93 protein-coding genes and 2 pseudogenes are annotated in these 115,343 nt (G+C 43.4%); 35 read left to right on the top strand and 60 right to left on the bottom strand.

Going from position 1 to position 115,343, the window contains the following annotated elements:
• Positions 1-70: 70 nt before the first annotated feature.
• Positions 71-358 carry an ArsR/SmtB family transcription factor gene (locus tag CA598_RS01645; protein ID WP_094870170.1) on the bottom strand — a complete coding sequence of 96 codons (288 nt, stop codon included), beginning with the start codon at positions 356-358 and terminating at the stop codon, positions 71-73.
• Between the two features lie 215 nt (positions 359-573).
• Between CA598_RS01645 and CA598_RS33420 the strand changes: the two genes are divergently transcribed.
• Positions 574-708 carry an alpha-L-arabinofuranosidase C-terminal domain-containing protein gene (locus tag CA598_RS33420; protein WP_373455804.1) on the top strand — a complete coding sequence of 45 codons (135 nt, stop codon included), beginning with the start codon at positions 574-576 and terminating at the stop codon, positions 706-708.
• Positions 709-739: 31 nt separating this feature from the next.
• Here the strand turns inward: CA598_RS33420 and CA598_RS01635 are convergent, their stop codons facing one another.
• The 3 genes from CA598_RS01635 to CA598_RS01625 all read right to left on the bottom strand — a co-directional run bounded on the left by CA598_RS01635 (position 740) and on the right by CA598_RS01625 (position 5,253).
• Complete coding sequence (locus tag CA598_RS01635; protein WP_094875099.1) at positions 740-3,121, bottom strand: alpha-L-arabinofuranosidase C-terminal domain-containing protein; 2,382 nt, start codon at positions 3,119-3,121, stop codon at positions 740-742.
• A gap of 196 nt (positions 3,122-3,317) precedes the next feature.
• Positions 3,318-4,223 (bottom strand): hypothetical protein, encoded by a 906-nt coding sequence (locus CA598_RS01630; protein WP_094870172.1) that lies wholly within the window; start codon positions 4,221-4,223, stop codon positions 3,318-3,320.
• 208 nt (positions 4,224-4,431) lie between these two features.
• Positions 4,432-5,253, bottom strand: coding sequence for an AraC family transcriptional regulator (locus tag CA598_RS01625; RefSeq protein WP_094875160.1), 822 nt, complete (start codon positions 5,251-5,253; stop codon positions 4,432-4,434).
• A 116-nt stretch (positions 5,254-5,369) separates the two neighbouring features.
• On the opposite strand from CA598_RS01625, the gene lacZ reads away from it, so the two are divergent.
• The 3 genes from lacZ (at position 5,370) to CA598_RS01610 (ending at position 11,591) form a co-directional block, all read left to right on the top strand.
• Positions 5,370-8,483 carry a beta-galactosidase, LacZ type gene (gene lacZ, locus CA598_RS01620; RefSeq protein WP_094875098.1) on the top strand — a complete coding sequence of 1,038 codons (3,114 nt, stop codon included), beginning with the start codon at positions 5,370-5,372 and terminating at the stop codon, positions 8,481-8,483.
• 286 nt (positions 8,484-8,769) lie between these two features.
• On the top strand, positions 8,770-9,795 hold the full coding sequence (locus CA598_RS01615; RefSeq protein ID WP_094870174.1) for an ABC transporter substrate-binding protein: 1,026 nt from the start codon (positions 8,770-8,772) through the stop codon (positions 9,793-9,795).
• 140 nt (positions 9,796-9,935) lie between these two features.
• Positions 9,936-11,591 carry an AraC family transcriptional regulator gene (locus CA598_RS01610; RefSeq protein ID WP_179283559.1) on the top strand — a complete coding sequence of 552 codons (1,656 nt, stop codon included), beginning with the start codon at positions 9,936-9,938 and terminating at the stop codon, positions 11,589-11,591.
• On the opposite strand, the gene CA598_RS01605 is transcribed toward CA598_RS01610, so the two are convergent.
• From CA598_RS01605 to CA598_RS01590, 4 genes are read right to left on the bottom strand one after another with little or no spacing between them, the layout of a single operon-like run.
• Positions 11,592-12,317, bottom strand: a complete 726-nt coding sequence (locus tag CA598_RS01605; RefSeq protein ID WP_094875097.1) for a hypothetical protein — start codon at positions 12,315-12,317, stop codon at positions 11,592-11,594.
• On the bottom strand, positions 12,314-13,027 hold the full coding sequence (locus CA598_RS01600) for a fluoroquinolone export ABC transporter permease subunit (RefSeq protein WP_094875096.1): 714 nt from the start codon (positions 13,025-13,027) through the stop codon (positions 12,314-12,316). Before CA598_RS01600 ends, CA598_RS01605 begins: the two co-directional genes overlap by 4 nt.
• Entirely contained in the window at positions 13,024-13,878 is an 855-nt protein-coding gene (locus tag CA598_RS01595) for an ABC transporter ATP-binding protein (protein WP_094875095.1), read from the bottom strand. Before CA598_RS01595 ends, CA598_RS01600 begins: the two co-directional genes overlap by 4 nt.
• A gap of 1 nt (position 13,879) precedes the next feature.
• Positions 13,880-14,506, bottom strand: coding sequence for a TetR/AcrR family transcriptional regulator (locus CA598_RS01590; protein ID WP_094875094.1), 627 nt, complete (start codon positions 14,504-14,506; stop codon positions 13,880-13,882).
• A 213-nt stretch (positions 14,507-14,719) separates the two neighbouring features.
• Between CA598_RS01590 and CA598_RS01585 the strand changes: the two genes are divergently transcribed.
• The 3 genes from CA598_RS01585 to CA598_RS01575 all read left to right on the top strand — a co-directional run bounded on the left by CA598_RS01585 (position 14,720) and on the right by CA598_RS01575 (position 16,847).
• Positions 14,720-15,631 carry a helix-turn-helix transcriptional regulator gene (locus CA598_RS01585; RefSeq protein ID WP_094875093.1) on the top strand — a complete coding sequence of 304 codons (912 nt, stop codon included), beginning with the start codon at positions 14,720-14,722 and terminating at the stop codon, positions 15,629-15,631.
• 79 nt (positions 15,632-15,710) lie between these two features.
• The gene (locus CA598_RS01580; protein ID WP_094870180.1) at positions 15,711-16,226 is read left to right on the top strand and encodes a DinB family protein; all 516 of its coding nucleotides are present in this window, start codon (positions 15,711-15,713) and stop codon (positions 16,224-16,226) included.
• Positions 16,227-16,277: 51 nt separating this feature from the next.
• Positions 16,278-16,847 (top strand): YdeI/OmpD-associated family protein, encoded by a 570-nt coding sequence (locus CA598_RS01575; RefSeq protein WP_094875158.1) that lies wholly within the window; start codon positions 16,278-16,280, stop codon positions 16,845-16,847.
• A gap of 137 nt (positions 16,848-16,984) precedes the next feature.
• Here CA598_RS01575 and CA598_RS01570 read toward each other — a convergent pair whose 3' ends face one another.
• The gene (locus CA598_RS01570; RefSeq protein ID WP_143812371.1) at positions 16,985-17,173 is read right to left on the bottom strand and encodes an HAD family hydrolase; all 189 of its coding nucleotides are present in this window, start codon (positions 17,171-17,173) and stop codon (positions 16,985-16,987) included.
• A 334-nt stretch (positions 17,174-17,507) separates the two neighbouring features.
• On the opposite strand from CA598_RS01570, the gene CA598_RS01565 reads away from it, so the two are divergent.
• The 3 genes and pseudogenes from CA598_RS01565 to CA598_RS01555 all read left to right on the top strand — a co-directional run.
• The gene (locus CA598_RS01565) at positions 17,508-17,945 is read left to right on the top strand and encodes a MarR family transcriptional regulator (RefSeq protein WP_256989808.1); all 438 of its coding nucleotides are present in this window, start codon (positions 17,508-17,510) and stop codon (positions 17,943-17,945) included.
• A 112-nt stretch (positions 17,946-18,057) separates the two neighbouring features.
• On the top strand, positions 18,058-18,372 hold the full coding sequence (locus CA598_RS33415; RefSeq protein ID WP_373455803.1) for a helix-turn-helix domain-containing protein: 315 nt from the start codon (positions 18,058-18,060) through the stop codon (positions 18,370-18,372).
• Positions 18,318-19,211, top strand: a pseudogene (locus CA598_RS01555) (IS3 family transposase); the annotation flags it as partial. The gene CA598_RS33415 and the pseudogene CA598_RS01555, both read left to right, overlap by 55 nt.
• 115 nt (positions 19,212-19,326) lie before the next feature.
• Here the strand turns inward: CA598_RS01555 and CA598_RS01550 are convergent.
• The 15 genes from CA598_RS01550 to CA598_RS01480 all read right to left on the bottom strand — a co-directional run bounded on the left by CA598_RS01550 (position 19,327) and on the right by CA598_RS01480 (position 39,607).
• Positions 19,327-20,424 carry a mandelate racemase/muconate lactonizing enzyme family protein gene (locus CA598_RS01550; protein WP_094875091.1) on the bottom strand — a complete coding sequence of 366 codons (1,098 nt, stop codon included), beginning with the start codon at positions 20,422-20,424 and terminating at the stop codon, positions 19,327-19,329.
• Positions 20,425-20,460: 36 nt separating this feature from the next.
• Complete coding sequence (locus CA598_RS01545) at positions 20,461-20,784, bottom strand: L-rhamnose mutarotase (RefSeq protein ID WP_094875090.1); 324 nt, start codon at positions 20,782-20,784, stop codon at positions 20,461-20,463.
• Between the two features lie 26 nt (positions 20,785-20,810).
• Positions 20,811-21,581: an SDR family NAD(P)-dependent oxidoreductase gene (locus CA598_RS01540; protein WP_094875089.1), complete on the bottom strand. Its 771-nt coding sequence runs from the start codon at positions 21,579-21,581 to the stop codon at positions 20,811-20,813.
• 3 nt (positions 21,582-21,584) lie between these two features.
• Complete coding sequence (locus CA598_RS01535; protein WP_094875088.1) at positions 21,585-22,445, bottom strand: amidohydrolase family protein; 861 nt, start codon at positions 22,443-22,445, stop codon at positions 21,585-21,587.
• 28 nt (positions 22,446-22,473) lie between these two features.
• Positions 22,474-23,385, bottom strand: a complete 912-nt coding sequence (locus tag CA598_RS01530) for a fumarylacetoacetate hydrolase family protein (RefSeq protein ID WP_094875087.1) — start codon at positions 23,383-23,385, stop codon at positions 22,474-22,476.
• A gap of 35 nt (positions 23,386-23,420) precedes the next feature.
• Positions 23,421-24,194, bottom strand: a complete 774-nt coding sequence (locus tag CA598_RS01525; protein WP_094875086.1) for an SDR family NAD(P)-dependent oxidoreductase — start codon at positions 24,192-24,194, stop codon at positions 23,421-23,423.
• On the bottom strand, positions 24,194-24,955 hold the full coding sequence (locus CA598_RS01520) for an IclR family transcriptional regulator (RefSeq protein ID WP_094869363.1): 762 nt from the start codon (positions 24,953-24,955) through the stop codon (positions 24,194-24,196). Before CA598_RS01520 ends, CA598_RS01525 begins: the two co-directional genes overlap by 1 nt.
• Positions 24,956-25,104: 149 nt before the next feature.
• Complete coding sequence (locus CA598_RS01515) at positions 25,105-27,858, bottom strand: alpha-mannosidase (protein ID WP_094875085.1); 2,754 nt, start codon at positions 27,856-27,858, stop codon at positions 25,105-25,107.
• Between the two features lie 44 nt (positions 27,859-27,902).
• Complete coding sequence (locus CA598_RS01510; protein ID WP_094875084.1) at positions 27,903-31,061, bottom strand: beta-galactosidase; 3,159 nt, start codon at positions 31,059-31,061, stop codon at positions 27,903-27,905.
• Positions 31,058-32,377 (bottom strand): glycoside hydrolase family 125 protein, encoded by a 1,320-nt coding sequence (locus CA598_RS01505; RefSeq protein ID WP_094875083.1) that lies wholly within the window; start codon positions 32,375-32,377, stop codon positions 31,058-31,060. The genes CA598_RS01510 and CA598_RS01505 overlap by 4 nt, the downstream gene beginning before the upstream one ends.
• 123 nt (positions 32,378-32,500) lie before the next feature.
• The gene (locus tag CA598_RS01500; RefSeq protein WP_094869367.1) at positions 32,501-34,018 is read right to left on the bottom strand and encodes an ABC transporter substrate-binding protein; all 1,518 of its coding nucleotides are present in this window, start codon (positions 34,016-34,018) and stop codon (positions 32,501-32,503) included.
• Positions 34,019-34,104: 86 nt separating this feature from the next.
• Positions 34,105-35,028 carry a carbohydrate ABC transporter permease gene (locus CA598_RS01495; RefSeq protein ID WP_094869368.1) on the bottom strand — a complete coding sequence of 308 codons (924 nt, stop codon included), beginning with the start codon at positions 35,026-35,028 and terminating at the stop codon, positions 34,105-34,107.
• A gap of 19 nt (positions 35,029-35,047) precedes the next feature.
• Positions 35,048-35,929 carry an ABC transporter permease gene (locus CA598_RS01490; RefSeq protein ID WP_094869451.1) on the bottom strand — a complete coding sequence of 294 codons (882 nt, stop codon included), beginning with the start codon at positions 35,927-35,929 and terminating at the stop codon, positions 35,048-35,050.
• A gap of 295 nt (positions 35,930-36,224) precedes the next feature.
• Positions 36,225-37,793 (bottom strand): response regulator transcription factor, encoded by a 1,569-nt coding sequence (locus CA598_RS01485; RefSeq protein WP_094875082.1) that lies wholly within the window; start codon positions 37,791-37,793, stop codon positions 36,225-36,227.
• Complete coding sequence (locus tag CA598_RS01480) at positions 37,793-39,607, bottom strand: sensor histidine kinase (RefSeq protein WP_094869370.1); 1,815 nt, start codon at positions 39,605-39,607, stop codon at positions 37,793-37,795. Before CA598_RS01480 ends, CA598_RS01485 begins: the two co-directional genes overlap by 1 nt.
• Positions 39,608-39,856: 249 nt before the next feature.
• Here CA598_RS01480 and CA598_RS01475 point away from each other — a divergent pair, with 249 nt between their 5' ends.
• From CA598_RS01475 to CA598_RS01460, 4 genes are all read left to right on the top strand, one after another.
• Complete coding sequence (locus CA598_RS01475) at positions 39,857-42,988, top strand: alpha-mannosidase (RefSeq protein WP_094875081.1); 3,132 nt, start codon at positions 39,857-39,859, stop codon at positions 42,986-42,988.
• Between the two features lie 168 nt (positions 42,989-43,156).
• On the top strand, positions 43,157-44,347 hold the full coding sequence (locus CA598_RS01470) for a pectin acetylesterase-family hydrolase (RefSeq protein ID WP_256990309.1): 1,191 nt from the start codon (positions 43,157-43,159) through the stop codon (positions 44,345-44,347).
• A 44-nt stretch (positions 44,348-44,391) separates the two neighbouring features.
• Complete coding sequence (locus tag CA598_RS01465) at positions 44,392-45,012, top strand: TetR/AcrR family transcriptional regulator (protein ID WP_094875079.1); 621 nt, start codon at positions 44,392-44,394, stop codon at positions 45,010-45,012.
• A 94-nt stretch (positions 45,013-45,106) separates the two neighbouring features.
• Positions 45,107-45,886: a helix-turn-helix domain-containing protein gene (locus tag CA598_RS01460; protein ID WP_094875078.1), complete on the top strand. Its 780-nt coding sequence runs from the start codon at positions 45,107-45,109 to the stop codon at positions 45,884-45,886.
• 55 nt (positions 45,887-45,941) lie between these two features.
• Here CA598_RS01460 and CA598_RS01455 read toward each other — a convergent pair whose 3' ends face one another.
• Positions 45,942-48,797, bottom strand: coding sequence for a glycosyl hydrolase 115 family protein (locus CA598_RS01455; RefSeq protein ID WP_094875077.1), 2,856 nt, complete (start codon positions 48,795-48,797; stop codon positions 45,942-45,944).
• A gap of 237 nt (positions 48,798-49,034) precedes the next feature.
• On the opposite strand from CA598_RS01455, the gene CA598_RS01450 reads away from it, so the two are divergent.
• Positions 49,035-50,777 carry an SGNH/GDSL hydrolase family protein gene (locus tag CA598_RS01450; RefSeq protein ID WP_094875076.1) on the top strand — a complete coding sequence of 581 codons (1,743 nt, stop codon included), beginning with the start codon at positions 49,035-49,037 and terminating at the stop codon, positions 50,775-50,777.
• Positions 50,778-50,912: 135 nt separating this feature from the next.
• On the opposite strand, the gene CA598_RS01445 is transcribed toward CA598_RS01450, so the two are convergent.
• Together CA598_RS01445 and sbnA are read right to left on the bottom strand one after the other, a co-directional pair.
• The gene (locus CA598_RS01445; RefSeq protein ID WP_094875075.1) at positions 50,913-51,878 is read right to left on the bottom strand and encodes a 2,3-diaminopropionate biosynthesis protein SbnB; all 966 of its coding nucleotides are present in this window, start codon (positions 51,876-51,878) and stop codon (positions 50,913-50,915) included.
• 31 nt (positions 51,879-51,909) lie between these two features.
• Entirely contained in the window at positions 51,910-54,183 is a 2,274-nt protein-coding gene (sbnA, locus tag CA598_RS33315) for a 2,3-diaminopropionate biosynthesis protein SbnA (RefSeq protein ID WP_306440447.1), read from the bottom strand.
• Positions 54,184-54,287: 104 nt separating this feature from the next.
• Between sbnA and CA598_RS01430 the strand changes: the two genes are divergently transcribed.
• Entirely contained in the window at positions 54,288-55,076 is a 789-nt protein-coding gene (locus CA598_RS01430) for a YheC/YheD family protein (protein ID WP_094875074.1), read from the top strand.
• Between the two features lie 92 nt (positions 55,077-55,168).
• Here CA598_RS01430 and cls read toward each other — a convergent pair whose 3' ends face one another.
• The 5 genes from cls to CA598_RS01405 all read right to left on the bottom strand — a co-directional run bounded on the left by cls (position 55,169) and on the right by CA598_RS01405 (position 62,971).
• Positions 55,169-56,623, bottom strand: a complete 1,455-nt coding sequence (gene cls, locus CA598_RS01425) for a cardiolipin synthase (protein ID WP_094875073.1) — start codon at positions 56,621-56,623, stop codon at positions 55,169-55,171.
• Between the two features lie 270 nt (positions 56,624-56,893).
• On the bottom strand, positions 56,894-58,777 hold the full coding sequence (locus tag CA598_RS01420) for a DUF2264 domain-containing protein (protein WP_094875072.1): 1,884 nt from the start codon (positions 58,775-58,777) through the stop codon (positions 56,894-56,896).
• Positions 58,778-58,785: 8 nt separating this feature from the next.
• Complete coding sequence (locus CA598_RS01415) at positions 58,786-59,922, bottom strand: glycoside hydrolase family 88 protein (RefSeq protein ID WP_094875156.1); 1,137 nt, start codon at positions 59,920-59,922, stop codon at positions 58,786-58,788.
• Between the two features lie 45 nt (positions 59,923-59,967).
• Positions 59,968-61,785 (bottom strand): heparinase II/III family protein, encoded by a 1,818-nt coding sequence (locus tag CA598_RS01410; RefSeq protein WP_094875071.1) that lies wholly within the window; start codon positions 61,783-61,785, stop codon positions 59,968-59,970.
• Between the two features lie 40 nt (positions 61,786-61,825).
• Positions 61,826-62,971 (bottom strand): DUF2264 domain-containing protein, encoded by a 1,146-nt coding sequence (locus CA598_RS01405; protein ID WP_094875070.1) that lies wholly within the window; start codon positions 62,969-62,971, stop codon positions 61,826-61,828.
• 190 nt (positions 62,972-63,161) lie between these two features.
• On the opposite strand from CA598_RS01405, the gene CA598_RS01400 reads away from it, so the two are divergent.
• Positions 63,162-63,998, top strand: a complete 837-nt coding sequence (locus CA598_RS01400) for an AraC family transcriptional regulator (RefSeq protein ID WP_094875069.1) — start codon at positions 63,162-63,164, stop codon at positions 63,996-63,998.
• A gap of 96 nt (positions 63,999-64,094) precedes the next feature.
• Here the strand turns inward: CA598_RS01400 and CA598_RS01395 are convergent, their stop codons facing one another.
• The 4 genes from CA598_RS01395 to CA598_RS01380 form a co-directional block, all read right to left on the bottom strand.
• Positions 64,095-70,757: an S-layer homology domain-containing protein gene (locus CA598_RS01395; protein ID WP_094875068.1), complete on the bottom strand. Its 6,663-nt coding sequence runs from the start codon at positions 70,755-70,757 to the stop codon at positions 64,095-64,097.
• 153 nt (positions 70,758-70,910) lie between these two features.
• The gene (locus CA598_RS01390) at positions 70,911-71,750 is read right to left on the bottom strand and encodes a carbohydrate ABC transporter permease (RefSeq protein WP_094869387.1); all 840 of its coding nucleotides are present in this window, start codon (positions 71,748-71,750) and stop codon (positions 70,911-70,913) included.
• Positions 71,751-71,765: 15 nt separating this feature from the next.
• On the bottom strand, positions 71,766-72,704 hold the full coding sequence (locus CA598_RS01385; protein ID WP_094869388.1) for a carbohydrate ABC transporter permease: 939 nt from the start codon (positions 72,702-72,704) through the stop codon (positions 71,766-71,768).
• Positions 72,705-72,775: 71 nt separating this feature from the next.
• Positions 72,776-74,119 (bottom strand): ABC transporter substrate-binding protein, encoded by a 1,344-nt coding sequence (locus CA598_RS01380; RefSeq protein ID WP_094875067.1) that lies wholly within the window; start codon positions 74,117-74,119, stop codon positions 72,776-72,778.
• Between the two features lie 298 nt (positions 74,120-74,417).
• Between CA598_RS01380 and CA598_RS01375 the strand changes: the two genes are divergently transcribed.
• Positions 74,418-76,256: a sensor histidine kinase gene (locus CA598_RS01375; protein WP_094875066.1), complete on the top strand. Its 1,839-nt coding sequence runs from the start codon at positions 74,418-74,420 to the stop codon at positions 76,254-76,256.
• Positions 76,257-76,286: 30 nt separating this feature from the next.
• Positions 76,287-77,900, top strand: a complete 1,614-nt coding sequence (locus CA598_RS01370) for a response regulator (protein WP_094875065.1) — start codon at positions 76,287-76,289, stop codon at positions 77,898-77,900.
• 168 nt (positions 77,901-78,068) lie between these two features.
• Here the strand turns inward: CA598_RS01370 and CA598_RS01365 are convergent, their stop codons facing one another.
• The 5 genes from CA598_RS01365 to CA598_RS01345 form a co-directional block, all read right to left on the bottom strand.
• Complete coding sequence (locus CA598_RS01365; RefSeq protein WP_094869392.1) at positions 78,069-78,551, bottom strand: DinB family protein; 483 nt, start codon at positions 78,549-78,551, stop codon at positions 78,069-78,071.
• 123 nt (positions 78,552-78,674) lie between these two features.
• The gene (locus tag CA598_RS01360; protein ID WP_256990304.1) at positions 78,675-79,322 is read right to left on the bottom strand and encodes a sugar O-acetyltransferase; all 648 of its coding nucleotides are present in this window, start codon (positions 79,320-79,322) and stop codon (positions 78,675-78,677) included.
• Between the two features lie 12 nt (positions 79,323-79,334).
• Complete coding sequence (locus CA598_RS01355) at positions 79,335-79,718, bottom strand: VOC family protein (RefSeq protein ID WP_094875155.1); 384 nt, start codon at positions 79,716-79,718, stop codon at positions 79,335-79,337.
• A gap of 28 nt (positions 79,719-79,746) precedes the next feature.
• Positions 79,747-81,099, bottom strand: a complete 1,353-nt coding sequence (locus CA598_RS01350) for an MATE family efflux transporter (RefSeq protein WP_094875063.1) — start codon at positions 81,097-81,099, stop codon at positions 79,747-79,749.
• On the bottom strand, positions 81,096-81,716 hold the full coding sequence (locus tag CA598_RS01345) for a sugar O-acetyltransferase (protein ID WP_094875062.1): 621 nt from the start codon (positions 81,714-81,716) through the stop codon (positions 81,096-81,098). The genes CA598_RS01350 and CA598_RS01345 overlap by 4 nt, the downstream gene beginning before the upstream one ends.
• 141 nt (positions 81,717-81,857) lie before the next feature.
• Between CA598_RS01345 and CA598_RS01340 the strand changes: the two genes are divergently transcribed.
• Positions 81,858-82,748, top strand: coding sequence for an AraC family transcriptional regulator (locus tag CA598_RS01340; RefSeq protein WP_094869396.1), 891 nt, complete (start codon positions 81,858-81,860; stop codon positions 82,746-82,748).
• A 213-nt stretch (positions 82,749-82,961) separates the two neighbouring features.
• Here the strand turns inward: CA598_RS01340 and CA598_RS01335 are convergent, their stop codons facing one another.
• Positions 82,962-83,873 (bottom strand): DsbA family oxidoreductase, encoded by a 912-nt coding sequence (locus CA598_RS01335; protein WP_094875061.1) that lies wholly within the window; start codon positions 83,871-83,873, stop codon positions 82,962-82,964.
• A gap of 152 nt (positions 83,874-84,025) precedes the next feature.
• Between CA598_RS01335 and CA598_RS01330 the strand changes: the two genes are divergently transcribed.
• Complete coding sequence (locus CA598_RS01330; protein ID WP_094875060.1) at positions 84,026-84,364, top strand: winged helix-turn-helix transcriptional regulator; 339 nt, start codon at positions 84,026-84,028, stop codon at positions 84,362-84,364.
• Between the two features lie 11 nt (positions 84,365-84,375).
• Here CA598_RS01330 and CA598_RS01325 read toward each other — a convergent pair whose 3' ends face one another.
• Together CA598_RS01325 and CA598_RS01320 are read right to left on the bottom strand one after the other, a co-directional pair.
• Positions 84,376-86,364 (bottom strand): elongation factor G, encoded by a 1,989-nt coding sequence (locus tag CA598_RS01325; RefSeq protein ID WP_094875059.1) that lies wholly within the window; start codon positions 86,362-86,364, stop codon positions 84,376-84,378.
• Positions 86,365-86,645: 281 nt separating this feature from the next.
• Complete coding sequence (locus tag CA598_RS01320; RefSeq protein WP_256989762.1) at positions 86,646-87,605, bottom strand: methylenetetrahydrofolate reductase; 960 nt, start codon at positions 87,603-87,605, stop codon at positions 86,646-86,648.
• Between the two features lie 267 nt (positions 87,606-87,872).
• Here CA598_RS01320 and CA598_RS01315 point away from each other — a divergent pair, with 267 nt between their 5' ends.
• Positions 87,873-88,271: a cytidine deaminase gene (locus tag CA598_RS01315; RefSeq protein ID WP_094875058.1), complete on the top strand. Its 399-nt coding sequence runs from the start codon at positions 87,873-87,875 to the stop codon at positions 88,269-88,271.
• 389 nt (positions 88,272-88,660) lie between these two features.
• Here the strand turns inward: CA598_RS01315 and CA598_RS01310 are convergent, their stop codons facing one another.
• Positions 88,661-89,116 carry a hypothetical protein gene (locus CA598_RS01310; RefSeq protein WP_094875057.1) on the bottom strand — a complete coding sequence of 152 codons (456 nt, stop codon included), beginning with the start codon at positions 89,114-89,116 and terminating at the stop codon, positions 88,661-88,663.
• A 396-nt stretch (positions 89,117-89,512) separates the two neighbouring features.
• Here CA598_RS01310 and CA598_RS33410 point away from each other — a divergent pair.
• Together CA598_RS33410 and CA598_RS01300 are read left to right on the top strand one after the other, a co-directional pair.
• Positions 89,513-89,929, top strand: a pseudogene (locus CA598_RS33410) (YheC/YheD family protein).
• 92 nt (positions 89,930-90,021) lie between these two features.
• Positions 90,022-90,327, top strand: coding sequence for a hypothetical protein (locus CA598_RS01300; RefSeq protein ID WP_094875056.1), 306 nt, complete (start codon positions 90,022-90,024; stop codon positions 90,325-90,327).
• A gap of 266 nt (positions 90,328-90,593) precedes the next feature.
• Here CA598_RS01300 and CA598_RS01295 read toward each other — a convergent pair whose 3' ends face one another.
• On the bottom strand, positions 90,594-93,239 hold the full coding sequence (locus CA598_RS01295) for an adenosylcobalamin-dependent ribonucleoside-diphosphate reductase (RefSeq protein ID WP_094875055.1): 2,646 nt from the start codon (positions 93,237-93,239) through the stop codon (positions 90,594-90,596).
• A gap of 415 nt (positions 93,240-93,654) precedes the next feature.
• On the opposite strand from CA598_RS01295, the gene CA598_RS01290 reads away from it, so the two are divergent.
• From CA598_RS01290 to CA598_RS01280, 3 genes are all read left to right on the top strand, one after another.
• Positions 93,655-95,400 (top strand): DEAD/DEAH box helicase, encoded by a 1,746-nt coding sequence (locus tag CA598_RS01290; RefSeq protein WP_094869429.1) that lies wholly within the window; start codon positions 93,655-93,657, stop codon positions 95,398-95,400.
• Positions 95,397-96,461, top strand: coding sequence for a YqhG family protein (locus tag CA598_RS01285; RefSeq protein ID WP_094875054.1), 1,065 nt, complete (start codon positions 95,397-95,399; stop codon positions 96,459-96,461). The genes CA598_RS01290 and CA598_RS01285 overlap by 4 nt, the downstream gene beginning before the upstream one ends.
• A 155-nt stretch (positions 96,462-96,616) precedes the next feature.
• A complete protein-coding gene (locus tag CA598_RS01280; protein ID WP_094875053.1) occupies positions 96,617-97,648 on the top strand; it encodes a hypothetical protein in 1,032 nt (343 codons plus the stop codon).
• Positions 97,649-97,820: 172 nt separating this feature from the next.
• On the opposite strand, the gene CA598_RS01275 is transcribed toward CA598_RS01280, so the two are convergent.
• Positions 97,821-98,009, bottom strand: coding sequence for a YqzE family protein (locus CA598_RS01275; RefSeq protein WP_076283115.1), 189 nt, complete (start codon positions 98,007-98,009; stop codon positions 97,821-97,823).
• Positions 98,010-98,191: 182 nt separating this feature from the next.
• On the opposite strand from CA598_RS01275, the gene CA598_RS01270 reads away from it, so the two are divergent.
• Complete coding sequence (locus CA598_RS01270; RefSeq protein WP_256990302.1) at positions 98,192-98,944, top strand: N-acetylmuramoyl-L-alanine amidase; 753 nt, start codon at positions 98,192-98,194, stop codon at positions 98,942-98,944.
• Here CA598_RS01270 and CA598_RS01265 read toward each other — a convergent pair.
• From CA598_RS01265 to CA598_RS01205, 12 genes are all read right to left on the bottom strand, one after another.
• Positions 98,931-99,791: a divergent polysaccharide deacetylase family protein gene (locus CA598_RS01265; RefSeq protein WP_094875052.1), complete on the bottom strand. Its 861-nt coding sequence runs from the start codon at positions 99,789-99,791 to the stop codon at positions 98,931-98,933. The genes CA598_RS01270 and CA598_RS01265 overlap by 14 nt on opposite strands.
• 105 nt (positions 99,792-99,896) lie before the next feature.
• Entirely contained in the window at positions 99,897-100,982 is a 1,086-nt protein-coding gene (locus tag CA598_RS01260; RefSeq protein ID WP_094875051.1) for a glycerol dehydrogenase, read from the bottom strand.
• Between the two features lie 87 nt (positions 100,983-101,069).
• A complete protein-coding gene (locus CA598_RS01255; RefSeq protein WP_094875050.1) occupies positions 101,070-101,813 on the bottom strand; it encodes an SDR family oxidoreductase in 744 nt (247 codons plus the stop codon).
• 187 nt (positions 101,814-102,000) lie between these two features.
• The gene (locus CA598_RS01250) at positions 102,001-102,591 is read right to left on the bottom strand and encodes a TetR/AcrR family transcriptional regulator (protein ID WP_094869435.1); all 591 of its coding nucleotides are present in this window, start codon (positions 102,589-102,591) and stop codon (positions 102,001-102,003) included.
• A gap of 193 nt (positions 102,592-102,784) precedes the next feature.
• Positions 102,785-103,696: an alpha/beta hydrolase gene (locus tag CA598_RS01245; RefSeq protein ID WP_179283557.1), complete on the bottom strand. Its 912-nt coding sequence runs from the start codon at positions 103,694-103,696 to the stop codon at positions 102,785-102,787.
• Between the two features lie 68 nt (positions 103,697-103,764).
• Positions 103,765-104,172, bottom strand: coding sequence for a MerR family transcriptional regulator (locus CA598_RS01240; RefSeq protein ID WP_094875048.1), 408 nt, complete (start codon positions 104,170-104,172; stop codon positions 103,765-103,767).
• Positions 104,173-104,298: 126 nt separating this feature from the next.
• On the bottom strand, positions 104,299-104,727 hold the full coding sequence (locus tag CA598_RS01235; protein ID WP_094875047.1) for a DinB family protein: 429 nt from the start codon (positions 104,725-104,727) through the stop codon (positions 104,299-104,301).
• Positions 104,728-104,730: 3 nt separating this feature from the next.
• Positions 104,731-105,258 carry a HugZ family pyridoxamine 5'-phosphate oxidase gene (locus tag CA598_RS01230; RefSeq protein ID WP_094869439.1) on the bottom strand — a complete coding sequence of 176 codons (528 nt, stop codon included), beginning with the start codon at positions 105,256-105,258 and terminating at the stop codon, positions 104,731-104,733.
• 44 nt (positions 105,259-105,302) lie between these two features.
• Positions 105,303-106,082: an ABC transporter ATP-binding protein gene (locus CA598_RS01225; RefSeq protein WP_094875046.1), complete on the bottom strand. Its 780-nt coding sequence runs from the start codon at positions 106,080-106,082 to the stop codon at positions 105,303-105,305.
• 1 nt (position 106,083) lies between these two features.
• Positions 106,084-107,073, bottom strand: coding sequence for a FecCD family ABC transporter permease (locus tag CA598_RS01220; protein ID WP_052404239.1), 990 nt, complete (start codon positions 107,071-107,073; stop codon positions 106,084-106,086).
• 16 nt (positions 107,074-107,089) lie between these two features.
• Positions 107,090-108,127, bottom strand: a complete 1,038-nt coding sequence (locus CA598_RS01215) for an ABC transporter substrate-binding protein (protein WP_094869442.1) — start codon at positions 108,125-108,127, stop codon at positions 107,090-107,092.
• Between the two features lie 441 nt (positions 108,128-108,568).
• Entirely contained in the window at positions 108,569-109,030 is a 462-nt protein-coding gene (locus CA598_RS01205) for an MATE family efflux transporter (RefSeq protein ID WP_094875044.1), read from the bottom strand.
• Between CA598_RS01205 and CA598_RS01200 the strand changes: the two genes are divergently transcribed.
• From CA598_RS01200 to CA598_RS01190, 3 genes are all read left to right on the top strand, one after another.
• Entirely contained in the window at positions 109,022-109,162 is a 141-nt protein-coding gene (locus CA598_RS01200) for a MerR family transcriptional regulator (protein ID WP_306440446.1), read from the top strand. The two genes, CA598_RS01205 and CA598_RS01200, sit on opposite strands and share 9 nt — an antisense overlap.
• Complete coding sequence (locus tag CA598_RS01195) at positions 109,119-109,667, top strand: MerR family transcriptional regulator (RefSeq protein ID WP_143812370.1); 549 nt, start codon at positions 109,119-109,121, stop codon at positions 109,665-109,667. Before CA598_RS01200 ends, CA598_RS01195 begins: the two co-directional genes overlap by 44 nt.
• Positions 109,668-109,753: 86 nt before the next feature.
• Complete coding sequence (locus CA598_RS01190) at positions 109,754-111,001, top strand: S8 family peptidase (RefSeq protein ID WP_094875041.1); 1,248 nt, start codon at positions 109,754-109,756, stop codon at positions 110,999-111,001.
• Here CA598_RS01190 and CA598_RS01185 read toward each other — a convergent pair.
• Positions 110,993-111,802 (bottom strand): class I SAM-dependent methyltransferase, encoded by an 810-nt coding sequence (locus CA598_RS01185; RefSeq protein WP_094875040.1) that lies wholly within the window; start codon positions 111,800-111,802, stop codon positions 110,993-110,995. The genes CA598_RS01190 and CA598_RS01185 overlap by 9 nt on opposite strands.
• Before the next feature lie 230 nt (positions 111,803-112,032).
• Between CA598_RS01185 and CA598_RS01180 the strand changes: the two genes are divergently transcribed.
• Genes CA598_RS01180 through CA598_RS01165 form a run of 4 tightly spaced genes read left to right on the top strand, consistent with a single transcriptional unit; the run spans position 112,033 to position 114,545 of the window.
• Complete coding sequence (locus CA598_RS01180) at positions 112,033-112,404, top strand: GntR family transcriptional regulator (protein WP_042186911.1); 372 nt, start codon at positions 112,033-112,035, stop codon at positions 112,402-112,404.
• The gene (locus CA598_RS01175) at positions 112,401-113,294 is read left to right on the top strand and encodes an ABC transporter ATP-binding protein (RefSeq protein ID WP_094869448.1); all 894 of its coding nucleotides are present in this window, start codon (positions 112,401-112,403) and stop codon (positions 113,292-113,294) included. The genes CA598_RS01180 and CA598_RS01175 overlap by 4 nt, the downstream gene beginning before the upstream one ends.
• Positions 113,291-113,974, top strand: a complete 684-nt coding sequence (locus tag CA598_RS01170) for a hypothetical protein (protein ID WP_094869449.1) — start codon at positions 113,291-113,293, stop codon at positions 113,972-113,974. The genes CA598_RS01175 and CA598_RS01170 overlap by 4 nt, the downstream gene beginning before the upstream one ends.
• 40 nt (positions 113,975-114,014) lie before the next feature.
• Complete coding sequence (locus CA598_RS01165; RefSeq protein ID WP_094875039.1) at positions 114,015-114,545, top strand: hypothetical protein; 531 nt, start codon at positions 114,015-114,017, stop codon at positions 114,543-114,545.
• The last annotated feature ends 798 nt before the right edge of the window (positions 114,546-115,343 follow it).

The following is a 115,343-nucleotide window of genomic DNA, read 5'->3' as shown; positions in this document are numbered from 1 at the left end:
AACCGTTTTCATTACAATATGTTTTTTTATTTTTATAAATTATCTATTTCCCATCATTCATAATATCCGATTAGCAGATTCCCCGAGATCCTGATAATTTAATCTGCAGGCAGTTCGTAGACAGGGAGCAGTACTTATAAGTCCCTCCATCTACACGTCTCATTTTAGAGCTAATCAGACCTGCCTTTTGCAGCTTGGCAACATGTGTGCTAACCATAGCACTACTTAGATAGAGCTCGGCAGCCAGTTCTTTAATATGCATCTCTTTTCGGTCCAGTAGTTCGATAATCCTTAGCCTGACTTCACTTGCTAATGCTTCGTAGACCCGAAGCGATTCTGTATCTGTATTTAAGTGCATTTTATGATCTCCTATGTCTTTGAATTAGTATTTTAAAGAATTCTAACTATGTAATCTCAAAACTATTTCTTAGTTAACAATAATATTAATTATTAATTTAACAAGCGAGATATATATTGATGCAGTATAGCTGTTACCTGTGATTATATTCAAGCTAAAAAAAAGAGCAAGTAGAAAATTAATCTTTCGCTGGACGATTGGAAGATGCGCTGGTCGTGGGCTGCTGTCTCACTACATTACTAGAACATGCAGACCGTGTAAAGATGGTTTGCATTCCCCAGCTTATTAATAATATTGCACCTGTCATTAGTGTAGAAGACCACCATAAACGCCCCCTTGAATCTCTGTAATTCTAAGATTCAAAAGGGGCGCTTTTAGTTTTTATTTTATTCTAAAAATCGTTACGGATTGCTTCGGAAACTCATAAGAAAAGCAACTGCCCACTGTCGTAAAGTTTTTTTGCTTCGGGGAGACAAGCTCTTTATTCTCGAAATTATTTTCATCCTCAAGCTGGTATCCCGACAGTTCATATCCTTCGACGGACAAGTCCTTTTTTGCCAACTCTTTTAATATAATCTCAGCAGAAACGCTATTCTCTTGTACATTCACTGTCTTAAGTATGATATCCCCTGTGCAATCCTCCACACTTGCTGTGTAATACAGCGGTTCGATGACCGGAAGTTTATCCTCTGTTTCATTGATCAACTCTCCGTTAATGTATGTATGAATATGTCTGCCTGATACTTTTAGCTTTAGATCATATTCTACGTCTGTTTCAACAGTAAACATCGAATGTGTCAGAACAGAGTTTCTTCCGTTAATGATGGAGGCGACAATCGAATCCTGATTCTGCCAGCCACCCAGCTCCCAGTACAAATGATTCTGATCATCCGCTTTGCCAAAATAGAACTTAAATCCTTTATTCCCTGCGGTTCGTGTAGCCTTAAAATTCAAGGAATAGCTCTCCCACTCCGTCTCTCCAAGCTCTAATATATGTTTAGCCGTTCCATTCTGATCGGGGTCAAGCAGATTCGCTACTTCTTCCGATAGATCAGAAAATGTCTTGTGTTCTCCTGTGACATTGTTGACAAGATGGATTTCGGAGAAACGAGCAGCGGATGCATCGACGCCCAAGCTAATGGCTCCTGTGATTGCTTCAATTTTGCGTTCCTCAGGTACTGTGAAGCCGTTTGCTTTTATTTCTAGGAGCTGATCTCCCTGATGATTCATGAATAGCTTTTGAACATAGTAGTTCGCAGTTCCGTACACTTCATGATTATTAAACCAGATTAGATCCGGCTTCCAGTTGATATAATCCACATTGCAGAGCATAGGCGCATAACATGCCAAGCCAACTGCATGAGCGTTGTTCTGAAGTCCCGTCATAAAAGCCGCTTCCACCAACGCGTTAAAATAGGTATTGCCCCATGAAGCATATTCACCTAAGAACACTTTCGGTTCGTCAGCCTTAAAGTCATCATAACGATGATGATTCGCCAGGAACCATTCTGGTGTACAGTAGTAATGCTCATCTACGAGATCAGACTTATTCTCTTTTGCCGATGTCCAGCCCCGATCATATTCTTTACCTGCAGAGAATGGACCGCTCGAATTAATGACTTTAATATCCGGATATTTCTCTTTTATGGCTTGATGAAAGTAAGGATATCTCTCGAAAAAAGGTGCACCTACCTCCTCATTGCCGATACCGATATACTCTAGGTTAAAAGGCTCTGGATGACCCAGCCTCGCACGTATACTTCCCCACTCCGAAGAAATGTCCCCATTAGCAAATTCAATCAAATCCAGTGCATCCTCAACCCAGGGCGTTAATTCATCCAGTGGGACCAATCGTTTATGATGCGGATCGTAGCCGCCCGGAAGAACGGGAATCGGCTTAGCTCCAATATCCTCACAGAACTGAAAATATTCAAAGTAACCTAACCCAAGCGTCTGATTATAGGACCAGTTATTCCGCCTTGCCGGTCTTTGTGCAACATCCCCAATTGTATTCTTCCATCTGTACATAGAATCTCTGTCATCTGGATTTAAGGAACCGTCATGTACCAGACAACCACCCGGAAACCGCATGAATTTAGGCTTTAAGCCGGCGAGTAACAGTGAAATATCTTCACGCATGCCCCCTGGTCTGTTCATAAAGGTCTTCTCCGGAAATAGAGAAATCATGTCCAGGTATACCCTCCCGCTCCCTTTGGTAACGATTACAAGACGTGAACTAGTATCCGTAGCCTTAGACTTAATAACTGCTTCGTATCGAGTCCATTCGGAGTGATTCACAGCTATTTCCGCTTCACCATGAATGATGCCATTTGTACTTTCGATGGTTACAGTAAGGGGGACATCAAAGCTTGTCTCGCGACGAGCATAAACGGAGAACTTATAGTTCTCGCCCTCTTCTACCGGAATACCACGATTGAATCCCAGATTCATCAACCCAACGCCGTCACCTTCAGCCACAATATCAATAGCTACATAATGTGGATTACGACCATTCAAGGGCTCGCTATCTTCAACGGTGATTACGGATTTCCCCTCCCCACGTTCTACAGGCTCCCAAGCCATTAACGCATGATAATCGGCCCGATCAATCGGATCAAATTCAAAGGATCGATTCTGAACTAGCTCAGCATAAAGTCCACCATCTGCCGCATGATTTAAATCCTCAAAGAAGATTCCAAATAAATCACCTAATGCTGCACCACGCTTCTGTGTATGTATTGTCAGAGTTCCTTCTGTCTTCATTCTTTCATCACTCCCTTGTAATATTCAGTTTAGTTTATATTTATATTACTTAGTTCATATCTATATGAATCATTATAGTGAGTTCACTTCACATTCGTCAATTCAGATGCTTTGAATGTACATCAAAAAAACCGATATCGTATGAGAATCCATACAACATCGGTCTTTATAACACAGGTCCATTTATAATACTCATTTATTTGGCAGTCATTTGCCCTACTAAGAACTCAACAAAATCAGTTGATTTGTTCTTATCTCCACCTTCTCCAAACACCCCGATAATCATCTTCCGTGAATGAATTGGAAGATCTGTAGCAAATTTCGTATCTGTGATATCTACGCCAGTGATCCATTCTTCACCGTTCTCCGTGTTTTTTATACGTTTCAAACGAATATCATCTAAAGGAAGTCCCGCTGATTTAACAAACGGCTCCAGATTCTTAAGTCCCTGCTGTTGTCCAATCCAATCAAAAGTAGCATCATCCAAAATGAGGATATCAGGTCTTTCCGCTGCCAGCATCGCCATTGCGCGCTGAATATAAGTCATGTCTAATGTTCCTCCACCCGTTCCACCTGTTGAGGGAAGGTACACTACATCCGTCTTTACCCGCTTCCAAGTCGGATAGCGATTGACTATCTCTTGTTTAAGCTCTTCATCCTTACCTGATGGATCTTGGGATTCATAATTGCCTAAGAACATGATATGTACATCCACTGGCGGGAGTGAAGCTTCATATTTTTTTGCTTGATATTGATTATAAAGAGCGTTACCTCCAAAGATTAGCACTAACAGCACAATGATAGATACAAAAGTATGGACTTTGTATAGCCTAAAAAAATTCTCTGATTTACGCGCTATGCCGGAAAATGCTCCCCATTTCTCTAGCCGCTTGTCCTCTGCCTCCTGAATTTCCTGTTGATCCAAGCCGTCTAGGATCGTTTTGAAAGCAAGAAATTCTTCTTCATAGGCTGTAGCCTCAGTTTCTGAGGAATTTGATTTACGGCGTTTCAAGTGCAAATCAAACTTTTTATTCAGTTCCTCCCGGCTAATGTCTACAGGCAAGTCCAAACGTTCATATGCCTCTTTTAACTTCTCATTCAAATTGATGACTCCTTCCTGATGCTTAACTAAATATCTGATCGTAAATTTGGTTCTATGTATTGAATTAGATTGAACATACACATATTGCAAAAAAATGAGCGAATTCGTGAAAAATACAACATATGAACTCAATTAAACTATATCATGGAGTGCTAGATGCTAACAAGTAAGCGTTTATCATAGGGCTTAGAGGCATTCTCTATTGCCCTTAGTCCAAACCATGCAGCTGTTTAAATTGCTCTGGACTCATTCCAGTCAACCGCTTAAACACTAGACAAAAGTAGCTGGCATTTTCGAAGCCCACTAACTGAGCAATCTCATACATTTTTTTATCTCGTTCATTGGACATTAGTTGTTTACTCAAGTTTATACGTTGCTTGTTGATATAGGTTACAGGTCGATCATGAATTGTTTTTTGAAAAAGCCTACATAAATACTGTGGCGACACTGCAATAACCTCCGCAAGTTCCTTTAATGGGAGGGACCTATGAAGATTTCTTTCTATATGACGCAACACCGGATTAATTCGCTCCAATTCAAGAGCTTCATTTAAAGGAGAAACTAGGTTGCTTTTTAAATCCAGTAGCAGCGCATATAATTGTTTGGATCGTTCCAGATTCGTTTCCAAATCATTGTTATCTGACAAGTTGAGCATTTCTTTTAAAGGATTTAGCCATTTATCCTCCTTCAACCTAGCAGGGCCTGATTCGCGAATTCCTGCGTACAGCAGCATTTGACCGGCCTCTCTACCATTGAATGAAATCCATGACAGCTTCCACTTACTGCTGATTGGCGCATACGAATGCGTAATATTCGGGAACAAAAAGAAAACATCCCCTGAGCCGACAATATATCGTTTCTCCTGGATGATAAGCTCGCCTTTGCCTTCATGAATCTGATGCATTTGATAGTCCGGAAATCCGGTAGGACGTAAGGTTTCTGCCTGATGCTCCCAAAATCCAATGGTTGTAGCATACAGCGGCAGCATATTCGTCTCTTCCGTTTGGCAAAAGATTATTTTGCTCTCCATCTGATCACTCGTTTCATATTTTGTTATATTTGATGAAAAATCTTTTATATCTCTTACCATTACTCCAATCTATAATATGAATATAATAACATCACTATTATAAAGGAGATTTACTCATGCGAGCAAAATTTGTTTACCAGCCTCCTGCAAACGGTTATCCAGAATGGAATAATAATCCGGAGATCTTCGAATTAAATCGCTTGGATGCACATGCTTCCATGATCCCATATAGCAATCTAACGCAAGCCCTGGTGGGAGATAAAGAAGCCTCGCCATACTACAAAACGCTTAATGGCATTTGGAAGTTCTCTTTTTTTGAAACACCGGATCTACGAGTCGTGGATTTCTATAAAGCTCATTTCGATTGCAGCAATTGGGCTACGATTCCTGTACCTTCTCACTGGCAGTTCCATGGCTATGATTACCCGCAATATACGAATGTGCGCTATCCTTGGGCGGAATCCGAACCTGATCTCAAGCCACCTTTTGCTCCGACAAAATATAATCCCGTGGGCTCGTACATCAGAACCTTTACTGTACCAGAATCTTGGAACGGTCAGCCTGTATACCTTAGCTTTCAGGGGGTTGAATCCGCTTTCTATGTGTGGGTAAACGGAGAACGGGTCGGATACTGTGAAGACACCTTTACGCCTTCGGAGTTCGATATTACCCCTTATCTAGTTACTGGTGATAATAAACTAGCTGTCGAGGTCTATCGCTGGTGTGATGCCAGTTGGCTGGAGGATCAAGATTTTTGGCGGCTTAGCGGTATTTTTCGGGAGGTCTATCTGTACACGGCCCCTTCTGTCCATGTTGCTGATTTTTTCGTTAAAACCGAGCTGGATGAGGATTTCGTTCATGCGGATTTAAACGTAGACATCAAAATGGAGAAATACTTTGATCAGAAGCTAAGCCCTTATACACTCCAAATGCAGCTATACAATAAAGAGGATCAGCCTGTCTGGGAGGCACCAGTATCTACAGTTACTTCCATGGATCAAGAGGGCGTTCATCATTTCAAGCTTTCTGAGCATGTAAAAGATCCTTATAAGTGGAGTGCTGAGACACCGTATCTGTATACATTGGTCCTCTCTATTATTGACGATAAAGGAAACACTATTGAAACGGTCAGCTGTAAGGTCGGATTCCGCACCTTTGAGATCAAAGACGGACTTATGAAGATCAACGGCAAAAGAATTGTACTTAAAGGCGTTAACCGGCACGAGTTCTCTTGTGACACAGGACGTGCGCTATCCAAAGACGACATGATCCGAGATATCCAACTGATGAAAACACATAATATTAACTCGGTTCGGACCTCTCACTACCCGAATCAGTCTATTTGGTATGAGCTTTGTGATGAATACGGACTTTACGTTATCGATGAAACCAATCTGGAGACGCACGGCACTTGGCAGTACGGGCAACAAGGAATACATGAGGGAAATGTACCTGCCAGCAAACCGGAATGGCGGGCCAATGTGATTGACCGTTGCAACTCCATGATGCAAAGAGATAAGAACCATCCTTCGGTTATCATCTGGTCACTGGGGAATGAGTCCTACGGTGGTGATAATTTTATCGCCATGCATGACTATCTCAGAGAAGCGGACCCAACACGGCCTGTTCATTATGAAGGGATCTTCCATTGCAGAGAGTCGGAAGCAGCTAGTGATATAGAGTCGACCATGTATGCTAAACCGCACGAGGTTGAAAAATATGCGCTGAGTCATCCTCAGAAGCCTTATATCATCTGCGAATACAGTCATGCTATGGGCAATTCCTGCGGTGGGCTAAACCTATACACGGACTTGTTTGACAAGTACGATATTTTTCAAGGTGCATTTATTTGGGATTGGGTGGATCAGTCTATCCGAACCCAAACATCCGAAGGTGTCTCCTATTTAGCATATGGCGGTGACTTTGGTGAGTCGCCACATGATGGAAACTTTAGCGGAAACGGATTACTTTTTGCCGATCGTTCGGTTACTCCAAAGCTATTTGAGGTCAAAAAATGCTATCAAAATATTAAAGTAACTGCTTTAAATATCCGTGAAGGTCTCTTTCAGATTCATAATAACTTTTTATTTACCGACATTAAACAGTACGAACTTAAATGGGAAGTTACTTTAGACGGAGTAGCTGCGCAAGAGGGTTTGCTGCAAATCTCTGCTGTACCAGGAGAAATCGTTGAATGCACCATCCCTTATGAACTGATTTCACATAAAGGCGATCACGAAGCTATTCTAAATCTCTCCTTCATTCAGCGTTCAGAAACTTCTTGGTCTGATGCTGACCACGAAATCGCTTGGGAACAGTTCATTCTGTCCCCGCGTATCGTGACAAAGGCTCCAAAAACAACGGATGGAACGTTACATGTGCAGGAACATGAAGATGCATTGAGCGTACAGGGTGAGAATTTCACTCTAAGCTTTAATAAAGCAACTGGTGAGCTAAACTCATACCATGCTGCCGGTAAAGAACATCTGCTTGAGCCCGTAAGACCTAATTTCTGGAGAGCAGTCACGGATAATGATCTTGGCAATGGATTGCCAAAGCGCTGTGCAGTGTGGAAGCAGGCTTCTAATGAGCGGAATCTGTTGAGCATGGTTTATAGAACCGAAGGAAATCTCTGTTTCGTTTCCACCACTTACCTTCTGCCATCGAATCCGTATTCCACCCTTCTGGTTCAGTATGAGATTCGCCCTGACGGATCTATAGAGTTCCTGCAAGAACTGAATCCGGGTAGTAGTGATCTGCCAGAAATTCCTGAGTTCGGAATGATGTTCGTGCTTGCTGGAAGACTCGATACCCTGTCATGGTACGGCCGTGGACCCCATGAGAATTATTGGGATAGACAGACTGGATCACCACTGGGCCGTTATTCTGGCAAAGTCAGTGACCAGTTCGTCCCTTACCTCAGACCGCAGGAGTGTGGCAATAAGACTGATGTGAGATTTGCTTCAATAACGGAAGCCAACGATGGATCAGGACTTTATTTTGATAGTGCCATCCCTATGGAGATTAATGCCCTGCCTTGGATGCCTGACGAGCTGGAAGCAAGTGATCATGTGTATAAATTGCCTGTCTCGAACAAAAGCGTGCTGAGAGTCAACTACAAGCAAATGGGTGTTGGCGGTGACGACAGTTGGGGCGCACGGACACATGAAGAGTTTACTCTACCAGCTAATCGCCCATATGCATTCCGTTTCACCCTCTCTCTTCTTTAATCTCATCTATTAAAAAAGGCCGTCTCTGGTTGGTTTCTACCAAACAAGACGGCCTTGTTCTATTTATTTCAATCCCACAACAGAGTTTTGCGTGCTCCTCAATACCTCCTTAGCCTTATCAATCTTTTCTCTGGCTACCAACTCCATTAACAATAGATTGTACAAATCAAATCGCCATAATGTGTTTTGTCCATTGAGTAAAAGGAGACTTTAAATTATGATAGTTTTCGTCGAGAATGATTATCATTATTGGTGATCGTTACATATTTTAGGGAGGCAATATTATATGAACAAGGTAAGACAACCCTTCGCCGTGTTATGTGTACTCTTTCTGATGACCACATTACTACTCGCGTGCGGAAACTCAGAGGAACAACCAGCCAAGAACACTGCGTCTAACGCAGCCGGAAATAATACTTCTGCTACCCCTGCACCTTCTCCAGAAACATCCGATAATGGCACTAATGCAGCTGCGGCGACTACTCGCACCTACACGGACTACATAGGCCATACTGTAGAAATTCCTGTTAACCCTAAGCGCGTAATTTATTCAGGAGAAACTTATGGCGATTTGCTCGCACTTGGTGTGCAAGCGGTAGGCTATCCACTATCTATGGGTGAGGGACAGGTTTTTGAAGATCAGCTTCAAGGTGTCGAAGATGTAGGGTTCCCTATCAATCTGGAAAAGACCCTGGAACTTCAGCCTGATTTGATTATCTATGCAGGAACAGATGAAGCTGATTTCGAGCAGCTGTCCAAAATTGCACCAACAATAATCTTTGATACCTTTGCCCCGCTAAAAGAACGAATGCTGGATATTGGCGGAATTCTTGGGAGAACGACCGAAGCAGAGGCATGGCTCGCTAAGTATAAAACGAGTGAAGATGCCTTGTGGGAACAATTAAAGGCAGCAGGCATAAAAGAAGGAGAAACAGCTTCAGTCTTTACTTATTATCCTGGTGACAGACTATTTGTTATGGCGACGACCGGACTTTCGCAAGTCCTATATGGAGAGAATGGCTTCAAGCCAACCCCAGCGATTCAGAAGGTTCTCGATGAAGGTATGGGATTCCAGGAAGTATCCATGGAAGTGCTAAAAGAATATGCCGGAGATCGGATTTTCATCCTAACTCCTGTGGCCGATGAAGCCAAGCAATCCACTTCTACTCTATTAAAGAGCCCGATTTGGAAAGGTCTCCCTGCCGTCAAGAACGGATATGTCTATACACAAGATATTATGAAGACTTCAAGTGATGCAACAACAAGAGAATGGCTGCTCGGTGAACTCCCACAGCTTTTGAATATGAAATAATTTTCACCTTCATGAAGCATTTGGCACTTAGCTGATAGAAAACTGCAAGAAGCATGTCAACAGCTGTTGATATGCTTCTTTATTTTATATACAATGAATTAATTGATAATGATTCTCACCAAATGAACGGAGGCTTCCTCTTGCTGCAAACATTACCCGTCGCTGCACCGCTCCGCTCGTTGCTGTTTCAGCTGACTGATGCGGAACTACATATTCAACCGGCAGGCTCTTGCTCTAAGACTCTTACCACTCACTTTTATAGACTTCTAATCTTCACTGGCGGAAGTGGACAGCTGATCCTTAGCGGTCAAACCATAACACTGACTACAGATACGTGTTATCTCCTATCTCCTGGAACATCCTATAGCACGGACAATCCAGAGACGACTCTTTATTATTATCTCATCACTTTTACAGCAATTAATAACTCCGAGTATCCCGAATATTATTCAGAGGAACTCCTTCCGGGTAGGCAGGAGCTAATTGTCCACCCGTTCACTAGGGTAATCCGCCTTGCGGAAGATCTGCTTATGAGCAAAAAAAATGCAGATGATGTGCAGTTTTTTAAGCGGCAATTGAAATTCCAAGAATTGCTGCTCTTACTTTTTGAGCATAATTATCCTTCCGAGCAGGTGCCAAGTCCCGCGGATTCCGTGGAAAAGACCATCCAATATATGCAAGAACACTATACGGAGAGTATCACCGTGAAGCAACTGGCTGAGCTCGCGGGTATTACGCTGTGGCAATATACTCCGATCTTTCAAAAGCTTACCGGCAAAAGACCGCTCGATTACCTGACCGAACTGCGTATTAACCATTCGAAGCGTTTCCTTCTGGAATCCGCTGAACCGCTGCGTGAGATTGCTCGACTGGTTGGCTTCTCCGATGAATATTATTTTAGTCGCCGGTTTCGTCAAAAGACTGGAATTACACCCGGACAATATGCGCATCAGCAAGGTCGGAAGCTTACTGTGAAAGACTGGACTGGCCATGAGGTGGATATTCCGGAGCGTCCAAGGCGCATTGTCTACCATGGTGAGACGCTTGGTGACCTTCTCGCATTAGGTATAAAACCTATTGGAGGAGATGAAGTCTTTGCATGGAACAGAGTCTATAAACATCGACTTAAGAAGCTCTCTAACGTTGGCTTTCCTCTGGATCCGAAGCTTGCCTCTTCATTAAATCCTGACCTAATTATTATAGCTAATTCAGATGATAAGGCTTATCGAGCAGTCGTCGACATCGCCCCGACACTTACCTTTGATTCATTTGCTCCACTTGAACACCGTATGCGGACACTTGGAAGCTGGTTGGGTAAGCAGCACGAAGCTGAAGCATGGCTGGATTCGTTCGCAGCAAAAAATGCTGCCATGTGGCAGCAGCTTTATATGAATACTCTTCGACCTGGAGAAACAGCTTCTGCATTGATTTATGACCATGGAAATCATCTATATGCAATGGGAATGTCAGGTTTGTCTACTGCTCTCTATGCCCCTAACGGTTTACAACCCACAGATGAGATCCAAGCGATTCTCGATGAAGAGTTAGGGTTTGCAGAGGTTGATCCAGCAAGGCTGCCTTCTTACGCCGGAGATTATATTTTTATGCTTATTCCAGAACGTCAAGACTCTCGAGTGGCTATGGAGAAACTACTAGACAGCTCACTTTGGAAAAATCTATCTGCAGTACGTAAGGGGCAAGCTTATCTACTTGACGGAAGCAAATGGAACTATGGAGATGCGCTAACCCGAGAGAAGCTACTTATGCTGTTGCCTAAGCTGCTTGGAGGAGGTTAATCAATCGGCTCTTTTAATAAAAATCCTGATCATGATGCCCAAAAGGCTCAAGTGGAATAGAAGTCCCACCATAAAGTATGCAAGTACACTAAAACCACTAGCCATTTCTACAACAAAAAATAACTTAGCAGGCCAATACGTAGGAATCCACGCACCGATAAATTGCCAGGGTGATGGAACAAAGTATGCTAGGATTGGTCCTGCTATAAACAGACCACCGACCTTTGCTAAAGCTAATCCCTCTACCTTATTTGCAGCGAAAGAAGCTAGGAATAATGCAAAACAAGGGGCTTCAAATGCTAATAGTAAAAGGATATATACATGCTCTAATTGGAAGCTAGATAAGCCGGAGACTATAAAAAATAGCGATGAAAGAAATGCACAGAGTAGAGATGGAAGAACTAGACGATACACCATGTACCCTCTGCGCATTAATGGTGTAACCGCGTAATAAGAGATGACATTCTCATCTCTTTCATCAAGCATTAAAAGACCTGTCATCATACCGGTTAGCATGGGAAAGGTCATGACTAAGAAAATCGCAGCAAAGCTGCTATATTGATATAAATCAAAAGCATAACCATTCGTAAGCCAATCGGCTATCATTGGAAATCCAAACCTTGAGACGACTAGAAGGGCTAATGGAGCAAAGATGCCGACCATAAGCACTGGGTCCAAACCAGTATGCCGGATATCGCTTATAAAAAGCATACGATACTTTTTCATTTTCCTGCTCCTCCCTTACCTATGCGCATCATTACATGATTTTCGAAGGACATTTTTGCCCATACGTATATCACTACATTCCATAGGAGTAATATCGATATGGAGTACATGTAACTGCCAAGTGACATAGCCGAGGTTCCCGAATTCAACAAGCGAAGCGTTCCTTCCGTAGGAAGCCATAAGAAAAGTTTGGAGTTCCACACCTTAAAATAACCAAGCAATGGAAGGATAAAAGGCAATGCGAATACTTGTGAGAGTAGAATGAAGCCATTAATTGTCTGGCAACGAGCCACAACACCAATCGACAATAGCGTCATGAAGCTTGAAGTTAAAATGATTCCAGTAGAAAAGCCAAACGGGGAATGCGGAATCCCGCTAGCTGCTACATGAATAACCCAAGCGGCAAACAGGGAGAGTACAGATAATGAGCCAGCTTTTGAAAGTAAATATTCCCTAACACGAATCGGAGTAACAAATAAAGCATCATGGATCCCCTGGTCTCTTTCCAGCAGCACAATCCCCCCTGCGAGAATAAGTCCCAAAGCACTCGGATCGCTAAAGGTCAATAACAACATCGTTTGTTCTCGATAATGATCAGGAATAAGATGCAGCAATACCAAATAAAACGCACAGATAATGACGTAGACCCAATAAAACCCATGCCGCCATTGAAACCGGATGTCAAAGGCAAACGCAGATCTGAATCTCATGTTAACTGCCTCCCAGTTACGTCAATAAATATTTGTTCCAAAGACGCCTCCAGCGAATGAATGGTTTCTATTGGATGCTCACGAACAAGCTTTAAGAAATATTCATTCTCCCCTATATCATCAAGTGAGAATTCCTCATTTCTAACTTCATTATGATGGCGATATTCCAGCCGCACTCGTTTTTTTCCATTATGAAGCTTAAGCTCCCGAGGAGAATCAATCAACTTAATTTGACCGTCTACGATAAAAGCGACCCTGTCGCAGAGCTCCTCCGCGGCTTGCATATTATGTGTTGTAATAATTACAGTTGTCCCATTCGCCTTTTTTTCCAGGATTAAATCCTTCATTCGTTTCGCATTAACAGGGTCGAGCCCGGAAGTGGGTTCATCCAGAAATAGAATTTGTGGGTTATTTAAGAGTGCTCTGCAGAAATTCAGCCTCATTTTCATCCCCTTCGATAACTGGGAGACCTTCAAATTTGCAGCTTCAGTGAGATTTACTTGCTCCAGGAGAAACCTCGGTTCCACCGTTCTCCCTGAATACAGAGTCCTAAATAGCTGCAAATTTTCCAGCGCAGTAAACTTTGAATAGAAATTTGGAAACTCAAAAGCTACCCCTATCCCCTCAAAATACTCCGGTCCGGTATTTCTTATTTCCTTGCCCATTACGTTAACGCTGCCGAGATAATTTTTTAAGACTCCAATTAGTATTTTTTGTGTTGTGCTTTTACCCGCTCCCGAAGGACCGAGAAAACCAAACACTTCACCTTGAGGTATGGAAAAGTTAAGTCCACTAAGGGTTGGCTCTTTTATTTTTGGATAGGTAAAATGAAGCTCCTTTACTTCGATCATATCATTCTCCCCCAGTCTTATTATCTTTCAAAGAAGTCATCCCTTCAGCCAGAACCCCAATCAAAAGCTCTATTGTTGCCTGATAACGTTCATCACCGATCTCATCCTTATGCAAAGACAGGAGGACTACAGAGCGAATCATGCTTACGATTAATTCCGGGTCAATCCCAACCATGATACCTTCGGCTTGCCATGATTGAATGAAAGGAATAAAAAAGTCTTTATCCTCTGTAAAATTTTGTTCCAACAACTCATTAGGCAACTTTCTTAATAGCTGCTCCATTTCGCTTCTTACGAACATCTGGCGGACGATCGGACTCTCTTCCATCATCCGGAAAGATTTCAGTAAAAATAATTGGATTTCTTCCTTGTTTACAGGCACGCCTACGCTAAATGAATTGAACATTGTACTACGAATTCGTTGTTCCTCTTCAAGCAATATGTGATAGAACAATTCCTCTTTCGATCCAAAGAACATGTAAAACGAACCTTGCGCAATCCCGGCGGCTTTTGTTAATTCTTCAACACTAGTTTTTTTAATGCCATGTACTTCAAAACAGCGGCGACCTTCTGTCAACAATTTATGTTTAATCCATTCTCTTTCTTGTTCTGTGAATTTCTTAGGCATACATCTCAACTCGCTTTTATGGTTTTATGAATATTTTTATTTTATATTCACAAGATAAACCAACTAACCATATTTTGTCAATCTTTTTTCTCTGTGAGGTACAATTAGTATTCTCCTGTGCATCACCACCACAATCCTCCCCAAAATTAGCTTGAAAAATCTATGCTATAATCATGCAGTAACACGAAATGGACTAATGGGTGGGATACACAAATGAAATTGGAACGTTTGATTTCTATGATCTACAAGCTGTTGAACCACGAAGTTTTATCTGCCTCCAAGCTGGCTGAAGAGTTTCAGGTTTCTCAGAGAACTATCTATAGGGATATCGATGTCATTTGTGCCGCAGGCATCCCGGTTGTATCGTATCAGGGAACTAAAGGCGGATATGGCATCATGGACGGATATAAAATGGATAAAAGCCTGCTCCGTTCTTATGATGTCACTTCTTTGATTACCGTGCTGAACAGTCTCTCCTCTGTGTTTGAAGACGCGCAGGCGCAAGGAACCATTGAGCGGCTGCAAACGATTGGAGCAGAACAACAGACTTCTAGTCTAGCGGTGAATTTTGAAACTCGCCGTATGGATCCCGATGCACTTTCTCTTTTACGTACAGCTATTACGGAACGAAATATCGTCCGTTTTGATTACATCAATGTAAAAAACGAACGCACAACCCGTGATATGGAACCCGTAAAGCTTCATTTTAAATATAGCAACTGGTACATATATGGTTATTGCCGGGAACGACAGGATTATCGAGAGTTCCGGCTATCCCGGATGATGAATTTGCTTCTGACACAGAATATCTTTCATTCCCAACATGAGGTTCCCATAGAGGCCGGTTGTTCAAATAGGGCCGATCAGGTTGAGGAAGTCGTAATCCGGGTAGGACCTGAGGCTTTGGCAGAAGCGCTGGATCAATTTCACCAGATGGATAAGGAATTTCATACCGATGAGAGCATGACGATGCGAATTCCTGTGTATAAGCCATTGGAAGTCCGCTGGCTATGGTCAATTCTGCTGAGCTTCGGCAGCGGCGCTGAAGTCCTCGAGCCTCTTGCACTGCGGGGTATCTTAAAAATGCAGCTGCTAAATACCCTAAATCTTTATGAAGAAGTATGACAGTCTGCTGTCATACTTCTTCTTTTATATTAACAACAGCTACAAAAAAATCTATCACAACTCAAAAGGAGATCATACAATGACCAATCATCCAGTAGAAATGTTTAATTATCACATTTGGGCGAACCAAACGATCCTGGGAAGAATCAAGGAACTCTCTCCCTCTGTGCTAAATCAAGAAGTGAATAGCTCTTTTCCTACTATCGCTCATGCCCTTAGCCATATCTATGCGGTTGATACGATGTGGTATCTGGTTTTAACAGGCACTGGTATGCCTGAGGCTTTTCAAAAAAGTATCCCGCTAAATATGAGCATTCTAGATTCGGTTGATGAATACGCTAATCTTTTTGCCCAGCTATCTGAACAATACAAAGAATGGTTACAAAACCAACCCGATTTAGAGCAGACTATTCTACTTGATAACCCATTTGCTGGAATCCGGCAAACACGCCTATCAGAAATTGTGCTGCATGCCGCCAATCACGGGACTTATCATAGAGGTAATATATCCACTATGTTACGTCAGTTAGGGCACGCTTCTACCATGAATGACTATTCCTTTTTTTGGTATCAGATGCCTGCGAAAGCTATTTAATCTATGATGGGCAATGCTTTCCCTAGCTAGAAAGGAAATTGGAATTTAATGATGGAGATAGAAAATCTAATCACAGTAAAATCGAGAGAAGATTTACGGGTTTGGCTGCAGCAGAATCATACGACTGAAAAGTTTTGTTGGGTACTCGTAAGTATGACGCCAAATTCAGAAACATTGCTGTATTTGGATGTGGTTGAGGAATGTTTGTGCTTTGGATGGATCGATGGAGTGAAAAAGAAAGTTTCTGAAACGCAGCTGGCACAGCGACTGTCTCCCAGAATCAAACGAAGCTCTTGGACAGAATTAAATAAAGAACGTGTCCGCCGCCTCGATAAACTGGGGCTAATGAGTGACGAAGGAAGAAAGGTACTTCCGGATATGAATCTCGCTTCTTTTAAAGTCGATAGGGTTATAGAACAAAGGTTAAAAGAGGAGCAGCAAGTATATGAGAACCTCTTAACCTTTCCAGCTCTTTATACAAGAGTCCGGATCGACACGATACAAAGCTATACACATCAACAAGATTTATTTAAGCGTAAATTAGATAAATTTATAATAAACACTAAAGAAAATAAAATGTACGGTCAATGGCATGATCATGGACGGCTTCTAGATTATTAAGCTGCTGGATCATAAAATTGCTTTGTAACTCTTGCTGATTGATTAAGAAAGGTGAGAAACCCAGTCATTCTCATGACCTCGGGTTTCTCTTTTTTGTATTTAATTATGGAAAAATAGCATAATGAACGACTTCCAGCTTACTTGACCTCAGCGTTCAGCCTCTCAATCAACTCTAGCAATTGCAGCGGCTCACTAACTGTATACATCGGACGTTCAGACTCATCTGCCGGCTCATGGGGATAACGGGGCGTCCAGCTCTGAAAAATGCTGGTGATGCCTAGCGCATTGGCCCCCTTCATGTCACGGTTAAGATTGTTGCCAATCATAACGGTACAATCGTGAGCGAGACATTCTTCAGATTGTTCTCTCGTGCGCCTTTAATAACAATAGCTTCTTTCATCATGATTCCCCTCTCAATTAAAGCAATCACACATAGATATATCTCTTATCCATAACCGATTACGAATGCTGTCATACTACTTCTTTTGCAAAAGTATGCTTATTTCGATAGAATGAATTTGTAAAATAACACATTTTAAAATAACTTCACAATCAAATATCTTGATTAACGAGATATAAAGATTTTAAAAGGGGCGTTATCCTTTGTCAAGCCATGAACAAGCTCAACCTACACCAGAGCAAGAACAATTCACCTTACTCATGCGTGGTCTGGGAACCCGAACGGTGGTATACCAGCAAAACGTAGCCGCCTCTCTTGGGTTATACAATAATGATTTTTTATCTGTGGATATCCTGCGTGAAAAAGGCCCTATTACCGCTGGAGAGCTGTCCAAACTAACTGGACTTGCCACTGGCAGCGTTACTGCATTAATAGATCGTCTCGAAAAAAACGGATACGTTCGCAGACAAAACGACCCTAATGATCGCCGTAAAGTAATTATTGTCCCGTTGTATGAAAATAAAGAAGATGTTATTGACACCTACCTGCCGCTTCATACTGCTATGGTTAAATTGGCTGCTTCCTATACCGATGAAGAACTTGCCCTCATTTCACAATTTTTAGGCAAAGCCAGCACCGTTTTAGACGAGCAAATTGATCATCTCAGTTCCGGAACACGCAGTAAGTCTTCTTCTTGACTCAAATGCTAAAAACAAGAAAGCCCGCTTATTGCATGAAGTGCACCCCTTAGAATAGACATTGGATAAAACCCCTGGTTTGTCCGATGAAATTCTAGGAGGTGCATTTTTTATGCCAGCGATAAAAGGTCAGAAGTTTAAAGAGTATTCGTATGAGACTAAGATAGAGGCGATACGCCTTCACGTCGTGGAAGGTTGGACCTATCGTAAAATCATGGAGAAGTTTGGAATCACAGACAGACATCGACTGAAAGCATGGATGAGGAAATATCGGGAACTCGGAGAGTTCGGACTTGTGGATCAACGGGGAAGGCGCGAGGAGTACGTCGATCGAGAAAGGCAAGTAGAGCGGCTGAAACGGGAGAACGAAATGCTAAAAAAGTGCTTGGAAATCTGGATGCAGGAGATGAAGCCAAACGGTATGTAACGATTGAGAGAACCGCAAACGAATATCCGGTTAGTCATCTTTGTAAAGTTTTTAGGGTCTCCCGAAGCTGTTACTACGCTTTTCTAAAGCGCAAAGAATTCCATCGGGACCGAGAAGATGAGGCACTCGTGAAGAAGGTCTATGAGCACTACAATGGAGTCTACGGCTACCGTCAGCTTCAACTGTTCTTGCTGCAGGATCATGGGGTCTGGATGAATCATAAGAAGGTACTTCGGCTTATGCAGATGCTGGGCATCCGCTCACGGATTCGGCGGAAACATCGCTGCAGCTACGCTTCTTCTACTGAAGGTCGTGTAGCTAAAAACCTATTGAAACGGGATTTCCAGGCGGATACGCCCAACCAAAAGTGGGTCACAGATGTCACACCATACCGGGTGGGGGAGTCGTGGATTTACCTCTCAGCGGTGAAAGACTTGTTTAAAAATGAGATTGTAGCCTACCACATGAGTCAGAGAAATGACAATCCACTGGTTCTACAGACCTTTGAGAAAGCCTTTAGCAAGACAAAAGACGTGACCGGGCTGATCGTTCATAGCGACCAGGGATTCCAGTACACGTCTCATGCATACCACGACATGCTGCCAAAGGTTGGCGCCCAAATCAGCATGTCTCGTCGAGGAAATTGTTATGACAATGCCTCGATGGAGAGCTTCTTCTCGCATCTCAAAACGGAAGGACTCTACCCTTATGATATCCGAAATATGGACGAGGTACAAAGGAGAATTGAAGAATATATCCACTTTTACAACAAGCATCGACCACAACGAAAGCTAAATAAGTTTCCTCCGGTTCGGTACCGGGAGCAGCTTATAGCCTAGGGTCTTTTTTCAGTGTCTATAAAATGGGGTCTTGACCAACATATAACATGCATAACCCGGGGTTTCTTGTTCATGTTCCACTTATGAGTGTAGGCTTAAAGCATCGTCTTCTTCATTATCTCACTCGATACTGATCAAACAGCGCTGGTATAATCTCTGTTGATGCACCCGGCATTTGAGGAAGTATATAGTGCCCGTTGACTACAGTGGCCGGCTCCACAAAAATATGACGGATCCAAGGAATGTATTCCAGCATGATCGCACCCGGTGTTGCTGCAACCAAATGCTGATGAATTTGCCCCATATCACCAACATGCGGACAAATCGGAATATCGTATGAAGCGGCTAAACCTGCAATCTGTTGCCATTCCGTAATCCCACCAACACGCGTTACATCTACTTGGCAATATTCGAGTGCCCCATGATGGATATAATCCCGGAATGCATATTTCGTATAGACATGTTCACCTAACGCAATAGGTACATTTAATGCATCGGCCAGCTTCTTATGTCCCATGATGTCATCTGGATTTAAGGGTTCCTCTAACCAGAACAAATCAAATTCCTCTAACTTCCTCCCCCATGTCATCGCTGTATTGATATTCCACTGTTGGTTCACATCGATCATGAAGATGGTTTGATCTCCTATCGCCTTACGAACCGCTTTGCAACGATCATAATCCTCATGTGAATCTGCTTTACCCACTTTAATTTTGACTCCAGTGAAGCCCTGCTCTACTATTTCAGTAACGTCCCTTATTAAACGTTCTTTAGACCAGTTCAACCAGCCGCCGTTTGTATTATAAGCTTTTATTTGTTTGGATTTATGTCCGCCAAGATATTGCCACAACGGTTTATTGGAAGCTTTCGCCATAATATCCCAAAGTGCAATATCTACTGCAGCCAATGCCATATGAGTAACTCCCGCTCTACCAATCCAATGCATTTTTCCAAAACGCAGCTCATCCCAAATTTCTTTAACCATAAACGGATCTTTGCCAATTAATAAAGGAGCGTAATAACGGTCAATCGTATCAACGATCATATCATCACCATGTGCACAAGTTCCTGTATACCCATACCCCACAAAACCCTCATCTGTAAAAATCCGAACGCCTGCAAGTCCCCAATGCGTAGCAACATTAATTGCATCCGTAATTGGTGGCGTAATCGGAACGTGTAAGACGAAGCTTTCTACTTTTGTAATTTTCATTTTTTTCATCTCCCTAGCTTTAAATGAAATAATTACTCAATCCAAATGGAAAACCTCATCCATACTCGCCCACCATTCACCTTCTAATGCAGACTTCACTGGATACTGACAAGGATCTGTTAAGCTCCACCATTCTTGTGTACGAGGATCTGCAGTCATGATGGCCATATCAGCCGTGTAGTCATCCCCTGTATATTCATAATAACTGAATAAATAGCCGTCTCTATAAAAAATGGAATAGTTCTTAATGTTGCATTTCCTTAATCTATCCAACACTTCAGGCCATACAGATGCATGTAACGCTTTGTATTCTTCCAGCTTCTCATCCTTGACATGAATAACACTCCCATATCGAGTCATTCCGCCCCTCCCTTTCCAATAACTCATTAATAACCTAAGGCTGCTCCACCATCAACAGGGAGTGCTACACCCGTAACAAATCCGGATAAATCACTAGCTAAATACAACGCGGCTCTTGCTATCTCTTCCGTTGAGGCACATCTTCCCAATGGATGCATATCGATCAAATCTTGTACTGTAGTTGCCGGATTGGGCTGTTGACCGATCCACTCTTCTAATAAAGGCGTCATTACACCTGCTGGACATATGCAATTGACACGGACTCCATCGTTCGCATAATCCAACGCTAATGCTTTAGTCATTGCAATAATTGCGCCTTTTGAAGCAGAGTATACCGGATTTTGCTTTTGGCCTACCAATCCGCTTAATGATGCCATATTCACGATGCAGCCACGGTTTTCTCTAATCGAAGGAATGCAGAATTTAATCATCAAATAGACACTCTTCAAATTGATATCTAAGGTACGAGTCCATTCTGATTCAGAAATATCCTCCAAGGACTTCGGCAATACAACAGCTGCGTTATTGAATAGAATGTCAATCTTGCCAATCTTATTTAGGACCCATTCTACCAATTGTTTAACCTCTAGCTCCGATGAAACATCTGTTTTCACAGCGTAAGCAACAGAATCCCCACAATGAACTGAATGAATTTCCTCGACTACTCGTTTAGCTTCAGCCTCATTCCAGTCCGCAATGATCACTTTAGCACCCTCACTAACAAATAATTTGGCAGTCGCTTCGCCAATCCCGGAGCCACCGCCTGTAACAATAACGACTTTCCCTTGTAATTGCATAGGCTACACTCCAGTTTCAATAAAATGTGATGTCTCCAATTGATAAAAGCGGATCGCATTATTGCCAAAAACATCGTCTAATTCTCGCTCTGTAAGCGCTTCAGGTAAATTGTTTAACAAAATGCTTACTGTTTGATCATAGCTTGCTGCAAGCAGGCACACTGGCCAGTCACTGCCGAATATGACCCTGTTTAATCCAAATGCATATATGACATGTCTGATATAAAAGTTAAAGTCAGCTTCTACCCAGTAGGGCATATTTGCTTCGGTAACCATGCCTGAAAGTTTGCAATACGTCTGGGGATATTGCGCGACCTCCGTAACCCACTCTTGCCAAGGTGAGGTTTCCTGCTGGGAAATTTGTGGCTTACCTATATGGTCAATGACCGCATGTAGATTTGGCACAAGCTTGAGCAATTTCAATACGGCTGGGAATTGTGCAGCATGGATCAATAAATCAACAGGGAATCCCATGGTCTCTAACCATTTTAAATGATGAATAACTTGAGGACGTTGCAAGTATTCATCAGCATCAATACTTTGAAGCATTAATCGGAGGCCAATAAAATAAGGATTTTTACGCAAAAGTTCAAAGGTTTCCGTAAAATTGTCCTGCTCTAAATCCAGCCACCCCACAACACCAGCTATTGAATCATGGATCTCGCATAAACTTAGTAGAAATTCAGTTTCTTCAACAGTAGCTGCTGCTTGAACAACAATGGTTTTCGTGATTCCATGTCGTAGTAATGATTCTGTCAGGTCATCAGGCATAAAATCTTTATATAGTAATGGAAATTCTAGTGTAGGCCATCCGTAATCGCCTCGACTTAATCGCCAATAATGCTGATGTGCATCAACTCTCATGCTTTCACCTCACAAAATGAGTACATTCTCAGTCTTCTATAACGAGCCGATTCGTCAGCTTGCCGAGCTTCTCAATCTCAATCGTGACGATATCACCAGCCTTCAGGTAAATCTGCTGATCTACCGGATAACCGAGGACGACGCCTTCTGGTGTTCCAGTCAAAATGATGTCTCCAGGCACAAGCGTCATATGTTGCGAAATATAACTTACAATCTCATCGCATTGGAAAATCATATCTGACGTATTCGAATGCTGGCGGATTTCTCCGTTGACTGTACATTTAATCTCTAAATCATTCGGGTTTTCTATTTCATCCGTTGTAACTAGATAAGGTCCAAGAGGAGAGAATTTATCACATGACTTGCCTAACAGCCATTGCGGAGTCCTTAGCTGCAAGTCACGTGCGGACAAATCATTTACGTTGCAATAACCAAATACGTGGTTAAGCGCGTCCTCTTTCGTAACGTACTTAGCTGATTTACCGATAACGATCACAAGCTCTGCTTCGTAATCAACTTTTTTTGTCACTCTTGGAAGCGGAATATCGCCGCCATGTCCCGCCAACGTGTTATTAAATTTATTGAACAATATCGGGAACTCAGGGATCGCTACGTTCGTTTCAACCGCATGCTTGCGATAGTTAAGACCGACACAGATAATTTTATTTGGATGAGTCACGCATGGACCGAGTGTCAACTTCGCTTCATCTAATAGGTATGAACAGTCTTCTCCAGCTATATCCAGTGCTTGAGTTGTGAATTGATCCAGCCTCGAAAGCGCTGCCTCACCACCGTCAATGACTTCGTGAACGGTCATAGGTACGGAATACCCATACTGTCTAGGCAAATCTATTAAAGCGCTTGCAACATCCAATATTCCCTTTTCTGTTACGACCCCTAATTGGTAATCGCCATTGTTAAGGAATGTTAATAACTTCATTATTAGTTCCCCTTCCTTTTATCGTTTCATGCTGTTCAGGCGTTTTTCCCAAAAGTTGCGCCTCCATCAATATAGAGAGGAGAACCCATCATAAATTTTGATTCATCCGAAGCAAGAAATAAGGCGGCTTGGGCAACATCCTCAGGTAAGCCGAGCTCTTCACTAAGCTGACGTTTCTTAATTGACGCAATCGCAATTTCCGGATTATCGTAAGAGGTTTTTAAGTAATTCTCAACGAACGGCGTTAAGATTGTGCCTGGTAAAAGGGCATTTACACGAATATTGTATGCTGCGTAATCTACTTGCATGGATTTCGTCAGGGCCAATACCGCTCCTTTGGTAGCTGAATAAGAAGCTCTTCTGGCGAGCCCGATTTCTGCGACGCAAGAGGACATATTAATGATGTTGCCGGATTTTCGTTTCATCATATGAGGTAGCACATATTTGGATGGCAAATATACACCCCGAATATTGACCTGAATTACCCGTTCCCATGCATCCGGTTCAACTTCATGTAAAGCGCCTACTCCGCTAATTCCTGCGTTGTTAAAAAGCACATCTATATGACCGTAGTGTTCAATGATTTGATCAACCATCTGCTCTACAGATTCAGCATGGGTCACATCCGCATGGATGAAATGACCTTTTCCTCCATCTGCATGAATATTCTTCAAAGTCTCTATACCTTTTGCTTCATCTAAATCGTTCACAATTACAGTTGCGCCTTCACGAGCAAACAGCAATGCCGTGCTTCTTCCGATCCCTGAACCTGATCCCGTAATTAAGATGACTTTATTGGCTAATCTCATTAATGATTGCCTCCTTGGTATAGCGATAACCGATTCGCCAAATGACGAATTTCAGCCTCCGCAACATCCTTCTTTTTCTCCCAGATATGCTGCTGCATGGTACAGCTCACTGCTGCGATAGCCTCACCTGATTTAGATAGGATCGGGGCTGAAACACAGCTGAACCCAACGATAACTTCCTGCTCATCGAAAGCAATCCCCTTATCGCGGATGATTCGTAGTTGCTTAACCAGATCCGCCTTAGTTTTCAATGAATACTCTGTAGCGCTCGTTAATTCTTGAATCGGGTACAATGAATCCAGATCTTTATCATCAATGAACGACAGAAGCAATTTCCCAAGTGCAGTCACATGAGCCGGGAACTTCATACCGGGGCCGGATGCTAGCCTGACCATAGTCGGCGCTTCCTCCTTAGCCAGATACAACACTTCATTTCCTTCAAGTCTGGCCAACTGAACCGTCTCTTGCAGGCGTTCTCTTGTGGCGGCAGCTTCTCGGTGGAATGATGAGATTAAGTCCTGACCTTGCAAGTAGGAATCTCCCCACCTTCCCGTAGCGGAGCCAATGGCATAAGTATCGTTAGTATCTCTATTCACCCAATCAAGTACTTCCATAGTCTGCAAAATAGAATACATAGAACTCTTATGGATACCAAGCTGATTGGATAAATCAATTAATCGATGCTTATAGGGTTCCTCGGATACAAGGCGTAGAATCCCGTCTGCTTTCTCCAAAGCAGGCACCCAATATTTTTTCTCCATGTGAGCACCTCCTTCGAACATTATACAAAACCAAGTTTTCTATACAAACTAATTTTAATTTTATTAGTTATATTTGGCAATCTTTTTTTTAAAAAAAGACGATAGCTCCCAAGCTGATGCCTAGGTTAACTATCGTCTTTATATTCATATTATCTCCGAATACCAATCGTTATAATTTCACATGGACCGATCTGTAAGAGCGAACTGCCTTTCTCTTCACTAGAGAGTGGGTGGCTCTCCTCTTCCAGGATCGACGTCTTATAGAAATACTGCTGCGGTATCGTTGAACGGATGGTCAGGTCGGTACTCTGCTGACTCATGTTGTACCAGCGAAGCAGTAGGTCTCCAGTCTGCTCGTTCATTTTTAGAGAGGAAAATGCGAGCTCATGACTCTCCCATTCGAATGGAGTATACACCGGAGCAATTGCTCCTTCATGTACATCAGTCTGACATACGATCCAAGGAATCTGGAATTGATAGGCTTCAGCAAAAGCACCTGAGGCTATACCATCTCCTGTGTGTGGGATGAGCTCCATACGTACAACGTGCTCTCCGAGACACTGCGCTTCTGGAGTTGGGAACAACCCCCAGTCTCCCAGTTCACCCACGCTACGGAGTAGTGTAATCGCAATGGTGTTACGACCGTCTCTTAGCACTTCATATTCATTTAATCCAAAGTTAGCGACGGTTAGACCGGCTGTGTCATTACTGATATCAACAAAGGCTTGCTGATGCTGCGTATTACTCGGATTCATCCATTCTGCAGCTGGCTCAATATTCCGCTCCGCAACCTCAAACATCGAATCCACATGATGTGTGGCGGTGTTCAAATCTGTCGGAAATAGCGCACGAATCCGGTGATCTTTGGCTTTATTGTCTATCGTCGTTTCAATATGCAGCCCCTTTCCGCCCCGCTCCAAGCTAATTACGGTACGAAGTTTAAGAATGACTGTGTCACTACTGCGCTGCGCTTTCCGCTCTGGGTAGTACACAAGAGCACGCTGTTCCTCGTCCAGCTTATCATCTGCTGAGACTGGAATCTCCCAGTCATGCTTAATTTCCACAGATGCTCGATAAGGTGTGTTTTCCAGAACACAAATGTTCGCCTGTAGTCCCTTAGTCGTTAAAGCTTGTTCACCCTCTGGCTGTTTATACATGTATTCATTCCCGATATCACCTGTGTTCTCATACACACCAAGATCCCGGTAGGTCATGCCACTGGCTTTGTCACTCAGCGTAAATGAACCATTATCATGGATCACTACTTTGATGGCCTCATTCTCCAACACCCGATCCCCTTGAAGCAAAGATTCAGGAGCTATAGGCAACCCTGCGTTAGCACGGCGAACCCACGCATATGCACAAAGACCCAGCGCCGGAACTTGCACAGCTTCAAAGGTAAGTCTTACTCGGCGGCACATATAGGGCTGGCGGAATTTATCGTCAGGCAAATCATAACCAAACTGAAGACCCAAATCCTCCATCTGGCATGTAATGGTATTCCCTTGATCGTCTACTAATTCACGGCCGTTTAAATCAATATCTTTCATACGGCTGGCTGTTTCTTCTAAAGAGAAACCCTCTCGCAAATATAGACGTGCCGCATCAATTTCTATGCTCACTGTACCCGTGCGACTCCATCCGGTCGTATTCATAACTACGAGTGGAAGCACTTCTTCACCATATGCTGTAAAACCAGACGTATCAACCGCATCTGCGATCACACGCTTACTATCATCAACAATGGTCTCTGCTACATGGCGGCTTTTATCAAAACGGGTGACCATTTCTCGATGCACCTCATCCACGCTGCAGCCGCAAATGCTGTCATGCGGGTGATTCTGCATCAGCGTCTTCCAGGCATAGGTGAACAGATGATGGGGATAATCTTTGCCCAGTAAATGCGCGAACGAAGCAAGTGGCTCGGCCACTTTTTCAAGCAAGACCTGACCTTCCTGATTCATCTGTTTCAAATAAACACGAGCAGATGCGGTATTCACTAGCGTCCCCCATCCGTCAGTGTGCTGGCTTCGCAGTTCGCCCTTTACGGTCGATAATTTGTTGTGATCCATTACATCCTCTACAGCCTTAAGGTAATCAGGGAAGTTAGAATGGACAAACTCCATATCTGGATATAGCCGCTTCGCAGTTTCGATCGCCTCCGGCAAATCCAGCTGAGCCGGCTGATGATCGCAGCCGTTCATGAATAGTAGCTCGCCTGTAGAGGCAAATTTCCGCGCATCTGCTAACTTCTTCTCCCAGAACTCTTGTGCCTCTGCTTCATTCACTGGCACTTCGTTTCCATTCGAATACCAGTTTGCAAATAAAATGCCAAGCACTTTCGATCCATCCGGACCTTCCCATACCAGCTCCGAGAACGAAGATTCATATCCACCGTCCGATACTGTATTGTTGAATCCAGTCGGCTTTACACCTCTTCCAAAAAAGGCATTATTAATGCCCGATTGCTTCATTAATTGTGGAGTCTGGCCAACTAGACCAAAGGTGTCCGGAAAATAACCGATTTTGGAAGGTTCTCCGTAACGCTTCGAATCCTGATGACCAATCTGCATATTACGTACGTTTGCCTCTCCGCTGGTAAGGAAAGCATCCTGCAGTATATACCAAGGTCCGATCAGAAGACGACCTTCCGTAATATATTTTTGTAGACGCTCTTGATTTTCGGGACGAACTTGAAGATAATCCTCCAGAATAATGGTCTGTCCATCCAGAAAGAAACTCTTAAATTCACCATCCGCGTCCAATCGATCCAGCAATTCATCGACCAGTTTAATAAGGCGCACGTGATGCTTTTCATATGGAAGATACCATTCCCGGTCCCAGTGGGTATGAGAAATGATATGAGCAGTCTGAGGTTTAATAGATTTATCTGAGCTTTCCAAAGTGAAGACCTCCTTATATGCAATACGTTTCTCTACTAAGATGCTTAATGTAGTAGCTGTGGATAAGTTAAATGGATTTCTACTTCCTGCGGGCGATACACGCCAAGCAGATTTCCTTTAGTATCCGTAGCGAACAGGACAGAACGTTCCTGTTCTAATAGGAATGCGTAGGTCCGGCCAGTAGCCGAATCTATTACCTCTATGTTCACATCCTGAGCATATTCCGACACGAAGGTGAACAGCGCCCCCGTATCAAAGCTCAATTTCCGTCCATAGATGCCTGCTAAGTTCCCACCACTAATCCATTCCAAATCACACTCCACACGAGCAGAAGTCATCGCGTAGCTGTACAGTGCAGCTGTAGTGTCACTTCGGTCGCTCAATTCAACGGGCAGTGGACTCCATAGGAGCCGGCCTTTGCCGAGTGGAATATTCACGACAGTATCTATGGCAGAACTTCCACTTCCGCCGGATTCGTGAATCATCGTTTCCTTCGATACCTCAGCAATCCGCCGGTGACCGAAGGAGACGGGTAGTTCTTGACCTTGAAGGCTAAGCACTTCTTCACGGCGCACATTACGCAATTCACGCTTGCCGAGAATATCACTTAAGCGCTCTGAAGAACGCCAGTAAGCATCAATGTCGAGCGGGCCTGTAGCAAGTAATACCGCACCTGTTGCTTCAACGATGCGTAACAGCCTTTCCATCGCTGCATCATCGAAGTTATGCGCGCTTGGCAGCATAATAAGCTTCACAGGGTGCTTCTCCAAATCATCCAAGTGGTATTCAGAAACCCCTCTGAAAGGCATCTTCAGATCATATGAAAGAATACGGGTAAGCTCTGTTGTAGCAGCGAAAGCCAGCTTCCGGTTAGAGAAATCATTCGAATACGGAAACACCACAGCGATCTCTTCCAGTTTCCGATCTCCAAATACGTCACGAATGCCCTCTATAAACTTCCCGAAGTCATAAGAGACATCCGCCTCTGGCTTTTCGGTTCCATCTGCTCTCAATGCTCCGATATGGGACTCATTCGCATTATCCATATAGAAGTTCGTATTCCAAATCCAGTGTATGGCCCCCGCACCAGCAGTTCCAAACGCATAGGCATATTTGCGTTCGAGCAGATTTCGCAGCTCTAGCTCCGAACGTTTGGCTCGTCCATCAGGAGTTTCTACATACATGACGCCGGTTTCTTGAATCAGGTTTGGCTTATTAGGCGTCTTGGCAAAGATGCCATCCCACACCAGATAATCATTAAACCACCAGGAATGTACAGTGGTGTAATCCACCGCCTCCTCGTAGAAGAACGGCGAAGGTCGCTGTGCCCCTAGCCCTTCATCCTGCCCAACCGTAACCATCTGATCTGGACATTGCTCCTTAATGGTGTCATATAACTGCTTCACCCACCGGTTATGCATATCCATAGAGAACAAGCAATAATCAAGCCAACGTGTCCCTCTTTTAGCGCTGTGCATATCCTGTACATCGAAGTTCATCTCTTTCGCTTCTGGCAGCCCTGCCGATGCAAAGTCTGGAAGCTGTGCGGGTGTCATATTCCAACGTTCCTGTAGCACTTCGATTTCCCCATGTCTATGCCGAAGCCATTCTATGAAAGCTTGTTGCTCGAAGCGATCATGACATGAACTCGGACCCTCCGAGAAAATCCGTACCGGATCAAACATCGACGGTTCATTAATAAGATCCCAATCTACATTCGAAGACGCTTTATGACGAGATACAATAGAACGAATGAACCGCTTCTGAGCCTCAACACTTTGGGGATCCAAGTAAGGATTTACCCCACCCCACGTTTCCGGTGTGAAGGAGAAGAACGTGAAAGTCACCTGAAGATCATGCTTCTTCGCCGTCATGATAAAGGCATCAATCGCTCGCAGTACCTCTTCTGAAACATGACCATCGTCTTGCATCACATTGCGATAAGCCGTCCAGATTCCTGTTCGGATCCAGTTAATCCCTGCCTTCCGCATTTGATCCATATCGCGATCCCATACCCCGACGTTCGGCAGAAATAGAAATTTCCGTGCCACATCACTCGTCATATATGTCATCCCCACAACAGGTAGCGGACGCCCATCTTTTATGAAATAATCTCTACCACTCGTTACCGGTTGACCTGCTGCAAGAAGTTCAGGGGCATGCCCCCAGAACCCTTGACGAAGAATACGGACCTCACCATCACTGGCTTCCGCTTCGCAGATCACTTGGAATAGACCGCTCCTAATTTCCAGAGGAATAGGCACCCGAACGATGTTAAGCTCAGCATTAGCCTTCATCTCCAAACTGTGGGACCAACGCAAGGAGGGATCGGATTCATGCTCAACATACATTGTTAACTTCCATTTGTCTTCATTTCGCAAAGAAGGTTTTACCCGCTCAAGCTGCTGAATCTGAAGTGTCAGAGAAGCGCGTTCTCCTGGCTCATATGACGCGTAATTTGGCTTAACCCACATTTCCGTTACACCCTTACTGCAGAAACGAACCCACTCAGACATCGCGGACAGCCCTTTTTCCTTCCATAAAGAAGACGTTGCAGCCGTATTTACGAACAACCAGCGTGAGCCTGCAAATAAACCAATCGTATTCTCCCAAAGAACTACTGGAGCGGCAGTTTCCCGGTCCTCATGCGTAATTCCCTTCAAAAGCGGGTAAATGCGTGTGCTCATCGGACCTGCCGACCCCATTTGATGGGGCAAATCACTCGTCTTCGTCGTATGTGGCACAAGGTTCCATGTCTCTTCACTCGCTGAAAAGAGAGCTTCTTGACCCTTAAGCAAAGGAATGACATCTGATGCTAGCAAGGATTGATTACGAGAACAATCAACACGTAATGCCTCATGAATATACAGCTCTTGATGATATGAAGTCTGCTCCGCTTCCACATGCCATTGTTCATTTTTCCAGCGAACGGGTTGTTTGAAGGGGGCACCTCCAATGCTGATCAGCCCGCCACCTCTCTGCAAATATCCAAGAATGTCTATCCATGCCGCTTTTGGAAAATAGGGTGCATGCAGATTAATGAAACAGCCGCCTTCGGTTTCCCTAAGCGCTGCTGCAAGCTGATCTCCATTCACAATCGTACCGAACTCACGCATGAATTTAATCGCATCGCTAGGAATCGAATTCGAAATCGGAAAATCAGAATCATAGAATATAATTACAGGTCTGTTAGGGCTGCTCATAGTAGTCCTTCCTTCATCGCTTTATAGACGAGTTGGGAGAACAGACTATTGGACCAAGCGAACCATTTCCTAGTGAATATATTCGGGTCATCGACATGAAATCCTTCATGCATAAAACCAGTCCCCGCATCTGTTGACTCTAGCATCGCAAGCATGTCCAGCTTCTCTTCCTTCGTAGAAGCCGTCAAACCTTGCATAGACAATGCCATATGCCAGATATAATCTTTCGGAGTATGTGGACTGCCAATCCCTTTCGCTGCGGTTCCTTCAAAGTAAAAAGGATTCTCCTTGCTCAGCGCAAATCGGCGTGTATTCTGATAAATCTCATCCTCTGCCGTAACATAGCCGAGATAAGGAATCGACATGAGTCCCGGTGTTCCCGCATCATCCATCAAGCAGTAGTTGCCATACCCATCGGTCTCGTAGGCGTAGATTGGACCAAACTTAGGATGACGGTAAATCCCATACAGCTTGATGCCATGATCAATGTCCGCTTCTAATGCTTTAAGCTCTTTTAGAAATTCAAGATCACGGAATACCCATTCTGCGAATTCCTGCATATGACGTAAGGCAACAACGGCGAACATATTCCCCGGGATATTGTAATGGAAGTCGCAAGCATCATCGCTTGATCGGAACCCTGACCAGACCATACCCGTGTAATTTACAGGCATACCAAGGCCGTTGTTGCGCAGCGTATCTTCAGGAATTCCGTTATTACGCGTAAAACGGTATGGAGATAATTCGTTATGGCGCTGTTCAGTTTTAAATAAGTTGAATATTTTGACCATTGCTGCCTTAAATCCGGCGTCGAATATATCAGTCTTCCCCGTTTCTTTCCAATAGGCATAAGCCAGACGCATAGAAAAACAGAGAGAATCGATCTCGAATTTACGTTCCCACACCCAAGGGGACATTTCCGTAATATCGCTAGTGCTCCAATGCCAGTCATTTGCTGTTTCGTTAAACGCATTGGCGTACGGATCAATATGTATATACTGAATATGTCGTTTAATTAGACCGCTAATGATACGTTGAAGATCCGGGTCATTCTTCGCAAATGGCACATAGTGCATAACCTGCTCTACAGAATCCCGCAACCAGGAAGCAGGGATATCACCAGTAATGATGAATGTTGTTCCATCATCCATGAGCTTAGTCGTTGTCTCAAGTGTATTCGGGAAGCAGTTCTTGAAGAGCTGCAGTAGTTTAGGCCGATGAGCTAATTTCTCCTCTGCTTCGTTCAATACCTCTTGAATCGCTTGTGGAAGCGGAAGCTTCGGCATTGAGATCGTTGGCAGTCTAAATTGTTCCATATTCCCACTCCTCTTGATAAAAATGAGTATAGATAGAGAGACGGGCAGCATAGCTGCCCGTCTCCACTAATCCTATTTGTGTTACCTTTAGATTAATCGTAGGCGTTTTGTTACGTTCAAAGCTTATTTCTTTGTCTGGTTCCACTCATCAAGTTGCTTTTGAACTTCAGCAATGACTTTTTCCAGTCCAGCTTCTTTAAATTTCTTGGTTGCTTTTGGCAGATATGTTTTAGGATCAACAGAACCTGTGTATAGCGCTGGCATAAATTCTTTAGTTACGTTGTTGATGGCTGCTACTTCTGTTTTTACAGGTGTAGGGTCAAATGCAAAACCGAAGGTAGGGGCTTCTTTTGAAGAATCATTAAACTTCTTGAAAGCATCCCATTTATCAGCAGGGTCATCTGCATGCAGATAAGTCAGTAACATATTTCCAAGCGTGAAGCCTGGCATTGCATAGCTATCTTGCATAGCTGGCAGATCTTCAATGACATTTTCGGAGATTTTCTTATAATGAGTGCCTTCAATACCATAGTTGAGCAAGTTGCGTAAGTACTTATCTGTGTTCAAAAGATTCAAGAACATCATAGCCCGTTCAGGATCACCTGAGGTTACGGAAATAGCGTGCATCGAACCTGCGGCGGATTGTGTATATACATAAGGCTCATGCATAGGCGAAGTTACAATTTCATAACCTGCTGAACGAGACCAACCTTTTTCTGCATAAGGCTGTGTGATTTCGCGATCGGCAAACCATTTACCTGTCTTAATGTTATCAATACCTTCAAGGGTTGCAACGTCTGGACGTAAGTAACCTGCTGTGTAAAGTCTACGCATCGTATCTAACGATGTTGCAAGTTCAGGTGTCTCCAGAATATTAACAACCTTGCCATCTGTGGAATCCATATAGACCCCGATAGGTAACTCATCACCTAGTACATAGTCAAATGGCATGAATGGTTTAAAGCCTTTAGGAACAGCTAGCGGTGTAATATCCGCAGGCTCATTCTCTTTAATTGTTTTAAGAAGTGGCTCTAGATCATCCAATGTACGAATATTGGAAATGTCCATGTTGTATTTATCAACATATTTCTTATTGAAGCGCCATACCCATTGCTGTCCAAGCTCCTTATTTACAGGAACACCGTAGATCTCACCTTTAATCTTAGTTCCTTCTAAGAAACGAGGGTCCAAAACTTCTTTCGTTTCCTTTCCATACTTATCTAGCAAATCGTTCAGACCCAAGAAGGTACCATTAGCTGCGTTACGGCGGAAATCATTTGTCCAAGAAGAGGTAAAGGCAATGTCATAAGGCTCACCAGAAGCGGTGATGACTTGCATCTTCTTATCGTAATCGCCCCAATCGAACATCGTAATGTTCAACGTCGCATTAATTTTTTCTTGGGTATATTTATTAACTTCTTTTAGTACAAGATCCAAATCCTTTTGAGGTCCACCAATTAAATACATCTTCAGCTCATATGGCTTTAATCCCGATGTATTCTCTGCTGAATTCCCTGCAGCCGCTGAATTGTTTGTTTCTTTAGCAGCATTTGTATTATTATTCGAACCACATCCAGCAAGAAGGCCAGACAAAAGCATTGTTCCTACAAGAGCCAGCGTTAAACTTTTTTTCGCTTTCATTTCTATTTTCCCCCTTTAGATTAATTAACTTTTTATTTATATCGTTTCCTAGTACTAGCGATTCGAATAAATACATCATAATAACGTTACTCTTTTAAAGAGCCTACGGTTAAGCCTTGTACAAAATATTTTTGGAAGAAAGGATACGCTAGTGCTATAGGCAAGGTCGCCAGTACAACCATCGCCATACGAACGGTTTCTGTCGGCAAGGTCGCAGCAATCTCAAAGCTTGATCCCATCTGCATACTGTTCTGAATGACGAACTCCATATTATTCTGGATTCGCATCAGCATCGCTTGGAGCGGTACAAGACTCGCATCATCTATATACAGCAGCGCATTAAACCAATCATTCCAATAGCCCAGCGTACAGAACAATCCAATCGTTGCAATCCCTGGTAAAGAGATCGGAAGTACAATTTGCAGGAACGTTCGAAACTCCCCTGAACCGTCAATTTTAGCTGCCTCAATAAGTGCATCAGGCACTGAAGTCTGGAAGAAGGTCCGCATTACTAGAATAAAGAATGCATTCATCGCTATTGGCAATATCAAAGCCCAGATCGTGTTGTACAAATGTAAAAACTGCGTTGCTACGATATAGTTTGGAACCATACCGCCTGAGAATAACATCGTAAAAAAGGCGAAGAAGCTGAAAAAATTACGATAGCGGAATGATCTTCGAGAAAGAACATAGGCGTAAGTTGTAATTAGAAATAAGCTAATGAGCGTACCTAGTACAGTAACAAGTAAGGTGACTCCAAAGGAACGAAATAACTGATCTCCTGTGTTAAAAACAAACTGATATGCCGCCATACTAAATTTTTCTGGAATTAAGCTAAATCCATTTAAAGCGAGGACTTTCTCATCTGTAAAAGAAATGGCTATGACAAACAAGAACGGAAACACACAGGTAAAAGCGAAAATTCCTATCACAATATTGAGTACCACATTCCAAAAAGGAGTAATGGCGTTGTTGTCGACTTCTTTCGGCTTACGTTTGAATACTTCCATAACGTCAATTGACTCCTTCCTAGAATATCGCGTTTTCTTTGCTGATTTTTTTCACAATAGAATTCGTTACAATTACCATGATAAATCCGACGATTGATTGATATAGACCCGCTGCTGTACTCATCCCTAGGTTTCCTGTCGTACTCATGCTTCGATAGATATAAGTATCGATAACATTCGTTACGGAATATAGAACACCGGAATCCCGAGGAATTTGATAGAATAGACCGAAGTCAGATCTGAAAATACCACCAATCGCAAGAATAGTTAGCGTTACCATTAAAGGTTTAAGCAAGGGAAGTGTAATAAACTTAATTTGCTGCCATTTGCTGGCCCCATCAATCATAGCTGCTTCATAATAGGACTTGTCGATACCCGCAATAGCCGCTAAGTAAACAACACTTGAATAACCAATTGATTTCCAAATCCCCATGAAAATTAGGATATATGGCCAAAAGCGTGTATCCCCATACCAGGAAACAGGATCGCCTCCAAAGTACGTAATCACTTGATTCAAGATCCCTTTATCTACACTTAGGAAGCTGAATGTAAAGAAACTAATAATTACCCAAGAAAGGAAATAAGGCATAAACATCGCCGTTTGATAAACTTTGGCCGTCCGTTTGTTCACAAGTTCATTCAAGGTGATCGCAATGCCCACCGCAAGAACTAAACCGAGAGAGATCAACGCCAAGTTATACAGTATCGTGTTTCTTGTAATAATATAGGCGTCCTCCGTCGAGAACAAAAAGTTGAAATTTTCAATGCCAACCCATTTACTATTTAAAACGCTTGCAAAGAAACCGTCCCGATGAATCTTGAAATCCTTAAATGCAATAATGGTTCCGAACATCGGTAAGTAACAAAAAATTAGGAACCATATTGTCCCTGGTAATACCATAAACCACAGTACTTTATCCTTATTTAAGCTTTTGAAAAATGCAGACACTATTCTACATCCCCCTTCTCTATCCCCAAACAATCCCCGTAATACCCTTTCGATCTTATTTCCTTGCCCCTTTAACTATCTTTTATTCTGGGCTATAAAAGCGGTTTCATAAAGTTGAAAAACTCCAGAATGATATGTAAAAATTAAAGATCGACTTATGATTTGAACAAAAAAAAGGAAACATTCTCGTGACCAACGTTCGTGAACCCTCCACTTGAACGTGACACCCGGGAACATTTCCTAAATCCTACGCCTTTTCTTTTTTATACATCTTTCGAAGTTCTGTTGGAGATATGCCTACTGATTTTTTGAACTGGCGATAAAAATACGCTGGATCTAGATACCCTACTTCAGCTGCAATTTCATTGGTTAATAACGTAGTTTGAAGCAGCAATTGTCTTGCTTTTTCAATTCGGAATTGATTCACATAATCAGAGAAGCTTCGCCCCATCTCCTTCTGAAATAGCTGTCCCAAGTAAGTAGGATGCATATTCATTCGCTGACTGAGCGTCTTCAGAGATAGTTCTTCTCTATAATGTTTGCTCACTTGATCCACCATATATCTCATATTCGGACTGAGTTCATCACTCACTAGCGATAATTGGTCCAGTGTTTCATTCACACTTTCCTGTACATGATGAAGTAACTGCTCAATGGTATGGATGCGTAGCAAAGGATTAAACACCGCACTGAAATTACAGTTCTTCTCCATATTCTTAGCGATCAACATTAATTCAATCGCCACGTTGTAATTATCAATGCGTGTAATTACGCCACATCCGAACAGCTTTTGGAATGTTTCTGCAATAAATTGATTTGCCGCCTCACGCTCTCCAGATAATAATAGTTTAGTAAATGCTTCATAATCAATTTCGAGCTTTTCCTCATGTAACACCATCTTCGACAGTTGGTCCACATCTATAATCGGGTAGCCCGGCAGCATGAGATGATCCACATATAAACTTTTCGCTTTTTTATAGCTTTGTGGTACTTCTTGAAAAGTATATTCCTTACTTCCTATCGTAATCCAGACAGACTTTCCTAATTCAAGCATAATCTCACATTGCACTTGTTGCAGCATGCAATACATTTCTTCTTTGTTCTCATCTTCAGCCGACTCCGCAACAATAAGAACAAGATCACCTTCCATATCTATAAAAACAATAACTGTTCCGCGCTCGGCTACGGACTGCACAGCGATACGATAACATTCTTCCATAAGTTGATTAGGGTGCAGTTGACTCTCATCCTCTTCATGTTCCGTAATAAGCCGAATCGCAGCCACCGTAAAACATGAACGGTCCAGGGAAATATTTAAGACTTTTGAACGATGCAATAGCTCCTGTCTGTCTATATTTCCTGTGACCCAACGATTTAGAATATTGTTACGTAAAACTTGCTGATCCTCCTTCGCATGAAATTGTTCAACATCCTCTTGATTGAGGACCTCAACAATTTGCTCAATGGTCGATTCCAATTCTTTTATGTTAATGGGTTTAAGAATATAATTCTCAATGCCAAGACTCATTCCAGCTTTTAAATACTCAAATTGTTCATAGCCGCTTAAGATGATAAATCTCATTTTTGAATCAAAAGATTTAATTTGTTGAATGAGTTCAAGTCCCGTAAGCTTTGGCATCGTAATATCTGTAATTAATATGTCAATGGCTTCGTTATGGCTATGCAAAAATTCTAAAGCTTCTTCCCCATTACTCGCTTGCCCAGCGATTCTTAGTCCATACTCTTCCCATTCGATCACTGAACGTAATCCTTCAAGAATAAGAGGTTCATCATCCACAATAAGTATGTTGTGCATTATTTAATACTCTCCCTTACCACTGGTATATTCATGATGACTGATGTTCCTACACCTATCTCACTAGCAATCGATAATCCATATTCAACCCCATAATAAAGCTTAATTCGCTCATTCACATTACATAGTCCAAGCGAGGAAGGTGGTGCATCCATTCGCATACTGACTTGAAGTGTTTTTTGAAGTTCCGTTAGCTTGCTGGGAATAATCCCATTCCCGTTATCTCTAATAGCAATTTGAATGCTGCCGTCAGATTCAGTGACTTCAATGCGGATTAGGTTATCGGAGCGTTCGGGCCTGAATCCGTGAACAATATAATTTTCAATGACCGGCTGAATCAGCAGTTTAACGATAGAACAATTCATAGCCACTGGACTTATTCGCGACTCGATTTGAAGCTTATCTTTATGCCTAATCTGAAACAGCTCAAGATATAGATTGCAATATTCAATCTCATCAGCGATGGTAACAACCATACTTTTCTTAATCATCGTTCGGAATAACGTAGATAAAATGTAAATCATCTGACCTACATCCTTCGCACCTTGCGAAATAGCCCGCATCCTTATAGCTTCAAGCGTGTTATATAAAAAATGCGGATTAATCTGCGATTGAAGAGCAACGAGTTCTGCATTTTTTTGCGTAATTTCTGAAATGTAAACTTTATTAATATACAGCTCTAGTCTTTCACACATATAGTTAAAATTGTTGGCAATGAGCTGCAATTCATCCTCTCGGTTAAGGTGAATGCGTGTACTTAAGTCGCCTTCCTGTAAGCGCTTCATAGATTTGACAATGATCTTCACTTTTTTAGAGAAACGTAAAATGATTCCGTATGTAATGGACATTGCCGCAACAATAAGTGCTGCCGTTATCCCGATAATCCAATTTCGTACTACCACCATTTCTTTATTGACCTGCGACTTCTGAATGATCCCTGCCACAATAAGACCTGAGCTATTCGTTGTATTTAAGTTAACTTTGGATAATCCATCCAGTGCAGTCCAGTTGTCTGAATAAAGACCAGCGATATGCGGATACTGCTGTCCCATATACCTTCCTAAGGAATCATATATGACATCACCGCTTGGTGTTAGAACCAACACTTGACCATTATTCTCTGTACCTTTCGTACCAAGCCATTTTGAAATAAGTTCAGCATCAAAATCTATAATGAGCATACCGATCGTTTTCAATGAAATCGGATCTTTAAGCTCCCTAGTCATCGTATACAAATTGTTATTGTCTTCCCTTATTTCCTTAAGTAATAATTTTTTCTCATGCGAAACCCAACCATTCTTGGGTATGGGTGATTTTTGCTCTGAAATATCTATATCTCTTTTGTAGAGCTGTCGTGTATTATTTTTATATAAATAATAAAATTCTTTCTCAGTGCTGTATAAGATAACGTCAGAAATACCACTTTTCTGATTCAAATATGTTTTGAAGTAAGTATCGAATGTATGGGGTACGAAGCTCCCAATCTCAGCAAACTGATCTAAACGATATTTTAGATAATCTCCATAATCATGTTGCAAAAAGTAGGACAAATCCTCACTTACAGAAGCATCACTATAAATTTGCTGGATGGCCAATTGGATCCCTTCGTACTGCTGATTCATATATAAACTCACGTAATCCAATACCTCTCGATTAGCATCAACATGTTGACGCGTGATCGTCTGTTCATAGTATTTATAAACGGTAATGGAAGAGGCAATGAGCGTAATAATGATGATGGATGAATATATAGCTAAAATTTTATTAAACAGTTTTTTTCGTAAATGATTTTGATAAAATTTCTTTATATTCAACAAATTCACCTTCCTTCAAAATCTAGACCTTTAGGATTAGAAGCTTAACACCACCTTTCTTTTTGTGCAATGGGAGCGCATTCATTTTTAGATGTAAATCTTTCTTCCCCGCATACTTTTTCTTTATCATGAGTTTACATCTCGCTTAAAATCGTCTATAGTTGGTTTCTACCCCCCAAACAAACCTGTAATTACCCTATAAATCTTATAATCCTCGTCCCCCATCAAGATAATGGAGGGCTATTACTCATGTTTCTAACCAAACGTAAACTCAACTCCCAACTAAACGAGATTTCCGAATATCGTTACCGGGATCGAATACACATTCCTTTTTTCAATTCTATGATTGACGAACAAGGTGAAATTGCAGCGGAACCACCCGTGGATGGAGAATGGTCTAAGCTACAGGTTGGCGATACCTGGAAAGGCCGCGATTTGTATTTATGGCTAACGACACAGATAGACGTACCCGCCTCTTGGGCAGGACGCAGGGTACTGGGTCGATTTGATTTTGGCGAAACGGGTGCCGGAAACAACTCCGGCTTTGAATCTTTATTCTTTTACAATGGTAAACCCTATCAAGGCGTAGATTCCAATCATACAGAAGTGTTCTTGCCGGATGAAACGGTAGGTACGAAGCTTCCACTTACCTTCCGTTTATGGTCGGGACTTGAAGGTGGCGGTCCTAAAAAAGATCAAACCCATGGCATTCGTATGGCAGAAATTTGTTGGCTGGACGATGCAACGGATGATTTCTACTTTACTGCACTTGCTGTAGTTGAGACGCTGAACGTACTCGATTCAAAAACACCAGAATATACACAGCTGCTAAGCACAGTAGACCGCTCGTTTCTTCTGATTGACTGGACTCGTCCAGGTTCAGAGGTCTTCTACGCTTCGATCGAGGAAGCTCGTAATTATTTGCGTGATGAAATTAATAAAATGGAAAAGTCTTCGCCAGTTACTGTTACCTGTATTGGTCATACCCATATTGATGTAGCTTGGTTATGGCAATTGAAGCATACCCGTGAGAAATGTGCGCGTTCCTTCTCGACCGTACTCCGTCTGATGGAAATGTTCCCTGACTATACTTTTTTACAGACTCAACCTCAGCTCTATGAATACATCAAAAACGATTATCCAGAAATCTACGAGAAGATTCGTGAACGTGTAGCTGAAGGACGCTGGGAAGCTGGCGGTGGCATGTGGCTAGAGGCGGATTGTAACTTAACCTCAGGTGAGTCTCTTGTCCGTCAATTGCTATATGGTACTCGCTTCTTGCGAAATGAATTTGGTGTTGAATGTGATTATTTATGGCTGCCGGACGTATTTGGCTACAGCTGGTCCTTGCCACAAATTCTAAAAAAATCAGGAATTAATACGTTTATGACCACGAAAATTAGCTGGAATCAATACAACCGCATGCCACATGATACCTTCCAATGGCGTGGTATTGACGGCACTGAAGTATTAACACACTTCATTACAACACCTGAGCCTTGGTCTGAAGAAGATTCTTGGTTCTACACCTATAATGGCCGCATCATTCCTAAGACTGTAAAAGGGATTTGGGATACGTACCGGGACAAAGAAGTGAATCGCAATTTATTACTTTCTTACGGATATGGTGATGGCGGCGGCGGGGTTAACCGTGAAATGCTAGAGATGCGCCGTAGACTGAGCGATCTCCCAGGACTACCGAAGATTGAAACAGGAACAGCAGGAGATTACTTTCGTAATCTGCAAGAAACCGTTGCTAATACAGATCGTTATGTCCATGTATGGGATGGTGAGCTTTACTTAGAATATCACCGCGGCACGTACACTAGCCAAGCCTACAATAAGCGGATGAACCGCAAGCTTGAACTGCTATACCGCGAGGCGGAATGGCTAAACGCACTGCAAAGTGTGGTGTCTGAAGATTGGTCGAACTATCGTCAGACCGACTTAGACGAGGGCTGGAGAATTATTTTGCGTAACCAATTCCATGATATTATCCCTGGCTCTTCGATCCGTGAAGTGTATGAAGACAGTACGATTGAATATGCTCAAGCCGAAGCCATTGGTCAATCTGTGTGGGAACAATCTACGAAGGCACTAGTGAACGGAAGTGAAGCCGGTAAATATACCATCTGGAACAATGCTTCTTGGGAAGTCACTGAGCTTGTAGAAATCGCAGTAGAGACTGGGATGGAAGCAGGACATTGGGTAAGTTCAGAAGGTAAACAACTTCAAGCTCAACGTGAAGGTGACCGTTGGATCATTGAAGTGTCCGACATTCCTTCTCTCGGATACACCACCATCTCCTTCGTGACAGATGTGAATTCTGAGCCACTAAGCACTCCATTCAAGCTAAGTGAATCAGGAATTTCAACGCCTCATCTTGAAATAGTGTGGAACGAGAAAGGTCAATTGTCATCCATCTTTGATAAACACGAACAGCGTCAAGTATTAGCTAATGGAAGTCACGGTAATGTGTTCCAAGTGTTTGAGGATAAACCATTAGCACACGAAGCTTGGGACATTGACATCTATTATCAGCAAAAAATGCGCGAAGTGATCGACTGCACTAGCATTGAAGTCATAGAAAATGGTTCATTACGTTGTATTGTGCAATTCACATGGAGTTATATGGATTCCACGATTAAACAGCAAATGATCTTACACGCTGGACATCGTCGTATCGACTTCGTGACGAACGTAGACTGGCATGAGAAAAAACAGCTAATGAAAGTAGCCTTCCCTGTTGCGATACGAGCTACCGATGCCACTTATGATATCCAGTTCGGTAATGTTAAGCGGCCAACACACTGGAACACTAGCTGGGATTACGCTAGATTCGAGACTGTGGGTCATCAGTGGGCAGATTTATCAGATCGTGGTTATGGCGTCAGCTTGCTGAACGACTGCAAATATGGCTACGATATCAAGGATAATGTGATGCGTTTATCCCTAATCAAATCGGCAACACACCCTGACCCTGATGCGGATCAAGGCGAACATTCATTCACCTACTCTATCCTGCCTCATACTGGGGATTGGCTACAAGGTGATACCGTCCGTCAAGCCTGGTCCATCAACAATCCACTGCGGAGCACCATGGGGCAAGCTGAAGTGGAAACAAAGTCCATGATTCGTCTTTCTACGAATACAGTTATGGTATCTGCCCTTAAGAAATCTGAAGATGGCCAAAAATTAGTCGTACGTGTTCACGACTATTCCGGAAGCCGCCAGCAGATTGATATGATGAGCGACTTGAACATTATTTCATGGCAAGAGTGTAATTTAATGGAACGTCCTGAAGGTGAGGTTCACACTGAACCTGTCATTACCTTTGTACTTGATCCTTACGAGATTAGAACATTTGAAATCGAAGTGTAGAATCTAATTAAATGAAGTAACATACAACATCGGGGTGTCCCTGTAGCCATGTATAAAAGGCTGCGAGGACACCCCGTTTTTCGATTATGATTGTTTATTTTGAATTTAAGTATACACATTGCGCAATGAGTTAACGTAGCGTATACTCCAATTAAGGGAGAGATGTATATGAGAAGAATGGGGAAAATTACGATATTCACATGCATTGGATTATTGAGCCTTGCTATGATTGCTATTCTTGCGATTAGCGCTTTTGTGATCAAGAGACCGGCCACCGCCACCCCCGTAATCACGGAAGTGAAGCCTTATGAGTGGAATAAAGTCAAGCTGGACGGAAATGTCATTTCAAGTGATGGATCAGAGTATTTCATCTGGAATAAAAAGGGTGAAACTAATAACTGGATCATCTTTTTTTCCGGGGGAGGGGCCAGTTGGGATGCCCAAAGCGCTGCGCACCCAATCAAGCTATTGAACTTCATTAAAGGTGGAGATACGGGAAACTATTTCCAGAACATCCCCTTCTATATGCTGACATTGCTGAGAGGCATGATGGATACGGATAACCCTGCCAATCCTTTTCATGGATGGAACGTGGTCTACCTTCCCTATTCGACGGGTGATTTCCATATCGGTAACCGTACGGTTGAATATAAAAAAGAGGACGGCAGCACCTTTACAATGCGTTATAACGGCAGTAATAATGTGCGAAGCAGCCTTGATTGGATATATGCCAACGTGGAAAAGCCCGGCAAACTGCTAATTGCAGGTGAAAGTGCTGGTGGATTCGGGTCCGCCTTCTGGGCTCCGGAGATCGCCTCTCATTACAAAGACTCCGAGATCTTCCAATATTCAGACAGTTCCTTCCTGAAATCAGACAAGTGGCCAAATGTTGTGAATAAGGAATGGCAGGCAGACTTCGTTAAGAACTTTGGATATACCCCTGAAGCTGATATCATCGGGGCAGCATTTAAAGCGAACGGTCATCTACTGCCTGCGAATGCGGTAATATTACAATCCTACTCTGTATTTGACGAGATTCTGATCCACTTTCAGAACAACATCAACGATTACAAAGGGCCCAGAGATCAACGCATTATTAATGAATGGTCACAGGAAATGCGGCAATCTGTATCTTCTTTGGCTGCCACTTTACCTAATTATTATTACTATCTGACCGACTATGGGCTAAATGCAAAGACGGGTACAACCCCGCACACTTTTGCAACCAGAGAGACCTTCTTTCAGGCTGAACAAGATGGTGTGAAACTGCTGAAATGGCTAGGTGATGCAGTCAACCATCAGAATCCCTATTCCGTGGGCAGCAAGTTCCTCATGACGTCGAAGCCAGCTCAGAAATAGCTTAGAATTAGCGAAATACTCGCACAAGGCAGGAGAGAAAATTAATGAATTTGCGTGAAAAGCAGATGCAAATGACGAGGGAGATCATTAAGGATACAGCGCTCAGCTTGTTCTGTGCTCAAGGTATTGAGCGCACGGATATGGCTCAGATTGCGGAACAAGCCGGGGTCTCCCGGCGCACTTTGTATCATCATTATAAGGACAAAGAAGAATTAGCCGCTCAAATCTATGTCCTTAACCTGGAGCGGATGTTTGGACAGCTGCTGTTTGATTTTGATTTTGAACAGCCGGTACAATCACTGGAGAACATTCTGGATAAATATTTGGCTTTAAGAGATCATCAGGAATCACTGATCTACTATGATGCCATTTTTGGAGTTTATTACAGCACGCTTTCTAAGAATCCTGCAGAACTGCCTGACTTTAAGAAGGCCATGGAAGGCTGGTATTCGCGACTTATACTGCTTGACACAATAGCAGTGGATCCGGAGGAAAAAAATAAGTGGCTGAACATTCTGCAGAAGTCCACCCACCTGTATTTCATGTATTTACAAAAAGCCGTTATTATTACGCATCAGCGGGGCGGTGTGGTTACGGAGGAAGAACGGGCAACGGACCGACAATTCAAGGATTTCATTATGCATGGCGTACGGCATTCCCGATGATTAAAAGAGTCTTTTCGTAATAGGTTTCATTTCGGTATAATATACCAATCGGTATTCGTACGGCTCTAGTTATACGGAAGGAGCAATGGCTGAAATGGACATTGGCAAATATGAGAATCTAGTTCCGAATGTTTTTTTGTTCGTCGACCGCAGATCCTTCCCGGATTGGGAGATAACGAGGAGCAAAATTGATTTCCATGACCTTACCTTCATTGTGGAAGGGAAATCGAACTATTTTATTAATGGGGAGAAATTTACGGTTGAAGCTGGTGATATGCTCTATGCACCTTCCGGAAGTATTCGGGAAGCGCAGACTTTTAAGGAGGCTCCCATGCGTTCTTTTGCGTTTAATTTCTTCTGGGAGGGGGAGGACAATCATGTGCAGCTCCCTTTTGAGACTGTAACCAAAAATTGGAGAACTAAAGAGATCCTAGCGGACATCAAAGATTTCTCACATGTATGGATGGGCAAACAGCCTTTTTATAAAATGAAGGCCAGAGCCATTTTTCAACTGATCGTATATCGCCTGTTAAGCATAACCCACCATCAGGAGACACCTCTGATCGATCTGAGAATCCAAAAAGTAATGACCTATATTATGGATCATTATTCGGAGGAAGTTACGATCAAGGAACTAGCTGATTTGGTTGCCTTAAATCCTGTATATCTTGGCAAGCTGTTCAAGCAAAACACTGGTTCCACCTATAAGGAATTCATAAATAAAGTACGGGTGAACAATGCCGAGATGATTCTGTCCGCAGGTGGCTTCAATGTGTCCGAAGTAGCAGTGCACTGTGGTTATCAAGATGTCGCCTACTTCAGTAATGTTTTCAAAAATATCAAGGGTTATCCTCCGTCATCTGCCTTGAAATAACGGAGGACCCTGAACCATTCGGGGATTCAGCCCTTCAATTAGCTCTAACTAAGAATTAGTGCATCCCCCTAGTATAGAAGCTCTCCTCTGGGCCCAAATAGGTATACGGCAGCTCCGCAGCGGTCAACACAAGCTTTTGCAGGACCAGGCCCGCATCCAATCCGTAAAAGCGGAGGGTATGGATACCCTTCGTTAAAGCATGAATGGTGGTCACGGTATGGATATTATTCATAACCGCGCGGCACCACGGTTCATTATCATGATTGCCACCCGCAAAATCCGTAGGTAGAGCATCCGTAATCACTGGCGACTGTGCATCGAAGCCTATCGCATATTTTAATCCGCTGGACTGTGACAGGTTGTTCGTTGGGGCAATATACGCGGTTAAGCTGTAATCTGCAGCCTGCTGTACTAAAACCTGATATTCCAGATAAGGTGCACACTCCGGTTGTTCAAAAGATACAGCATCCGGAAACATTTTAACCGAGGATAAAGAACGCCCATAGTTAGCAATGGTCTTCCATTCCACCCCTGATTGTGCAACACGGCTTGAGGTATGCTCCGCTTCAATGGCCACTCTATTATGCGCCTCGATAAAGGTCATCGCTGGCACATCCTGAATGTCAGTCCAGTCCACAGCTACATTCACCTTAACGGTGCCCCCGGCACCACAGATCGTAATTTCACCCGTCGATGCCTCACGGACCTTTTCCCAATCTACAAAAACCTGTAAGGACTCCCCAGCCTTGATCCACCCCGATGTTTTCTCAAGCTTGATCCAAGCTACACTGCTTTTTGCCTGATATTCAAAACCCGCTTCTCCACCGTTGCTGATTGTAATGCAATAATTTTCCTTTTGAAGATTTGTAAAAACCGGAAGATTCGCTGTACCCGCAACATACGCTTGCTCCGTACCTTCAACATCAACAATCAATATAGAGCCTTTAGCGGGAATCAACATGCTCACCTCTGGATATTTCCACCCTTCTGCATTCCAGTGAATATACCCGACATGAGGGGAACTCATCATCCCTTGCCATTTCCCTTCTGAAATTCCGCTATTATAAACCTGTTCCAGCTGTTTATCCCTTTCGATGGCTTCATGAGTCAGAGTAGCGTAAGTATTTGCCAATACACTGCCTCGTCCAGCATATAGCTCGTTAAGTCCAGCATATATTTGCATTTTGAGCACATTGGCTGAGGCAGCAGCAGGGAAATATACAAGCTGGTAGTACGCATCTTTTAATGATTCAGGAATAAGAGCATAGTATTGGTCAGCGGCATTCTCCATCCTAATCGCCTGCTTCAGCACTCTCTGTGCCTCATTGAAATGAATTGGACTGAAGGTTGACGGATAAATTATCTCCGGCTTGCGGCGACCGTTCATTCGGGTATACTCACTCAGCAATTGCGCGATGCCCAGGCATGTCTCATGTTCCAGTGCATATCCGAACTGCTGCTCTACCCATCGTTTGGTATATTCCTCAGTCCGGTTAATCGCTCCAGTACCCCAAGCTTCAAAGTCATAGGCCAAATCCATAAAGTAGGAAATGGGCAATTCCATAGGCTTCAAATCCCCGACGTTCACAATCCATACCTCACGGATGCCATAGTCGAATGCCATACACATTTGCTCCCAAACCTTTTCCAGCGGAATCGTATTTAACCATTCATAGGAATGCGGACCACCATGATAGTCAAAATGATAATACATCCCCCACCCTGCACTCCGATCACGTTCGTGTTCCGTTGGGATTTTGCGGAGATTGCCAAAGTTATCATCAGCCAGCAGGATCGTAACCTCATTCAGGACTTCCCAGTCCTTCAAGCCTTCAACCTCAGCAGTGCCATACCAATACTTCTCCACTTCCTTGTATACGGCTAGAATTTGGGGCGCGTGCTCAAGATTATATTTCTTTAATAAGTCTTTTTGTGTAAGGATGATATCCTTCAGCAGGTCAATATTCTCCTGGTCGGAGCCTTCCAGCGCAGAATCACTTTCTCCCCGCATCCCTAATGTAATTAAATTGTCAAAGTCCTGATTCCGTTTAATTCCATCTTCCCAGAAATCCGTAATGGCCTGTTTGTTTCGGGCAAAATCCCATAAGTTACTTGTTCCATATTGGTTATATACCTTCTGCCATTCACTGCCTGCCCGAAATAAAGGTTCATGATGGGAGGTTCCCATTATAATGCCGTATTCCTGTGCGTGCTGGGCGTTGGCGATTGGATTGCTTTTACCGTTAAGGCTGAATTCGGCACTCCACATCGCTGGCCATAAATAATTCCCCTTTAATCGAAGAATTAGTTCAAACACCTTGTCATAGAAATCTTCATTAAAATCACCAAATCTTTGAGTTACCCAAGAGCCTAAGGACGGCCAGTCGTCATTCAAAAAAATCCCTCTGTATTTAACCGAAGGTTCTTTGGAGATCCTATGTAGCTGGCTATCAGACAGGATCAAGGTTGCTTTCTTCTCTGGTACAACATCTGCCCAATATTCCCACGGACTAACGCCAATTTTTTCAGAAATGGAATAGATCCCGTACATCGTCCCGCGTTTATCGCTCCCCACAATGACGAGCGCCTTGTCCACTCCTACTGTCGGACGTTCAACTACCTGAATTTGATAACATTCCCTTTTCCCATGGATAGCGGACACATCCACAGTTCCCTCCGCAATTAAACGATCGATAAGCTCATTACTGCCGATCGATCCAGCGATTATGACTGTTCCATCCAATTCCTGCAATTCTGTATATATCTCAGGTTCTACCTCAGTTACCTGTTTAATATCTGCTGCAAAAGATTGAGCCACGCGCCGCAAACCGGCATAATCCTTCCCTTTGGGATCCACGTAAATCTTGACAGCTTTGCCCTGCTTCACAAGGTTTATTTCCTGCGTAGGCATGATTATTCTCCCCTTAAGCATCCTATTTTCGTATGACTAGGCACATTATATAAGTAAGCGATTTCAACTTCCATGTGCAAACTAGCAAGTTTTTGTAATTATTAAATGAAACTTTGTTTATTGGTTGAACAATCTAGATATTTGATGTTACTGTTAACAGGTATTCCCTGTAGCAGAATCATTTCATTTGCAAGCGCATCCATAATAAGAGAACCTTACAAAGCGAGGATGATCCATATGGAAAAGAATAACGAATTCATTGCAGGCGAACAGATTGAAGGTCCGAAGGCTCCAAAGGACCCGGCTGATCGTAGAAACGGCTTTTTTGTGCTGTATGAAACAGCAATTGAAGCAACAGCAAGAGCCGAAGGCAAACCGTCACAGGAAGTTTATCTGGAAGGTAACTATCTGATCGATAAGGCCAAATTTTTAGGCGGTGTTACAAACGAGGCAATTCTGGAGTTTCTGGGGAGCAGCACTGGATTTCGCAAATTGGTCCATAGTATCGGAGTATCCGTCAGAAGGGCTAATACGCAGGAAGATCCAGTCACTTTTTTATTGCAGCACTGGGGCAAAACTAGTAAATATGAAACCGGCAGTTATTTACGTGTACCCTGCCCCGCCGATGGTTCAGAGGTTATTTTGAGGTTAGCAGATTGTCCGGGTTCTGAAGAAGATGATGTGCTCGGAAAATTTGCTTTTGAATTTAATCACGCAGGCGAACTGGCGATTGCGAGTGTTATTTTTTATTTGCACGACGGCTATTCTGTTCCAGAGCTAATCCTTGAACCACCGGTTGCTTTTGAATCGAATGAGTACCAAAAGATCATTACACAATCCTTGCTGCACGCTGGCAATAATAAAAGATTAAAAGCTGCCATGAATAAGGCTATAAAGGGCGAGGAAGTCACGATCGCTTATATTGGAGGTTCCATTACTCAAGGAGCCGGTGCTAAGCCGATACACACGGAATGTTATGCCTACCAATCGTATTTAAGATTTAAAGACTTATTCGGCACAAATGGTGGCGAGAACATCCATTTTGTGAAGGCTGGGGTCGGCGGAACACCCTCCGAGCTTGGCGTCATCCGTTATGAAAGAGATATTCTTAGAGACGGTTCCGTAACACCAGATATCGTGGTAGTGGAATTTGCGGTAAACGATGAAGGAGATGAAACGAAAGGAAATTGTTTTGAAAGCTTATGCTTAAAAATACTTTCCGCCGATCATCAGCCTGCCGTAATCCTTCTGTTCAGTGTGTTTATGAATGACTGGAACCTGCAGGATCGACTCTCCCCCATTGGCCGCCATTATAATCTTCCTATGGTTAGTGTAAAGGATGCCGTATCCGAGCAGTTCCGCCTGAGTAAAGCTGAAGGCAACATCATCTCTAAACGGCAATTTTTCTATGATATCTATCATCCGACAAATGAGGGTCACCGGGTAATGGCTGATTGTCTCGCTTATTTATTCACCGAAACCCATAAATCACTAATGAATGAAGATGAGATCTTATTGGATCAACGACCGGTTATCGGGAATGATTTTGCAGGAACCATCCTGCTGGATCGAAAAAACTATATTGACGCAGGTAAGATCGAAGTAGGTGGATTTTCGGGGATCGATACCGATTTGCAGCGGGTAGAAATGAATGCTGACTCTCACAGTACTCCGGAATTCCCTCATAATTGGATGCATTCAAGAGCGTCTGGAGAAGAAAGCTTCAAGCTGACAATAACGAGTAAAAATCTCATCCTCGTATACAAGGATTCCGGCAGCAGCGAATTCGGCAAGGCGGATATCTTCGTAGACGGCAGCCTTGCAGTTACTGCTGATCCTCACGTGAACAACTGGACACATTGCAATCCGGTAATTCTATATCAAAATGAAGTCAGCGATGAGCATCAAATAGAAATCAAAATGGTGCCCGAAGATCAGGATAAGTGCTTTACTATTCTAGGCTTCGGTTATAACCTTTAATCAACAAATCATAGTAATCATGCTTATGACCATATTTATAAAAGATACCTATAGTGCATAACATAATAAAAAACCCGCTCGATAAGCGGGTTTTCGCTGTTATATGGACAGAATTGCTCACATTATTGCTCTCCCCTACTCCAGCTCAGTTCCTATCCCTTTTTCCCTCGCTTGCTTCACGTAATACACCGCTGTAGCAATATCGAAAACGGCCATCCCCATCGGGCAGAAGAAGATCGGTTCATCTTCGCTGAAATCAGCTAGGCTGTGGCGCAAGACGACATCGGTAATCCGTCGAGTGCCGTCACGAGTTAGCCCCTGTTTCAGATGAAGCTGCTCAATGTCCGTATTCTCACGGCACACTTCATCCCAATCGTCGACAATGATGGCTTTTACCGAAGCTAAAGCCTCCGGCTTATAATCACGAAGTGAAACATTCAGCAGAAGGCTACCCTTTTCAGGGGGGAGATCGATATACCGATGTTCTGATACGGTACAAGTAATGAAGATATTAGAATGCTGATAAACGTCCGCCCACGTCTTAGCCACTTCCATCCTATCTCTAAAGAGAGATGAGATTCCTGATAAGTCTACTCCCTTGATATCGAAAATCCGGATACGCTCGACTTGGTCCCCATACAGAGCCGTAACCATTTGACAATGATACTGCCCAACCGGTCCCCAGCCGATAATGCCTAGATGAATCCGCTCCACTGAACGCGCCAGCAAAAAGGAACGAATCATCAGTCCGCTGATGGAAGCCGTCCTAATGATTCTGGGAAGCGGAGAGTTCAAGACGGCTGCAGGCTGGCCTGTACTTGGTTCATTCAAAACAATGATGCTATGCGCACGAGGAAGATCAGCCTGAATATTATCCGGGAAACTGGAAATCCACTTTATCCCTGCTGCGTTCACCTCTCCCCCTACGAAAGCGGGCATTGCAATAATCCGGTTTTGTGGACTCTTATACCTTAGGTAAGGCTTTATCGGCTGCACATAATCACCTGAATCGATGATACCCACAGCAGTTTCTATCGCCTCCACAAGAATAGGCCAATCAACACCTACTGCCCGTATATCTCGATCATTTAAGTACAGCATACCGTGACCTCCTTATGAAACATATCCTTTCTTACATCTCTGGGCAATCGCCACATTCAGCCAAAAGCTCCTGACCGAATTGGTTCAGAATCCATGAGTCAGAATATACGGTATCGAGGTAACGCTCTCCCTTATCATGCAGAATGACTGCGCAGACAGCTCCCGGAGTCAATTCTGGCTCCATTTGCTTAACGGCGGCAATGACTCCCCCGGACGATGCGCCAGCCAGGATGGATTCGTTCTGCGCCAACATCCGGCAACCTTTTACGATATCTGAATCCGAGACATGCACGATATGGTCGATTAGATCTGTTCTGCAGAAAGGTGGCACGATGCCGGCACCTAGTCCCGGAAAGCGCCGTGTACTCTTATTCCCTCCAAAAATCGCGCTTCCCTCTGCATCGACAGCCACGATCTTGGTCCGAAGTCCGCTATCCCTTGCGTATTCCGCAAGACCCCGTATGGTTCCGCATGTACTAACGCTGCAAAATAAATAATCCACTTGTTCAAGATCAGTCACGATTTCTTTCATTGTCGTATGGTAGTGGGCTAAAAAATTATTTACGTTCGCATACTGATTCGGCCAGTAGCTGCCTGATATTTCCGCCAAAAGCTGCTGCACACGTTTCAATCTAGCAGGAAGAAACTCCCCTGTTACTGGATCGGGATCAGTGACATAGTCGATTTTGGCATCCAACGCCTTCAGAATTTGTAGATTCGTTTCCGTGGTTCTAGGATCAATAACGCTGATAAAACGCATCCCCAAATACTTACAAATCATGGCCAGGCTGATCGCCATATTTCCAGAGCTCGATTCAATGATCGTGGTTCCCGGACCTATTGTTCCTTCCTTCCACGCCTCTTGGATCATCCGCAGGGCGGGACGATCTTTGGCGCTTCCTCCCGGGTTCATCAGCTCCATTTTTGCATAGACGTCAAACTCACTTTTATAGAACAAGCTCTTCAGCTTGATTAAGGGTGTATTTCCGATCGTCGACAAAATACCGTCAGTGACGTCCATCTCTGCGCGATCTTTATCTTTCTGGTAATATAGCTTTTTGTTCTTAACCTTTCCACTGTCCATCGGCTCGTCTTTCCCTACTATAATGACCTCAATATCATCCAGCAGATGGTTTCGAATCATCATGCCGATTTCCGGAATGCATTCCCTAATTTCCTCTTTGATCTTCGGGACAATGGTGTTATCCGCAGATTTACTTTTGATATAAACGCTCAGCGCGTTCTTCCTCACTTTGACCCGAATGATCGCATCTTCGATATGTCGGTATACGACCTGTTCGATATCGTACAGGCTGATTTTCTCCCCATGCTTCAGCTCCCGACCCACCCGTTTGACGATGGAACTAAAGCTCTGTTTCTCCACACCATCTACCATCACAGACCTAAAGTCCCTTACAACGTCATAGGTAACAAAACGAATAGCTGGCAGCATTGTGCGAACCATAGAAGTAAGAACAAGAACACTTTCATCATTACTAAGCGGACTTAGTTCTTCGCCAATCTCCTGCGCCCCGATCGCTTCTGCAAAAATCCCATCAGCAAAAATATACCTGCCAAGATCATGTGAATAATAAGCAATCGTGCCTATTTCAATAGAGCCATACGTATCAATGATGTCGCGCGGTTCAAGACCGAACAGACGGGCCATATTCCGCTGCCACCCTAATGAGGCGATTTCCCCAACCAAAATAATCTTACGGATTCCAAAAGCCTGCAGATCTTTAGTAGCATGAACGATATGATCAAGGATGGAAGGCATAGTGTAAAGCAGGTCAGGCTTGAAGGTTTGAAGTTGTTCAATATGCTGCTCGATTGGCAATTCAAAGGCAATTGAACAATGTTGCAATCCTAACCGCTCAAAAATGGACAACGCAGTGTTCGCCGCATGCCCAGTACCCATGTCCGCCAAAGCGCTAACGCATCCACTTCCCGCAATAAGATCACCGTACAGCTTCGTTTTAATATCTATATAGTGCTTATCGTCTTCCTTAGAGTAAAGAATGGCTTTTCGACGGCCAGTGCTTGTACCCGACGTCCTATAAACGGTCAAAGAAGGATCAAAGGGTTGATTATAATAATAGGTATCTAGCGTTGTCGACGTCATAAGTGGAAGTGTCTCTAAGCTATAATTCGTTCTTTCGCCGCCGATCAGCCCCCTATACCAGGGAAATGCCTCAATTACTTTAAGCAACTTATCCTGTAATTTTTCTTTGTCGAGCAGCATGATGGCCGCCTCCTGTTGACCGCATGCCGCAGCCCATAGATAAATACCTACCATAATCATATGTCGAATTCTTTCAGTGTGTTCTACGATTTGGTAGTTGCCCAATCAAAAGCTAAGGCATTTCCGTAATATAGCCTATGGATCTTTTAAGACGGAGGGGCAGAATGATGAATCAGATCAGTCGTATATCTAATAAGCTAACGAAGACGAGGGTGCTGGTTAGAAATCAAGAGTTAAACAAACATGTCCCGCTTACAAGAAAAATGGATAAGAACACGCTCTATGAGATGCTACAAAAATATAAGATGGTGTACATTAAGCCTTGCTGCGGATCTTTAGGACAGGGCGTGATACGGGTTGATCTTGCACGCGCACAATACAGCTATCAATCCGGTACCCAAGTACACAAATTTTCTGATTACGACACGGCCTATCGAGCTATCTTACGAGAGACCCAAGGAAAGTCCTATTTAGTACAGAAGGGGATCAGGCTGTTGGTTTACGATGGCCGCCCCTTCGATATCCGGGTGATGGTGCAGCGCAATTCTAAGGGTGGGTGGGAAGCAACAGGGGTTGCAGGACGCGTGGCGCATCCCCGCAAAGTGGTTACAAACGGAAGTCAGGGAGGAACGATTTATCCGATAGAGGAATTATTGAAAGGCTACACAAGCGCAGAGAATTGTAAAATATTAATCCGATCCCTGAAGCAAATTGGAGTCAAGTCTGCCCGGCAGCTTAGCACTGTCTATCCCGGCCTTCAGGAAATCGGTGTGGATATTGCCTTAGATCAACGTCTCAAGCCATGGATCTTGGAAGTGAATACCGCTCCTGATCCATGCCCGTTTACTAAGCTGAAAGACACCCGTATGATTGACCGAATTGTCAGATATGCAAAAGTATACGGTCGCACATACAATCTTAAGTGCATGAAATCAAAACAGGGTGTCGTGTGAAGCATAGAGATTAGAGAATCCATGGGCCGCGGCGAACTGTGAATCCTCAAAACTACAATTCGCCTTTTTGTACAGAGGTATGTTTCGGGAGTTTATAAGATAGATGAGAATAGACGAGAAACGCCCTCTTTAAATTTGATCAATAAGGATCTTTCTTTATAACGTTCAGGGGTAAGTTCTGTACTTAACTGGCTATCTTCAACAAACAATTCTTGAAGCTGTTTAGCCACTTGCTCATCATATACAATCGCATTAACTTCGAAATTAAGTCTAAAGCTCCGGGAATCAATATTCATTGTCCCAACAGATGCTACTTCTTCATCAACTACAATCGTCTTAGCATGCAAAAAACCATTTTCATATAATAGAATTTTTGCCCCATAATTCAATAATTCACCTGCATACGCCCAAGTTGCCCAGTAAACAAAAGGGTGGTCAGGCTTATTTGGAATCATAATCCGTACATCCACACCGGATAGGAGTGCAATTTTACATGCATCCATAAAACTGCTATCCGGAATGAAATATGGCGTCTGAATATATACACTCCGTTTGGCATTTAAAATAAGCTTAATATACATGTTTTTAAGATGTTCAACTAGCGAGTTGGGACCACTAGACACAATTTGAACAGGACTTGATCCGACACTTCCTTCAGTGGTAAAGGAAAATTGATCGAAGCTTACCTGATGCTGTTTCCGGGCATGCTTCCAATCCAGAATAAATCTGCCTTGAATTTGATTAACAGAATTTCCCTTCATTCTAAAATGCGTATCCCGCCAATAGCCAAACTTTTTAACTATCCCTAAATACTCATTTCCCACATTAAATCCACCAATATAAGCAATTTCTCCATCGATAATACATAGTTTTCTATGATTTCGATTATTCATTCGAAAATTTATCGGTCTAAGCAGTGATGGGAAAAACACCTCTACTTCTCCACCCGCAGAAAGTAGTTCTCTAAAGAACTTAAGAGAAAGTCTCTTGGAGCCGATTTCGTCATAGAGAACCCTCACTTTTACGCCTTCTTTGGCTTTTTTAGTTAATTCATCTCTTAATTTTGTTCCTAAATCGTCAGGCTGGATGATGTAATATTGAATGTTGACCTCTTTTTTGGCATTTCTAATATCATTAAATAAAGAATCAAACTTTTGTTTACCATCGTTAAAAATAGCTATCTCGTTATCTGTTGTCATTAGCGCATTCGATGAAACAAGGTTCATATGAATTAAATCAGCATACTTCGTTAACAAAGAGCTCTGATCCTTGCGTTGATCCTTTAATGTAGCCAATTGATGGTCTACAGTTGATTGCAGATAATTGCTTTCTTCCACTGAAAGGCCAAAAAAATTCTTTTTTGCTAAATTACGGCCAAGAAACAGATAAACAATAAAGCCCAAAATGGGAATGAAATAAAACACCATAAGCCACGCCCACGTATAACCAATATCTCTCCTCTCGAAAAATAAAAAACCTGCAGAAAGCAATATGTTTATAATCATAACAAAAGAAAGTATCCACGTGACCAGACTGCTGTTGTCCATTAGGAGTTCCTGCCTTTCTTATCTTTCTATAGATGCCGGTATTTCTAGTTTTGCCAAAAGACAGTTTATCCATCGTCTGATAAATCAATACTTCTGTAAATGACTAGATAGAGTACTATAGCATAATTGTCCATCTAAGAAAACATTTGATAAAAAACTCAAAAATTAAAAGATAAAATCATAAAAATTCACATAAAAACAACAGCCCTAATGCAGTAGTTCTGCATCAGAGCTGTTGTGACTTTTTAATTTGAGAAATATTTAAACAATTTATTGTAAATTAAGGACAATTTCTCTCCCAGAAAGAGTGACAATGGTTAACGCTCCATCGCTGAGCTTAACTTTCAAATCTTGCTCAGGTGAATGCTTGAAGACGTCATCAGCTTGATCAGCCTGAATATCCAAAGCCTCCTCTGAAGGTGAACCAAATATAGCCGACGCGAGCCAATGAATGCCCGGCAGAAGGGTGGTCGTCAGCATCGGCAGGACCGTCCGAGGGCGAAGGAGATTCGTATTGGCATTCGGCCAAACCAGCTCACCCTTCCGGCAGCCTAGCAAATCCTTGATTCCACTGGTTCCCCAAGCAGTGGAGGCCATCGCACCAGCCACATCGATCTTCGATAACATTTCATTCTCTTGCCCAAGTGCGAATCCACCCTCTGCGGTATCCAGCGACCGTCCAGTTTCGACTCGATGAATCCGAATATGCCAAGGAAGTCCGGCGACAACCCAAGTCTGAACCTCGACATTGGCCCACGGCCTCCAGACGGAACGAAGGACGTTGTCTATAATCTCAGACTCTATATTCTGGCGTCGTACCCGGTATAAGTTGTCTCCGCGCTCACTCAGCGCAAGCATAGAGTCGAACGCTCCTTGGGAGAGCCCCCATTCGGAGCGGGGCACGCTGAAGCCGAAGCCTGTTGAATACACGAATTTCTCGTATTTGGCCGAGGTATGGGTATGTTCATTCGTGTATAAATGTCCGCTGTTGAAGGCTGCCACATGACCGGAAGCGGGCTCGCGGACGATGACAAGATGTGCAGGCTTCTGAACCATGACAGCCGGAATGGCCGGTAGCGGCAGTTCCTCTTCCTTCCAGAACGGATGATCCGCCCCTAGAGCCAGCGGCAGGAAAGTCTTTAACGCCCAATACGGAGAACCGGGAGCATTGTAATTCTCCGCCATGACCAGATTCGGGTAAGTATATCCGATGGTCAGTACGCCATCGGCGTCAACAATCGGCTGGCTGAACCACCAACGCAGATTTCGCAGCACCAGACCTTTCACCACGCCAGCCGGAAATCCTTCAACATCTGCATAGGCAACGGCGCTCCAAAATGCCGACTGGGCAAAGCGGTAAGTCAAGCTACGTCCATAAGGAAGTGTGGAGCCGTCGGGTGCGAACCAGCCGATGAAATCGACAGCAAACAATCGAGCCCGTTCTTTGAACACACGGGAACGTTCGGGGTCTTCCTGCTTCATCAGCTTTGCGTACAGCAGCGCATAGTAATGTATAGCAAAAGGTACATAATAATCGCTGTGGCCATTAATTCCGTCGCTGTACCAGCCCTCTCCCAAATAGAAATCATCCATGCGCTTCAAATTGTTTTCTAGCTGCCTTGCGTCGTAGGAACGGCCGATTTTACGGAATCCGACATTGACTAGAACGTTGAAGAACAGCCAATTGCAGTCATAGCAAGGATGGGCATTTATTTGATTCAGCCAGCGGTATAATTGATCCTGCTCCTTCGGAGCAAGCGGCAACCAAATCCGTTCCGGAATGGCTGCCAATGCGAAGCCGAAAACCGCCATTTCAACCAAACGCTGGTCGTAATCCTTCACCTCTCCCCAATATTCTTCATGAGAAGGATCGGTGCCATGCCGAATGCCATCCAGCACGATGTCCCAGAGTTCGCTGTCCCCACCACCAATGAGCAAGGGTACCAAACCCCACAACACCCGCGAGAAACCTTCCATTTCAGCATTTGCTGCCGAATAGCTCGCCCCTGTTCTACCGATTTTAAGTCGTGCGCTGCCTTTGCTGTAGTGCGGCCGAAGCGGATCCGTCAGCTGCTCAAGAGCGATTACCAGATTCTCACGGGTCTTTAGCGGATTATCGCCAATACGAGAAAAAGATTTCTCATTGTTCATCATAATCCCCCCTACTCCCAATAGAAGGGTCCTGCTGCTTTAAGCCGAGCCAGTGCTTCGACATAGAAAAAATCACCGTAGATAAGAGGAACATCTATATTCCGGTTCTCAGGGTAGTTACTTGTACCATGAAGCAGCAACCCTTCCTCGTCCGCATTGTCCCAACTGCCATAATTCCTGTAGAGAGATTCCACTATTCTTATAGCCCCGTTCCGGTACACATGGGACTCCGAATCATCCACCTGGACGGCTAGCAGCAGCAATCCACTCGCTGCGCAGGAACCAGCGGAGCTATCACGTATCTCGCCGACTTCACCGGGAGCGCGGAAATCCCAATGTGGAACGTGATCCTCCGGCAGTCGGGTCAAGAAGAAATGCGCTACCTGCTTGGCTCCATCCAAGTAGCTTTGCTTTCCCGTATGATGATAGGCAAGCGCTAGGCCGTAAATAGCCCAAGCCGTGCCGCGTGACCAAGCCGATTCGGGCGCAAAGCCTTGCCCACCAAGCTTCTCCACCACTTCACCCGTCTCCGGGTTGAATTTGACGATGTGGTACACGGAGCCGTCCGGTCGGATAAAATGCTCCAGCACAGTATCCATATGCGCCTCTGCGATATGACGATAGCGGGGATCACCCGTTGTCTCGGAAGCCCAGAACAACAGGCTGGTGTTCATGCAGCAGTCGATTATAGCAACTCCACTATTGTCCTTCCCTACACTCCATGGATTCCAAGCCCGAATATAATGCCCTTTCAGATTGAAGCGGGCTGCCAGGTAGTTGGCTGCCTTTAATGCTCGAATTCGTGATTCCTCGCTACCCGTCAATTTGTAATTCGCCACACTGGTAAGAATCCACATGAAGCCTAAATCGTGGTCCAGCTTAACGTAGCCGTCCAGTACCTCGTCGAGTCTCTCTTCGCAGCGCTCCGCGATCATTTTAAGACTTTCGTCTCCACTCTCAGAATAAAACTGCCAGAGCATTCCCGGCCAGAACCCTGCTGTCCACCAGTTCGGCGCTTCAAGCAAGTATTTACCACCTTGACTGGCATGTGGAAATTCTGCGCCGATTTTCCGACTGTTACTTCTTGTCTTTTCAAGTGCCTTGTTCCATGCTTCATCCAGCCAAGTTTGTTTTTCCGCTATATTCATTTCAAACACCGCCTTCTTCGAATAGTTCTCTATTTCTTTCATCATTTATATAAATTGAAAGGTGAATGTCAATTTCCCTTCAGAACCGGGCTGAAGAGCATGAAAGTCGAGCGTATGCCAGACCGTATCCCTGCCAAAATGATCGCGGTACTCACGTGTGATAATCTCTGGCTCTACGATCTGGACATCATAAGTCACTTCCACTCCGCCTACTCCAGTTCCGGGCAGCAGCACGACACCAGAACGAAGGATCTTCGGACGACGCCAGGTTACGAACCGCTCTGTCCAGCTCACTGACTTACCGTTATACTGGTACTCGTCGACTAACTCCAAACGAGGACGCTGCTCTTTATACCAAACCATAGAGCGGATCAGGGATTGGAGATCTTCCGCTTCGTATGCCTGAGACAGCTCTAGCTTCAACTCGTCCCGCTCCACCCCAGCCGACGCATACAGAACTGTAGCACTATGCTTCCTGCCAGCCAGTTGATACTGGCCGTCGATGATCGGAACCGAATGTCCCTGCGAGCCGTTACAATCATATTGATAACGGCCAGCCCCAAAATATTCAGCCGTATACTCTCCACTGCCGAGATCAGCTGCATAGATTTCGCCTCCACCTAACAGAATGAACTGTCCCAGATCATTATGATTATGAGGTTCAGCGTTATGCCCTCCCTTCGCCGCGAAGCCGAACGAGCTTCCTCCGGATATATATCGTGAAACGAGCCATGCCGCATCAGGAAGATAATAGCTGGCCGCTTTCCAATCCTGGTTCTCTTCCAGATCACTGGTCTTTCTCCAAATCAGATTTCGAAAGGCCGGGGCCCAGCGACTACAGTGATCCTCTGTGAAAGGAGCACGCAGCTCAGAAGGTGGACATTCGACATCTGGATAGATATCAGCTAAATAATGAGACAGTCCCATATGAATGTGAATTTGAGGCTCAGAGTCAGAGAAATTAGCGACAAAGCTGCTCCCAAGAAAACATTTCTGCTGGAATTGAGCAATGCTCCGCACTTTGTCCGTTGCAAACCAGTCTGCTCTTCCCTCACTTCTAACCCGGAGAAGATCGCTGTAATACGTGAAATAGCCAAATCCGTAGTTCCAGTAACTCAGACCTTCAAGGCAGGCCCCATCTTCCCCGAAGCCTTCCAGATAGTAGCTCATGCTGCGCTCTGTCTTCAGCAGGATATTCGTCAGCGCAGCAGGATCATCCAACATCAATAAGGCGGCTGCCCCGATCGACCCTGCGCACACTGCTGCCCAGTTATGACGTGCGGTCTCCCATTCATAAGGACCATGTTCTATAAAAGGTCGAAGTATTCTCTGCTCTACTTCATGTCTGATTCGGGATTGAAGAAGCAGCGGAAGTCGTTCTCCCAGTAGAAGTAAAACTTCACTAAGGGTAAAAGCGGTCTCTGAGGAGAACAGATCAATAAACTGATTGATATTCACTGAATGATGATCTAAAGGAAGATGGGCTGGCAGGCACCATGTGTACTCTTCGCATATAGACCACAGGATGTTTTCCAGATTCTCCAGAAGTCTGAGATCATCCGGCTCAAGCAAGCTCATAAACACATATGTGTTCAGCCTTCTTCTCCGTTCAAAATATACCCGTTCATACTCCAACCTCGAACCCGTGCGCGCAAAAATTGAAAATAGCGTATCCGTCAGCTCCGCTATAGGCTGCCCGTCTATTCTTAGAGCCTCTGCACGGATTTCGCTGATATCTTCCTTTAACGTCTCTGAAGAGGCTGCCTGTTTCCAAAAAGCATCCGAAGCTCCATTCGGATAATACAAGCTCAGATTTGCCGGCTTCAGCACTTGGACAATTTCGAAAAGCTCCTGTCTGTTCATGCTTTCTTCCTCCCTTTGCCCAGTTAGATCAGATCCACCTCTATCTACTCAAGGCATGATCTCTCATAACATCCTCACCGGCTGCAATTCTTTGTGCGGTCCATTTCAATTCTGTCCCTGCCCAGAAAGGATCTGCAGGCAGTAGCCCCAGTGGAAGGAATACCGAAGCGCATAAATAAAGACTTCCCGTATTGATGTAGCTCTCAGCAAGCTCCGGCTGGTAGCCGTATACCCCTGGACGTAGCCATCCGGCCTCATCCAATGTCCCCGTAAATCCCATAGTCCGTGTAATTAAAGCAGTCAAGGCGCAGCGTACCTGTGAGGGGAATAGCGCATCCTCCAGAAAATGCTGCAGCGCCGCTTGGGATAGCAGTTGAAATGCACCAAAACGGTAAACGATGGAACGCCCGATGAACGGATACGTACCGTCTGGCGCAATCATTCGTTCCAGAACCGTTGCGTATCGTTGTGCCCGCTCTACAATCAAGAGCTTCAATTCGGAATATTGCTCCGATTCCCGTTCAAAGAGTGTAACCACATCCACAAGCATCGGCTGAATGACAAAGCTATTGTAATAATCCCAGTGGAAATCCTTACCGTCCCCGTATATGCCATCCCCTTTGTACCAATCCATAAACATATGGATCGCATATCCCACGCGCATCCGGTCATATTCTGAATCGCCGAGGATATATAAAGCTGCTTCGACCATTGCGCTAAATAACAGCCAGTTGCTACCGCTAGGCGCTGTCCGGCGCGTTTGCTTCAAAGCTGTTATTAAATTACCTTTCACCCGCTCATTCAGCTGCCCTGCAAGCCGCTTCGGTGCACGCACCAAAGCATGAGCGAGGAATGCCGCATCGACCAACGGTTGGCCTTCGGACTTAAAATCCATATAGTCAGGCGATGATGGATCAACAGCAGCATCGATGCATTCCAGCATCAATATGACATAACGAGCCCTGAGCACTTCTTCTTCACCCTCCAGCCCTTTAAGCTCTAGCCAGGGAGCCATTCCACAGGATAACCTAGAGAATGCTTCCAAGTGCGCAAATGAACTCCTGTCACTGTTAAACTCCGTAGGTAGCCGTTCCTTTAATTTTCTCTGCGACAAAGCGTCAAGCACTGGGTCCCCGATCTTTAGCATCGTGTCCAGCCAATATTTACGCTGTTTCGTACCATTCATACACAATACCGCCCTTCCAGTTGCGTCTATTCAGCAGATGCAGGTTCCCGTTACTCTTGTTCTGACCAGCTATATACTTGGTTGATTGCGTAATCTTCTTCTATAGTTTAGTGTTATGTTATTGCAATGTCTTTGCGATTTATGATCATTTATTGCGTATCTTGCGATCAATTTGAAAGGGGCTCTCTCGATGAAACATGCCCAGTATTATCAGCCGTTCGAAGGCGACATACTGGCGGGCATCGGCAATTCACCGATCTCACCCACCAAAGATTTTCATATTCATGATCACTTTGAAATCTTTCTATTTTTAGGCGGCACGGTGAACGGATTTGTGGATCAATATAGCTATCCGCTTCAGCGGGGCAATGTGCTCTTATTCAACAATCACGAGATTCATAAAATCATTAATCTATCTCCGGAGCCTTACGAACGTTTAACTATTCATTTCAAAGCTCCACTTGTATATCCCTTCTGTACTGCAACTACAAATCTGCTCGCCTGCTTCCAGAACCGTCAGAACGGAGAGTATAATCTGGCTCAAATGGATGAAGCGCTGCTTGCAGAGTTTATGGCGCTTGCTTCCTGCCTGATTGCATCCTTGGAGAACCCTCAATACGGCAGCGAGGTTTTGGCCCTTACATATCTGATTCAGATCCTTATCCTCATTAATGAGCTATATAGCCGTACCGTTTCCACTATACCTAGCATTATTTCCTCACATATTCAAACAGCCATGAGCTATATTGATAACCATCTCCATCTGAATCTATCGCTTGAGCAGATCGCCGGGGAGTTGAACGTCGATAAATATTATCTTAGTCACCTGTTCAAGCAACAGACCGGAGGAACAATCTACCGTTACGTCCTGCTGAAAAAGATCGCGTTATCCAAACAGCTCTTAACCGCTGGAAACTCCGTTTCCGATACCTGTTATCTATCCGGCTTCAATGACTATGCCAATTTCATTCGTACCTTCAAGAACATCACGGGCATTCCACCTGGAAAATACGGCAAAAAAAGCTGATCTTGCCACTTATCAACGCTCCGCAATTGTACTCTGAAGCTATAAAGAACCTGACAGCCCGCTACAGCAGCTGCCAGGTTCATTGAAGTACGGGCCTTACAAATGCCCCAGCAGATTGGCAATGACTTGTGCACTTTCGGCACGGGTCATCAGCTCTTGAGGCGCGAATTGCTTATTGCCGCGTCCCTTAATGAGCTCCGTCTGCTCAGCAATCCTTGCTGACTTCTGTGCCCAGTCATGAATCTGGGAATAATCACTGAACGAGCCCGCAGAAACTTCTTCTACCTTGCTGCCATGTAAATATTCATAAGCCCTGACGATCATCACAGCCATTTCCTCACGGGTGATGCTGTGATCCGGTGCGAAAGTATCCGAACTGCGGCCAAATACAATGCCCGCTTCGCTTACAGCTGCAACGGCTTCGGCATACCAGGCTTTGGAGTCCACGTCAACGAACGTCGAATGACCTCCTGCCTCTAACCCTAACGCTCTTGCAATCATGGTCGCGAATTGTGCTCTTGTCACTTTCCCCTGTGGATTAAATTCGGTATTAGAAATGCCTTGAATAATATGTTTGGCAGCCATGGTCTTAATAACATTACTAGCCCAACTATCTGCACTGACATCCGAGAAAACCTTGTCATATTCCAGGACCGCAAACTGGCTAAAATGCTGTATTTCCGCATTCCATTTTCCAGCAGTTAGCGTTCCACCCATAAACTCAAGAGCTCCGTCCCCGGCGATATAGTAGAGGCCGAGCAAATCGGTATTGGCATCCGAATCGACGGTGAAGGTAATCGTCAATGGCTTGTCAAAACGGGGGATCGGAATGGCAGTACCGTCCACACCTATACCTTCCAAGCTGAAGTTAATTACATCGCTTGCAGCAGTTAACTGAACCGAACGGTTGACAGCCGGGTTATTCATAAGCTGTTCCACGACAGCTCTTGATACCTTCCCGGCCGAGAGCTTGAGGCGTGCCCCATCTGCTTGATCTCCCCCAGCTTTCTCTTGGATGCTCTTCAGCGCTTCCGGAGTCAGCTGAATAGTTAACGTAGGCCATACGAGACGTAGCGTATTTACCCCGATGAGTTCTGATAACCCCTCAGGAAGCAGTACGGAATCTGTAGTTTCGTTAAGCTGAACCGTTATAACCCCTCCAACCGGAGCGGTAAAATCATCTCTGTCAAGAATCCGTGTGGTTTGCGTCAGCGGTGTTGATGTTGGTAATATCGTCGGCGCTGTTGTTGACACTGGGCCCGGGGTCACTGCAGGTGCAGGTGTTGGCGCCGGACTTGCTGTGGGTTCAACTGTCGGTGTTGGTTCTGCCGTTGGTGTTGAAGTCGGCGGTTGCTGAGCTTCGGCAATTGTAACTGTTCTAGTGACTTCTGCTGCCGCGTTGCCTACGGAATCGCTCACATTATAATGATAAATGTAAGTACCCTCCACTGTAGTATCTAGCGTTTCGATACTGTTTCCATCCTTCGTAATCGTAGCTGTAATACGTTCTGTGATGTCGCCATCGCGGTCATCTACTGCTGTGGCTCCAGCATCTGTATAGCTAGCACCATTATCCAGTTGAACAGATGGTTCACCAAGCAGGGTAATGATCGGCTTCAATACATCCGGATCTTCCGATACGATTACTTTTCGGGTAACTTCAGTAGCCGCGTTGCCTGCAGCATCGCTGACATTGTAATGGAAAGTGTAGATATCCGCTTTCGCCGTATCTAATTCAGTTAGACCATACACTTCACTGCTGACCGTTGTAGTGATGCGGTCTGTGATGTCACCGTCCTCGTCGTCATACGCTGAGGCTCCGGCATCTGTATATTCAGATCCTATCGGCAGATTAACAGTAGTCTCACCATTCAGGGTAATCACCGGTTGAAGACGATCCGGCTCCGGCAGCTTAATCGTTCCGCTGGCAGCAGCTTCCGCCTTCGCCTCGCCCTTGCTCAGCGATACTGTGAAGCTGAAGCTGCCGGCTGTATCATCCGTGGCTTCCTGGAACGAAGATAGGGTGATATCACCCATCGTAACCCCCGTATCACTGAACCCGATTAAACCGTTCATCGTTTGGAGCAGCCAGGTCCGGACTCCGTCTTCGCTGTTAGCTGTTTCCTTCTGCACGCTATATGCAGCACCTTCTATAATACTTTTAGCCTCGTTTACAGCCTGCTCATTGACAATGCTGAACCTGTCCTTCGCCACTGCTAAGTAACTGATCACAGATGCCTGAGTATTCGTATTGTTTATCGAATATTTCACGACGCCGCTCACCGGCAGCGTAAAGTTATGAGTGATCGTGATGCCATTAGGACCTGCGAGTACACCGGTCTTGACCGTTTCGTTCACCGTTTTCCCTTCAGCATCCATATAGCTAAGCGTAATATCCATCGTGCGGTTGCTCATATTCCACCAGTCCCGATGGAATGATGTAATCGTGTACTTCCCTGCGTTTAGTGGGAGGGTGTAGATCAGAGGTGTATTCTTTGTATTCGAGCTGTAGACACCTGTCTGAGTTTTATCCGTAATAACCACGGCACCTCCGAGCCCCTTGAGATTATAATTTGCTCCTGTATTGGTATGACCCCACATAGCACCTGTTGATAGTTGATCCGCAGTGCTGTTCAGGAGGCTGTCGCCCACGAAATTTTTGATCACCGTATAGGGTGGTGTGACACCATCCGCCGAAACACCAACATCCAAAAAGTATACGAGACCTTCTGGCACCACTTCTACATAAGCAGTGGTTTTTAGATTGCCATAAGTACCAGTTACAGCTACCCTTTCATACGGCGTGTTGAAGCTAACTGCACCTACATTCCACTTCACTGGCACAAGTAATTTAGATCCGTCTTCACGGGTAGCCTCCAGCTTATCAGGAAGAGTCGGCAGTTTACCGACAGAAGTGGCAGTATCCTGAGGAGCCGCAAGCTCCCTTACATCCCCTGTAGTCAACTGGTTCTGAGCGGAAGTGAGACGTCCCGCAAGATGAATGGCTCCTTCTTGATCCAATCTGTAGTCAGCCGCATTCTCCAGCGCTTCCTCTGCGGCACGCTGTGCGGTGGCAAAAAGCAGCCAATCTCTCTCAGAATACTCATCCAGCTTGTTAATTTCTTTTGCAGCGGTTACTGCGGCTTGCAGCGTTGCTGTATCCACAGCACCTTTTACTTCACCGGAAACAACTGCCACCGCGTCCACAACCAAAGTGCCGCTTAATACCCTTATCTGAACGTTATGCTGTCCATATTTAAGTCCGCGAAGCGTGTACGTTTGGTAAAGTTCTTTAGAGGCCATCGTATCGGCTGACAGCATGACAATTTCATCATCAACAGTCACTTCTAACTTAGCCGAGCCATTATTCGGTCCCAGAATATCTAGCCCAGTGCCTTCAAAAGAATATTCCATCGTTGCATCCGCACCTTGACTAGTGGATAAGGAACGTTGGTAAATATACATACCGGCACCATTTTGATGACTCCACAATCCGTTGTATTGCAATTTAGGGTTAGGTGTAGCTGCCAGGTCATACATTTCAAGATTATCCAGTAGTTCGGAATAGTACGGCGCATAGCCGTCAACCGTCTCAACTTTCAAATTGTCGAAGCGAACATGATAATATCCGCTGGCTAAATCTACCCGTCCAGACAATTCTGGATTTGGATCTGCATAAGCGGCCAGTTTCACATCATCCAGATAAGCAGTCACTTTATCGCCTGCAACTTGAACGGCTATGTTATGCCAAGCATCATGTGCGGCGTTGAATCCAGCCAGCTTAACTCCACCGGAACCGCTCACTACATTCCCACTCGCTACTGCACTATTATTGACCAGCAGCTGCCAGCCTCCGTCAAACCAGAATTTCAGCACATAAGGTGTGCCGTTTATAGTGTGAGAGCTGCCACCTCCTTGATACCGTGCACCAATCGCAGCATAATTGTCTCCTTCCTGCGTACTGTTCGTCTCGAACGAAACATCAACACTAGCCTTGTAATTCGTCCATCGGTTATCACCGATAGCTGTTACGGGGTCTCCACCGTTCCAAGTGCCACCTAGCCCCATCATTTCGGTATCCAGCTGTTGGCGCAGAACATAGTTGTCCGTCCCGTCCGGAAGATAAGCCTCGAAGGCGCCGTTACGGTCATGCGTATAGCGCGGTATCACACTTTTAGAGCCGCCACGGGATTCTATATAGCTTTGGGTGCCCACACTCTGCCCGCCTGCCCCGATTTTCACAACGGATTGATTGGAATAGTCAAAATCATCCGCATACAGGATATTGTCTGTGGTATTTTGCACCCTGCCCGTTGCATCGGTATCAAGCACGGTGCGGTCGCCTTCTACAGGTATCGGCGTCTGAAATGCCTCATTATCCTTATTCTCCAAAGTGGTCACAGTCACTGTCGAATATGGTTTGACATGAATGGTATAAACCCCGCTGCCATCAGCAACGATATCCCCGAGATATTTCATATAATTGCTGTTAAAAGCTTTTCCCGCGTCTGCCGCACGAGTCTCCCACACTTCCAGTGATGGATTGTCCGTATAACCCATATTGACTGTCTGTAGCTTGTAGGTTTTAGCATACTCGCTGTCATTTACGATAACGGTCGAGAAATCACTCTTATCAGGTGCAGCAAGAGTCATATAGCTAGGAGAACCGTTGCGGCCGCTGACAGGGTTAGTGCCTGTTGCCCCCGTAGAGCTAGCCTTAGGAACCGCTCTCCAAATCCCTGCCGTATTATTCTCGTTCTCCCAGCCCAGATTTGCGAACCAGCTGTAATGCTGCAGTGTAACAAGACCTGCATCATAGTGAATCCAGCCCGACCACGGATCACGTGCGCTAACTAGTTCCTTAAATGAATATTGTCCACCCTCGTAGAATGAACCGATGGCTGGCTGATAAATAAAATGCGTCCGGCGGGAATTGACGAATCCTTTAATAATCGTATTGCTCATCTCCAGCGGACTGCCAACACCGCCGATGCCGGTTCCTTCCACTGTAGGGTCTTTCACATTATTGTTGGGACGGAAAGCAGAGTTACTGAAGGTTGACTGCGCCTCACTGTTCCATACTTCAATATCATATTGTTCCGCGAGCTTTTTGAAATTCCCTGCGCTGTCGTCGTCAGTGTTATAGTGATATCCGGCGATCGGAGCCGCATCCCTTAGTGAAGCGTCGCTTACCATACTGCCGCCAAAGGAACCGATCCCTACTTCATCAGAGATCACAACCTTGATCTGGTTATAGAGCGCTTGCTCCTCTGGACTTGCAAAACCTTCGTTATCTGTTTTAACTCGCTCAGCGTACTGTTTGGTCCATGTCAAATCCGGCGAATGCTCGTTGATATGAGGATTCACGTAGTCGACCATATAACCATACTCTCGGTAAGCGGCAAGAATCGTCTTTTTATACCAGGTATAGATTTTATCGTTGTTGCTTGCCCAGGCCGGAGCACTCCATCGCAGAATGCTGACCTTGAGACTCGGATTAGTAGCCTTGGCGTCTGCCGCAAGCTGGAATCCGGGATGCCGGGTGACATTGGCTTCTTCATCGGCCGTACGCATGGTAGCCGGGTCCGGACCGGTAGAATTGTTGCGGTCATTGCCCATCTCGATTTTTACATGCGTCATAATGGGATGATCTCCACCGAACAGAATCCGCAGCATCTCCATGTATGCATCCGGATGCTCTGCCTTATAATCCATCAATAGGGCACTGGTGCTGTTGGCACTCAGTACGCCAAATCCCTTGAACGTGAGGCCGTTGACATTGTCTGCTTTAATATCGTTGCCGTCGAGCAGAACCTTGACCATAGAAGCTGCGGTCTGCCGAGCCTCTTCGATCTCTTTCTGAATCCCGCCCTTAGCAATGGCGAACCAGCTCAAGATAGATTTCTCACCGGAAACATAGGCATAGGTTAATGTCATAGGACTGCTAGCGTCGATATCACCGGGAATAGTGAATTCGCCGGAAATAAGCTGAGTGACATTAGTATTGAATGGTGCAAACGATATCGTCTTTGTTACCCCATTTGTATCCTTATATTCGATCTGAGGCTGTATTACTCGAGTGCGGCTACCATACCAATCATGAAAACCACTACTGAGTGTATAGGTTCCAGCTTCTGGAGCCATTAATTTATATACAATATGATTGCTAGTAGGGTCGGCACGAAGTCCTACTGTCCATATAGATGGATCAGTTGCAGGATCGGCAAGTCCCCCGTCTTTGGAGTTTTTCACTTTGTTTATGGAATCATCAAATCCCCAGATTGTCGTTCCGCTGACATATTTCTGATCCGGTGACTGGTTGATTAGCAAGCTACCTGTCAGCGTTTTGACTGCTTCGTACAACGGCGAAGCAGTAGGGACATTTCCTACGGAATCTCCCCCCCTGCCGCTATCCACAAAGTAAACCAATGGATGGTTTGAAGATGGGATAACTTCTACGCTGGCAACAACCGGTTCTCCGTTCGCTGTACCAGTTACTGACACTGTGTCATAAGGTACGGCAAAGGTATCTTCGCCAATATTCCATTTCACAGTTGCAGACTGGCCTCCAATATCAATGCTAGCAGGCAAAGTAGTTTCTGCAGATGTCTGCACGCCCATATGGGCAGCTGCGAAGATCGGATCCATTGTTGCCGCAAATACAGTTGGCATATGGAATGCCGGAAACATTCCTACTACGAGCGCAGTGGTCATCATTATTGAGATTAACTTTTTTCCAATGGCGTACTTTCTGTTCATTCTCTAATCCTCCTTTTTGCTGCAAATAGCTTTTCGGTATGCTCCATGCTGGAATTTGTCAACGGCAAAGACAACAAGAAAGCGCATTCATTTCATAGGTAAGCTAAAAAAACTGGCAGCATGCGAAGACTGCAACTGCCAGGTTCAACCTATCTAGCCTTTAATACCAGATGCTGCGACGCCTTGCACGAAGTACTTCTGAAGTGCCAAGAAAACAATCACAACCGGAATAATGGAAACCACACTTGCAGCCATAATTAGACCGTATTCGGCGGAATATTGCGAAATGAACATTCGGAGTCCAATTTGAATGGTCTTAAGCTTTGTATCCGTCAAATAAATCATTGGTCCCAAAAAGTCATTCCATGTGGCAACAAAGGTGAAGATCGTCAATGTGGACAAGGCTGGCTTAGATAACGGCAGCATGATTCTCGCCCAAATCCCATATTCGCTCAAGCCATCGATTCGGGCCGCCTCGCATAATTCATCTGGGACTCCCTGATAGAACTGGCGCATCAGAAATACTCCGAAAGCCGAGAATGCCTGCAATAGAATGATTGCCAGATGGGTATTATTAAGTCCCATGTAACGCATCAAGATAAATTGCGGCACCATATATGCCTGCCAAGGAATCGCAATCGTAGCGATATATCCAAGGAATAATACATTTTTCCCTCTGAATTGCAGTTTGGAGAACGCATAAGCAGCAAAGCTTGAAGTCAGTAGCTGCAATATCGTTACGATAATTGATAATTTCGCTGTGTTATAAATGAAGCGGTCCAGCGGAATTCGGGTCCAGATATCCACGAAATTCTCCCAGCGCGGATTTGCCGGAATCCATTGCATCGGAAACGAGAACACATCCTTGTTCAGCTTGAGTGAAGAAGACAACATCCATATATATGGAACAAGCATACAGAGCACTGTCGCAAATAACAAAATATACACTAGCACCATTGTGCCGATTCTAATTCCTTTATTTGTACCCACCATATCTTTTGAATCCTCCTATTGTCCGTATTTCTTCTCGCCGCGGAACTGGACGATGGTGATGCCAAGTACCAGCAGAAACAATACAATGGCCATGGCGCTGGCATATCCGTAATCAAGCGAACGGAACGCCGTATTGTAGATTTGATAAACCATAACCCTTGTAGAATCGTTCAGCTGGTTATCAGCGCCGGCAAATAGGTTGATAAAGATATCGTAGACTTTGAATGAATTGATGACTAGAATCATCAGCACAAAGAAGGAGGTAGGCGCCAGCTGAGGGACCGTCACATTGCGGAATCTTCTCCATGCATTGGCTCCATCAAGTTCAGCAGCCTCGTACAATTCAGGGTTGATCCCCTGAAGACCTGCCAAGTAAATGACCATGTAATACCCCATGTTTTTCCATACCGTAAACAGTATTACGGTGAACATCGCCCAGTGTTTATCCGCTGCCCAGCGGGGAAGCTCCTCCAGTGGGATGCCGGTAAGGGTATGCAGAATATTGTTGATCGGACCCATCGTAGGGCTAAAGATAAAGTTCCATACGGCAGCAACAGCTACCAATGAAGCTACATATGGGAAAAAGAATACGGTTCTCATGAAATTGCGGGCCATTATCTTCTGATTAAGCAGAATGGCCAGCGCGAGCGCCACAATCATAGTGAACGGTACTACGCCAATAGTGTAAACAATGGTATTCCATAATGCTTTGTGAAATGTTGTATCTTTGATAAGCCGGGTGAAATTGTCCAGTCCGATATACTTCATTGGATTGGCCCCGTCCCATTTCACAAAAGCAAGAATAAAGGCAAAGAACATGGGTACCAGCGTAAACACGGCAAATCCGATAAAGTTTGGCGCAATGAAGCTGTAAGCTACCAGGTTTTCCCGGACACCTTTAGACAAATGTCGTTTAGGGATCTTTTTTGTACCCAATATGGTTTCGTTCTGCATGCTTTCTCCTCCAAACCTTCTATAAAAGGCGGGCATACACCCGCCCTTAGAATTCACCAACTCTCTTCAGGTTAATTGTTCAAGAGCTGCTGTACGCGCGTATTCATATCCTTCAAACCTTCGTCGATCGAAGCGTTTTTGGTCATAATGTTATCGTGGGCTTCGTTCAGGATGACTTCAATATCTGCACTCTTTTCATGCATTGGCATTTCCAGATACGTCTGAACCGTAGTCAGTGCTGCCTTACTGTTCTCATCCGCAGGGAAACCGTCAATGGATGTGATGGATTGGATAACTTCATCGTTCTTAATCGCTGGAATGGTTCCGGTGGAAGCAATAACTTTGGCACCTTCTTCACCCGTCACAAAGTTCATGAAATCAAGGGCAGCTTCTTTATTTTTAGATTTCTGATTTACAGCCAGGGAAGTAATTGTACCTAGGGTTGTGCCTGCTTCTACACCATCCGGGTGAGGATATTTCACAATTCCCCAGTGGGTTGATTGGGACTCGCCGCTCTTCACCTTTTCAATTTGTGTCGCTATAAACCAGCTACCCATATTCATCATGGCAACGGAATTGTTGTAGAATACACCAGAATAATGCGTACTTGAAGTCTTCAGTGTGGCGTAATCCATAACGATTCCATCTTCCTGTTCTTTCAAGATCCGTTCATAGGTTGGCTTCAGGAAATCATAGTTGCCACCAACAACGTTGTTCTTGCCGTCTAGAATACCGAACAATTGAACTGCACTCCGCCAAGTATGGTAGTGGGCTCCATATACTTTTTCAGCACCACTGCCGGAGGTCATTTTTCTAGCTAGTTCATCATATTGGTCAAATGTCATATCGTTGCTCGGGTACTCCACTCCTGCTTTGTCGAACAAATCCTTATTGTAGTAAACGACCCAGAAATCACTACGGAAAGGAAGCGCATACACTTCGTCGTTCACTTCGATCTGTTCTACAGTACCGCCGTAAACGGATGGATCAATGCTTTTGTCGCCCATAAAGCCCTTGAGCGGCTCCAAGTGATTTTGTTTCACGAGGTTTGAGTATCCAGGAATATCCTTAATCGTAAGAACATCCAGATCGGCACCGCCGGACAACTGTGTACTTAGCATGGTCATATAGTCCGTGGAACCAAGATCGACATATTCGATTGTTACATTCGGATGCTCAGCTTTATAGGCTTCGATCAACGGCTGGTAGTATGCTGTGGCTTCCCAATCCCACAATGCCCATTTCAAGGTCACAGGATCCTGTTTCGGTTCAGCGGAAGCGTTTGCAGAATTGCTCTTTTGTGGAGCAGCTGTTGCAGCACTACCTTCGTTGTTGTTATTACCGGAACATCCGGCCAGCGCACTTAGGGAGAGTATTGTGGCGAAAGTCATGCCATAGAATCTTTTCAATTTCATATAAAAATCCCCTTTTCCTTCTGATTGTTTACACTGATCGGCTCATCCGATCTATTTCAAAGTTTAAGACTTTCCCATCTAGAATGGCATGTATTTTCAAACTCAGTTCATTCACTTTTCTTTGTTCTTCTTTTCCTCCTTGCTTCAAACCTGTAAAATCCTATTTAAAACATGTAAATTTCTCAGCTCCTCTGCCGTCCACTGTATGGAATTGCAGGAATATGCTATGTTGTTAATATGGATATCGGTAAACTAGTTAAGCATATTATAAATTATAAATAGAAGATTCACTTTACACATGCATTTATTCAAGGATATTTTTGAAACCGCTTTATATATTTCCGCATTTCGTAGAGGAGTGTTCACAACGGTAAGAAAATCCACTATTAAAAGCCGTATTATTCTCATCATGACTCTATTCGCGCTACTAATCGCCGCTCTGCTGTCTTTTTTCAGCTATGAATTGATCACCTATTATCAGCGTAAAACAACCATTCAGGCGACCGAGTTCAACCTTCAGCTGGTTTCCCATATTATTGAACAAGATTTGATTAATCTGTCCTCTTTGGCGATGACCAGCAGCACCAACTCGTCCACCAATACATTACTTACTGATTATTTTGTATCTCCAAAGGCAAGTGCCAAGGATGCTGTTAATGTCTTTAACGCCATGCAGGAGGATTTTCGGATCAACCGCTCCAATAGCTATGTCCGCCGCTTGATTGTGACGGGTAACAACGGAAAGTTCCTCCAGTTGGATAATTCCGTCAGTACTTCTATTCCACTTACTGTTCACAATATCGGTCAAATTCCCGGTCTTAACAAAGATGCTGTGGAGCAGTGGGAACAAGTGATCAAGGACCCGCTCTCCACCACGAACGGAATCCCATTTATTCTACCGATTTACGGAGATGGTGCTGCCCGGATTGGAACGGTTTATTTACTCGCTAATACTTCCTTAATTACCGACAAACTGAAGGGTTATTCCCTGCCAGAGAATTCCCGAATGCTGCTAACGCTCGGCAACCATCATTATCAGATCATTGGCGATAAAGTAATTTCCATTACACAACCTTATGAACCGGTATCCTATACCAATGAGAAACCTGTTGGACCACAAACCGAGCTGTCCATGATTAAGCTGGAGGAGGAAGAAAGCCAAATCCTGGTCTCTTATCCCGTACGCAGCGGTGTGATTCTGTCTCAGACATTACCTAATGACTTGTTCGCACCCAAAACAAATATATGGATTCTAGTCATGCTCGGCGTTTGTTTATTGGTTATCGTCTTAAGCGGCATTATTACCTTGTACTTAACCCGTACCATCAGTCTCCCGGTAGAGAAATTAAAGAAGCGAATTGATAAGATTGCCCAGGGCAATTTCCTACTGGACCGCAATATTGAATGGAATAGTGAGCTCGGTGATGTCGGACGGGGGATCAACCGACTGTCTCAGGACATTGTTGCACTCATGGATAGTCAACTTGCAGACGAGAAGCAGAAACAGGAGTTGGAATACCGGATGTTACAGAGTCAGATTAATCCCCACTTTTTATACAATACACTGAATTCGATCAAATGGATGGCTACGATTCAGAATGCAACCGGCATTGCAGAAATGACTACCTCACTCTCCAGATTGCTGCGCAGCATTGCCAAAGACAACCGGAGGCTAATGCCGTTAAAAGATGAGCTAAGCCTGCTTGATGACTATTTTCTGATTCAAAAATACCGGTATGGCAGTACGGTCTCGATGGTGAAGGAAATTGAGAATGAGGGACTGCTCTCCGGCCTGATTCCCCGTTTCACGCTACAGCCCCTGGTTGAGAATGCTATCTTCCATGGCATCGAGCCCAAAGGTAGAGGAGATATACTGATCACGGTGAAGAAAAGCGGTTTTGCCGATATCCTGGTCACAATTGAAGACAACGGTATTGGCATGAAGGAAGAACAAATCTCTACCATTCTGTGTGATGCGGAGGATGAAGCTAAGGGTGTGTTCGAGAACGTTGGACTCCGTAGTGTAAATGAGCGTTTACGGCTAGCCTTTGGGGAGAATTACGGTCTTTCGATTGAGAGTGCGTTGGGCCGATATACCCGAATGAAAATCCTTCTACCCTATATGCAAAAAGAGTAGATTGTCAAATCTAGCAAGGATGTGGTCATATTGATCAAATTATTAATCGCCGACGACGAAGCTCTAGTCTGTATCGGCTTGCAGTCTATGCTGAAATGGGAGCAATATCATATAGAGATTGTAGGCATCGCGCACAATGGTGCCCAAGAAGAAGAAATGATTGACACCCTCCGCCCGGACATTGTAATCAGCGATATTAAAATGCCAATAAAAAGCGGTTTGGAGGTTGCCGCTTCAGTACGCCAAAAATATGGTCGTCTTCCATTGTTCATTATGTTGACCAGTTATGAAGAATTTCCATACGCGCGCGCAGCCATAGAGGTACAGGCCACCGATTATCTGGTAAAGCTGGAACTCACACCGGAAGCACTGGCCGAATCCATTCGAAAGGCGATCTCCTTTCTTGAAAGCTACCAGACGATGGAAAGCTACCCTAAACTTGTTCACCGCAGCAATCTTCAGGCGCAGCGTGATAAATTCTTCATTCGTCTATTCAACAACCTGTTCGAGAATAAGAACCAGTACCTTCTGCAGATTGAGGATTTGGCGTTAGATTTGTCCGAGCCCGCCTACCTCGTATGCACTTGCCGGATTCTAGGACCGGACACTGTCCCACCCCGTGGGGATAAGCTGGTCGCCTTATGTTCAAGTACAGTACAAATGGCAAAGGACACACTGGCTTCTATAAAGCCCTGCTATGTAACCAGTCTGGACTTGCGCAATTTTGCCGTTGCTCTGCCTGTCCCCGGAGTAGATCCCCGTAACTGGATGTCTGACATTGAGAAGCAACTTAAAGACATGGCATCTGTACTACATAACTATTTCAATGTAACGATTATTGGTGCCATAGGGTTTGCAGTCGAAGACCCTTATTTGCTGCGGGAGAGCTATCTAGCAGCCCGAAAGGCATTGCCGATTGCCGTGAAAAAACGGTCTTTTGTTTTCTTTGCAGAAGGTGAATCACTTGAGCAGGAGCATTCACTCTTTGATTTCTCCGAATCTCGTTCGGAGATCCGCCGTGCTTTTGAAGAACTAGATACCCTTGCTTTGTACACCATCATCTCCAAAATGATCGAAATCTTCGAAGACCGGCCTGACTTATTGGTAACCGCTACCGATGCTGCCTGCAATATTCTATATATGGCTACTTCGCTTCTTGCGGATGGAGAAAACATTGTCGAGCATATCTTCGAAAATGAGCCGGAAGGTTACCGGTCCATCTATCAGATGCATACAATTGAAGAAATCGCCGGCTGGTTGGTTAAGTTCCGTGACGGCTGCTCGGAAATTCTCTCTACTCGAAGACAAAGCTATAAAGAACAAATCGTCAAAAATGTCCAGGAATACATCAAAAGAAATCTCGGCACTAAGCTTTCACTGAACCAAGTGGCAGATGTCTTTAATTTCAGTCCCAACTATTTGAGCCATCTGTTCTCCAAAGTCGCTAAGGTCAACTATGTGGAATATATCACGGAAACCAAAATCACTGCAGCCAAGGAAATGATGGCACGAGGAGATGGGCGTATTTACGAAATTTCACAAAAACTTGGTTATGAAAGTGCCTTCTATTTCAGTAAGGTCTTCAAGAAAGTGACGGGGAGTTCTCCCAGAGAATATATGCAACAAATTGAAACAGGTCACTAAGTGATCACCGAACCCAGCAAAGGAAGCTGCAATCCTACGCAATAATAGATACGACTCCATCCGGCAACAAAAAATCTCGTTTCCGAGACAAAGGTCTGGGGAACGAGATTTTTTGTTCGTAATACCAGCCCTATTCGGTAAGCTATCACCAGAGGCAAGTACCCGTAATTATTTCATTTGAGCTTGTTCTTCTCTAGTAGGACCAATTACGCCTGGTACAGGAAGACCTGCTTGACGTAAGAGAACTGTCATTTGACCACGATGATGTGTCTGATGATCAATCAGCGATCTAAGCATAGCACCACGAGGCGTTAATCCAGCAAAGGTCTGCACACTCTCAACCATTTGTTCGTCCGTTAATTTCTCTACTTCAGAAGCAATATTAGCCGCAATGTTCTTATAAGCCTCAACAATCACACTCGCTTGAGCTGGAACTTCCTTCGGATTACCTACTGGAGTAAGTGTTAATCCTACCTGACCCCCAAAGAACATCGGACAGGTTGCCAAATGCCAACCTAACCATCCCAATGAGCTGTGACCTTCCACAATTACCTGATCTAATTTATCATCGGTAAGCGATTCAAGAACACGAATTGTCCCTGCAGAAGCACTTGCCCAATCTCCTAGAAAATCTTGAACTGTTCTGTACATTTTAAAACTCCTTTATTAGTCGTTAAGCAACGATTACTTAGTCATACCAATTAAATTATAACCTGTCACATGTCTTGTTACAAATAATCAAAAATCTGGTCTATGGTTCAGGATGTTACATTTCTACTCGATTATATCGCAATCTGAAAGTATTTCCGGTTTATGGCGCATGCTATCCAAATTGGTTATTTTACGGATTACTTTACACGGTACACCTGCAGCAAAAGAATTTTCTGGGATGTCCTGGGTCACGACACTACCTGCACCGATTACGCATCGATCACCAATCGTAACACCTCCACATACCGTTACATTTGCTGAGAGCCAAACATCGTTACCAATGCTAACTGGCTTAGCATAGCATAAAGACGCAGCATCACCATTTTGATCAAGCATTTGCCTGCGCTCGGAGGCAACGAATGGGTGAATAGGTGTAACGATGGTTACATTAGGTCCAAAACTCACATGATCACCTATCGTAACCTGTGCATCATCCTGGACTGTAAGGTTATAGTTTCCAAAAAAATGATCACCAATTTTTGTATGAACACCATAATGAAAAAAAATGGGACCCTGGATAAAACTATGCTCACCTATGCTATCAAGTAACCGTGACAATATCGCTTCCCGCTCCTCTGTCTCATCCTCAAATGTTCGACTATATTGGCTGCTCAAATTGTGGGCGAGAAGCTTTATACGCTTTAGTTCTGTGTTACCTGGATTGTATAATATCCCTTTGAATATTCGCTCTTCTTCTGTCAAAAGGTTCACCTCTTTTAGTTTTTAGACAGTAAGTTCAATTTGAATGTTTTCCGGCCCTAAAATACTGCTTTCATAATATCCGTCACCTGTGGTCCGCGGCCCACTTAACGTTCTAAAGCCCGCTTCTGCCAAATGCTTGGTTAGCAGATCTACTTGTTCCTTACTGCCTAAGCTGAAAGCTAAATGAGTTAAGCCCGTCCGCAAGAGATCATGAACTCCTTCTACCATATCCGGTCTGCTCATAATCTCCAATCTCGCGCCGCCCTCAAACGTGAGGAAATAGGTTCTTAATCCCGTTTTGGGATTAAGATATTGTCTATTTGACTCAGCATTAAAAAATTGACTATAAAATTGTCTACAGCTCTCTAAATCTTGTACATACATAGCAATATGTTCAATTTTCATATAAATCTCCCTTCCGTCACTATATGTTTTAGTTTCGAACATAATCCCTCGTAATATCGTTAAGCCATTTAAATTTAAAATAACGCATTAAGGCAATCGGGGCTTTAATAACCTCGTCTAAATTGAGGATAATAAATATCGTTATAGGGGAGAGATGCCACACAAACGCACTCATATATCCTAATGGTAATATGATGCCCCACATTACAATCGTGTCACACCAAAAGCCAAATCTAGAATCCCCTCCAGCAACAAATATTCCTCCAATTGTCGTGGAGTTTATCGATTTCGGAAGACAACAATAAGCACAGACAAGAAGCATTCCACTCAAATAAATTTGTGCTTGATCATCCAAATTGACAAGCAGAAACACTATAGGCTTCAGTATTAGCAAAGTGATACCTGCAACGATACCAAACAAGATAGCATATACATTTAATATTTTCCCAGCTTTTTTAGCCATTTCAATTTCGCCATTGCCTAGATATTTACCAACAAGCACGGAACCACCACTTGCAATACCTCCACATAATACAATAACCAGATTCTTGACGACCGAGGCAACTGAATTTGCAGCGACCATATCTGCATTAACATGTCCAATAATTGCAGATGTCACAGTTAATGCGCATCCCCAAACCATATAATTTCCTTGGACAGGTAGTGTATACCTCAAAAAATCCTTAATCAAATTACGCTGAACCATGTCACGAAAAGGTAACCTAAACTTTATATTTGATTTGATCGAGTGGATGATACAGCAACCAAATTCAACGATACGTGCCAAAACTGTAGAGAAAGCAACTGCCACTATAGCCTTTTCTGAATTACCCGGATAAAGTATGAAAATACTTATTACATTCAAGAGAATGTTCAATATAAGGCACATAGAACTGATCCAGGCACTCACACGGGCATTTTCCATGCTTCTAATTACACTAAAGTACATTTGGGATATTCCGCTTATCAGATAGGAGAACGAGATCACTCGCAAGAAACTCGATCCATATCGAATTAACATGTCGTCATTTGTGAAAAAACTCATTAATTGATCCGGCACCAACAGTGATATCCCAAAAAAGATAGCGGATATAATAATAGACATCGTACATCCGATATTAAAAACCCGTTCAATGGTCATCAAATCTTTCTTTCCCCAATACTGAGCAGTCAAAATCCCCACTCCTGCAGCCAATCCCATATAAAACAGTGTCAAAACAAATGTAATTTGCCCAGCCAGCGATACGGCAGACATTGTAGACTGGTTTACAAAACCTAACATGAATATATCTATTGTCACGGCTAACGATGAAATGAGGTTTTGTAAAGCAATCGGAATGACCAAATTTAGCAATTGGCGATTGAATTGCTTATCTCTCATCTCAAGCGTGCTTCTTCATCCAGATCTTCTTTAGTGATCTCTTTGTCCTTGTAATAGTATTTTAGGTCATGTTCATTAATGGTACGCATCACCCTGCATGGATTGCCCACTGCAATGGAGTTAGCCGGAATATCTTTTGTCACAACACTGCCGGCACCAATAACGGTATTTTCTCCAATCGTGACCCCAGGACAAATTGTAACATTCGCCCCGATCCAACAATTATTCTCAATTTTCACCGGATCAGCATACATATATCCTCTGTAGTCTGGATGGATTGGATGTCCCACTGTAGCAATGGTTACAGATGGACCGAACATAACATTTTTTCCGATAATAATTTTAGTGTCGTCCACAAAGTTACAATTAAAATTAATGTACGTTCCATCACCAATCTCAATGTTTGTACCATAGCAAAAATAAAAGGGTGGTTCGATCCACGCCTTCGTTTCTCTTCCAAATATCTCTTGCATGAGTTGTGTACGCTTATCTAGATCATCTGGCGTTGTTAAATTAAAGGCATGCATTTTTCTTTTTGCCTGTAATCTGTCTTCAGGCAGTCCTTCACAGTAATCAGTAAATAGTTTCCCGGAGGCAATACGTTCTCTCATTGTCATGTTTCTGGCTCCTTATAAAATCTATTGGATTTTGTGTTATTGTCGAGCAATATCAAAATTGTATATTTTCTATATAGTCCTATCCACCGAAATCAAATATAATTCTATTAAAATCGTATTTTGTTTGAGGGAGATGTGATTGTGAGTGTAGAACTGGAAGTATTCTCCGATTTATCGGAAGAACTAAATTATAATCTTCCTGATTTTCCGCTATACGTACGAAAAGGAGCACTGAATCATTTCGATAAATATGCAGCAGCATGCCATTGGCATCCGGACCTGGAATTTATTTTAGTGCTAGATGGGAAGATGGAGTATTTTGTAAACGGAGAAATTGTGCTGATTGAACGTGGTAACGGAATATTCGTTAATAGCAAGCGTATGCATTACGGTTTTTCCACTAAAAAATTGGATTGTACATTCATAGTCGTTGCTGTCCATCCTTCACTACTCGGAATAAGCACACATGTAGGCAAAGTATATTGGGATGAGAAATTCGGTTCTAATACTGAAGACTATATTATGATTACTCCACAAAGCACGTGGGGAAAGGAAATCCTGCATTCCTTACATCGGATTTATGAAGAAATGAACAGCACTCCTTGCAAGCCACTACGTCTTCTTTCACTGGCTACTTCACTTTGTGCAGACGTCGGAGATCATATACAGAGGGTTCCTGGGCAGATAAATGATGACCAGTCATGGATTGCCGTTTGGAAAATGACGGGATTTATTCATCATCATTTTGACCTTAAAGTGACCCTGAATGACATCGCTACCGCTGGGTCTGTTTGCAGGAGCAAATGTTGCGAGTTGTTTGGCACGTACATTGGCCAAACGCCTAATACTTATCTGATGCGATATCGTATTCAAAAGAGCTCCGAGATGCTGATGGGAACTAATCGATCGATTAGTGAAATTGCAATGAACTGCGGATTTCAAAGTGCGAGCTATTTTTCATCAGTTTTTCGTAATGAGACTGGATTGACGCCTCAGAATTACCGGAAGAAATCTCGAATACCTTCCCATTAGCTTGTTGACGGGTGCTTCCCAATATAATTCCGTTATTTTATTTATCATTTTCCATTATTTTATCCTCCTATTTGGTTTATCAAATTCTATTTTTTATGTTGTAATAGCTTATTTTTCGGTTTGGCACTCGCAATCTCAAATCCACCCTCTCGAATGCCAAAGAAGCCAGTAATTCCAAAGTAACCTTTGGCTTACTGGCTTCTTTCATTATAATCAAGATACAACGTATGATTCACCTAAAATATGCTTAATACAGTATGACCCCTCTATCATATCCGTGGCTATAAATGACTCCATATCACCAGATTCAATATCATACAACACTTCAATTTCCTTATAGAACAAAATGTTTCCTTCTTTGATAAGTTCAGAGAGAGATGGAACATTTTCAGCTTTTACATCTCCATTGTAAACTTGTTGAAGTCCTTCGACATAGGCTTCTAATGATCGTGCCCCCACAATTTTAACACCTTTATTTTCTTCATTCACCATGATAATGGTTGGAAATCCACGTACACCAAGTCTGCCTGCTAACTCAAAATCCTGCTCTAACAAATCTTGTGCCGATCCAAGAGCAGCATCCGCCACTATTTCTTCGCCATTTAGCCCAATGTTGTTGACTATATCAACTAATGTTTTCTCCTCTCCAATATTCTGATTAAAGGCGAATACAGCTTCTCTTGCCTGACGCAAAAACTCATTTTCTTTACCCGGATATATATTTTGTATAACCTTGTATACTCTAGATGGCGGATACGAAGAAAGAATCGGATTGTTTTTCCACAAAGAACCATCGATAGGCATACGTGAATGTAAACCGACTTCTCTCCAATGCTCCGCAACATCTGAAGGCTGTTGAATGCCATTGGAGACATCTGTAAAACCATGCCAGCTAGAAAGCAAACCACCCATAATCGTCTTCACGTTAAAATATTGACCATACTGCAGAATAAAACGATTGAGTACCGGCTCAAGCGCCCAACAGTGGGAACAGATCGGATCTGTTGCATAGTAAAGTGTGATTTTGGGGGACTGTAGATTAAAGTCGATCATTTCCATTTGCTCTTCATCCCCTGGCCCACAGACACCGGTTTTAAGGTCACACATCATATTTGAATTATTCATATATCAATCACCTTTCGCTGGAGAATCAAAGAAAGTGCCCTCTTGTAGAAGTTCTTTGTATGGGAGTATTATAATACCAATACAAATTCAAACAAGTACGTTCATTTTTAATACTAAGTATCTTAAATAATACTATTGGAGAGGAGTTATGTATGAAATACGAATTTAGAATTGATCAATTATGTCCTGCAACCTTCGCATTCCATGTAATCAGCGGAAAGTGGAACCTCCCGATACTAGCCATTCTTAGTGAGAACGACAACATACGCTATAACGAGTTAAAAAGAAGACTGCATGGAATAACAGGGACTACCTTAACCAACGCACTGAGGGATCTTATAGAATATAGAATCATTCATCGGGAGCAGTATAACGAAGTGCCACCAAGAGTTGAGTATTCTCTGACTTCATCTGGAAGAGAATTAGTGCCTTTAATTGAATCCGTTGTTGAATGGGGACAAAGAAATATTGGGATGAAGGATAATTCCTAGACTGCGCATTCCTATTCCTGAATCTCCAAATGCATATACGAAGGCGCTTCATCCCAAGGAACGCTATATCCCGCTCCCTTTGCACAGAACATAGAGCTGGAGGTGTACTCAGGATCAGCGCTGCGGTCGTATCCAATTCTTGCGATGACCTGTTCTGGGTTATGACATGGCTGATAACCGCCTAACTTCATCGAGATTGCTCCCTTGCCCTTCGTGAATGAAGCAAGCTCTACTGCATAATGCATGAACGTCGCGACAGGCGCACGTCCCTGAATAAACATCGATTCACCTAGCATTTCTGGCGGGTCAAATTCACCATGAGCCAGCTGTATATCAGACATTACGCGTCCGATAAGCTCCGCATCGACTTTGATTTTGAATTGATAATAAGGTTCCAGTAGAATCTTGTTCGCATGCTCCAATCCCTGCCGCAGTGCCCGCAGTGTCGCCTCCCGAAAGTCACCGCCATGCGTATGCTTCTGATGCGCTGCCCCGGTTAAAAGCGTTACATGCAGATCGGTGACGGGAGAGCCGGTAAGAACTCCACGATGGTCCTTTTCAAGTAAATGCTGACCGACGAGATGCTGATACCCTGTGCTGAGCTGCTCAACATGGCATGTACTGCGATAGGTAATTCCCTCACCACGTTTCGCAGGCGCAAGCCGGAGATGCACCTCTGCATAATGCTTAAGAGGTTCGAAATGCCCACAACCAATCACAATGTCTGCGATCGTCTCTTTGTATAATATCTCTGGCTTGGAGAACGATACCTTGAACTGGAAACGGTCTAACACCACCTGCTGAAGTACCTCTAGCTGGATCATTCCCATCACATGAACATGAATCTCCTCCAGCTTGTCCTCCCATGTCACTTGCAGCGTAGGGTCTTCGGCTTGCAGGATCATGAAATAGCGCAGCACTTCTCTGGATGATATCCCCAAATTGAATACAACTTTGGATTTCAACGCTGACACAAGACGGGATTCTACTTGATCTGAATGATTACCTATACCCAGTCCAATGGCTGCATCAGTTAGGCCCGTAACGGCAACAAGCTGTCCCGCGGAGGCTTCATCGCATGAAGTATATTTCCCCCCATGATAGATACGAATAGAAGTGATTTTCTGGCTTAACTCCTCATGTTCTGAAGTTCTATAGCAGAGATCCTCCCGTACCCGTAACTTTCCAGCTAATATCTTCATAAAAGTCAGTCGCGTGCCTTGCAGCTCATGACGCACCTTATATACTCGTGCCCCGAACACTGCGTTAACTTCATAAGTCGATTCCATTAGTAGTTGCATCGTCTGCATCCATTCCGCAATCCCCTGATCCAATAGAGCTGCTCCACTCATAACGGGAAAAACCACCCGTTCTTTAACCATTTGTTTCAGCGTAGCCAATACCTGCTCAGGATAAATGTTGTCTTCGAGATATGCCTCCATCAAGGCTTCATCTCGCTCAGCAACGGCGGTAATGACCTCTTCAGGCAGCATGCTCTGTTCTAGACCTTTTGCCAAATACAACATATCCGGCGAAAATTGCTGCCTTAACGCTTTTAGTACACGCTGGACGTCAGCACCGGTACGATCTATTTTGTTAATAAATATAAAAGTGGGTATGCCATATTCCTGTAGCAATTGCCAGACCGTTTCGGTATGCCCTTCAATACCCTCCACAGCACTTAAGATGACTACCGCATAATCCATGACCTGTAAAGCGCGCTCCATCTCAGCTGAAAAATCGACATGCCCCGGTGTGTCAATGAGCTGATACGATTGTTCGTTATATTTCATCACCGCCTGGTCAGCAAAAATCGTTATGCCCCGTGCCCGCTCCATCTCATGACTATCCAAAAAGGCATCCTGATGATCGACTCTCCCCCGAGTCTTAATTCCGGAAGCATGGTATAGGAGCTGCTCTGCGAAGGTGGTTTTGCCGGCATCAACATGTGCTAGCAGTCCGATGGTGATTGGTGATGCTTCTGACAGTTTATAATACATATTTCTACCATCCATTCAGTCAGTCTGTTATATAAGAATCGTAGCCGAAATCTAGTAGCTTGTACAGAATCTCTCACCACCGACAGTACAATAATGCAAGAAAGGCACTAGACTAGCTATTGAGATGATGATTATGTCCCTATTAACTTATAAAAAACCGGTAACCCTTAACAGAAAGGATTACCGGCTCAATGAATAGTTAAAAACCCTTCGTAAGCTCCTCATTAGTAGTTTATTCAATGCGATAACGTTAATATTTCTAATTTCCTTAAAACAATAAATCATCTACTCTCTGGACTCAACAGCTTTTTATCTAGAAATGCCTTTACATCTTTAGCAAGCTGAATGGATGCTTCAATTTCCAACTTAGTTGTTGAAACACTTTCAATGCTGCATCCAATTGGAATTCCCTTCTCCAGCCCGAACTCAAATAGTTCTTCAAATATTTTTTGAGATAGCTGAATGGATTTATCCAAAATGTCGTTCGAGTATTTCAACTCGTTTTCTAACCATCCCGGGATACTGATCCCCAACCATTTCATAAATTGTAATGTTTTCGCTGTGCCACATGGTGCAAGATTAAATAAAATAGGAACCATTTCAAAACCCTTATTTGTATAGTAATAATATAAATCAGACAATAAATTCTTTGATGCCTCTACATTATAAGTTGCCTGAGTGATAAAAAAGTTGCATCCATTGTTAATCTTTTCGACAACCCGTATATGCTCATCATTCTTTTTTATATGTCTTTCAGGAATGACAACTCCTCCAAAATTCAAATTACTATTTAACTGTTTGCTTAGCTTATAAGCATCTGGTAAATTCAATTTCACCTCTTGCTTACTTGATGAAGCGCCCACATACACGGAAAATCTGTCTTCACTTTCGTCAGTCTTAATCCAATCCGCGAACGAAGCTCTTGTATCATTACCGACGCACCGATAAATTATTTTTGGGACCTCTACTTGTCTTAGATATTTATCACCATAGATAGCCGGATCAATCGTTGGTAAATATGGGTAAGGTCTTTCATGATCAACTCTTTCTGCTTCCTCCTGGACGTCGTAAAGAATTAAAGCATCTAAATCAACGTTTTGAAGTCTTTCAACCTGTTTCTGTGCAATTTCTGATATCTTTTCTGGTGAATGGCTTGCCTTCGGTGGTGTCATCCCATATGTTAAAATACCAGGTTTCTTGCTCAATATTTTTTGTTTAAATGTACTCCCTGCCGCTCCCAAATTAAAAAACTCCTCTACACGTCTCTTTTAAGTTAAGGCTACCATGGCAGGCTTAATATGTATAACTTATATTTACTATATCTAGTTATATTTTAAAGCTATGATTCCCTATTGGTACTTATCGAGTAGTACATCATGGAGGCGGAACTTCTAGATTTTAATGTTGACAACCATTGGGTCTGACTATAATATTAGAAGTCCTGCCAACCTTAAAGTTGGCGATAAGGGGACCGAAAGGTTCATTCTTATTTAAAAAGGGTGAGTATTATGAATAAAGAAGAATTAATGGAAAGCGCACGTAACACAAAGAAAGCTGCTTATGCCCCTTATTCTAAATTTCCAGTTGGAGCAGCCTTATTACTTAAAGATGGAAATATTATTAATGGAGTCAACGTAGAAAATGTATCTTTTGGTGCTACTAATTGTGCAGAGAGAACAGCAATCTTCACAGCTATTACAAAGGGCTATACTAAAGGTGATTTTCAGGCTATAGCTGTAGCAGGTGACACAATGGATTTTCTGCCGCCATGCAGTATCTGCAGACAAGTATTATCGGAATTCTGTTTGCCCGACATGCCTGTCTATTTAACCAATGAGAAAAAAGAAATCTTAGAGCTGAGTTTAAGGGATTTATTGCCTTACGCATTCAAAAATTTAGATATGTAAAAATAATACCTATCATAGTGGAATATCAAAAACACGCGTACCTGTGTTAGACAAGTACGCGTGTTTTTGTGTTTAAAAGCTTAGTCGAACACCACAAATATTTCATTTTAGGCGAGAAAAGGCACTTTTGTGGTTCATACATCATTTATGTATAATATACATTCGTTTAAATGTAGTTAAAGCTGATTAGTTTAATGCATTAAAATGAATAGGAAGTCATTCACTTCACCATTAATATTTATCTCTACATTCTTGGAGGAACTGAATTATTGCTGTATACAGATTCATGAACTGAATTAGCATATGTATAGTTTTGGAGCTTTCCAGTTGGACTAAATAAAGAAACAAAAACTGTAATAATTATACTTAATGAAAATATTCTTTTCCTATTACATTCCCCCTTTTTTATTTCTAACGATTAGATTTTTTCTTATTTTGATTAGATAATATAGAGTTAAGATACATTGTATAATAGAAATACTCCAAGGAAGCAGAAAGAGCATTTCCACTTGATATTTTGGAAACCATTCAATAGAAACGACAACTCCATCTTCACTATCACTGTCATCTTGCATTGCATTGAATAATAAAAGAAGTAAGAGGCTGGATAACATAGTTACCAAAAACCAAATGGTATTGTACTTTATCCTCTGAGTCCTTATAAATAAAAAAGAATTAATTAAACATAATAAAAGAGGTATGAAGTATACCTTAAATGAGATATTTAATAACTCCGTTCCCCATCCCTCTATTCTTATCTTTAAAAAATAGATTAAGATCAGATGCAGTCCAACCACCAGTAGTACATAAAGAATGGCTTGTAGTCCTGTCTTGAATGACTTCATCTTTCGTCCCCCTTTTCCATTCGTTCACTTAATGCTCTAATGGTATCATCACCCTTCATCGAGATTTTCTTCTTACTTCAAGCACCTATATTCCACCCCTGAAATTATGTAGATTAATTTAAATTAAAACACTAAATATCCTTATAATGTAATCATCGGGAATTTCAAGGCGAAAACTAATAGAAAACCCCTCTTCCAAGTCAAGATTAGATAATTTATTTGAACTGATTTAAAGTTTATGACCAAAGAACAAAGTAGAAGTTAAGTACAACCCTTTTCATTAGACCTTTTGAGTTCAAATTACTTAGAAAAGCTGTATAGATCGTAAAGCTGGTTACAAACACATGTAATAAACAACACGATAGTTTGGTTATTACTGCGGTGAGAATCTTTTGAATATTTTTCCACATCTATATAGTACCGCTTAAACAGACACCAGTAGTCTATATCAAACCGGCTAACGGTACGGATGGACGTGGTATTCTTAGAATCGAGAAAATGAAGGATAAACAAGGCGTCTTTGATATCCAAGGCAGTCGGCAGGATCGCCGTATCATAGCCCCTCGGAAGGTCTCAGCCTCACGACTGGAATCGATTATTCGTCAATGTTGTATCGGAGGAAGCTTCCTCATTCAGCAGGGCATTCCACTGCAATTACTTGGCGGATGTTTTCATGATTACCGTATGCTTGTTTAGAAGAATGGGCAAGGGGGCTGGGAGCTAACGGGAATGGCCGCAAGAGTAGGTGCTGCACGAAGCATAACCTCTAATCTTCATGGTAGTGGTCACGCGGTTCGTGCAGAGACCTTTTGAAAGAGTAGCTAGGTAGGCACACAAGGACGAGCTGCGGTCAGCGATATTGATTTATCAATATTGACGTGATTCAGGACTATCGGGGTGACAGCGTGGATCATGACCAAGGGAATGGCGTATGGGATGATATTCATTTTATCGACATTCGTACAGAAAAAATCTTTAATAATGGTACCTCCGGCCAATTTATGACGGCTCCGATCCTCATCTGTACGGCTAAATATGGCAGTGACGAGGTTGGCTCGGTCAGTAATGTAGAAATGCTCGATAGATGGATAGAAAATGGGTTGCAGGATGTATTGAAGGAGGAAGGAATAGTATCCATAGCCTTTTCACCATTGGCAAAGGGATTGCCATTAGAAGGTCTTTCAAAAGCAATTCTCCAAATATTATGCTAGATGTATTAAATCTTGCAACTAAGAGCAGGTTATCCGTTTCGTACTTTATATTCAGTGACAAACCAACAACAACTCATGTTTCTGTTTGGCTTATTATAAAAAAGCCGATAAACCTTAACAGAAAGGCTTACCGGCTTAAAAACTTAGTTCTAATGCAAAAATATGCAAATGCTTGAATATCAATGATTTTTCTCGTTTAAAACGAATTTTTCTCATTTAAAATAAAAAATCACACTAAGTTATTCAAATTATTCTATGTCAATTACTTACCCGCAACGACTATACCCACAATTTCCGCAAGTCTTACAACCCTCAATATTAATCAGCGAAGCACCGCCACAAGAAGGACAAAGGTCACGGGAAGCAGAAGTATGGTTATGCGCGCCATGTCCGCCTTGACCATCTTCAATAGAAGCTGCCGGAGGAACACTCGCCTTCAACTCCGCGTTCAACGCTTCATTGAAATCCTCCAGCTCCAAAGTCGCTGCGATAGGTGCAGGCACATGATCATCCTGAGCGTTGTTCAGCACGTGTGTTTCTAGTGCTTTAGCTACAGCATCAGCAATGGATTCAACTCGGTTCGCTCCGAATCCGATAGCTCCTGATCCGCCAATGCCTTTCAGATGTTTGATCAACAGCTCCACTTTCTCACCATGATCTCCGTAACGGAGGAACAAGGAGCAGACACGGCCTAATGCTTCTGCCATAGCAAAGACGTCAGAACCTGCTTTACCTACATTCAGGAAGATTTCAGCAGGTATCCCATCAAGATCATTGATTGTAATATATGCCATACCAAATGGTGTGTTAATTTTATAGGTAGCGCCGCGCAGAACCTGCGGACGTTTTTTGTATTGTTTATCCGCCTCTTTTGTAGTCACTTGAGACGTTGGACTTGCTGCTACAACACTTGTGCTTGCTTCTACAGTAGTTGTAGCTTCCTCTGCTGCAACCAGAGCGGCTTCTTTTTTGTCTTCTTTCTTCGAGGTTTGCAGAACTTGCACATCACGGCTACCATCACGGTAGATCGTAACGCCTTTGCAACCCAGATCGAAGGCCATTTCATAGAGCTCAGCCGTCTCTTCTACTGTGAAGTCAGACGGGCAGTTTGCAGTTTTGGAAATCGAGCTATCCACCCAGCGTTGAATCGCTGCTTGCGCACGGATATGATCCTTAGCTAACAAATCCATCGAGGTCACGAAGTAATCTGGCAGCTCTTCACCTGGATGAGCTTCAAGCCATTCTTGAGCGATTGGAACGAACTGCTCATCGTATCCAAGGCGGCTTTGACGGAAATATTTGAAGGCGAAATAAGGCTCAATACCTGTCGAAGTACCTACCATTGTACCTGTGCTGCCTGTAGGTGCTTGTGTTATCACTGTAACGTTACGCATGCCATGTTTACGAATCGCTTCACCAACCTCTGGATACGATTCGAGCATATTTTTCATAAACCCGCTCATTAAATATTTCTGTGTGTCAAAAGCTAGGAAAGCTCCCTTCTCACCAGCAATCTCTGCAGAAGCAAGGTATGCTTCACGAGCTATAAAGCCGTAAAGCTTGTCCAGAAACGCCAAAGATTCCGGACTACCGTAACGGATGTTCAATTTGATCATCAGCTCAGCAAGACCCATCGTTCCAAGACCCACACGGCGTTCGTTTTTCTGATTCGCTTCATTTTCCGGGAAATGATAAGGGGTCTTATCAATAACATTGTCCAAGAAACGTACAGAATAACGCGTTGTAGTCGCGAGATCTTCCCAGTCTACATCATGATTCTTCTCATCGTAGAATTTGGACAGGTTCACAGCGGACAAATTGCAAACTCCCCAGCCTGGCAGTCCTTGCTCCCCGCACGGGTTCGTACAAATGATCGGATTAAAATACCAGCTGTTGGACATCTGATTATAGTATTCCATGAACACAACGCCTGGCTCAGCGGATTTCCAAGCGGATTCAATAATAGTGCGCCACACATCACGCGCTTTAACGGTGCGATAATGAATAACATTTTTGCCCGCAGCCTTCCACTTGTCTAGATCGCCGTCCCACACATCGTTGTAATCTGGGTCTGTGGTATCCGGGAACACTAAATCCCAATCTAGATCTTCTTTTACAGCCTTCATAAAGCTATTACTCACACATACCGAAAGGTTGGCGTTCGTCACTTGACCCATCGTTTGCTTCACGGTAATGAAATCCTCTACATCTGGATGCCAGTCATTAATCATTAGCATGAGTGCACCACGGCGGCTGCCGCCTTGTTCAATTAGTCCAGTGGTATAGCTGAACAGACCGCCCCAAGATACAGAACCACTAGAAGAGCCATTGACACCTCGCACAATTGCACGGCGTGGACGAAGTGAGGATAGGTTAATTCCTACACCGCCACCTCGCGCCATAATCTCCGTCATTTCAGCCAACGTCTCCATAATGCCGCCACGGCTATCTTTTGGAGAAGGGATTACATAACAGTTGAACAATGTTAATTCTTCACTAGTGCCTGCACCAGCCGCAATCCGCCCACCTGGTACGAGCTTCCAATCATCCAGAATCGAGCGGAATTTACCCGCCCATTCTTCTTGAAGCTCAGGCGTCTTCTCCACAGAAGCCATAGCTGTAGATAGACGATCCCACATTTCCTCTGGTGTTTTTTCTATATTAAGCGTCAGCTTTTCAACATCTGATTTTACAAGTTCGCCGCTCCGTGTCTTCACGGTTACGATTCTGCCGTTACGTTCTACGATCTCTCCGACTTCCTTCGTGGGAAACTTCGGATCATCTTTTGTCAGAACGAGTACAACATCGCCCACTTTAGCATTATTGCTGTCGGCATCTTTCCAAGCATAACGATCCAAAAATATTTTTTCACTTAGCCCTTCAAGGCGTTGCTTACGTTCCACTTTACCCAATAGAAAAACCTCCCGCAATGTAGTAAATATTAGTTCCAGTTCAGGTGTGGGCGTACATTTTGTGACCCACAACAAAAACTTCCTTACACTTATCTTCCGTCTTACGGGTGTATGTAGGAAGTTCATCTTGTCAATAACAAATAGCAGCTATGCACTTTAAAAAAATCACATTTTCATGCTTTTGTCACAATATATTGTGTGCGTCAGCTTTTAAACTATACCACATATTGTATCGAAGGTCTTTTTCGAAAATAGAGTCAAGCAGCCGAAATATCGCAAACCTTGCCGCGTTTTCTCGCTTTTACTCTCTTTTTTAAAGGCTATCAAGAAAAATAGAAGGTTATGAATTCTCTTGTTTAAGAGCATACTACTCCTACGAATGATGATATAAATTAGCACCTGAGGAGGCTGTACCATGACGCAATTATTCCGTAATTCTCTACCTCACAAAGGTGGAAAGTCAGCGCCTATACTGCCTGTTCCTCTTTCTTTTGACCGGAATTGGCTGCAGGATCTAGAACTTAAACTAGATAAAGGTGGTCCGTGGGGAGACTACCGTCTGTCCAAGCTTGCCTTGCAGGGTGAACAAACGGGTCTAGTAACAAGCTTCGATGAGCTGCAATGCATGAAGCATTTATCCGGATTATCCCCGCTTCCTCATCAGCTCGATACCGCGCATAAGGTTCTGTTTGAGATGTCTGGCCGCGCGATTCTTGCAGACGAGGTTGGACTAGGAAAGACGATTGAAGCAGGACTTGTACTCAAGGAATATCTTGTCCGCGGTCTAGTCTCTAAAGTACTTATTCTGGTACCTGCTTCCCTCGTATTGCAGTGGGTCCGCGAGCTGAATGCCAAGTTTGGCATCTCTGCTGTTGCACAGAAAAAAGCATATTCCTGGGGGAATGCGATTGTCGTCGCATCTATGGATACCGCGAAGCGCGATCCTCATAAAGAAATGCTGCTGGAAAATGAATATGACATGTTGATTATTGATGAAGCGCATAAGCTGAAGAATAAGAAATCGACCAATTATCTATTTGTGCAGCAATTACGTAAAAAATATTGCCTGCTCCTAACCGCTACTCCCGTTCAGAATGATCTGGGCGAGCTATTTAATTTGATCACTTTACTGAAACCGGGGCAATTAGGAAATCAGGGTGATTTTGCTTCGAATTTCGTCGTTGATAAACGTCAACCTAAGAATGAAGGTCAGCTAAGGGACGAGCTATCGAAGGTGATGATCCGTAATCGGCGTGGCGAAGGTCCAGTTAACTTTACGAAACGAAAAGTCCGTAATATTCCGCTAGTTCTTTCACAGGAAGAGAGAGTATTATATGACGCTGTCACTTCTTTTGTTAAAGATCAGTATCAGGAATCAGGCGGCAATCTTAGCAGCATGCTTTCCTTGGTAACGCTTCAGCGTGAGGTGTGCAGCAGTAGGGATGCCGTCTTCATCACTTTAGTTAATCTGATCAAGAAGCTGCCCGCTGATTCGCCGAAACGCGATCGGATGATGGAGCTATTGCAGACACTTCGTACGGTTAAGACCAATACCAAAGCCGAAACAACACTATCTCTTATTCAAGAAATGAATGAAAAGGTCATCGTTTTTACGGAGTATCGCGCGACTCAAGAATATTTGCTTCAGTATTTCCGCGAACATGGGCTAATGTGTGTTTCTTATTCCGGCGGGATGAATCGTGGTAAAAAGGACTGGATGATGGACCTCTTCCGCGGTCGTGCTCAAGTCATGATCGCTACTGAGGCTGGTGGTGAGGGCATTAACCTGCAGTTCTGTCACCATATGATCAACTTCGATCTGCCTTGGAATCCCATGAGAGTAGAACAACGGATTGGGCGGGTGCACCGGTTAGGTCAGGAAAATGACGTGGTTATCTACAATTTATCCACACAAGGTACGATTGAAGAACATATCCTTCATCTGCTACACGAGAAGATCAATATGTTCGAAATGGTCATTGGCGGGCTGGATGTGATTCTGGAGCGTTTTGAGAAGAAAGAATCGCTGGAGAAAAGTTTATACAAAATCATGCTCGAATCCCGCTCCGATGAAGAGCTGCGAAATGAGCTTGATCATATCGGTGAATCCCTAAGTGAGTTGACTCAGGGTATCAAAAAGGAAAGTGAGACTGCGACATGACCCTCAACTCACAGGAAGTACGTAAACATGTAATGGATTATCTGGAGGCTACAGAATGTTCCATTATTGAAGTATCGCCCATTCACGTAACTGTAAAGCTATCACCAAGAGCTGACAAAATGCTTACAGATCGACCTTATTATTGGGGATTCGTGGAGCGTACTGGTGTTGATCCGGAGACACTCTCTTTCACCTTTGTTTTTGATCCAGAAAAATACGATAATCAGGCAGCTATAGAAGTTCCTCCAGCGGTAAATCGCAGCATCGGAGCATTGAACCCGCCAATTACCGGAAGTCCAGTGGTAGATGCGTCAACCGATATTGAGGCCAGCGCGGATCTATTAGATTCAGCAACACCTGAAAATAATGTGGTTCATGTCCCTTCCTCAAATCCAGAGGATAGCATCCTAGCCCGCTACTTCGGTATTGTTCCAGCGCTGCCTCGCATTGGACCTGGCATGATAAGACGTGAAGATATCATCTATGGTAGCAAGCGCCTGCAGCAAATTTGGAGTGCGGCCCAAGATGAAGGGAAATGCCTTTACTTATTTGAAGATCCCGGTAGCAGGCAGCGGAATACACTCTTCTCTGCAGCCTATGAACCATGGCTCGGCGTCTGCTATAAAGTGGAGATGAGCTGCGATTTGAAACGGGAAGAACTGCATTATCTTGGAATCTCTCTGACAAAAGGGACCATCATTGATGACTTCAACGCTAAGATAGCCTCTCTGGAGATGATCCCCCGTTTACCAGAAAACGTCCATATTCAGCCTTATGAATTAACAGTGACAGCCGCTACAGATTTATTAGAGGCTCATCTTACCTCACATCTGGCCGAACTCGATTACACTTGGGCAGAACAGGCACGTGAGCGTCTTAGAATCGAGCTGGCTATCATTGATATTTATTACGGAGAGCTGCTGAAAGAGCCTGATGAAGAAAAGCGTTTAGGCACTCAGGAGCAGTATAACCGTCGTCGGCAGGAGACCATCTGGCAATATGAGCCCCAAATTGCAGTTTCTGCGATAACCTACGGACTGTTTCATCTGCGAAGCCTATAGAATGCGACCCTACTCGCTAAAAGCAGGCAAAAAAACAAGAGAACTTTTACCTTGAGGCGCGACAGCAAGCAACAGCCTTTTTATAGCCTGTCCACTACAATAGAGTAAAGCTTAACTTTCCTGACATTTCTTAACAAAGAAAGGTGATCGACGCCATGAAAATAAGTTTGCGGCGGAGGCTGAAACTTGCGGGACAAGGATGCCTCCTCCTGCTTCTAAGCTTTGGACTGTTTGTATCCAGTTCTGGTTCCCCTTCAGCGCTGGCGCTGGCCAGAGTAAGTGTGATCCAGTCAGTCACACAGGATGTAATTCCTGTATTGAAGATGAGTACCTTACCTTCTCCCAGTACGGTCCAAGAATTCGCTAAGGCTACACTGAACAAGCTCGCTGCAGAAGCTCCATTTACAGCCTGGAAGGATGCAGGGATAGAATATTATCCCCTTGGTCCAGGTACTCATGGCTGGCTTGTAAATGTGATGAAGGGCGAAGAGCGGATCGGATACATGATCATTTCCGCCACCGATACAGGCGGATATATGCTAAGTGAATATGGAGCCGGCACTTATGGACTCCCATACAGTTTAAATGATCTGCGCCAGTTTTTGGTGCAGAAGGGTCTCATTACATCATCTTTTTCAGGACAAATAAAACTTACTGCTTTATATGCACCGCTTCTACCGGTCTGGAAAATAACCATTGACGAAAAGACGGTTTACATTAATGCTTCCGTGCCGCAAATTTTACCTTGGACACTAAGCAAGGCGGAAGAAGTTCTTAAAGAGCAGCCTCCTGCAACAGATGTAATTACTAATCTTAATCCTGACGTATCACCGCTATCGGCCTTCAATAGTGGAGGGTCAGATGATCCTTACGAAGATATCCTATGGCTGACGGCTCCTAAACTAACTACAGTGAGCGGCGACAATATCGCGCTTCTGATTAGACCCAAGGAAAGCATCGCTTATCAGGCTGCCGGACGAAATGACCTAGTCGGAGGACCGTTTATGATTACAGGCTATCAGAGCTGGCAGTCTTCTCAAGGTCAAGCTGAGAACAATAAAACTACCGTATATGCGGCCTCAGGCCCTGAAGGAAAACGATACTTGCCACTCGCTTCACTACAAAATAATGGAACACTGCATAAGCTGCCAGACAGAACGACCAAAGCACTCGGATATAATCGTTAACACAAGCATAAACGCCTTCGGCGTCCTTATGAGGACGGTAAGTGTTTATGCGAGAAATAGAAGGATAATTTATAACGTAAGCATATAAATTCTTATATTTAAACAAACGCAAATAACCTTCCACTGCCACCCATGAATAATGGCACTGGAAGGTTATTTGCTATTTAAACGTTTATTCTTTTTTGCCATGACTCCACTTGCTTCGCCAGATAGACCACCCAAGCGGGAGCATGCCGAACCATTTCTGTGACCACGGCTGCTTCGTAGCCGCTCTGCGAGCATGAATGGCACGCGGATCCTCGATATATACGACTACCTTCTCCGTTATATACTTTACAAGCTCATCGCCACCGGAAGCCATTTTAACACCTCCTAAAATGTACGTAAATTCAGATTATCAGCATCCGTTCCATGGTCTTAGTGTGCACCACTCCACTTGGATCTAAACTACAGACTTCTGATTTGTCGAATAGGTTTACCTTTTAAAGCACAATCTAACAAAGAATCCAGAAGACGTTATTCACTTGCAAGGAGGCGTTTCACTTGAACAACTGGAGAAAACAACCCTTTCCCAGAACAGCAGCTGCTATATTTGGCTTTCGAATCACTTTAACTACCCTAGGACTACTAATGTTGTTTATGGGCGGCTCCTTAGCCTCTGCGACACCAGAGAAACCCGTGATGAAGGATGACCGTCAGCATTTATTAGGTCACGGTCACCGTATGATTCTAATTGATGCGGGACACGGAGGCATCGACGGTGGAACTTCCTACGGTAATATTCTTGAAAAAGATATCACGTTAGATATCTCACGTCGATTATTTCTACTTCTGGGTAGCGATGGCTTTGACGTTGCTTTAAACCGCAATGGAGATTATGCCCCAAGTGATGAGAACCGCTGGCTGCGTAGTAAATCTCGACATCTGCGGGATCTTGCACAGCGTAAAGAACTTGCTGAGACATTACCTGCTACTGTAGTGGTAAGCATCCATATTAACTGGGCGCCTTCCCCATCCAAACATGGTCCACTTGTATTGTACCGTCAAGAGGGCCGTAGCTTCATCCTTGCTAAGTCCATTCAGCATCAGCTAAATAATCTTTATGATGTCGAAGCTCATCCACGACCAGGTAAGCCCTTTTATTTACTCAACAAAATAACCGCCACAACGGTTATCGTTGAGGCGGGTTTTGTAAGCAGTCCGACTGACCGCGCAAAGTTATGCACCCCTAAAGGGCAGCAACAAATCGCTGAAGCCATCGCTGATGGTATTGTAGCTTATCTTATGGAAGTTTAAGTTGGGAGCTCCATTTCATCTCGTTTTTAACCAGATCAGAGATCCCTATAAACTCAACATTGTCTTTCATCTGTTCAATACCGCTGCGGATTCCTGCGGCGGTCTCTTTCCCAAATACACCAACATGACCAATCGTTACACAAAATCGTTGATCCTTCGCCATGTCTTTGACGAGACCCATTTGTTTCAGAACATGACTTGCTGTATGTGTGTCATCTAAAAAGATATGGTTCTCTACACGTGGCAACCCCATACGATAAGCCATATTGCCAGCAACGGAACGGTAGTTGGTCTTGCTGTCTACAAAAAATAATCCTCGTTCTTTGCATACAGATAAGATTACTGCCATAATCCGCTCGTCTCCGGTAATTTTCGAACCCATATGGTTATTTATCCCGATCGCATAAGGAACATTATCGAGTGCTGCCTCAACCTTTTGTCGCACTTCCTCATCGGACATTTTGGACAATATGGCTCCTGGTCCAAGCCATTTAGGATTACCTTGGCGCGGCTCCATCGGCAAATGAACCAGAACATCATCTCCGCGTTCATGGGCGCGGGTGGCATCCTTTACGGATGTAGGTAAAAAAGGCATGACGGCTACAGTAAGCTTTATCGGTAACGAGAACATTTCATCTGTCCCCTTCATGCCATTGCCGAAATCGTCAATAATGATAGCGACCTTATCACGTTTTGGTGCACTCTCTTCAAGCTGCGTATTTGTAGCGTTGTCTTTAGACGTGGCAGCAGAGACAGCCGGCGTAGCCGGAACAATTGTGGTAATTAATACTGCAGCAACAGCAAGCCAATTCAGTAAGTAACGTTTAACCTTTCGACTGTCCTTCATCAAGAGGAACGCCTCCTTCGTCTTAAACAATTGTTCTCATTGTTTGGTTCACGAAGGTTAAATATGTACGGGGAGGGTTCGCAAAAATTTACAATCGAGCTGTTGCTAATACCCGCGCTTGTCTGTGGCAAGGATTGCTTCCAGCACATCCACAGATTGAACTTCAAATGGCATATTCTTCATTGGGCTATCCTGGGAGCAGCTAGCTTCTGCCACCACCATTAATTTATCCATATCGCTACTGGTAATCCCAAGCTCCTTAAGTGTAACGGGAAGGCCGACTTTTTTGCAGAAACCAATGACCTGAGCGATCTCATCTTCTGAAGCCTTCTCCAAGACCAACTGCACGATCGTAGCAAAGGCAACCTTCTCACCATGTAGCACATTCCTGCATTCCTCATGCAGGGTCAGTCCGTTATGAATAGCATGGGCTGCAGCAAGCCCACCACTCTCAAACCCAACGCCGCTCAAGTAAATATTAGCTTCAACAATATGTTCCACTGCAGAAGAGATGATCCCCTGTTTAACATCCAGGAGTGCGGATTCACCTTCAGCAAGAAGTGTGTCCAGACAAGCACGTGCTAAAGAGAACGATGCGATTGTGCCAGTCCCGCCTGCATGAGTAACCGCTCCTGATTGACGGCAAGCTCTTGCTTCGTAATAGGTGGACAAAGCATCACCCATTCCAGCCACCAGCAATCTTGCAGGAGCTTTAGCGATGATATCGATATCTGCGATCACCATATCAGGATTTCTTTTTAATGGAAGGTAACAGTCGAAGTCACCTTCGTCCGTATACAACACTGATATAGCGCTGCAAGGTGCATCCGTCGAGGCCACTGTGGGTACAATAACTACCGGGAGATCCGCCATGTGGCTTACTGCTTTTGCCGTATCTAAGGTCTTGCCGCCACCGATTCCTAAGATAACTTCAGCGTCCTTCAGGCCAAGTTCCAGCACTATCTCATCCACCTGATTACGGCTGCACTCACCCTTGAATTCGCGCATCATAAGGGGAATATCGTTCACTTCAAAGCTGTGTAAGATATCCTCCTTGTACATGGAAAAAATAAAAGGATCTATAATCGCAAAAGCTCTGTTCGATCCTAGCTGCAAACAATAATCTCCCAGCTTACGAATCTCGCCATACCCCTGAATATATTTAGTCGGTGAACATATGATCTGCGTCATGGTTTCACTCCTCTTTTTGTATATTCTTTTATTCTAAGGAGTGTTGCTTCAGACTGGCTATAAAAAAAGATGCTATCGACTTTTGTCTTAAATAAATCCCCCGTTCACACGAATCGTCTGGCCCGTAACCCACTGTGATTCTTTACTGGCTAGAAACAGCACTACACTTGAAATATCCTCAGGCTCACCCAACCGTCCAAAAGAATTCATACTCCCAACATTTGCAATCTCTTCAGCTGACTTCCCTACTGTAAAAAGTTCCGTATTAACAGGACCTGGTGAAACCGCATTAATGGTGATTCCTTTTCGTCCAAATTCTTTAGCTAACTGACGAGTGAATTGTTCCACAGCTCCCTTTGTTCCCGCATAAACGCTGTAGGTTGGGAACATCTGACCTGTCACTGATGTCGAGAAATTAATGATCCGTCCGTTCTCACCCATATGTTTAGCCGCTTGCTGGCAAGCAAAAAAGGTACCCTTCACATTGATGGCGAACTGTTTGTCGAAGTCTTCTTCCGTCATACTCGCAATCGGCTTTGTGATCATAATGCCTGCGTTGTTAACGAGAATATCGATTTGTCCATAAGATTCCAATGTGGCTTGGAATAATTGTTCCAGCTCTGTCACTTGGCTGATATCCGCCCGGATAGCGATAGCTTCTCCACCCTTTTGCTTAATTTCGTTCACAACTTCCTCTGCCTTACTTGAACTGCTTGCATAATTAACAACAACCTTCGCACCATGCAACGCCAAGTTCACCGCAATTTCTCGTCCCATACCTCTTGAAGCTCCAGTCACTAATGCAACTTTTCCAACCAAATTTTGTTCCATCATTTATTCCCCCTATTGTTTGTCTTTCTTGTTGGTCTGATTATAAATCGAACACCCGCAAATAACAAGTGACAATTATTATTTTTTGTCATTCAATATAATTGTTCTCCAGACGCAAAAAAACCTTCCGATCTTCATCAAAAGGTTTAGTCCATCATTTTTCTATTATGAATTATGCTATAACAATTTATGACGAAATTCCGGAAAGCATCAAATCCCAAACGGAGGCAAACTCCTGATCAATCGAACCCGACTGCCACTCTTTCGCGTGAGCAGGATGATGAAATCGTGATGTTGCATTAAAAATAGCTCTTGCCGTAACCTCTGATTCCAATGCTTTAAACTCCCCGGTTTGTATACCTTTTTCAAGAATGCGTGCGAGTTGCCCAATTAATTGATCTACGTGTTGGGTAATCATATCTACGGCTTCTAAAGTTACAGAGGCGTACATAGCAAACATTTCGGAATCATCTACAGCATAGCTTCGTTTACTGCGGACTAAAGTATCTAACCACAGACGTAGCTGCACTTTGGCATTCCCATCAAATTGCTCCGTAACGTCCTTCAATGGGGCTAAAATATTTTGATGCAACCATCTTTCGGTTACCGATTCGCGCAAAGCTGCTTTACTGGAAAAATGTCTATATAGCGTACCATGACTAACCTTCAGTACCCTCGCTACATCAACAACTGAAGTCTTATCCGGGCCAAAACGCCGGAGCACTTGTTCAGCCGCATCCAGAATGTTTTCTTTAGATAATGGAAGATCATTCGACATTGGTATTTCCCCTCGCTCTATTTCTGATGGTACTTATCATAGCATATAATATTCAAAAACGAACTGACAATAACGTTACTTTGTCATTTGTTGAATCAATCCAATTCTCATCAGCCGCTGAGTACCTACCATATCCCAACAACAAAAAACCTCCCTGATTTCTCAAGAAGGTTCATTACTTTCATCTACTTTCTCACTCGTCCAGCTTCGCCCTAACAAACTTGCCAATCTTCGAAATCGCCTGCTCTGCTTCTGGGAGCATGTACGCTAAGAAATGAAAAACACTCCACATCTTCTCCCATATTTCCAGTTCCACATGAACCCCCGCTACTCTCGCCTGTTCAGCCAATCTCGTTGAATCACTTAAAAGCACCTCATGGTCGCCTACTTGAACGAGTAAATCAGGCAATCCCTGCAAATTCATTCTTAACGGCGATAATATTGAAGCCCTCTCGGTTCGACTACCTACATATGCATCGAGTATACGTTTATTTCCCTCTAAGCTACCTGTCGGATCAAGCGATGCACGACTCTGATACGATTCTCCGTCTAGATGGACAAGATCCGTATGAGGTGAGATTAAAAAAGCACCCGCTGGTAACTCCCTCCCCTCATCCCTCAACGAAATCAGAGTCATCAGCGCAAGGCTGGCTCCCACAGAATCTCCCCCAAACAGGATGTCACGGGCAGAATATCCATTCGCAAGCAACCACCGGTAAGCCCCTATACAATCTTCATTAGCAGCGGGATAGATATACTCGGGTGCAAGACGATACTCAATCATTAGTACTTTCATACCACTAGCTTTTGCAATTCGTGATACCAGATCCCGATAAAATTCACAAGTGCCTGCAATCAAACCACCACCATGAAAATAAAGAATCACTTTATCATCAGGTGGACCTGCTTCCACAGGAATGATCCACTCTCCGCTTAATGGCCCAACCTTGACCCGCTCGACTGTAACATCCGTATGACTAGGCATATTCGCAGCCGCCTCAACCATTTCTTGCCGGATATGCTCTACAGACTTACTTTCAAACCGATTGGTTTGTTTCAGGTAGTCTTTGATCGCTGCAAGCTGTTCTATACTCGTTTTGTCCATATTCATTATCCCTCCTACAGATCTCTTCCTCTCGAATTGTAAAGCCTGTAGGAGACTACAAGGTCAAGTTAAGATTCCATTTTTAGTATTTCTAGCGTCGATTGCACGCCTGGATGCTTATCCGTGGCTAATAAATTTTTCCTCAACTCTGCAAGTGCGGTGAGCTTTATTTCCTGTTTTGCAATTTCACTACGGACTCGTTCTATTTTTTTATCTACAACGTTTACAAAATCATCTATGCTAATGCCACTACTTTCCGATTTTAACAGTGCCTTTTTAATTTCCTTTAGGGTGAACCCGCATAGCTTTGCATTTTGGATAAACGTTAGTCGGTTTAGCGCCTCTTCAGAATAAAGATGGTATCCAGCTTCTGAACGCAAAGGTGATCTAATTAGTCCGAGTTCCTCATAATACCTCAGTGTTTCCATATTCACATTTGCCATCTTGGCCATTTGGCCTCGCAAGTACTCCGTCATGATCTACGCCCCCTTGGAATTCCCTATATTATACCAAAATCCAGATAATCCAGATCATACAGAGGGTATCACACACAAAAAAACGGCATTTCTGCCGTTTCCCGATGTCTACTCTACTCTTTTACCTTACAGCACTTCACTTCGAACCGCATTTTTCTGAATCATAGAAATCTGTCCGGCATGAATACCTGTGTGATACATAAGTCTGCCTATTGCTTCAAGCGGAGTTGATGTGCCAAAAGACGACTCTACGCTTTCATGCCAAGCATCTTCCGGAAGCTCCCGCATCGCTGCAATTAGATTCTCATTAGAAGACGTCAGCAGGTCCACCAGCTCACTTAATGTAGTATATGCTGCATCGTCGGCTTGAGGTTTAGGTCTGCCAAAGAACCACTCTGCAAACATAAATTCTACCTCGGCATTATGAGAAATCAATCCTCCGATGGATGAATTCCCTAATTTAAGATTTAAATCTTCTTCCGGCAATGCCTTCACCATTTTATGAAACCGCTCTTGAACCGCTTGCCAGATGGGCAGTATTGAAGTTATAGTCATCGGCTATTTGCTCCCTTGTACTGTTGCTTCTTCATCTTTCTTCTTATCAATAACAACGTGATTAAATATATTTGCATCTACATCAATATCGAAGGCCAATCCAAAACCTACAACATAACGCCCCTTTAACGGATTCAGTTCGAAAAGGGAAAAATCCAGTCCGCGCAGCAATTTCAGCATAGCTTCACCATGATCAGCATTAAACAATTCAAAGATATCCTCATGTCCATCATTGCCGATATTGTTTGAGGTACAGCTCCAGCGCACACGCTCAGTTGCAAATTTATTGTTTGTTTCAGACTCATCCGCAATTAGAAAAGCATCCACAAAATCATTATTTTCCATATAGCCATAGTGCTCTGCAATCTTACTAATATAAATATACAGCTTGCCGTCTTTCTTTACGAAAGGCGCATAGCTAATAAAGGGCTTTCCTTCATCATCAATTAAACTCAGAATCAGATTCTTGCGTTTATTAATAAATTGTAAGTAGTTTTCTTTATTTTTTTCTACATCTACTGGCTTCTTCATACAAAAATCCCTCCATGAATAGGTTGTGTAATGACACTATGAATCTATCGAACGGTACTCAACAAATGAATACGAGGTTTCTTCTCTGTAGGCACATACTGGACTTCCGCATCCATCCGGTATATATCCCTTATCATATCGGTTGTCATGACTTCATTGGGTGTGCCATACATCGCCTTCTCACCCGCCTGCACTACAACAATACTATCGCTATAAGCAGAAGCTTGATTGAGATCATGCAGCACCATCACTACGGTCATGCCCATATCTTGATTTAACTCGCGAACAAGCTCAAGCACTTCATGCTGATGCGAGATATCCAAGTACGTGGTGGGTTCATCAAGCAACATGATCAAAGGGCGTTGTGCTAAAGCCATTGCAATCCAGGCTCGCTGTGATTCTCCACCTGACAATGAAGCCACTGCTCGGTCCTTATACTCTATCAAATGTGTCTTTTCAAGGGCCCAATGAACAATGTCCATATCCTCTTGGTTTAATCTTTCAAACCACTTTTTGTGTGGATATCTGCCATACGAGACCAGATCGATCACAGTCATATCACTCGGTGCTTGATTTTTCTGGCTCAGCATGCACATTTTTCGTGCGACTTGTTTGGCGCTCATGGTCTTCAGATCCGTACCATCGAGTATGACCGTACCCGTGTGATAAGGAATTAGCCGTGATACCGCTTTGAGCAAAGTGGATTTACCGGAGCCGTTCGGTCCTATAATGGAGACGATCTCACCTTTTTTTACGGAAAAAGAGAAGTTGTTAATCACGCTTTTCTGCTCATACCGAATCGAAATGGAATCGACAGTAAACATGTTAGAACGCCTTCTTTCTCATCAGGTATAGAAAATAGGGTCCGCCAATCACAGCCATAAGGATACCCGCAGGGATATCTAGGGGTGCAAACAGGGTACGTCCACCTGTATCCGCAATTAACAGAACCAACGCACCAAGAGCCATACTCATCGGCAAAAGATATTTGTAATCTGAACCCACGAGCAATCTCGCCATATGAGGTACAACTAGACCGACAAATCCGATCATTCCAATGGCTGCTACAGAAATAGCCGCTAGAAATACTGCCAGCAAGGAGAGCAGGATACGAATTCGGTTCACATTTTCACCCAGATTCGAAGCCACCTGATCACCCAGACGAATGATATTTGCCTTACGAATGGCAAAGAACGATAAGATCCAACCTGCAATCGCATATGGGAAGACCATCATCAACGCATTATTCCCTTTTGCCGCAAGACTGCCGTTAAGCCATTGAACCGCTGCAGGAAGTCTATCACTGTACATGATTGTTAATAGCCCAATGAGTCCTCCGCAAAGTGCATTCACAGCAACGCCAGATAAAATAATAGTAATCGGTGAAATACCGGTTCGTCTCCACGCTAATGCATATACAATACCGGCAGCAATTAGCCCTCCAACAAAAGCGGCAATCGGAATGAACTCAGTATACTGTGGTGCAGCAAGCATTATGACAAGAACACATGCAGCCGCGCCACTAGTTACACCCGTCAATCCAGGATCAGCAAGTGGGTTACCCATCACAGCTTGCAGCAGTGCGCCCGAGATCGCTATATTCGCTCCGATGATCATCGCCAGTAACACACGCGGCAATCGAATATCCCAAATGATGGTGGCATTCACCGCCTTAGACGATGAACCAAAGATCGTACTTAGTATGTCTGATACCGGAATGAATACAGAGCCTAATCCGATGGCAATAATCGCGGCTACGAGCGCTAATAGAACCGTTACAATAACAACTATTCTGCTACGAGATGTATTTATCACTTGCTGTCTCCTTTAATTATTCATAGAAGTATTTTGCGATTTCAGTTAGGGCTGTTTCTGCGTTAATGATCGAAGTTACACCGAACACACTGTAATCTAAAATCTGGATTTTGTCGTTTTTATAAGCGGACAGCTTCGTCCAAGTTTCATTTTTCTCTATTTCTTTTTTAAATTTATCCTTGGTCGCTCCGTGGTCACCTGAAGCCAATACGAGAATAACGTCAGGATCAGCGGCTACGACGTTTTCCATGTTTATAGGAGAGTAAGTATCTGTAACTTTAAGTACAGAAGTAGCGATATTATCAGCGCCAAGCTTCTTAACCAAGCTACCCAGATAAGATTTCTCACTCATAACCATGAAGGAATCAGCGGTTCCAATAACGAGCATCACGCTCGGCAGTTCTTTTCCTTCGGCTAATTTGCTTAGCTCATTCTCTTTATCCAAAATCTTACTCAAAGCCGTATTCATTTCATCTTTTTTATTAAAATAAGTGCCTAATACTTTAAGGCTAAGCTTTAAATCCTCAAAGGATTCTGTGCGTAGATATGCTTTTTGCAAGTCCATGCCTTCCAGTGTCTTATCCAGCGTGCTTCGAAGCGATTCTGCCCCCAGCAGCAAGTCTGGCTCAAGCTTTGTTACTACTTCAAGATCCGGTGCCATTGGCGAGCCAATTTTATCTATCGATTCAAAGTCAGCAGGGATTGGATTGGTGGAGGTTGGCACCCCAACTGGTGTGATTCCAAGCAAATAGAGCATTTCTGTTAATGGGACAGATGTAGTTACAATTCGCTGTGGAGCTGTGGCTGGAAACTGGCTTAATGCTTCATTGAACAATGCTTCATCTACACCATCATTCTCCAGACTGTACACCTTTCCAGCATCCGCTGTTTTCGCTGCTTCTGTTGCATTCGCTGCATTTGCTTCTTTCGTTTCATTAGCAGCTGTATTCGTTACAGCTTCATTCTTGGTTTGATTGTCCGCTGTATTGGTGGACGAACATGCAGTCATTGCAGTAAGCGCTGCAACCACCAGAAGTACTAATAATTTCTTCAAAATCTATCCCTCCGAGTATGTATAATTATACGTTTCATGTAGTGATAATGATTTTCATTTTCATCTACCTTTCCTATGATAATGGTTATCATTGGGAAGTGTCAAGAATTTTATTTAAATTTTAAACCAGCAAAAACGCCTTAAACATCCCAATTAAAAAGGACAACCTTTCTTGTAGATAAATAGGAATTCAGTATTGAATGAAATTTTCACTTTTTTAAATTAACAAAAAAACCACATCTAAAGGACGTGGTCAATATGCATAATAAACCTAAATATTTAATTATAGAATGGAGTGAATCTTCACTCATTTCTCTTCTCGTTCTTCTTCCGTTAGCCTTGGACATACATAACACTTCTCGCCATCCTCAAGGCAATAATAGAGGCAGCAGGAGGAACGTAACACTAGTCGCTCTCCTGCATGATACGGTAATTCAAGGATCATCTATTGCTCTCTTCTTCACTCTGAATAACTAGTTGATACTCCACTTTTGCTTTGTCTTGTTCAAACAAACATAGCTTACCACGACGCAGATTATTTCTGCCACTACATAAAGAAAGCCATAAGCCGATATTACCCAATATTAAAGGAAGGATAAAGAAATTCCCTATCAACAAGACATATCGTAAAATCGCCAAAATCGCGGATGTTCTAGGATTGTTAATAGCTGTATACAGAGCGTTAATAATAATATTGGCCCCCACAAAGATAAAATTAACGCTATAAAATGTGATGATCTCACTGGATGTATTCATGACCTGAAGATTGTCTTTTACAAAAAGAGAAATAAAGGGAGATTTAAAAATAATCAGTATTGCAGTGCAAACCACACCAACCAATGTAACTATTCTAATGGCTACCGCTATCAGTTCTGATACACAACTATCGAGACCTTGCGGCATTATGACCGAATCGACCTGCTGAAGCCTGCAAAAGTAGATCCCTCCTCTGGTTATCGCTATTATTCAGATATAGAGCTAATTTATCTGGATGTCATTAACTTCTGCAAAAAAAAAGAATATGCCACTTCATAAGATTAAAGATGTTTTTACGAATGATAATCTTGATTATATGAATAGTTTTCTAAAAACAAAGGACGAGGAAATAGAACAGGAAATTAAGCAGCTCAAAAAGACGAAATTACAACTTGGAATTTTACGAGAACAATACGAAAACCATGCTTATTTATCTGATGTTCCCCTATCCTCTACCCATTTTTCAACCAAAGTCTCGGGACAAAGAGCAATCGTCAAAATTCCGTCACTACAGAAAACCAGCCTCGAAAGTTTCCATCAACTGCAGAATGCATTGAATCAACAGCTTGGAGATGAGCCAAAAGATGCATTTACTTTTGATTTACCAAAAGGAACTTATCTCAATGGTTATTGCTCAGAGCAGCAGAGAATGGAAACGATGCAGAATATCACTGCGTATGCTAAAGCCGAATATACGGAAATTCCATTCGTCATCCAGTCAGTAATTTTCACCGGAATGTTTCAGTGGGTTTATGAGATTCAAGTATTGTTAAAATCTGCATGATCTATTCCTAGTTTCGTAGATTCGTAGATTCGTACCCACTGGATCAGTGGTGCATATAATGCACTTGTGAGGTGATCCATTAATAAATGAGCCGACAATTGTGGCTAGAGCAATACAATTCAAGAATCCATAGGGCGCTAAGAAAAAGAATTCAACACTCCCAAGTCCGTCGCGGTACATCCGCTAAAATCCCTATCATTATTAAATTCAAACAAAAAATGACCCCGGCACAGCTGAAGTCATTACAAAAACATCTAGAATCACACGACTTTCCTATCAAACATCATCTTCCTATACTAAATTCTGTATCATCACTAGTTTCGATGAACTGTCTGAAACAGATGTGCAGTTGGCATGGAATCGATAAAATCTATGTAGACGGAATTAAAAAGACATCACTTTATATAGCGACACCATCCATCGGTTCTACATCCGTCCAAAAGAAACAGGGACTTACCGGAAAAGGAATCAACATTGCCATTCTTGACACAGGAGTGTATAGACACCCTGATCTGATTCAGCCCTGTAACCGTATCGTAGCTTTTAAAGATTTTATCAATCACAGAAAACTTCCCTACGACGATAACGGTCATGGAACACATATCGCAGGCGATGCGGCAGGCAACGGATGGATGAGCAAAGGAAAATACAAAAGCCCTGCTCCAGAGGCAGGGGTCGTCGGTGTTAAAGTACTCGATAAAAATGGTGACGGATATGACTCCACGATTATTAAAGGAATCGAGTGGTGTATTGCGAATCGAAAGCGACTAAAACTACGTATCCTTTCGATGTCATTAGGGGGTACGGTAAATTTACCTTGTTCTGACGATCCGCTGTGCCAAGCCGTAGAAAAAGCAATAAAGGCTGGACTCACTGTTGTGATTGCAGCTGGAAATAGCGGCCCTGGACGCAGGACGATAGAATCTCCTAGTATTAGTCCTTCTGCAATTACCGTAGGTGCAGTGGATGATCGCCGCACGCTCACACAAAAGGACGACCGGATTACTTCATATTCAAGCCGCGGACCTGCACCTGGAGGGCGAAAGAAACCAGACCTCGTAGCTCCTGGCGAGACCATTATTTCTCTTCGTGCGCCTCACTCCAAGCTAGATCGCGAGCTTCCTTACTTGCGGATCGCTAAAAATTATTTTGTACTGTCCGGTACCAGCGTCTCAACCCCAATAGTCTCCGGTGTGATCGCTCAATTGTTGCAGAGAAATCCATCTCTATCCCCTAAGCAAGTAAAATGCATACTGAAAAAGAACATATTCTCTCTTAAACTAAAACCTAACACAGCCGGCTCTGGTGAGATTAATGCGAGATTCTTATTGTGATTTTGCTTCCTTCTTTAAAGCTGTGATAACAGAAACTGACAACACTTCAGTAAATTTACCCATAGGCTCAATTTCTAATAAAGAAGATTTCAAATCCGCTTCAAATTGTTCTAAGTGATCTCCAAATAAACGCTTTGAAGCATAGGATGTGGAATACAAATTTCCAAGAATAGAATCCACCGTCCATGTCACTGAATAACTCGGTAAAATCAATCTTTCCACATCCTTAAAACTAGATCGCGCAACAATATCCTCATGTCTTTCTTTAGGATGAGTATAGATGCTGTCTCCTGCTATTCTTTCGTTACCTAACCAGCGTTTTACTACTTCATTTACCTTAAGCTGCCAAGATAATGGCTCATGCCCTACATTAAAAGTATCAATAATCGCTAATCCACCATTATCGATCAAACTATGATGTAGAATTTCAAGAAGGGCTGTCCTATCCATCCAATGAAAGGCTTTGGCCAGGATGGTAAGACGGAAGGAACCCCAGTCGTTCTGCAACTCTTCTGCTCTACCAAGTATCCAACTAACGTTATCTACCCTATGGAGTGTTGATAGACGATTAGCCTCTTCCAACATTTCACTTTCCGTATCTACACCTATCATTTCTTCAAACCAATCACTAAATCTTAGTCCCAGCTGACCCGTACCACACCCTAAATCAAGCAGACGGCCTTCTCCGTTAAGCGAAAACTTCTGAATTAAGTACCGAATAAGGGATGAAGGATACTGCGGCCGATATTCTGAATAGTACACTGCCGTACCTTTAAATAAATCCGGACCATATCCATTCATAGGTTCACCCTTCTCTTGTTTTCTAATAGGACAAAATCATAGCAGACATCCAACTAAAATAAAAGGCAGTTCGGTTTGACCGAACTGCCTTTTATTTATGCTGATACGGCAATTCGCTGGATTTGGGCTCAAAGGATCAAAAAATCCACATAGAAATGATTGACAAATAAGTCCATTACATATATGGTTAATTACATAACTAACTAACCAATGAACATGGCGGTGAATACATGGGAAGCTTAATGGATGATACTCGACCAATATTTATGCAGATCGCCGAACGGATAGAAAATGACATCATCGAAGAAACACTCCTGGAGGAATCACAGGTTCCTTCTACAAATCAATTTGCTGTTTTTTACCAGATCAATCCGGCTACGGCTGCGAAAGGTGTGAATTTGCTTGTCGACCAAGGAATTTTATACAAAAAGCGAGGTATCGGCATGTTTGTAGCTTCTGGAGCGCGCACAGTATTGATGGAAAAGAGAAAAGAACAATTTTATGAGCAATATGTTGTAACTATGATCCGTGAAGCAGAGAAATTAGGAATTACGTTGGATCAATTAACGAAGATGATTCAGAGGGGAGATAATCGGTCATGAATGAAGTCGTTGAGATCAAGGGACTGACCAAGTCGTACGGAAAGGTAACCGTCATCCAAGACATTAATTTTTCTTTAGAAAAGAACAAAATCTATGGTCTGCTTGGCAGAAATGGTGCGGGGAAAACAACAATCATGCACATGATTACAGCACAGTTATTTGCTACAAGTGGTGATCTGAAGGTGTTCGGGGAACATCCCTACGAGAATAACCGCGTACTCAATCAGATTTGCTTCATTAAGGAAAGCCAAAAGTACCCAGATACGTACCGTATTATCGATGTTCTAGAGGTTTCTGCGTTATTTTTCCCTAACTTTGATCGGGACTATGCCCACTCTTTAATCAAAGACTTCAATCTACCCTTAAAAAGAAGAATAAAGAAGCTGTCCAGAGGTATGCTCTCGGCGGTGGGTATTGTAGTAGGTCTAGCTAGCCGAGCTCCCCTAACTATATTTGACGAGCCCTATTTAGGTCTGGATGCTGTGGCTAGAAGCCTGTTTTACAATCGATTAATTGAGGATTATTCAGAATATCCACGAACAGTTGTCTTGTCTACCCATTTAATTGATGAGGTAAGCCAGCTGTTAGAGCATGTCATTGTTATCGACAACGGTAAGCTGATTATCAATGAGGATGCTGAAGCGCTTCGCGGGCGAGCCGCTAAGGTGATCGGTGCGACTGCGAAGGTGGAAGATTTAATCTCCGGTAAAGAGGTTATCTCTCGTGAATCCTTTGGCGGATTACTTTCTGCCACTGTTATTGGCTTAAACTCAACAGATCTAACACGTGCTGAGATGCTAGGTCTGGAGATCTCCCCTATCTCTTTACAACAGTTAATTGTTCATCTCACAAATAGAAGATCTCAAGGAAAGGAAGTGGCAGCACAATGAACCATATGACAGGGATATTAAAAATGCACTACAAGGATAAATGGTTTTGGTTATTTATGCCTTGGATCATATTATTGTCCAGTTTTCTCGTCAATCTCGTCATAGCTTGTTTCATGCAAGAACCAATGTATACCGGTGGCCTAGTCTCTATCTTTATTTATATGTTTGTCATAGGTATCATCATTTTGGTTCAGACCTTCCCCTTTGCCTTGGGCTTAAGCATACGGAGGACAGATTATTTCTTCGGCACCTCCTTAATGGCCGTTATAACAAGTGCCGGCTTCTCACTTCTTCTGTTCCTGCTATCTATTGTAGAAACCAAATTAACACCTGGATGGGGTGTGCAGCTACATTATTTTCATATGCCATACTTGAATGACGGTACTGTCCTAGAGCAGCTGTGGATCTATTTCGTGATCATGTTGCATATGTTTTATTGGGGATTTGTTATCTCCAGTATCTTCCGCAGATTCGGCAGAAGTGGCCTATTCATTTTCGCAGCAGTCATGTTTATTGTGTACAGCGTCGCTGGATTGTTAATGACGTATTATCATTGGTGGGGAGATCTATTTAATTGGTTCGTTAGCCATACCGCATTTGAAATTGCCTTGTGGAGCATGCCTTTGACGGTCTTGTATGCACTCTTATCGTTTTGGATGCTTCGGAAGTCTACAGTATAAGGCACTGCCTCGAATATCTAAACATTATAGGAGGTACTGTATGGATTATGTGAGGGATTACGCCATGTATGCTTCTATATTCGGTATGTTTAGTTTTAGTTGGTTTGGTTGGGCACAAGAAAATCCCAGATCCAGCTGGCGAAAATATATTGGCGTAGCTTCTGGTGTATCCCTTCTCATCTGCTTGATTGGTGTCTATTTAAGTGTGACGAACTGGGATGCTCCCTCCGTATTAAATGACAAGACCTCTTTTGATAATTATCTAATTTCTGTCTATGTTGAATTATTTTTGGCTGGCGCTGGCGCTTCTATATTGATGAAATGTAAGTATAATGATTACGTTGCTCCTTGGATTTCTTTTATAGTAGGGATTCATTTTATTGGCTTAAAAAGTGTGTTTAACGATTTCAGTTTATACCTTTTAGCAGCACTTCTTGTTGCAATCTCTATCGTATCACTATTCATATCTAAAAAACTTAAGGTCGCAAACAGTGCAATTACAGGCATTGGTGCTGGGACAGTTTTGTTCGCCTTCGCTTTATTAGGGTTAATTCGATATTTATTAAGCTAAGTCATACCATGATCATCAGAACTTTCATGAACCATCCGTTCACATCTCAGAATCAAAATGATATACCTTTATTCACCCATACTCTTCACCGAACTAGAAAAAGCCTGCAAATGATCAGCTTTTTGTACATGATATCTTCCTCATTAAGTTCAAAAACTGAGAATGTACAGGTATATCCTCACGGATGGCTCGAAGATTTCTTCTGAAGTAAGAATTAATGCAAATTTGCAGAAATCAAGGTGTTAGCCACCCCGTATTATTTATAAATGTAATTTTGTAGGCTGAGGCGACTATGGGAATTTCCGGGGGTAATTCTGGTGCATATATGCCTCACTTTCTACTTTTTCTCAGTCTCAATCACGGATATAGGGAATTCCTCCCTTTAAATTTACGCTTTTGTCCATAAATCGATGGATATAGGGAAAACCTCCCTTTAATTCATTGGATTTTATCGTATTTGGGGTTTTATCCGAATTTATAGGGAGTAATTCCTTATACTTATTGAAAATAACTGAATTCTAATAATTATAGGGAGAAATTCCCTATAATCTTGAATTCTCCTTTAATAAATCCAACTCCAATGCTCCCTGACTTTCCCTCAGATACACACCTATTTATATACCTGTAAGTTCACTGTATTATACAAAACTCTTATGAACCTAGGCTCCATCCACAATGAAAATGATACTCCCTTATCTAGGGTTACTGGTTAGTCAACCTTATATGCACGTAAAGAAAACTCCCTTGATTTCTCAAGGGAGTTTCTAGTGATGCGGTCGAGAGGACTCGAACCTCCAC

Origin of the sequence: Paenibacillus sp. VTT E-133291, assembly GCF_002264395.1 — a bacterium.
In the GTDB taxonomy this organism is placed as follows: Bacteria; Bacillota; Bacilli; order Paenibacillales; family Paenibacillaceae; genus Paenibacillus_AQ; species Paenibacillus_AQ nitricinens.
The sequence above is the reverse complement of the archived record's forward strand: the minus strand, read 5'-3'. Positions and strand labels throughout refer to the sequence as shown.

Coding starts and splice junctions, on each gene's coding strand:
- CA598_RS01415 (WP_094875156.1), bottom strand. CDS start 59,922: ATGAATATAGCGGAAAAACAAACTTGGCTGGATGAAGCATGGAACAAG.
- CA598_RS01510 (WP_094875084.1), bottom strand. CDS start 31,061: ATGAGCAGCCCTAACAGACCTGTAATTATATTCTATGATTCTGATTTT.
- CA598_RS01520 (WP_094869363.1), bottom strand. CDS start 24,955: ATGGAGAAAAAATATTGGGTGCCTGCTTTGGAGAAAGCAGACGGGATT.
- CA598_RS01165 (WP_094875039.1), top strand. CDS start 114,015: ATGGATTATGTGAGGGATTACGCCATGTATGCTTCTATATTCGGTATG.
- CA598_RS01410 (WP_094875071.1), bottom strand. CDS start 61,785: ATGAACAGACAGGAGCTTTTCGAAATTGTCCAAGTGCTGAAGCCGGCA.
- CA598_RS01290 (WP_094869429.1), top strand. CDS start 93,655: ATGACGCAATTATTCCGTAATTCTCTACCTCACAAAGGTGGAAAGTCA.
- CA598_RS01265 (WP_094875052.1), bottom strand. CDS start 99,791: ATGAAGGACAGTCGAAAGGTTAAACGTTACTTACTGAATTGGCTTGCT.
- CA598_RS01615 (WP_094870174.1), top strand. CDS start 8,770: ATGAACAAGGTAAGACAACCCTTCGCCGTGTTATGTGTACTCTTTCTG.
- CA598_RS01390 (WP_094869387.1), bottom strand. CDS start 71,750: ATGGTGGGTACAAATAAAGGAATTAGAATCGGCACAATGGTGCTAGTG.
- CA598_RS01400 (WP_094875069.1), top strand. CDS start 63,162: ATGAAACATGCCCAGTATTATCAGCCGTTCGAAGGCGACATACTGGCG.
- CA598_RS01485 (WP_094875082.1), bottom strand. CDS start 37,793: ATGCACAACATACTTATTGTGGATGATGAACCTCTTATTCTTGAAGGA.
- CA598_RS01570 (WP_143812371.1), bottom strand. CDS start 17,173: ATGATTGGCAACAATCTTAACCGTGACATGAAGGGGGCCAATGCGCTA.
- CA598_RS01470 (WP_256990309.1), top strand. CDS start 43,157: ATGAGAAGAATGGGGAAAATTACGATATTCACATGCATTGGATTATTG.
- CA598_RS01565 (WP_256989808.1), top strand. CDS start 17,508: ATGCGTGGTCTGGGAACCCGAACGGTGGTATACCAGCAAAACGTAGCC.
- CA598_RS01625 (WP_094875160.1), bottom strand. CDS start 5,253: ATGGAGAGCAAAATAATCTTTTGCCAAACGGAAGAGACGAATATGCTG.
- CA598_RS01230 (WP_094869439.1), bottom strand. CDS start 105,258: ATGAAGAAGCCAGTAGATGTAGAAAAAAATAAAGAAAACTACTTACAA.
- CA598_RS01645 (WP_094870170.1), bottom strand. CDS start 358: ATGCACTTAAATACAGATACAGAATCGCTTCGGGTCTACGAAGCATTA.
- CA598_RS01240 (WP_094875048.1), bottom strand. CDS start 104,172: ATGACGGAGTACTTGCGAGGCCAAATGGCCAAGATGGCAAATGTGAAT.
- CA598_RS01490 (WP_094869451.1), bottom strand. CDS start 35,929: ATGGTATTACCAGGGACAATATGGTTCCTAATTTTTTGTTACTTACCG.
- CA598_RS01405 (WP_094875070.1), bottom strand. CDS start 62,971: ATGAATGGTACGAAACAGCGTAAATATTGGCTGGACACGATGCTAAAG.
- CA598_RS01635 (WP_094875099.1), bottom strand. CDS start 3,121: ATGAAGACAGAAGGAACTCTGACAATACATACACAGAAGCGTGGTGCA.
- CA598_RS01550 (WP_094875091.1), bottom strand. CDS start 20,424: ATGAAAATTACAAAAGTAGAAAGCTTCGTCTTACACGTTCCGATTACG.
- CA598_RS01315 (WP_094875058.1), top strand. CDS start 87,873: ATGAATAAAGAAGAATTAATGGAAAGCGCACGTAACACAAAGAAAGCT.
- CA598_RS33415 (WP_373455803.1), top strand. CDS start 18,058: ATGCCAGCGATAAAAGGTCAGAAGTTTAAAGAGTATTCGTATGAGACT.
- CA598_RS01350 (WP_094875063.1), bottom strand. CDS start 81,099: ATGAGAGATAAGCAATTCAATCGCCAATTGCTAAATTTGGTCATTCCG.
- CA598_RS01585 (WP_094875093.1), top strand. CDS start 14,720: ATGAAATTGGAACGTTTGATTTCTATGATCTACAAGCTGTTGAACCAC.
- CA598_RS01325 (WP_094875059.1), bottom strand. CDS start 86,364: ATGTATTATAAACTGTCAGAAGCATCACCAATCACCATCGGACTGCTA.
- lacZ (WP_094875098.1), top strand. CDS start 5,370: ATGCGAGCAAAATTTGTTTACCAGCCTCCTGCAAACGGTTATCCAGAA.
- CA598_RS01460 (WP_094875078.1), top strand. CDS start 45,107: ATGGACATTGGCAAATATGAGAATCTAGTTCCGAATGTTTTTTTGTTC.
- CA598_RS01330 (WP_094875060.1), top strand. CDS start 84,026: ATGAAATACGAATTTAGAATTGATCAATTATGTCCTGCAACCTTCGCA.
- CA598_RS01310 (WP_094875057.1), bottom strand. CDS start 89,116: ATGAAGTCATTCAAGACAGGACTACAAGCCATTCTTTATGTACTACTG.
- CA598_RS01430 (WP_094875074.1), top strand. CDS start 54,288: ATGATGAATCAGATCAGTCGTATATCTAATAAGCTAACGAAGACGAGG.
- CA598_RS01590 (WP_094875094.1), bottom strand. CDS start 14,506: ATGCCTAAGAAATTCACAGAACAAGAAAGAGAATGGATTAAACATAAA.
- CA598_RS01190 (WP_094875041.1), top strand. CDS start 109,754: ATGAGCCGACAATTGTGGCTAGAGCAATACAATTCAAGAATCCATAGG.
- CA598_RS01535 (WP_094875088.1), bottom strand. CDS start 22,445: ATGAGAGTTGATGCACATCAGCATTATTGGCGATTAAGTCGAGGCGAT.
- CA598_RS01525 (WP_094875086.1), bottom strand. CDS start 24,194: ATGAGATTAGCCAATAAAGTCATCTTAATTACGGGATCAGGTTCAGGG.
- CA598_RS01605 (WP_094875097.1), bottom strand. CDS start 12,317: ATGAAAAAGTATCGTATGCTTTTTATAAGCGATATCCGGCATACTGGT.
- CA598_RS01580 (WP_094870180.1), top strand. CDS start 15,711: ATGACCAATCATCCAGTAGAAATGTTTAATTATCACATTTGGGCGAAC.
- CA598_RS01195 (WP_143812370.1), top strand. CDS start 109,119: ATGTCATTAACTTCTGCAAAAAAAAAGAATATGCCACTTCATAAGATT.
- CA598_RS01285 (WP_094875054.1), top strand. CDS start 95,397: ATGACCCTCAACTCACAGGAAGTACGTAAACATGTAATGGATTATCTG.
- CA598_RS01365 (WP_094869392.1), bottom strand. CDS start 78,551: ATGTACAGAACAGTTCAAGATTTTCTAGGAGATTGGGCAAGTGCTTCT.
- CA598_RS01170 (WP_094869449.1), top strand. CDS start 113,291: ATGAACCATATGACAGGGATATTAAAAATGCACTACAAGGATAAATGG.
- CA598_RS01225 (WP_094875046.1), bottom strand. CDS start 106,082: ATGTTTACTGTCGATTCCATTTCGATTCGGTATGAGCAGAAAAGCGTG.
- CA598_RS01280 (WP_094875053.1), top strand. CDS start 96,617: ATGAAAATAAGTTTGCGGCGGAGGCTGAAACTTGCGGGACAAGGATGC.
- CA598_RS01375 (WP_094875066.1), top strand. CDS start 74,418: ATGCATTTATTCAAGGATATTTTTGAAACCGCTTTATATATTTCCGCA.
- CA598_RS01250 (WP_094869435.1), bottom strand. CDS start 102,591: ATGTCGAATGATCTTCCATTATCTAAAGAAAACATTCTGGATGCGGCT.
- CA598_RS01455 (WP_094875077.1), bottom strand. CDS start 48,797: ATGCCTACGCAGGAAATAAACCTTGTGAAGCAGGGCAAAGCTGTCAAG.
- CA598_RS01205 (WP_094875044.1), bottom strand. CDS start 109,030: ATGCCGCAAGGTCTCGATAGTTGTGTATCAGAACTGATAGCGGTAGCC.
- CA598_RS01500 (WP_094869367.1), bottom strand. CDS start 34,018: ATGAAAGCGAAAAAAAGTTTAACGCTGGCTCTTGTAGGAACAATGCTT.
- CA598_RS01505 (WP_094875083.1), bottom strand. CDS start 32,377: ATGGAACAATTTAGACTGCCAACGATCTCAATGCCGAAGCTTCCGCTT.
- CA598_RS01355 (WP_094875155.1), bottom strand. CDS start 79,718: ATGAAAATTGAACATATTGCTATGTATGTACAAGATTTAGAGAGCTGT.
- sbnA (WP_306440447.1), bottom strand. CDS start 54,183: ATGATTATGGTAGGTATTTATCTATGGGCTGCGGCATGCGGTCAACAG.
- CA598_RS01575 (WP_094875158.1), top strand. CDS start 16,278: ATGGAGATAGAAAATCTAATCACAGTAAAATCGAGAGAAGATTTACGG.
- CA598_RS01335 (WP_094875061.1), bottom strand. CDS start 83,873: ATGAATAATTCAAATATGATGTGTGACCTTAAAACCGGTGTCTGTGGG.
- CA598_RS01180 (WP_042186911.1), top strand. CDS start 112,033: ATGGGAAGCTTAATGGATGATACTCGACCAATATTTATGCAGATCGCC.
- CA598_RS01420 (WP_094875072.1), bottom strand. CDS start 58,777: ATGATGAACAATGAGAAATCTTTTTCTCGTATTGGCGATAATCCGCTA.
- CA598_RS01465 (WP_094875079.1), top strand. CDS start 44,392: ATGAATTTGCGTGAAAAGCAGATGCAAATGACGAGGGAGATCATTAAG.
- CA598_RS01530 (WP_094875087.1), bottom strand. CDS start 23,385: ATGAAGTTATTAACATTCCTTAACAATGGCGATTACCAATTAGGGGTC.
- CA598_RS01345 (WP_094875062.1), bottom strand. CDS start 81,716: ATGACAATGAGAGAACGTATTGCCTCCGGGAAACTATTTACTGATTAC.
- CA598_RS01600 (WP_094875096.1), bottom strand. CDS start 13,027: ATGAGATTCAGATCTGCGTTTGCCTTTGACATCCGGTTTCAATGGCGG.
- CA598_RS01380 (WP_094875067.1), bottom strand. CDS start 74,119: ATGAAATTGAAAAGATTCTATGGCATGACTTTCGCCACAATACTCTCC.
- CA598_RS01255 (WP_094875050.1), bottom strand. CDS start 101,813: ATGGAACAAAATTTGGTTGGAAAAGTTGCATTAGTGACTGGAGCTTCA.
- CA598_RS01495 (WP_094869368.1), bottom strand. CDS start 35,028: ATGGAAGTATTCAAACGTAAGCCGAAAGAAGTCGACAACAACGCCATT.
- CA598_RS01545 (WP_094875090.1), bottom strand. CDS start 20,784: ATGACTCGATATGGGAGTGTTATTCATGTCAAGGATGAGAAGCTGGAA.
- CA598_RS01395 (WP_094875068.1), bottom strand. CDS start 70,757: ATGAACAGAAAGTACGCCATTGGAAAAAAGTTAATCTCAATAATGATG.
- CA598_RS01260 (WP_094875051.1), bottom strand. CDS start 100,982: ATGACGCAGATCATATGTTCACCGACTAAATATATTCAGGGGTATGGC.
- CA598_RS01245 (WP_179283557.1), bottom strand. CDS start 103,696: ATGGACAAAACGAGTATAGAACAGCTTGCAGCGATCAAAGACTACCTG.
- CA598_RS01450 (WP_094875076.1), top strand. CDS start 49,035: ATGGAAAAGAATAACGAATTCATTGCAGGCGAACAGATTGAAGGTCCG.
- CA598_RS01275 (WP_076283115.1), bottom strand. CDS start 98,009: ATGGCTTCCGGTGGCGATGAGCTTGTAAAGTATATAACGGAGAAGGTA.
- CA598_RS01540 (WP_094875089.1), bottom strand. CDS start 21,581: ATGCAATTACAAGGGAAAGTCGTTATTGTTACAGGCGGTGGCTCCGGG.
- cls (WP_094875073.1), bottom strand. CDS start 56,623: ATGGACAACAGCAGTCTGGTCACGTGGATACTTTCTTTTGTTATGATT.
- CA598_RS01475 (WP_094875081.1), top strand. CDS start 39,857: ATGTTTCTAACCAAACGTAAACTCAACTCCCAACTAAACGAGATTTCC.
- CA598_RS01235 (WP_094875047.1), bottom strand. CDS start 104,727: ATGACTATAACTTCAATACTGCCCATCTGGCAAGCGGTTCAAGAGCGG.
- CA598_RS01445 (WP_094875075.1), bottom strand. CDS start 51,878: ATGCTGTACTTAAATGATCGAGATATACGGGCAGTAGGTGTTGATTGG.
- CA598_RS01175 (WP_094869448.1), top strand. CDS start 112,401: ATGAATGAAGTCGTTGAGATCAAGGGACTGACCAAGTCGTACGGAAAG.
- CA598_RS01185 (WP_094875040.1), bottom strand. CDS start 111,802: ATGAATGGATATGGTCCGGATTTATTTAAAGGTACGGCAGTGTACTAT.
- CA598_RS01595 (WP_094875095.1), bottom strand. CDS start 13,878: ATGATCGAAGTAAAGGAGCTTCATTTTACCTATCCAAAAATAAAAGAG.
- CA598_RS01385 (WP_094869388.1), bottom strand. CDS start 72,704: ATGCAGAACGAAACCATATTGGGTACAAAAAAGATCCCTAAACGACAT.